We start from the raw sequence: 115,343 nt of genomic DNA on the forward strand, positions 1-115,343 counted from the left end.
TTACCTCCCAGCTCGTCACGAGCGAATCCCGGTTGAAATCGTTCGAAGCCATTTACCAGGCCAGTAAGGCCAATTACGAACGTCTGCTCGAAACCAGCAAAACGCCAGGCACGGTGTCGCAAAACGACCTGGATGTGGCCCTGGCTAAGCAACGCTCCGATCTCGCCCAGCTCGACGCAGCGCGTTCGGCGAGCCGCGAAATCACCGACACCCGCAATTACCTCGAAATCCGGGCGCCATTCAGCGGCATTATCTCCGCGCGTAATGTGAGCACGGGCGCTTACGTGGGGCCGTCGGGCAAAGGCTCCGAATTTCCATTGTTCACACTGGTGGAGCAGCGCAAGTTGCGTTTGGTGGTGAGTGTGCCGGAGCAATACACCAGCTATCTCAAAAATCAGAGCCAGGTTTCGTTCAAAGTGAAGTCGCTGCCCAACCAGCAGTTCCCGGCCAGAGTATCGCGCCTCGCGGGGGCGCTCGATACGCGATTACGCTCGCAACGCACGGAAATGGATGTAATTAACAGTGATAGAAAACTTTTACCCGGTATGATCGCCGAAGTGACTATTCCGCTGGCCGGCGACGCGAATACTTTTGCCGTTCCCCGCTCGGCTGTGCTGAATTCTACGCAAGGCACTTATGTGATCAAAGTAGTGGATCGTCGTGCCGTATGGGTGCCGGTGAAAACAGGCAGCAGCAGCTCGGATAAGACCGAAATTTTCGGCGATGTGAAGGAGGGTGATGTGCTTGTGAAAGTCGCTAATGAAGAGATACGCGACAATTCGGATCTTAAAAATGTGAAGCAGGCCGATATATAGGCGCTAACGCATGGCCGTTTTGCCCTCATTCAATACAATTCTCAGTTTAAAACCTGCAAGATCGGTCTTTACCTCACGGCAAAGGCCGTTTTTGTAAGAATACACACCTTCCTTGCCGTCCGGCAGCGTCACACCATATTTGCCCTCAGAGAGTTTCCGGATGTTACACATCTTGCCGTACCGTTCGGAATACACCTCTGTAATGTTGATAGGCTCTTTGTAATACAAGCTCGTAATAGTGCTCATAATCGGCTTGTTTACCACCGCAGCCGGCTTGTCCTCGCCATCTTCGCCTGAAAAAAGTACCTCGTAAAGCGTCTTGGAGCTGGTTTTCGTCAGCGTTTTCTCTTTCAGGTCGCCGTTGACGTGGTGCGCACAGGTGGCTGATACCAGCTTGCCCTGCACGTAATTGGTTTGGGTTGAGTAGGAACCCTTGTAGAACATGACCTTGAAATCGGACTCGATACGATGCGTTTCCACATTGTCCTTGCCTTTTTCATCGAATACTTTCAGAGAGCCGATGGTCCTTCCCGCCACGATCACATCGTAGACGTTCTGGCCCCTGGCCATTGAAATGACAAGCATTAAAAACCCGATTACTGCGAATCCCGATACACGCATCTTTCTTCCTGTTTTGGTCCCCAATAGTGTGCAATCCCTTAATAACTCCATTATTTCTGTTCCTATTGCCTTTGGACGAAGAATATCAAGCCATTAACTTAACAGAAAGCACGCGAAAAATGACGACCAATCGGAAAAAAGGGGGATTAAATGCCACAACAGTTAGTGAACGGCACCTATCCCCCTCGATGGCTAGAATCGCCCGAATTTCAATGTGACATTGTAGGAGATATTACTCAAATCGCTGTCGGAAAGGCCATTTCCTTTGGCATTGAAAGCCTTGCGGTATGAAACGCCCGGGCTGAACCGCATCCATTTCAGCACATTGAACTCGACCTGCACGCCCGGCTCCATAACAAAGAAGAATCTGGCGTCGTCGTCGTGGTCGTAGCGGTCGTCCCAATCGTCCCAGTCGTCTAAGTCGCGGCGGTCGTATTGCAATGTAAATCCGCTGCCTGTCATAAGATTGGCCGTGAAATGCACTTTACGCGTGGAAGCGATCACATATTCGGTCATCAACCCGAACTGGCCATACATATAGGTCATTTTGCGCGCGGGGAAGTTTTGTTCAATCTGGGGCACCCGGATGAAGTTGGTCGTAGCCGCACCCGCTACCCCGATCAGGAAACGCTGGTTGATGAACCAGCCGCCGTATATTTCCGGCATATTGGCAAATTGTCCGTCGATGGTCGTAAACTTATTCGAAATGGCCGCATAACCGCCCGAGCGCCAGATGCCGCGGTTTTGGAAAATGGTCTGGTTTTCCTGCGCCGAAACGCCTGACAAGCCTGCCAGAGCGAAAATAAGCGTGAAGGATAGAATGATTTTTCTCATAGTTGTCTTGTTGTTTTTACCGAGACAACTCGCCCCTTCTATCCCCCTATTCCGCCATTATTTTTTTGTAAAATCTATTTGCCTAATGAAAAATCGAGCTGCTGGATCAGCGCCGGGTTCTCGGGCGAGAGCGTGAAATACACGCGGATACTTCCCGACGTGCAGGTGAGTTTAAACGTGCCGCGAAGCTGGTTTTCAGCTACCATATCGGTCGCTCCGGTGATCTTTCCCGTTTTGGTAAGCAATGCGTCCAGCTCTTTGCGCCGGTGTGCCAGCGAGCGGTCGGGAAAGAAATTTTCCGCAAAAATCCCGCTTTGCTCCGCATTCTCCCAGCCGGGAAGCAGTTTTACAAGCTGCTCTTTGCGTTGTTTCAAAACCTGCGACACGCGCACGGGCAGCGGTTTCAGGCCCGCTATGGCGATGATCGTGTCCAGCACAGCGGTATTGATCGTCGCCATGCCCGCGTACGTCCGGTTCGCATGGGCAATGATGCCGATGCCGTATTCGGGTAAAATCTGCCATTGGCTACCGAAGCCCGGCAAGCCGCCCGTGTGCCCGATGCCCGTGCGCCCCTCGCAGTCACGGCTCCACCGCAATCCATAGCCATAAGCCGACACCATAGCGCAGGAGCGGCCACCGGGATATTTGTAGGAGGCATTCAAGCTGGTGAAATTCCAGGGCATTTGCATTTCACGCACGTCGGCGCGCAGTACAGGGCCGGTTTCAGCGTCTGAGGAAGGCGGCCAGGCCGACAAATGGAATGCGACGTACTTGCTGAAATCGTCGATGGACGTAATCAGGCCACCCATTGCGCCGTAGGTCCCGTCGTGTTCCAGCGCCTCTTCTTTCCAGACCTCGTCCTCATACCGGTAGCCGTGCGCGAGCAGGTGCGCGGGTGCTTCCGAATACTCCCAAATGGTATTTTTCATGCCAAGCGGAGTGAAAATGACCTCATTGATATACTGCTGATACGGCTTGCCCGACACATTCGAAATAATCTTCCCGAGCATTGCAAAGCCGAGGTTACTGTATTCGTAGGTCACTCCGGGCACGTTGGAGAATGATATGCCTTTGGAAATCAATGCGATCAGCTCATCGTCTTTCGTATCAAGCTGGCGGTCGCCCCAGGGATTGTCTTCCGGGAAACCGGCCATGTGCGTGAGCAAGTGGCGAATGGTAATCGGCGGCGCGTCCCGGGTAAGCGTCGGCATGCTTTTCAGTTCAGGAATGTAGAGGAATGCCGGGTCGTCGAGCTTCAATTTGCCTTCCTTCTGGAGTGCCAGTATGCCCATAGCCGTTACACTTTTCGACATGGATGCAATGCGGAAAAGCGATTGGGGCGTCGCTTTTGTCGAGCTCGCGATCTCTGAAAAGCCCTGCCCACCCGACAGCAGCAGCTTCCCATCCACCACCAGCCCGAACGCGAGGCCGGGGAAATGGTTTTTCTCCGCGTAGTCACGGTACATCTTCTCCACGACCGGCCATGCCGCCCGGATTTTGTCGAGCCGGTCATTATCTGCGGGCTGCGCCCAGGTTGTGAATGTTGTCAGAAGAAAGAGTAATGTAAAAAAGGCTCGCATAGACAGGTGATCGGGCTGGTTAGGGAATGGGTGAAGTTAAAAAACTGTAACCGATTTCCCTACTATTTCACCTCCCGCCCAAAGCCGACAAGCCGATAAATAACTAAAATGCAACGATTCTTCGTTTTGTACAACACTTACTTTTTAATTTAATTTAAAAAATACAATTCACATGAATTAAATGATTGCTCAATGCGTTAATTTTGCATCACGGATGATCAGTAACTGCTCATAGTGCAATTTCGGAACATCTTACCTTTGAATCGAAAAAATTAAAAAAATTATATAAAATACATTCGAATCACACACCGGGCCTGTTAGCCGGCTAAATTTTCACTCCTATGAATTATTCAATTTTCGCCCCTTCCGATTCGAGACGCTACCTGAGATGGGCCGTGGCTGCATTCTTCTTCGTCCAGGGCCTAAGCTTCGCCGCATGGGCAAGCCGAATCCCCGATATTAAAAACATGCTGCACCTGACGGAAGGCGGACTGGGCACCGTGCTGCTCGCGCTTCCACTCGGGCTGATGGCCAGCCTGCCGATCTCCGGCTGGATGGTGACGCATTACGGCAGCAAAAAGATGGTGCTGATCGGCGCGATCCTGTACGCTATCACGCTGACATTCATTGGTTTCGTCACGCGCACCGAGCAGCTCGTGATCGCATTGTTCGCATTCGGACTCTGGGGCAATCTCACCAACATCGCTGTAAACACCCAGGCGGTGGCCGTGGAGCAGGTTTACGGAAAATCCATTATGGCATCGTTTCACGGATTGTGGAGCCTTGCAGGTTTCGTGAGCGCGATGATCGGCTCACTCTTTATTTCGGTACATGTCCCTCCTCATATTCATTTTATCGTGATCGCATTGTTCGCGTTCGCGATCATTTTTACGGCCTACAAGCACACCATGCCGGACACTGAAAAAGAAGCAGGCGAAGAGCAGCCGATGTTCGTCAAACCGGACCGTGACCTGCTGATCCTCGGCCTGATTGGCTTCTGTGCGATGGTTTGCGAAGGGGCCATGTTCGATTGGAGCGGCGTTTATTTCCAGGAGGCAGTACACGTTCCGGCTTCACTCACCACCCTCGGCTACGTGGCATTTATGGGTACAATGACCGGCGGACGTTTCGCCGGCGACTGGCTCGCCAACCGCCTCGGACGCAGAACCATGTTGCAGCTCAGCGGTACATTAATGGGCACCGGCCTGGCCATCGCAGTTGCATTCCCACATCTGGTTACCGCCACGATCGGCTTTCTATTGGTTGGTTTCGGTGTATCATCGGTAGTTCCGCTGGTGTACAGCGCAACAGGACGGTCCAAAACGATGTCGCCGGGAATGGCCCTTGCGGCGGTTTCTTCCATCAGCTTCATCGGCTTCCTCATCGGCCCCCCGTTGATCGGTATCGTGGCGCAATTCGCTAACCTGCGCTGGTCGTTCGCCATCGTGGGCCTGCTGGCAACGCTGACAGCCTATCTTTCAACCAAAGCCCGATTGATCGACTAACAACTGGTACATATTTTTCATACTCCAAAGAGGATAGCGGCGACGGTATCCTCTTTTTCTTTTTTAAAGCTCAAAACTCATGAAAAAAATCACCCTGGGCATTAGCCTGCTTCTCCTTTCACTCACTGCGGTAAATGCGCAAAACGACACGCTGCGGCCACTCGATATGAATTTGGAAGCCTACACCTACCCTTTTCCTGTCGACTATCTGGAATTCGAATCGCAAGGTGAGAAGCTACGCATGGCCTACATGGACGTGCGTCCTGCGCGCGCGAACGGGAAGGCGGTAATGCTGCTGCACGGGAAGAATTTCAATGGCGCATACTGGGAAGAAACGGCGAAAGCGCTCGCTGAAAAAGGGTTCCGCGTCGTCATCCCAGACCAGATCGGTTTCGGAAAATCCACGAAACCGCTGCACTTTCAATACTCCTTTCACGAACTGGCAGCGAATACGAAAAAGGTGCTAGACAAGCTCGGCATCACGAAAATCTCGGTATTAGGCCATTCTATGGGCGGAATGGTCGCTACGCGATTCGTGCTGATGTACCCTGAGATGGTCACGAAATTCATCCTGGAAAACCCGATCGGCCTGGAAGATTACAAGTTGAAAGTACCGTTTCAGCCGGTGGATAAATGGTATATGAGCGAGCTCAAAAGCGACTTCAATTCCATTAAAAATTACCAGCTCAACAGCTACTACGACGGCAAATGGAAGGATTCTTACACGAAATGGGCCAACCTGCTCGCCGGCTGGACGCTTGGAAAAGATTATCCCAGAGTTGCCTGGAACAGCGCATTGACCTACGATATGATCTACACACAGCCCGTTTGTTACGAATTCGGGCAGATCAAGGCGCCTACGCTGCTCATCATCGGCCAGCGCGACCGAAGCGCCGTCGGCAAAAACCTGGCGCCCGAGGATGTCCGAAAAACGCTCGGAAATTATCCGCAGCTCGGCAGGCAAACGAAAGCGAAGATCGCAAACAGCGAATTAGTGGAATTGGACAACATCGGGCATTTACCACATATCGAGGATTTCAACAAGTTCATCACGCCGTTGCTGCGGTTTTTAGAGAAGTGATAACCGTACGTTTACTTTTGTGAATTTTATTAATGTAACAATATAAACCAAACTGCCGCCCGACGCTAAGTTCGTGCGGCAGTTTTTTTGACGCAACAGGCGGCTCCTAAGGAGCTTCGTTGATCGGTGCCGATTTGGCTGCTACAAACAGGTCACTCCTCCGGAGCTTTGCAACAGGCCAGGGTTGCTCCCGACCGCCCGGCCAACTTGATTTAGTTAGCAGTCGGTTTCTCCTGAGCTTCGCGCCGAGCTCATGTTGCCTGGGCCGTTGCTGGCCAGAATTGCCTCACACCGCTCGCGTCACTCACAGCCAAAACTGACCTTGGTTGCTTGGGCCGTCCCCAGCCAAAACCGCCCCAGCGGGGCTACCTGTTTATAGAACACAACGGTTCCCAACACATTCGTCGATTCCGTAGGAGTCTCCTACCTGCGCAAATGCCGCAAAACAAACCTACCCCAGGAACTGACTAACGTAGTTACGGCTCGTAAGGATCGCGCTTTTAACGTCGGTTATATTGCTTTCGTAAGCCTTGTCTTCGACCTCAATCACGACTGGCCCGCGATAGCGCACGTCTGTTAATGCGGCGAAGAAACCGCGCCAGTTTACATCTCCGAGGCCGGGAAGTTTGGGCGAATGGTATTCCAAGGGGTTTGCCATAATGCCTACATTATTCAATTTATTCTTATAAACTTTCGCATCCTTCAAATGCACATGATGTAGCCTTGATTTATAATTGTAAATCGGTAGCAATTCATCCATCATTTGCCAGATCATATGCGACGGATCGTAGTTCAGTCCGAATAATGGATCTGGAATGATTTCGAACATCCTGTCCCACACCGCCGGGCTGATCGCCAGGTTTTTGCCTCCCGGCCATTCATCGTCGGTAAAGAACATCGGGCAGTTTTCGATGCCTATTTTCACATTATTCTCTTCGGCAACCTTCATGATAGACGGCCACACATCGGCGAAGCGGGCCAGGTTATCCTTAATGCTTTTGGACGGGTCGCGGCCGATGAATGTTGTCACCACCGGGATGTCGAGCTTCGCGGCGCCACGGATTACCTGTTTGATGTGTTCGATATAATATTCGGAGCGGTTGGGGTCCGGGTCGAGCGGGTTGGGATAGTAGCCCAGGGCCGAGATGAATATACCCGCCTCTTTCAGCTGGTGCCTGATGGCGGAGACCTTCTGGTCGGTCAGATTATTGACGTCGATGTGGGTAACGCCCGCATACCGGCGGCTATCGGCATTGTCGGCCGGCCAGCACATCATTTCTACACAAGAAAAGCCATTATTTCCAGCGAATTGAACGACATGTTCGAAGCCAAAATCGGCCAGGATCGCACTATTAAAACCTAATTTGAGCATAAGGACCTAGTTTTTTGGCAAACATCCACAAAAAACGAGCGGCTGCCAAGAATTCATCCAAAATTTAGGCGGCTTCATCAACACAGGGCGCCATTGGTAAACATCCTGCCCTATGAAATCCTGTGAATTTTAGTAATATTGATCCAACGAAAACAATGAAACTTAACGCTTTAATCACTTATGGCAGACTCCGAACCGGGTATTGGCAAAAAGATACTCAGCTTCTTTATAAAGGACGCCGACGAGGCGGCCCCCAAGCCGGCCGCGGTAAGCCCGGCTCCCCCACCGGCTAAACCAGCTCCGGCCCCCGCGACGGTTGCGAATGCGGCCGGGACGGGCCAGATCGATAAGAAATTCGTTGAGCATTTTGTCGACCTTCTTGCCAAAGCCAACCTGCCCGGCCCCGATTATTTCGAATACAAGCAGGCGCTGCAAAGCATGGAAGGGCTCGGATTAGGCGAAGAGAAACAATTCCAGGCCGCTTGGGCGAGCTTCAAGGCAATGGGCGGCGCGAAAGACACCGCCGTGCTGAAAACTTCCGCCGACCAATACCTCGGAATCCTCAGCAAAGACCGTGAGTCCTTTCTAAAAGACGTCGAAAAGGCGATCAAGGTGCGGGTGGGTGCGTTGCAGGACGAGCATAAGAAACTCGAAGAAGCCAATGCGGCCTACGCACAGCAGATCCTCGACCTTCAAAAGAAAATAGATGACAACAAGAACCGGCTTGGACAGATTTCGGGCGAGGTTTCGGAGCAGACCGCAAGAATCAATACGAATAAGGATAGTTTCGAGGTGACCTACCTCAGTTTTGTCGACCAGATCAATGGTGACCTGGCGAAAATCAATCAATATCTTCAATAAACCTGACAACTAAATCGACATGGCAACACCAGATTTCACCCAGATCGGCGGCCCGCAGGAGGACAACTCCAAACGGTCCTATTGGAGCCGACCGGAAGGCATTACTTCACTTCTTTTCATGGGAGGCGCAGCAGCTGTGGTCCTGTATTTCTGGAACAAAATCGCGGCTTTCCTGATAGAGGTAACACAAAACACCCTTTACCTCGGCTTTTTGATGGCCATTCTGGCCGTGGTGATCTTCCTGCTGACGAGCAAGGACGTGCGCACTGCTGCATTTTTCCTTTTCAAATCCGTGATGCGCAGCATTACAGGACTGATTATCAAGCTCGACCCGATCGCGATTATGAAGATTTACATCGACGACCTGAAAGAAAAGCGAGAGAAAATGCAGGGGCAGATCAACACGCTGGCCGGGCAGCTCGTGAAGCTGAACAAGAATATCAACGAAAACAACGAGCGCATCAAGCAGAAGTTTGCCGAAGCGAACAAAGCCAGCACCATGCTCGACCGCCCCGGTATGAAGGAAACCGCCTCGCTCGCGACTATCGAAGGCGCTGGCTTGCAGGAAATGAACGAAAAGCTCCTTCCCTTGCAGCGCAACATGAAAACCGTGCTGGAATTTATGGAGAAGGTAAATAAAAGTGCCGATTACATTATTAAAGAGACCGAAATCAAGGTTAAATTGAAAGAAGCGGAATATAGAATTGTAAAGGAAAGCTCGAATGCGTTGCGGACTGCCATCAGCATTTTCAAGGGTAATCCGGATAAAAAGTTCTATTTCGACGAGTCGATGGAATACATCCAGGACGATATGAGCCAGAAACTCGGCGAGATGAAACGTGCGATGGACCTGTCGCTGGACTTTATCAATGCGGTGGACGTGCAGAACGGGCTGCTTTCGGATACAGGCCAGGCCATGCTCGAAGCTTACAACTCGGGCCAGTTCAAGCTAATTCAGCTTGACTCGCCCCAGCCTGCCACCCGTTCGATAGAGACGCCGAAAGATTCGAGCTACAAGGGTTTACTGGATTGATATTCTTCATTTATTCACTTCATATTTTCCAATTTACAGATCATAACACATGAAAAGACTAACAGTTGCCGGCCGGTTGATCATCACCGCGCTCATTTTGGGAGCCATTTTCGTTGGGTACAAATACCTCGGCGGCCAGAACGCGCTCAACCAGATGGCCGAAGACCGGGCGCAAAGCCCTCAAACGGAAGCTACAACCACTGAATCGGAAACTTCGGACCCGGGTGCGACATCCACCAGCGAGGCCACAACGGCCGGTGCCAGCACGTTCACCTACACGCCGCCGGCGCCTGTGGACGGCAAACTGAAAGGCGTGGTTGAACTTGGCGCGAGTGGTTTCAACTCATTTGTAATCACAGTTGATAAGGAAAAGCGCTGGAAACTCGAAAAATCGGAGTTCGGCAACAGCCTCGTAACCGAAAATATGGCCACTGACGAAGACGTGCGCATTGGCCTGAAAAAATACATCGGCACCATGCTTGACTACGGCGTGGGCAGCAAAGACATTCACTTTGTGGTAAGCTCGGGCGCGGCTAAGGCGGATGTGACGACCAAAATTACCCGCGTTCTGAAATCGCTCGGCTATGTGGTAAACCAGGTAACACCGGAGCAGGAAGGCCAGCTGGCATTGAAATCCGTGCTGCCAGCCGACTATGCCGACAAGTCGTTCGTGGTGGACATTGGCTCCGGCAACACCAAAATCTCCTGGATCGACGGCGGCAAAGTTTCCGCATTGGAATCATACGGCGCCAAGTACTTCCAGGACGGCACCGACGATTCGAAAGTATACCAGGAAGTGAGCGCAAAGGCCAAACAAGTACCGGCCAATCTGCGCAACACCTGCTTCATCATCGGCGGTGTGCCGTTTGAAATGGCCAAAGAAGTACGCAAAGGCAAAGAACGCTACACAACACTGAGCGCTCCCCTCGCGTATTCCAAACTGACCAACGCCAAATCCAAAGCCGGTGTGAACATCTACAAAGCCATCACCGACGCCACAGGCTGCCAGCAATTCGTATTCGACTGGGATGCCAATTTTACGATCGGCTTTTTGCTTGGGCTTTAAATGGTGGAGGAAGGAGGAAGGGGAGGAAGGAGGAAAGGGAGAACGGGATTTTGCTTTCGCCCTCTGCTTCGTCCCTCCTCCCTCCTCCCTCCTCCCTCCTCCCTTTCGTCCTTCCTCCCTTTCCTCCACGCCCATCAGGGAAATGTGGTTCTTCGACAGAATTCATTAGTGGCATTCACTCACGTTCCGGTTTCGATCATTTTAATCGGTTTTGTACTCACTTTGCTAGCCATTAGGTTTGCATGGAGCAGATTGTTCTGAATCACGGCACGTATATTCAAATCTCCGTCTCCGACGAGCAGAAGTTTTTTGCCCGTCAACTGGTCGACCATTCGATCACTCACCACCACATTTCGAACATTTGGGATAAAAATGCGGACCGGCTCGCGCAAACGCGCATGATGCGCTTCACGGGAACGCTGGGCGAGGTTGTCTTTGCCGACTGCTACCACCTCCCCCGTCCAACCCGCTCTTTCGGCGCCACCGACGGCCAGGACTGGGGCCAGGATTTCCTGATCCGCTCGGAAACCGAAGATTTCTCGGTCGACATTAAAGCCATGAACCGCCGGTCGGGCATACTCGCCGGCGACTACGTGCTGAACATCCCTTCCTCGCAGCTTCACAAAGCAGGTTCCAAAACCTCGCATTACTTCTGCATTTCCTTCCATCAGTCGCCCACGGAGGGCACCATTGCTTCACTGCTCGGATTTATAGACAAACATGCACTGGAAAATGGTGAAATCGGAACACTGTTCACTGCCGGCACGAAGCGCACGCGGGCTGATGGCAGCACCTTTTCTTTTAATGAATCGACCTACGAAGTGCTATTTTCCAACATCGCTCCAACGGTGATAACTAATTCGCTCCGCAGGATAAAGGGATTCCGTTTGTGTGAATTGAAATGACTAGCTTTTGTTCGTAATTTTGATTTAACATTCATCAACTATGTGCGCTTTGAAAACGTCCGGAGAAGAAAAAAGCAAGCTAACGTTGAGTGTCAGGAAATCTACGCTCGAAAAGGCCCAAAAATACGCCATTGAACAGGGAACATCCCTTTCCGTTCTCGTTGAGACGTACCTGAGTGATATTCCAGACAAAACAGAGATAACCAAACCCCCTTTCAGCATTAATGAAATGTTCGGTTTCTTAAAAGACAGTCCGATGCGATCTATGACCGACCGTGAGATCAAAGACATGATGATTAAGGATCAGTATGGTTTATGAGGTTGTTTATCGATACCAATGTTGTGCTGGATCATGCTCTTTTTAGGACAACAGGGCAACCTTATGAAGCAAAATACATACTTTCGTGGGCTGACCAGCAACGTATTCCCATGTTTGTTTCTACGGGTAGTTTTTACACTTTTACCTATTTAATGGAGAAAAATGGCATCCGCCAGAAGGAATTGGCCGACCGGTTATTGTCATATCTACATGCGTTTCAAATAGCAGAGCACGACAAGACAAGTCTAGCAACTGCCCTTGCGGATAATTTTCGTGATATCGAAGATTCCTTTCAATATCAATGCGCTTTAAAAAGCGGCTGGGACTTTCTCATAACCAACAATTTAAGAGATTACCGGTTGCGCGATAACGATAAGCTGACTATACAGTCACCATTGCATTTCCTAACCAATACGCTGCAAAAGCAAAAAGGCATCGATTTCTAAATGGCTTCACAAACCCGCACGTATGCGCGCAAGAAATTGCTGGGCCAGGTTTATACGCCTTTTCATATTGTCGATAAGATACTCGGCCATTGTGGCTTCTACGAGGCCGATTTAAGCGAAAAACGCATGCTGGACCCGGCCTGCGGTAACGGGCGTTTTCTCGTGCCTATGGCGGAATTTATCATTCGTAACACACCGCCCGACCGGGTCGCCGAAAGATTGCAGCAACTACATGGCTGGGACGTCGATCGAAAAGCATTGCAACAATGCCGCGAAAATCTGGATGCACTAGTGGCGCCGCTTGGCCTGGAAATAGACTGGAATTTGCGCAAATGTGATGCCTTGAAGCAATGGCGGTCGAAAGATAAGTTCGATCTGATCATCGGGAATCCTCCATATATCCGCATTCAGCACTTGCCGGAAACTCAGCGGAAGTACATTCAAAAACACTATTCATTTTGCAGTACCGGGTCCACGGACGCATTTATTGCGTTTTTTCAACTCGCTACCAGGCTGCTCGCGCCGGACGGCCTGTGCGGTATGATTACGCCTAACTCCTTTCTCGTTTCCGAGTCGGGTGGGCCGCTGCGGAAGTATTTTTATAAACACCAAAACTTGAAGCATATCACCAATTACCGGGATATACCAGTTTTTGGGGCGGCTTCGACCTATCCTGCCATTACCATTTTCGGCGGGCAACAAGCAGATGCGTTCCGTTTCGAGCAATGCCTCAACAACCGTTTCGAATACCTCGGACGTGACATCCGACACACTGAATTGCGGAACCATATCCCGTGGCAGCTCTCCGTGGAGGCCCCGAAAGCGCTGACAGGCCAGCGGTTGGGTGATATTTGCAAGATCTCCGTCGGGTTGACTACGCTCGCCGATGGCTGCTACCTTTTCAATATCATCAGCGAGAAAAACGGTTTGGTGTATGCCAAAAACAAAAACGGCTTCTTCACGCATTTGGAAAAGGATTTACTCAAACCGATCATCAAAGGCTCCAAACTGAAAGGTGCCGACGACGCGGTGACTGAATACATTCTGTTCCCTTACCAAAAAGACGATGCTGATAAACAGCGCATTATCCCCGAAGAAACGCTTAGAGCCGATTTTCCCCAAACATATTCCTACCTGCTTAAAGTAAAATCGGAGCTGGACCGTCGTGATAATGGCAAGCCCAATGCCGTTGCGTGGTATGCATTCGGGCGGGCGCAGGGGCTGGATAATGCATTCGGCAAGAAGATCATTTTCTCGCCCATCAACCGCGAGCCCAATTTCGTGCTGTATGAAAACCCGGAAGTGACGGTGTATTCAGGGTATTTCATCAAATACGATGGCGATTACCAAAAGCTGCTCGAACAGCTCAATTCCCAGCGAATGGCCGATTTCGTCGCCATCGCGGGCCGTGATTTTCAGGGCGGGTATAAAGGTTATAACAAAAAGGTAATCGAGAATTTTATCGTTACCGGGCACGACTAACGGTGTTACATTGTTAAACTCTGACCCGACCGATCTGCTTCCTCCCAAAGCGCTGATACCCGGCAGGGCCACGCCGCCATCCCAACCTTCGATGTACTAAACCAAAAACACACAAAACCAAACTTTATGTCCGAAACCAAACCCACTTTTACCAGCTATGAAAAGTTTATCATAGCGCTTTTAGCCACTTTGCAGTTTACAGTTGTACTCGATTTCATGGTCCTTTCGCCATTGGGCTACATCCTACTCGACAAACTATCCATTACCACCAGCCAGTTCGGGCTCGTCGTCTCCGCGTACGCATTCAGCGCGGGCGCTTCGGGATTGCTTACGGCCGGTTTTGCCGACAAGTTCGATCGAAAAAAGCTGCTGCTTTTCTTCTACGTCGGATTCCTGATCGGCACCTTATTCTGCGGCCTCGCGCCTACGTATGAGCTGTTGCTCGCTGCCCGCGTGTTTACCGGCATTTTTGGCGGCGTGATCGGCTCCATCAGTTTTGCAATTATTACCGACCTGTTCGCGATCGACGTGCGCGGGCGGGTGATGGGCTTTGTGCAAATGGCTTTCGCGAGCAGCCAGGTCCTGGGGATTCCCATCGGGCTTTACATGGCCGAAAAGTTCGACTGGCACGCGCCCTTTCTGATGATCGTCGGGCTCGGCCTGATCGTCGGAGTGCTCATCGTGGTGCGGATGAAACCGATCAATGCGCATTTGAAGATCCAGAAGAAGGTGAATGCATTTCAACATCTGGGCAAAACCCTCTCCCGCCCCGACTACCTGCAAGGCTTTGCCGCCACGGCACTGCTGGCCACCGGCGGATTTATGCTGATGCCGTTCGGGACAGCCTTCGGCGTCCACAACCTCGGCATCGCGGAGTCGTCGCTGCCGACATTATATATGGTGACCGGCATTTCGATGCTTCTTTTCAGTCCGATGATCGGGAAGCTGAGCGACAAAATAGGCAAGTACAAAGTGTTCCTTTTCGGCTCGACGGTCACCTGTGTGATGACGCTCATTTATTGCAACCTCGGCGTAACCCCGCTCTGGATTATCATTGCGCTGAACGTACTGCTTTTTGTAGGAATCACCGGCCGGATGATCTCCGCCTCGGCATTGATGACGGCGGTTCCCGACGCACCCGACCGCGGCGCTTACATGGGGATCAACTCCTCGATCCAACAGATCGCGGGCGGGCTTGCTTCCCTGCTCGCTGGTTTTATCGTATCGGAAACGAGCACCGGCTACATTGAGAACTATCCGTTATTGGGCGACGTCGTGGTGTTCGCAGTGATCATAACCGCGCTGCTGATGTACCGCATTCATAAATATGTAGCGGTCAAACTGGCGGCTGTGGCACCAGCCGGAGCGGCCAATTCGTCGGTTTAGAGTTTTTTTAATGGTGTAACTGTCAGCGGACCGGGCGACCGGGCGGTCAAAGGCATCTGGTATGGACGCCTTTGACCGCCCGGTCGCCGGTCCGCTCAGGCTTATATGCTTTCATGTAATAGATTTAAAACCAACAAATTGTAAAATACTTTTAAAAAAAATCTTTTAATACTTTTTATTCATTTAAAATGATCGATACATTTACGAAGACAAAAACTTTTAAGACTTTCTATTTATAAGGATTAGGGTTAAAATTATTTTACGTTTATTTACGTATCGGACGTGAAATAAACTATTAACTTTTTATACTTATAATACTTTTAAATGAAAATCATCAGTATTGTCAACAACAAAGGTGGTGTGGGAAAGACTACATCTGCCCAGAGTATTGCTGCCGGTCTCAGCAAATTTGCCAATGCACGTGTGCTGGTTATCGATCTGGATGCGCAGGCCAGTCTTACCAAAAGTTTCGGTATTCAACATGCCGGGCTTAAAAAAGACAGCGGCTCGTTCATCACCGGCGAATACGAATTTGATGAGATCGTCAAGCGAGTTGGAGACATTGATGTACTGCCCGGATCAGCGGAAATGATCCACCGGGAAGACACGATCAAGTCGGCGCCCGTTTTTCCTTTCAACCTGAAAATTGCATTGGAAAAAGTGAGGGACCGTTACGACTTCGTGATCATCGACTGCCCTCCCGCCCTCTACGGAAACACGAGGCTGGCATTGGTTTCCTGCCACCAGTATTACGTGCCGTTGCAGGCGGAGTTTTTAAGCTATGAGGGTTTGCGCAACTTCCTGGTGTACTCGGCGGAGATCAAAAAGATCAGCCCGAGTACCAACCTTGGCGGCGTGTTCGCAACGCGCTACAACCCGAAGATCCGCAAGAAGATCAGCCACGAACTGATCACGGCAACGCGGGAGCAACTGGGCGAGGTATTTATGGAGGCGTACATCCGCGATAACATCGCATTGTCGGAAGCGCAGGCCAACGGAACGACGATTTTTGATTACGCGCCTCAAAGCAACGGAGCAGAAGATTATTATAAGTTAACAAAAGAAATACTGGAACGAATAAATAACTGACACTTATGGCAAAGGAAAGGAAGTTTGATTTTGCGCCCCTACCCCTGGTTCCTGATACACAGGAAGACGAGCCCGTAGTAACCAAGGCACCGGCCACCGCCGAGGTCGCGGACGGCGCTCCCACCAAAGTCACCTTCGATTGTGATTTCGTGCTGATGGAGAATATGAAGGATTATGGCTATTGGGAAGGTCTCACGCAAAAGGACATCATCATCGAATCCTTAAAGCTGTATTTTCAGGACAAAGAAATCCGCCCACGCCCCGATAAGATACGTAACCGGACGAAAGTAGGCCGCAAGCCGAAATCGACACTGGTATAAAGAAAAGTCTCCTTCCGGAGACTTTTTTTTCTGAAAGTCTTTTCTAAACCCGTATAGACAAAGTAATCCGATGATCACAGATCGATGTAAGCGCTTTTCCTCTTAGAGAAAAATTTTTTCTACGTGCTCTATGGCAACAGCTGTGGGTGCTTAGCGTCTGTTATCAGTTTTGTTTACGGGGTATAGTCCACCAAAAAAAGCCTCGACCTTTCTATTGGGACGCTAATATTTTCAACTTCCTTACGCGGTTTTCTAACCGTTGGATTTCAGCTTTCCTTCTTTCGATCAGGATTTCTGGTCTCAGGGCTGGTTCCTTGTAAGGTAATTTATCCCGGAGGATATGGTATGATGCTGTGAGTATGTGGTGGGCAATCGCCATTGCCGCTTTCTTCTTTCCCCGTCTTTGGGTGAGCTTGTGGTACTTGAATGACAGGTAGGTATTCATCGTATGGCTTGCCGCCCAGGCTGCTTCGATCAATGTTGTTTTCAAATAGGTGTTGCCATGGGTGGTCCTTGCCGATCTTACTTTTCCTGCACTCTCGTTGTTGCCTGGGCATACCCCTGCCCAAGAAGCCAGGTGCTTGTCTGAGATAAACTGGGACATGTCCAGACCGATCTCGGAAACGATACCAATAGCTGATTGCCTGGATACGCCTGGGATGGTTTGCAGTAGTGCGAGCTCGGCCTGCTTACCGGCCAGGCAAAGTTCAATCTGCTGGTCAAGTTGTTCGATGAGCTTTTCCAGCGCGCCCATTGTCTGTGTGAGCAACTTTAACATAAAGCGGTGACGCTCACAGAACCGGCCGTAAAGCGCCTGTTGTAAAACCTGCTTTTTATTTACCAGCGAACCTTTGGCCTGGTTTGAGAGAACCACGGGGTCAGTAATTCCTTCCATAAGCAGATCTACGATCCCCTGTCCGGTTTTGGAAAACACATCGCTAACCACGCTGCCGAGCTTGATGTTGGCATCTTCCAGAATATTCTGTAACCGATTTTTCTCCCGGCTACGCTCATTGACAAGCTTCTTACGGTGGCGTAGCAATGTCCTTATCTCCCGCACCCATCCTTCCGGGACAAAGCTGTGCCGAAGAAGTCCGCTCAACAGCAGCTTGGCGATCCATTCGGAGTCCTTTTTATCAGTTTTGTGGCCGGGAACGTTCTTGATATGACGGGCATTAACCAAAATGATCTCAAAGCGGCCTTCCAAAACATAATACACAGGCCGCCAGTAAACGCCCGTACTCTCCATAGCGATGTGGGTAATCTGATGGCCTTCAAGCCAATGCGACAAATCTTCCAGGTCTCTGGTGAAGGTGGCGAAGGTCCGGGTTTCTTCCTGGATTCCCGTCCCTTTGATTGAAGCAACTACTGTATCTTTGTGTACATCCAGGCCACAACCTCGGGCTATGAGCTGGGGGAATTCTACTACTGCCATGTCGTTTGATAGATTGGTCTCTAATTAAAACGACTTTCATGCGCGTGGGTGAATTCCCCCAATTCATAATTGTTTTGTTGTAAGCCCATTGTACTGCCAGGTTACTGCACCGCGATTTTTCCCGAAACATCCCTGCCGCCATTTGTAAACCTGTACAAATAGATACCCGCCGGCAGGTTTAGTTTTGTTTCTCCTTTTTTCTCAAATGTATTGGAGAGCTGCTGACGGCCGGATTGATCGTACAACTTAATGGTTGATTTACCGCCCAGCTTTGTTTTAAACGCCATGTAATCGCGCGCGGGGTTAGGCGAAACGGTTACCAGCACGTCCAGATCGGCGGGTACCGAGAGGATCGGGTCGACTTTCACCTCCGTTTGCACCGTTTTTGAACAGCCATTTACATCTGTAACCACCACTTCATAAAGCCCTCCCTGATCCACCGACGCGAGCGGAATGGATGCATTCGCCGTGTTGGCCACAAAAAACAACGGCCCTCTCCACATGTATTGCACACCGCCCGTGGCCGCGAGTTCGATCGTTTGTCCGGCGGTGTATGGCCCGCCATTGGTTGCTGTGGCGTTCGGCAAGGGTAATGCTTTCAGGTGTACTTCCGCCGTCTTAGTCGCAGAACCGGCTGGCTTACAACTGGAAGAATAGGTGGCGCTCTGGTTCAGCTGAACGGTTATCGACTTGCCGGTTTCGCCGGTGGACCAGCTCGGCGCGACAGGACAACCGTGTGCCGTGAGCACCACCTCTCCGCCCGCACATACGGAATCGGGCGAAGTGACGATTCTAAATTCTGCGGGTATGGATGATTTGAGCGACCAGGCAACCGTGTGGGTGCGTTCCGCCCGGGCTTCCTTGCGGCGGCTCAACGTCGTTTTATCAAAGACAGAAGCCGTCAGCCTGGCAGAATCAGGCACTTCCATATTTTCAAGAGAAAGCTCCTCACCCGAAAACGCCAGCAGTTTTCCATTCAGGCGCCACTGCACCTCGAATGTATTTCTTACAGGTTTGAGTAGTGTTAATTTAAATTTGTCTGCCAAACTCACATCCACTGTTCCGGTCGTGTCCGGTTCAATTTTCTCAACGGGGTTAATGTATTCTAATAGGCGTTCGATGGTGGCTTCGTTGCAAACTGCGCACAATTCCTGGTTAAGGTATTCCATCAGGCAGGTTCCGTTGGCAGGTTTATGCCAGTGGGCCGCGTCGCCTTCGGGGCCGTGCTTATGAATGCCGATCTGTGGATTGTCCAGCCAGTTTTTCCATCTGATCGTAGCCGGATCACTGTTTGCGGTCATGTTTGCGGTTTCGCTTCCATACAGCGAGCCTGCCCAATATTCGTCGCTGAGTCGTCCGAAAGTATGACCGATTTCGTGCACACCGATCGTGTTGGCATCTTTGTTGAGCGTATGCACGGCTATCTGTCCGCCTGAACCACCATAATAATCGGTATTAGCAAGCACCACGATGAGATCGTACGCCGGAAAATGGCTCGCCATCAATCCATACAACACATCGAACTTACTCACCTCAACCAGCCGGTGAATAGAATAGCCAAACGAAACCCCGAAAAAGGTATCCTTCATGCCCACCGGCTGATCCGGATAAGCATCCGGCGCAGCGCCCGGATTGCTCGTTCCACTTTCTTTGGACGGTGTGCGGATCGCAAAGAAGTTGAAGTAATTGCGATAGTCATTGTAAGGATTGTAGGCAAGGAAGAAATCGGCAAACTTTTTGGCCTCCTCGGCAAATTTCGGAAGCTGCTCTTCGGTGAATCCGTCTCCGAGGATTACGACATTGATCCGGTTATCCAACGGCCCGTTTTTATAGAGCGTATCCACCTGGTAACGTTGTGAAAACGCCGTCGTTGTCATGCAAATCGTCAATAGTGCGGTAAAAATGCTTTTCATGGCTATTTGAAATCGAGCGTGTAAATTTTAATGGTTCCTTTATCCGGACTGACACTAAAAAGCTCCAATTGGTTGAGTCCCGAATGCGCCTGCAAGCGGACGAGTATGTTACCCTCTCCGGCCCGTACCTCTGCCTGCTTTAAATGCCCCGATGGATCACTCACCTCAGCACTTTTGAACAGCGGATGCTCAAATACCATTTCGCGTTCGATGGCGCTCGATGAATATCGAGGAACAGCCCTGATCTGATAAGGAAAACGAACCGGGCGCGCCAAATACTTCAATTTGCCTTCCCCGGCAGTGGCGCTCGCCAGCGTAACTTCCTCCCCGCCGCCCGCGGTGCCGGTAATGCGGAAATTCAGAAAAAGGATCTGATCGCGTGCTGCGGGGGTATAGCCGGCCATTCGGGCGACGCTCAGTGTTGAGTGCGCCGACTTGCATTGAACCATAAGCAGGCCGGCCAGCACAAGGGCTACCGGGACGCGTAGAAGTAGCATGTGAGTTTCGTGAATAGCTGTCAGAAAGGCCAATGTACAGCATTACCAGCGAATTTCACAGCGCCGACATTACTTCTTCCATTTCGCGAATGGCTATCAAAATGTCCTGTTTTCCCGTTCGGTAATTAACAAACGCAGCTCGTAAAGCGGGCTCGCCCGACAGCGAAGTCGGCGTCATAAAAACTTTTCCGCGGCGGTTGAGTTCTTTCAGAAACAGCGGCATTTTCTCCGTGTCTTTTTTCAAACGGAAACACACCACATTGAGCCGTACCGGCGCCGCCAGTTCAAAATGCGCACTGGTTTCGATATAGTTGCCCAGCGCCTGCGCACACGCGATGCTGTTCTCCACAATCCATTCAAACCCTTTCCGACCATAGGCCGTGAGGCTGAACCAGGCCGGCAATGCGCGAAAACGCCGGGAGTTTTCGGGCAGGAAATTGAGGTAGGAGAAATTTTCGGACGGATCGCCCAGATAAGGTGCATTGGAATTTTGAAATGCACTGACCTGCAATCGGTTGTGCTCTTTCCTGACCAACGCTACGGCGCTGTCGTAGGGCACATTCATCCATTTGTGGCAGTCGATCGTAATGCTATCCGCATGTTCCCAACCATTTAGCAAATGGCAATAGGCGGATGAGCAAGCGGCAAATCCGCCAAAAGCAGCGTCGATGTGCAGCCAGAAACGGTACCGCTGCTTCAACGCCGCGATCGCTGCAATGTCGTCAAAATCCACAGTGTTTACCGTTCCGGCACTGCAATTGACGATGATAGGCCGCCCCTGGTTTTCAGTCAGTTTCTGTTCAAAATCAGCCAGGTCCATCGCTTCGCGACCCGGCATCGTCCCGATTTGCACGACTTGATTGCTGCCTATCCCGAGCATCGCCAGCGATTTCAGCACCGACGAATGCGGCGTGGCAGCGAGCACGGCCACGTCGCCGACGGCCCCTTCACGCGCAACGTCACGGCCCGATAGGGCACCGGCCCATTGCCGGGCCACGGCCAGTCCCGTAAAATTGGACATGGTAGCGCCCGTCACAAAGCCACCTTCGAAATGGTCCGGCAAATGCAGCAGCTGGTAAAGCAGCCGCATTGTCTCTTTCTCAACAATCGCTGAGACATCGCCTGCACCTTGCGTACTCTGCGTATTTTGATCGTAAACAGCTGTAAGCCAGTCACCCGCAATAGCTGCGGGCGTCGCTCCGCCCGTCACGAAGCCCCAGTAACGCGGTCCGGGGCTGGCTACCATCAGTTTTTCGTAGTGCTTTTTAAAAAAGTCCAGACTTCCCAGCGCGCCAATTCCGGCTTCCGGCAAATCTCCGGGCACAATCGACTGATCGGCGATATAGGTAGGCCTGTCGACAATCTTTTCCAGAAAATCGAGGCTATTGTTTTTAACCTGATCCAAAATCGCATTCAGGTTATTTAACTCATTTTCAAACAGTTCAAACATAATTTATTGATAATAGCAGTTAAAAAAGGAATGTTTCGACGCACGCTTCCAGCAAGTCCGTAAGGCCACGACGGTGCCGGCGCTGGCCGTTGTAAAGGCCGGTGCTGATGGTTTTGTGAAATGGAATCAGGTTAGGGCTGTACTGCCTGCGTTTGGTTAATCCAACGGCGATGGTAGTTAATTTGCCCCAGGTGAAGCGAAAGATGCGTAAGCAAGTGACAGAGAACCAGCTGCACCGGCTGCTCGGGAAACATATCGAGCACCGACCGGGGATATTCTCCGCTCATTTTCTCATCGTCGAGTTGCTCCAATGTGCCCATAACGATTTCGTGAAGTACATCGAGCTCGGCGAGTAACTGCTGCTGGCTGAATGTACGCTGACCAAATTCAGCGTCACGGTCGCGTACGTAGGCATGGCCTCCAAGTGCCAGTCCAACGAATGTGCGCAAATTGCCGATCAAGTGCTGGCATAAGTTACCACCCGGATTGATCGTACCGGGTAACCGGACCCACAAAGCACTTTCCGAATGGTAGCTTTCAATTTCCTTTCGGAGTTTTTGTAAATCACGGCTGAACAATGCAATCAGTACTTCCTTATTCATGGCTATTGATTAGAGTTAACGAATTCTTTCTTTTTTGCAGCTGATAACCCTTGTTGACGAGAAAAACCCCGCCGAGTGTCACTACAAAAGCAAGGACGGTAAGCCAGGTTACCTGCTCATCCAGGACGAAAAAGCCCAGAATGAGCGCAACGAGGGGATTAATGTACGCATAAATTGACACCAGGCCAGCCGGCAGCCTCGACATCGCATACAAATAGGAAGCATACGCGAGGATCGATCCGAAAAATATCAGGTACAAAAGCGCCAGCAGCGACTTAGTTTGCATAACCGGCAGGCTTGTCCAATCCTCATTGAATGCACTCAATGTGAACAGCCCTACGCCTCCCGCCGTCATCTGGATCGCGGCATTGAAAAACGAATCGGTTTTGCCTGGGTAACTTTTGGTATACAACCCTCCTATGCACCACGATACGCAGGAAGCCAGCGTTACGCAAATGCCGACAAACGAAGCGCGGTCGGCCAGGTAGCTGATATTATCCCTGAAAACCAGCATAATACCCGCCAGCCCCATGAGCATTCCCGCGGCAACGTGCGCATTGACCCGCTCGTCCTTCCTCGCGAGCAGATTAATGACAATGGTAAAAAGGGGCACCGTGGCGTACAGCAGCGCCGCCAGTCCGCTTGGGATGAACTGCACACACCAGCCCACGAGGCCGGTGCCGAAGGTGATCATGCACCAGCCGGGCACGAGTTGCAGCAGCATGTCGCGCAACGTCCAGGGAAATGATCTGTTTTTCAACACCAAAAACGACAGCAACAAAAGCCCCGCCACGACATTTCTGAAACCCATAAAAAAGAGAGCGGGAAAACCGGACACGCCAATGCGTGCCGCCAGATAAGTGGTGCCCCAGAAAAAACACACCATCAGGAGTGCGATATAGGCTGTCAGATTGCTTTTCATGACCTTTTGTAGTTAGACGCCACAAAATTCTTCTCATTAAATTTAATAAAACAGATTCACTTTTGTTATTTTGAAGCATAACAGATCAAAACGACATTCCAGATGGCAGAACAGCTCCTGCGGGAAGATTTCCTTTATTCCCAAATCGCCGACAGGCTCGCGACGCAGATCGAAAAGGGCATTCTCAAAGCCGGCGACCGGCTCATTTCGCTCCGGGCGCTGAGCAAGGAGCAGGGAATCAGTCTGAGCACGGCATTTAAGGCCTATGTTGAACTGGAAAACAAAGGTGTGATCGAGGCAAGACCGAAATCGGGCTATTTTGTGCGCTTTTCACCCCTCAATGCGCCGGAAAGGCTACCGAGCATTGCGGCCGGCCCGGTGATAGAGAAGTCGAATGTGGAGGAAATGATCCGGACGGTGTACAAAACCATGACGCATGAACGGATTATCCGGCTGTCGGTCGCTGCGCCATCCGCCGAGCTCATCCCGGAAGCGAAGCTGAACAAGGCGATGATCGAAGCGCTGCGAAAAAGCCCGCACAGCTGCACGCAATACGAGGCCGTGCAGGGAAATCCCGCATTGCGGAAACAGATTGCCAAATATGCATTCAACTGGAAAGGAAATGTGAGCGAGGACGATGTGATCACGACGCAAGGCTGCATGGAAGCGCTCATTTTTTGCCTCAAAGCCGTCACCGAGCCCGGCGACACGGTAGCCATTGAAAATCCGATCTACTTCGGGATTTTCAACATAATGAAGAGTCTGGGATTAAAAGTCCTCGAAATCCCCTGCCACCCCGACGACGGCGCCGACCTGGAATACCTTCAAGACGCGCTCGAAACCGTGCCGGTGAAGGCGGTCCTGTTTGTGCCCAACTTCTCCAACCCCACCGGAGCGCTCATGCCCGATCACCGTAAAAAGCAACTGGTCGAAATGCTGGCCGAACGGCAGATCCCATTGATCGAAGATGATATTTACGGGGAAATGTATTTTGGCAAAACCAGGCCGGGTACTTGCAAAAGTTACGACAAAAATGGTCTGGTAATGCTCTGCGGCTCGGTTTCCAAAACCCTCGCGCCGGGTTACCGCGTGGGCTGGTGCCTGCCGGGACGGTTCAAGGATAAGGTATTGAGTATCAAAATCATGCATACCGTATCGTCCGCCACCCCTACCCAGGCGGCCGTTGCCAATTTCTTTGAAACGGGCCGTTACGACCTGCATATGAGGCATCTACGGAGAGCATTACATACCCAATGCCTGCGTTACGTGCAGGCCATCAGCGACTATTTCCCGCCCGACACGCGCCTAGTGCGCCCGCAGGGCGGGTATGTGCTGTGGATTGAAATGAACAAAAACGTGAATGCGTTCGAGCTCTTTGAATCCGCCATTCAGGAAAGCATCAGCATCGCCCCCGGCCAGATTTTCAGCAGCCACGCCCGGTTCAGCAACTACATCCGCATCAGTTTCGGCGCGCCGTATAACAGTGTGATTGATAATGGTTTGAAAAGACTGGGAGAATTGATCAGAAGGCAATACTCTTGATATCAAGCAAATAGCTTCTTCAAAACAGCTAGTACTTGTTGGGCTGTCGTCTCGTCGATTTTACCCAATTTTTTGTGGAGACGCACCTTATCGATTGTTCGAAGTTGATCCAGGGCGATCTGGCAGTCCTTTCCATCGACGTGGCAATTGATCCGCGTCGGATATTTGGGCAAGGTCGTGGTCAGCGGTGCTACGATCACCGTGTTCAGGTGGTCGTTCAGGTCATTGGGAGATATAATGAGGCAGGGTCTTGTCTTCCTAATTTCGCTGCCCAAAGTCGGATTGAGCGACACGAAGTAGATTTCGAAGCGCTTTACTACCATGTCCATTCCGAATCATCGAAGGCATTGAACAAGTCGCCCATTGCGTTCTGGTCTTCCGCAGAAGCCTCGTTTTCGTTTGCCAGGCGAAACTGCTCAGCCCATCCTTCGCGTGGATTGGTGCTTGCGGGAAAGATCATGATCGCGTTGCCTTTTACCTCCACATTGACATATTCCTCTATATCAACCTGATCCAGCATCGCTTTGGAAAGCAAAATTCCCTGGGAATTTCCGATCCGGCGGATTTTAGTCAGCATTATACAAAGTTATAATTTGTTATAACAAATCAAAATTTCGTGTGTCACCGATGTACAAGTGGCTGAGCAATAGGTTTAAGAGTTGCGCAACAACATTGCAATTAACTGATTTCCAGCACCTGTAACCCTGTTGCACGGGTTTACGGCATACATTTGCAATGATCCTGCGGCGCATTGGCAGGGAATGCGCCCGCAGCGACCGATTTACATTACCTGAATGCAGCATTATGAAATTCGACGAAAAAACCACGACGCATACCGACGATTGTTGCTCGGCAGAAAAGCATAACCATAGCCATCAAAGCAGCCGGCAAAATAGCCATGAACATGACCACGATCACAGCCATGACCATGATCACGATCACGACCATAGTCACGGCGCGGGTGCAAGTGCCGGTTTACTGCGCAGCCGCTGGATGCTTTGGCTTAGCCTGGCGATCCTTGGCGTGTTCCTCGTCCTGAATTACATCGCCGATGTATTTGTGCCGCGCTCCGTCGAGATTGTGATGATGCTTGCTGCATACGTGCTTGCGGGGAACAAGACGGTGTCCCTTGCATTCAGAAAAGCCAGTCGCGGGGATTTTTTCAATGAATTTACATTGATGACCATCGCCACGTTCGGCGCTTTTTACATTGGTGAATTCAGCGAGGGTGTTGCGGTGATGATATTTTATGAAATCGGAGAGCTTTTTCAGGACTTGGCCGTGAGCCGGTCAAAACGGTCGATTAAGGCGCTGCTCGACATTCGTCCCGACACCGTGACCGTTTTGCGCGGCGACAAACCCATGCAAGTCCGGCCGGACGATGTGCGCATCGGCGAGACCATACTCGTCAAACCCGGCGAAAAAGTGGCGCTGGACGGTGAAATGCGCGCTGCGTCGGGCACATTCAACACCGCCGCACTCACCGGCGAGCCAAAGCCGCAGGTCATTGAACAAGGTGAGAAAGTGCTGGCAGGGATGATTTCGATCGAAAAATCAGTTGAGATAGAAGTAAAGGCGCTTTTCAAAGATTCCAAACTCTCGCGTATACTGGAAATGGTGCAGGAGGCAAGCGCGCGCAAAGCCCCTACCCAACTGCTGATCAGCCGTCTCGCACGCATTTACACACCCGCGGTATTTCTTCTCGCATTGCTCATCATAGTAACGCCCGCCATTTTTGTAACAGACTACCAGTTCGACCAGTGGCTCTACCGCGGCATGGTTTTCCTCGTGATCGCCTGCCCCTGCGCATTGACGATCTCCATTCCGCTCGGATATTTCGGCGGCATCGGATTGGCCTCGCGACATGGCATTTTAGTGAAAGGCGCTAATTTTCTGGACATTATCACTAAAATCGACACGGTGGTTTCGGACAAAACCGGCACGCTCACGAAAGGCGTTTTCCAGGTTCAGGTAATCGAAACGGAGCTGGACAAGAGCGAATTTATACGCATAGCGGCGTCTCTGGAAAGCTACTCCACGCATCCTGTTGCCAAAGCGGTGGTGATGGCAGCCGCTGATTTGGCACTTTCGAAGCCGGTTGAAGTGGAAGAAATAGCGGGGCACGGCTTGAAGGGCCAGGTGGATGGCCGGGCCGTTCTGGCGGGCAATGCTAAACTGCTCGATCAGAACGGGATCAGCTATCCGGCGGAACTTGCCTCGCTGGTGGAAACGGTCGTGATCGTGGCGATAGATAACCGTTATGCCGGCTATTTCCTCATCGCCGACGAGATTAAGGATGACGCCTCCCTCGCGGTTTCAGATCTGAAAAGCTTGGGCATTACGACTATTATGCTTTCGGGTGATAAAGAGGCTGTTGTGACCAAAGTTGCCCGCGAGCTGGGTATTGCGAAAAGTTACGGCGGATTGCTGCCCGAAGACAAGGTGCGCATCGTACAATCGCTAAAAGACCAGGGAAAACACATTGCATTCGTGGGCGATGGCGTCAATGACGCACCGGTGATCGCCCTGGCCGACGCCGGGATAGCCATGGGAGCGCTCGGCTCCGACGCCACCATCGAAACCGCCGACATTGTGATCCAGAACGACCAGCCGTCACGCATCCCTGCGGCTGTGCGGATCGGGAAGATCACAAAATCCGTCGTTTATCAGAACATTTCGCTGGCAATGGGGGTTAAAATTGCGGTGATGGCACTCGGTGCGGGCGGCGTGGCAACGCTCTGGGAAGCGGTGTTCGCAGATGTGGGCGTGGCATTGCTCGCAATTCTGAATGCCTATCGCATTCAGGGAAAGAAAGTATAGCCCTCAATCAGGTTATCGTCTATTTAACAGAAATAATTGTAGACCCAAAATTCCGTCTCAAAACAAATAACATCCAAAATGGGTAAGCAGCTGGACCACATCACCCCCGATTTGCAGGCGTTCATCGAGGCGCAGAAAATCTACTTTGTAGCCACGGCAGCCGAAACCGGCACCGTAAACCTCTCGCCAAAGGGAATGGACTCGTTCCGCATCCTCGGTCCGAACCGCGTGATGTGGCTGAATGTGACCGGCAGCGGAAACGAAACGGCGGCCCATTTGCTCCTCCACGACCGCATTACCGTCATGTTTTGCGCATTCGAGGGCAAGCCGCTGATCCTGCGGCTGTACGGGCATGGCAAAGTTTACCACCCCGCCGACGCCGAATGGACAGAATACGCCCCGCTGTTTCCACCGCTCGAAGGCGCGCGACAGCTGGTCGATATCCGGGTGGATCTCGTACAAACTTCCTGCGGCATGGCCGTGCCGTTCATGGATTACAACCGCGAACGGACAGAGCTAAACGCCTGGGCGCACAAACAGGGGCCTACCGGCATCCAAAACTACTGGGCGCGCAAAAATGTAACCAGTATCGACGGCTTCGAAACCGGCATTTTCGCTTCCAACAGCGCGAGACAGGCAGAATAGAGGTCAATCCGGTACAGCAGTATTGTACCGGATTAACAGGCGTGCAACGCTTTTCCAAACCAAAGCGCATCGATCGCCTTGGTTTGTCCCATCAGCATACGCGTACAGACGACTGCTCACAGCCACCGTTGCATAACTGAAAATAGCCGGTAAATAATTAATCAAACAACTGGAACGGGAGTAATGCCTGCCACCTTTTCCAGGGCGATGGTAACCCTCTCGATGCGGTCGACGTTGCCGCGACTGCTGTCTGAAACTGCCTGTGCCACTGAGGTTAAGAAATCTCCACCTAGTTTGGTGTTGAAAAACGGATCGTTCTCCGCGAGAACGCCCCGCCAGTTTTTACCTACAATGTTTCTTGATTTGATGAACCTGATCAACAGGCGCTCTTTGATGGACAGGCCACCATACTCGGAGACTCTTGCTTGAAGCTCTGTCATGTTATGGGAGGTGTGTGTTAAAAATTGTAATTTGCGCTTTACCGATACTACTATGTAGCGGTATGATCAAAAGTACAGATTAAATATACGAAAGTCAAGAAATTTTATATTAAACTTTCAAGTAATGTCAATTGTTGGCGAAAGAATTAAAAAATACCGCGAATTAGCTGGGTGGAACCAGCACAAGCTGGCAAAGGCACTGAAAAAATCCGGAAAGGCCGTGATATCCAATTGGGAGACAGGACGCAACGACCCGTCCCTGGCTGAACTCCGTTTGATGGCCGAACTGTTCGGCACCACCGTAGCCCAGCTGGTGGGCGAAGTCCCGATGTTCGAAGAACCCCGCGAGCATTATATCATGATTAAAAAGGATGACCTCATCGACCTCCAGCGCAAAGCCCTCGCCCTGGAAGCCGACCGGATCAATGCATTAAAAGAGCAGCTTGAACAAGCACAGAAAGCGGACGAATCGAGCGAAGAAGCGGACGATACTGCTGAATCATAATGCCGCTTAGCTTGCTATCATAATAATTGCTTCAAAATCTGCACGCATTCTTCAAGCTCGTGCTGATCCGAAGAAGCGAATCCAAGGCGAATATAATTCCTGAACTGGGGCGGATATCCCGCGGCTTTTCCATTTGAAATATATAAGTCCTTCTTAGCAGCCTGCTCGGCAAGGGCCGGGATGTCGATAGCCGGATCGAATTGCGCCCACACGGCCATTCCGCCATCCGGCACTTCAAAACGGACCGAACCGGAAAGCTCCGATTGCAACAAGTCACAGAAAAAATCGCGGCGCTGCTTGTAAACCCGCACCGATTTCCGCAAATGCCGCTGGATCACACCAGTCTGGAACAGCTCGGCAATCGCATTTTCCAGCATTACATCACCCTGGCGGTCTATAATCCGCCTCAGCGATGCCAGGTGCGCGATCACGTCCTCCGGCCCCACCAGGTAACCGATCCGGAATGCAGGCGAAATAGTTTTGGTGAACGAGCCGCAATACAGCACCATTCCCGCCTGATCGGCGCCGAAAAGCGGCAGCAGCGGTTTGCTGAGATAATGGAAATCATAATCATAATCGTCTTCGAAGATCACGAACCCATATTTTTCAGCGAGTTGCAGGAGCTTGATCCGGCGATCAGGCCGGAGCGCCACGGTGGTCGGGTACTGATGATGCGAGGTCACGTACACCATCTTCACCGGCTGCTTCGAGCATAGTTCTTCCAAAGCATCTACATCCATTCCAAACTCATCCACCGGCACATGGCACGGGCGCGCGCCTGCCTGGATGAAGTTCATCGTCGCGCCGAACCAGCCCGGCGTATCGGTCACCACACAGTCGCCGGGCTTTACCAAACTCGTCACGGCCAGGTACATTCCCATTATCATTCCTCTCACAATGAGTATGTTGGCCGGAGATGTTTTCAGTCCGCGCGTTTCGTTCAGATGCGCCGAAAGCTCCTGCCTTAGCCAGTTGCTGCCGCTGGTTTCGCCGTAGCCCAGCCGCACATATGGAGAGCCGTGCAGCAGCTGGCTGCGGTAAGCGCGAGAAAGATCTTCCCGCGGTGCAAGCCTCGGATCGGGAAATCCGTCATCCAGATGCAGCCGGAATGCGGCTTTCAGCACGGGCCGGTCGAGGTGCGCGGGCTGATCGAACCGGAAACCCGCCTTCTTCAACGGGTCGCGCTCCGGTTTTTCGGCAACGGGGAGCGGGAGCGGCCGCAGGTCCGGAAGGTTTCGGGCAACGAACGTCCCGTTTCCAGTCTGACTTTCCAGCCAACCCTGCGCCAGTAACTCGTCATAAGCCTGCACCACAGTACGCCGGTGCACCTTCAATATCGCCGCGAGCTGGCGCGTGCTCAGCAACCGGTAACCCGATTGCAGCGTGCCTTCCCGGATCAGCGCCATCAGTTGATTGGCTATCTGGATATAAACCGGCTGCTTGCCTCCCTTCTCCGGCGTAATCAGCGTAGAGAGCACGTTCATCATAATTGGACCACCACTATTTGAAATATTGGATTAAAACACTGAGCCAATTAACCGACATTTTTGCAGAAAACAAAGGAAATGAACACACGACCACCCTATCTGATCCCCTCCCGTGGAGCCAAAAGGACCCATTATGAGCATGAAACGATCTGCTCAATCCTCGACGAAGCACTGTTTTGCACTATTAGCTATGCCGTGGACAATCGCCCGTTCTCCATTCCGACGGCGTTTGTCCGCTACGAAGACAAAATTTACATTCATGGGTCCGTGGGCAGCCATTTCATCAGGGAGATCGAAAAAGGCATTCCGGTGTGCATTTCCGTGATGCTGACCGACGCATTGGTCGTGGCGAAGTCCGCATTCAGCCACTCTGTTAACTACCGGTCCGTAATTATCTTTTCCAATGCCGAGAAAGTGGAAGACCTGGAAACGAAAAGGGCCGCATTTGAATGGCTGACCAACAAAATTGTCCCCGACAGCTGGGACTATCTGCGCCCGATGACCGACAGCGAAGTGCGCAAAACCACGGCATTGGCCTTCACATTCAATGAAGCCTCCGCCCGCATGCGCGACGGGATGCCGAACGACGAACCGGAGGATTTGGCGCTTCCGATCTGGTCCGGGTTGATTCCGCTGCAAACGAAACGCGGGCAGCCGGTTGCGGACGAAACGAGCAAGAACATTCCGATTCCGAAACATTTAAGTTAACCGCATGCAACTTTGGTATCGGTTTGAGCATCTTTCCGGCAAATTCACCTGCAATATCACACCCAAATGTTGCACTTCATGTCAGGAAAGGAAATATTCGACCGGTACCAACTTGCCGCGCTCAAAAACGGACTGGGTTCCCACGAGTTCAACTACGGGAACATTCTGTACCAGGCGCTGCGGATCGAGGGGGAGGAAAAAGTGTTTCAGCTGCTCGAACTCGCGGAAAACACCGGCAAACGCATTGCCCTCGCCTACTCCGCGCTGGGCAGCGAAGGCAACGGTGAGCCGAACATGGTTGTCCTGGTCTGAAAGCGCAATAATTTCCCCCTGATTTTCCCACCAAAAACTGGACATTCTTTTGATTTGCGAACGTCGGTGCCGAATTTTGGCTTGATTTCAATCCCTGCCGCTCACTTAGCAAATTATATGGAAATTCTCGTCGTAATCGCCTTTCTCGGTTACATCTTCTACCTCATTAAACTCGCCGGCCTTCGCACACCGGGCGATAAAAACGAAGCTGCTACATTATCAGACGAAGACAGTAAAGCAAAACATGCCGACGCAGGCCTGCAATCGCTGCAAGCAGACGGTAGCAGGCCTTCCGTCGCGAAAGCGCCGTTTTTCGATAAGCGACTGGCTATTAATATGATGATGGTGATTCTCACGAGCGCATTGCTTGTGTACGTGATCAAACAAAGCGAAAGCATTCACCTTCCCTACCTGGTGGCGGTGTTTTCGGCCATTTCGCTTGGCTTTGTGGAGCCGTACAAAGGCTGGCTGCTTGCGATCACGCAATGCGCGCTGATGCTCGCGGGCTATTTTCTCCTTACTTCCCTGCCTGATGACCGCGCGCGCCAGGAGCTGGAAAATTTTAGCTTGTACGGTTCTGTGATCCTCACTTTCGCTGCCAGTTTTTTGGGTGGTTTTTTAAAAAGAGCATTAAATATGAAGTAAGCGGCAGAATGTGGCGCAGTTATTGCCATGGTATTCCAAAAACATCATGCATATGAGCGCCGCTGAACAACGACAACTACTCGAAGACAAAATTCTCGCCAAACGCCAGCAGATCGAATTTGAACGGACAAACCTGGAAGAATCCATCGTTTTCGCACCGGAAAACCGGGAGAACCCGGAAGTAATGGAGGAAACTAAAAACTTTGACGACCCCGCGCAAAATGTAGTCGAAACGTCGGATATGAGCGCGCTCAAAGCCGCTGAGCGCGAGCTTCAGGAATTACTGCGGCAATTAGAAGGGCTTCAAAATGACTGACGCTATTCAAGCGCCAGCACGGGCACGGACACGTCCACAGAAGTTGAATCCGAATCCTTCCCATTCACTTTACCAATGCCGAAATCACCGCGGTTGACCTTGAATCCGCCATAAAACAGCGCCTCGCTGCCGGTGGTTTTGAATGTAAATGGAATGGCGATGGGCTTAATGATGCCACGCAATTCCAGGTCGCCATGTACCACGAAACCGGTATCCGAACTGGCAACTGACTGCGATGTGAACTTAATGAGCGGATATTTTTCTGCATCGAACCACTTTTCGCTTTTCGCATGCTTGTTTTTAAGTTCAATGCCGGTGTCGATCGACGCAACGTCCACGGCTACTTCAAAGCGTGCTGAGCCCGGCTGCGTGGGGTCGAAGCGGATATGGCCCTCCATCCGGTTGAAAGTGCCGTGCGCATATTTGCCATCGAAGCGGATTTCATAACCGTCTGCCAATTTCCACTCCGTTATGCGCACGAACACAAATGCACTGAATACCAGCAAACTGATCAATGTTAGATATTTTCTCATTGTAATATCAATGTATTTCATGCCACTTTCAACCCCATTCTAACCTGTGACGGGTTAATGCCCATGTATTTTTTGAACGCGACCGAAAAGTGCTGCGCATGTTCATACCCCAGCAGGTCGGAAACCTCTTCTACCGATTGCGAAGAGTCGCGAAGTAGTCGTTCGGCGTAATCCATCCGCAGCTTTCTCAGGTAGCCGAAAACGGTCGTCCCGAACAGATCCTTGAATCCTTTTTTCACTTTAAATTCATTCAGCAGGCACATTCGCGACAATTCCGCGAGCGTGAAATCTTCCAGAAAACGAGCGTCGAGCACATTTTTCAGCTGATACAGCCTGTCTCTGTCCATTGCCGGCATACCTGGTGCAGGCTGCCGTTCCGGGCCCCGGAACTGGTCGATCTGCAAAGCCAGCAGTTCCAGTATTTTTGATTGGACCATCAGGTTTCTCATCGTCCCCTGCTGATCGCATTGTTTCACTTCCTTGATCAAACCGGCCATTTGCGTAGTAATGCCCGCTGTACCAGTAATGCCTGAAAACGGCCTGTTTCGAAACAAATGCTCCTGCACGCGCTCGCTCCAATGGTCGTCGCACCCGATAATGTCGGAAAAATAGGCCTTATCCAGACTGATATGGAACATTTCGAGCGACTCGTTCTCCGCAACCCGGTTGGTATCGCCGCCCTCGGGTGAAAACACCAGGTTATGCCGTCCGGGCCGCATATTCAGCTCGTGCGAAAGACCTTCGAATTGGGTATCGAGCCGGCCAGCCATGTGAAAATTGATATTGATGGTGTCCACCTGCGAACTGTCGTGCAGTTCTACATCTTCGTACGATGTCCAGTGCAGGTTCATCACGTGCACATGCGGAAAAAGGAGACTTTTGAACTTCATCTCTCCCACTTTCGGATGAAAACGCGTCATGAACTCGCCCGTGTTCTGAACGCGGACTTTGGGATTGACCGACTGCGGATTGGGCATCGGGTTGAAATCGAGGATGTCGGCGGAATGTATGATCGTAGCGGCCATAAGATGGATATAGGATTGATCGCAGCACGAAAATACTCCACCCAAACGCGCTATGTGCCTGTTTCTGAGTGAACGGCCTGATTTATCGACAAAATCCGTTTGTCGTAGATTTTTATCCGTTTTGCGTAGGTCAATGCAGCGACGCAGCCCTCACATTTGCGAAAAAATGTAAAAGCCATGATCAGAAAAATTTTAAAATGGGCCGGGATTCTTCTGGCCGGCATCATCGTCGCAGCGATTTGCGTGTATAGCTACATCGCGTTCAGCATGAAGGCGCGTATGAACAAAACTTACGTGTTCGATCAGGAAACGATCGAAATACCGGCCGACAGTGCGACCATTGCGCGCGGGAGGCATTTGGTTGCCATAAAAGGTTGTCTGGATTGCCACGGCGAGCATCTGGAAGGGAAAGTGATGAACGACGATGGCCCGGTCGGTCGTCTGGTTGCCCGAAACCTGACGCGCGGAAAGGGCGGTTTGCCGGCAGACTACGACGTTGCCAACTGGCTCACAGCGCTGCGCCACGGTGTCGATCAGGACGGGAAGCCGCTTTTATTCATGCCCTCGCATGAAACGACGCTCCTTTCGCAGCAGGACGTCACCGCATTGATCGCCTATTGCCGGCAGGTGCAGCCTACCGACCATGTTTTACCTGAAAACGACCTCGGCCCGGTGGCGTTGGTAATGAGTTATTTGGGTAAAATGCCGCTTTTATCTGTCGAAAAAATCGACCATAATAAACCCATGATCGCACGCGCCGATTCTACGGAAGGCATCGGACAGGGCAAATACCTTGCTGTTTCGTGCACGGGCTGCCATCGCGACAATTTCAAGGGGGGTGAGCCGCTCGCACCCGGATTTCCGCCGGTGCCCGACATTACCGCGGCTGGCCACGTAGGAAAATGGACCAAAGCGCAGTTCATAACCACGCTTACAACCGGCAAAACGCCCGAGGGCCACATGCTAAAAAATGAAGATATGCCCTGGAAAATGACCGCTCAGTACACGCGCACGGAGCTGTCGTCGCTTTACGATTACCTGCAATCTATCCAATAAGCAATCCGGCCGGACTTGTGGAAGTCCGGCCGGATGTCTGATATTACGCTTCTCCCGTTGCAATGGGCCGCTCGCTCCGCGACCATTCGCTCCACGACCCCACGTAGAGGCTTGCACCATGCAGACCGGCTTCGGCCAATGCGAGGAGCGTGTGGCAGGCCGTCACACCGGACCCGCAATGCACGATCACCTTGCGAGGGTCCTTGTCGGCAAATGCATCCTTGTATTTCGCAGCAAGGTCGGCTGGGGACATAAACTCGCCCAGGTTGTCCAGGTTGGATGTATATGGAATGTTAACGGCTCCCGGAATATGTCCGGCCACGAGGTCAATTGGTTCACTTTCACCGAGGTAGCGGTAATGCTCACGCACGTCGATCACCATCGAATCGGGATCGGCAGCGGCCAATGCCACATCGTCGGCATCCACAAGCGGCATGTGCCATCCTTTCACGGGGTATTCTTCCAATGCGTGCAGGGTAGCGGCCTTTTGCGTGAGTTGAATACCTGCCGCATTGATTGCATCCAGGCCGCCGCTCACTACGTACACCTTTTCGTGCCCGGCCGCTTTCAGCATCCACCAGAAACGCGCCGCCGCGTTCGCGCCCTTTTTATCGTCATACACCACCACCGTCGACGACGGACTGATGCCCAATATGCCCAGAAACCTGCCGAAATCCTCCGGCCTGGGCAACGGATGCCGCCCTCCGCTGGCCGGATCGTCGGCTTTTTCCGACAAATCGGTTTCAAGGTCCACAAACTGCGCGCTTTCGAGATGCGCCTGGTTGTAACGTTCCAGGGCATCAGCCCCGCCCCGCGCGTCGATCACGATAGGGTCGTCATTTTCCAGAATGGTTTTAAGCTGCTCTGCCGTAATGATATTCATGTTCGGGTCATTTAAATAGTTCGTAAATAAAGTGACTTTTTTTGGAAAAAATGGCGCGTCAATAGCACCTCCCAATCCAGAAATTTCACATTTTAGCAGGCATAACGATCTATGCCATGATTTGCGAGGAATTAACAGAGGATGACATTGCCAGCCTGCCTGCGCTGGAACCCGAGGGTTGGGGGGATATCCGACCGCGATTTGCGTATTTTCTTCAATCCGAGTGCTGCAAGCCGATCAAGATCACGGAAAACGGGCAGCCAGTAGCTGTGGGGGCGGCTATTTATCATGGTGATACCGTGTGGCTTGCGTGCATTATCACGCATGCGGAGCACCGGAACAAGGGCCTCGGCAGTGCCATCACCCGCCACCTCGTCGGGCAAGTCGATCGCTCACGCTATCCTACCATTTACCTGGATGCCACCGAATTTGGTTATCCGGTTTATCTCAAACAGGGCTTTGAAGTGGAAGGACAATATGCACATTTGAGGCGTGATGAAGCCCTGACGGAAACGCCCGTTTCCGAATTTATCCGCCCGTTTTCAGAAAGCTTCCGGGAGGCGGCCTACGCGATCGACCGGTTTGTGTCCGGCGAAGACCGGCGCGGCGTCATGGGTGACTTCCTCGCCGATTCGTTTATGTATGTCAATGCAAATGAGGAGCTGAAAGGCGTCTATCTGCCCTCTTGGAGCGATGGTCCTGTGATTGCGGCCAACGATACGGCCGGTTACGCGCTCATGCAGATGCGCATAGCCGCGCGGCCTGTCGCCATTATGCCGCTGGGCAATGCGGCGGCGCTGAAATGGCTGCAAGAACATGGCTACCATATGTACAAAACTTCCCGCCGGATGGTAAATGGTCCCCACCGAACCTGGTATCCCGAGCATCTTTACAACCGCATCAGCGGGGCATTGGGATAATCAGCGCAGCACCAGCTCACTGATCTTTGAGAACTCGGTATGTGGCGCCATTGCCCGCACAATTCCTTTGCGGTCCACGAGGATGAAATACGGCGTTTCGCTGATCTTGTACCGGTGGTTGAAACCGTACGATTCCGGGACGGGAATGAAACCGCAGTTCCGTTTCGGGATCGCTTCGAGGCATTCTTCCTGTGTATTGAGCGTGGTTCCGAGGGAAATGATGTCGATGCCTTTTTTCTTATTTTCATCCACGAAATTGGAGATTACTTTCGTGCTGGCGAGCGTGTAGAGCGGCTTTTCGTACCGGACCCAAAAGCCGAGCAGGATGTATTTTCCCCTCAGTTTCTCGGAATCGTATTCACGGCCGTCGAGCCCGCGCATGATGAACGGGGCGATCGGCTCCCCTACTTCCGGCATCAGGTCGGGATTATTCATCACCGAGCCGTCCTGCTGCACGTAAAGCTGGCTTCTTTTAATGATTTCAAACGACGAAGCCTTTCCGTATTTGTCGAAAACCGGCTGGGTTTTATACTGGCCGGGGTTCTTTTTAAGCATGTTGTCGTACGCCTCGTAGGTGATCCGCTTGCCGGTGGCATGGTCAACAATCCGCGAATCACGGTTCATGACAAACTGCTGACTTACCTTGCCGTTGTACCGGGTCACCTTAGGCTCCTCCTGACAAAATGCTGAAAATCTGATCGTTCCTGCCAGCACCATCAGGCTGACAAACATTTTATTAAACCGGCTCACAAACATTTCGCCTCAAAAGATTGTATAAGTATCAAAGATTTGATATTTTCATGCACAAATGATCAATCAGTGCGACCTCCTAATAACTGGTTATCACCGTTTGATATTTTAGGCAAAACTAACAAATTGTAAACTTTGGTATGTACGAGCGGATCCGGGAGAAGTTGGGAATTCTGGCCGATGCTGCGAAATATGATGTTTCATGCTCTTCAAGCGGCAGCAACCGGAAAAATGAGAACAAGGGAATTGGAGATGCGGAGGGGACGGGGATTTGCCATACCTACACGGAGGATGGCCGATGCGTGTCGTTGCTGAAAATACTGCTGACCAACCATTGCATTTACGATTGCGCTTTCTGCGTTTCGCGGCGGAGCAATGATATCAAACGCGCCGCATTTACTGTGGACGAGGTGGTGGAACTTACGATGAATTTCTACCGGCGCAACTATATCGAGGGCCTTTTCCTCAGTTCGGGCATTTTCAAAGATGCGGACTACACGATGGAAAGGCTGGTCTGCATTGTAAAAAAACTCCGGCAGGAAGAGCGGTTCAATGGCTATATCCATCTGAAAACAATTCCCGGAGCGAGCGACGAGCTGCTTCGCGAGGCGGGCTTATTTGCCGACCGCATGAGCATTAATCTGGAAATGCCGACGGAAACGGGACTGAAACTACTCGCGCCCGAAAAGTCGCACGCGGAGGTGAAGAAGCCTTTGAAATACATTCAGAACAGCATTACGCAGTTTGAAAACGAAAAGGCGCTCATTAAAAGCGTCCCGAGGTTCGTCCCGGCGGGGCAAAGCACGCAGATCGTCGTGGGTGCGACGCCGGAAACGGACAAGGAGATTATGCACACCGCCCATGCTTTTTACCAAAACTTTTCGCTCAAACGCGTTTACTACTCGGGCTACATTCCGATCAGCAACGATTCGCGATTGCCGGTTATTGGTTCGCAACCGCCTTTGATCCGTGAAAACCGCCTTTATCAGGCCGACTGGCTGATGCGTTTTTATGGGTTTAAAGTGCAGGAAATCCTCAACGATGTACATCCGAACCTGGAAGCGGACGTGGACCCGAAATTGAGCTGGGCGTTACGGAACCTGGACCAGTTTCCGGTCGATATCAACACGGCCGACTACTACATGATTCTGCGCGTTCCGGGAATTGGTGTGGCTTCCGCATTGAAAATTGTGCAGGCCCGCAAATTCAATCGTCTGTATGAAAGCCATTTAAGAAAACTCGGCATTGCATTCCGCAAGGCGCGGCATTTTATCCGCTACGCCGATAGTCCGATGCAGCTCAAAGAGTTCGAAGCGGGGCACATTAAGGGCTTGATCCTTTCGGAAAGCAAAAGCAAATACCAAAAGAACCCGGATAATCAATTATCGATTTTCTAATGGAACTGTACATTTTCGATGGGTCGCTGGAAGGGCTGCTCACGGCCGTGTTTGAATGTTACCGGCGGAAATCGGCGATTGTGAAGCTGGTAACGGAAGACCGGCACGTGCCGGATGTGTTCGACTCGGGATACCACGTGGTGTCCGATCGCGAAAAAGGTAAACGGGTCTGGAAAGGGCTTTGCGCGAAATTGGGCAAGGACTGGCAGCTGCGTTTCTACAAAACATACCTTTCCGAGCAGCCGGAAGCATTTCAGCATTTGCTCAATTTTGCCCGCTACATCATCGACCAACCCGCGGGCGCATCGGAAAACTTTGCGCATTCGGATGTGCTGGCAGTGTCTCAAACTGCCCAAAAAGTGCATCGCGAAAAGCACCGGATGGAGGCTTTCGTACGCTTCCAGAAGACCGGCGACGGCATTTACTACGCGCACATCGAGCCGGATTTCGATGTGCTGCCATTGCTTCCCGAGCATTTCCAGAACCGCTACGCCGATCAGCGGTGGATTATTTATGATTTGAAAAGAAAATATGGGCTGTATTACGATCTGGAAAAAACGGAAGAGATCGAGCTGGACGAAGCTCCGCAAATGTCGATTATAAATGCACTTCCTTCCAACCTGCTCGACCCGAAGGAAGAATTATTCACTCTGCTATGGCAGGATTACTTCAAAAACACCAACATTAAAGCACGCAAGAACATTCGGCTGCACGTGCGCCACGTTCCGCGGCGATACTGGAAATACCTGTCGGAGAAGCAAGGCTAAAATCACTGACCATCAATATTTTTGGGCAGGACCGCCACGGTTTTGTCGACGGCTGGTGTCATATGGAAATGTAGACAATCCCAGTTTAAATTGTCTTTTCCAACGACCGTTGGAATGTCACATTCATCCACATTTCCCAGCATGCTATGAAAACTTGTACGTTCGTTCTTTGCCTGCTTTTCTCAGCGATGGCCTCCTTTGCTTCCGGTCCGGAAGATTTAAGCCTGATGAATGCGGAAATCACAGATTTATGCCTCGAAGCCGAAAATTCTCCCAGCGACGCCCCGGTTACCGAAGACCCCAATGCTTCGAACGGGAAAACCCGCGGTGCCATCAACAGCTGGGACTACTACGTGGAATACCATGCTGATAACCTGGCGGCGGGCAAGTATTTGCTGACGCTCCGCTATTATGCCGAACAAAATTCGACGGTAATGATGTCGGTTAGTGCCGGCCCCCTCTCGCACGTGGAGCTGCCGGCTTCGCATTCCTGGAACATTGCCTGGAAAGAACATACCATCGAGGTGGATTTGAATGCGGGGTTCAACCGAATTTTCATCAGGGAGCTTCCGGGTTTCAATGTGCGGCAGGACAAAATATGTCTTACGAAAAAAGATGTCAGCGGCGAACCCGTTACCTGTAACTTTCAGGTGACGCCTTTTGCCGTTGGCGCGCCTTACGAACTGGGCGCCACCATGGCTTTGTACGCCAACTGCTCCGGGCCGGATTGCAATGGCGTTACTTATACTTGGTCGGGCAACGGCATTTCCGGTGAAGGCAGCCCTATCAGGCCATATACTCCCTCATCGCCAGGAACTTATTTCTTTGACGTTTCCGGATCTAAAGATGGATGCTCGCCGCGGGGCGGATCAGTGATGGTGGAGGTTATCGACAAGCCGGATTGTAATTTCAGCGTTTCGGCGTCGGTGTCAGATGCCTCACCGAATTGTTCGGAGCCAATCACGCTAAGTTCGCAGTGTTCGGGTCCCGATTGTGACGGCATCAGGTACAGCTGGGCCGGTGCGGGGCTAAATGTAACGGCAGCATCGGTGAATACACCTGCACCTCCGGTGGGCGGACTGTACAACTATACCGTGTATGCTGCGAAAACCGGTTGTGTAACGAAGTCGGCAGAAGTAATGACCAATGTCAGCTGCGATGCGAATCCAACTGAGCCGTTCAGCGCATGCGTGGAAGCGGAGCATTCGGACGGTAATGGCGCGATTACCGACGACCCCAACGCCTCAAACGGGCAAACCCGCGGCACGCAGCAAGATTCTTACTCATTTGTGAAATATGTGATCAACGGCGTGAAAAAGACCGGCCCGCACCAGGTAACCCTTCGCTATTACGCCCCGCAACCCGCAGGGATTTCGATCTCTGTCAACAATGACATGACCGTCCCGTCAACAGGCATCGCCGAATCAGGCTCCTGGAACGTTGTCTGGACCGAGCATACCTTCACATTAAACCTCAAAGAAGGCACCAACACAATCCAGATCACAAGCGGCTTCGGGCAGGGGCACGTCCGGCAGGACAGGCTATGTGTGACGGGCCCGGGCGGAACGGGAAACACGCCGAGCTGTGATTTCAATGTCGAAGTCTACGCATCTACGCTTACTCCGGCCTGCTCGACGTCCGTATTCGCCTCTGCGAGTTGCTCCGGCTTCGATTGCCAGTCGGTATCTTACCAGTGGAGCGGCCAGGGAACCAGCTCCACATTTTCATCGGCCTCACTAAGCCTTCCGCGGTCCAACGGCACCTACACCTACACGCTCACGGCCAGCAAAAACGCTTGCCCGCCGATTGTCAAAACGCTGGACGTTACCGTCAGCGGATGCGACAATTCCGGGCCGTTCAGCGCCTGTCTGGAATCGGAATGGGCGGCCGGCAATGGTCCCACCAGCAGTGATCCGAACGCGTCGAACGGACAAACGAAAGGTGCCCAGAACAATTATGATTATTATGTCGATTACTTCGTCGCGAATGTGCCTGCCACAGGATTGTACCCGGTAACATTGCGCTATTATGCCGAACCGAATGCGCAGGTAAGCGTAGCGGTAAATGGAAGCATTGCGATCCCGGCATTACAGTTACCCCCCACTTATAGCTGGAATATTGTTTGGCGTGAAGAAACATTCTACGTCAATTTGCCCGTCGGCAATAACACAATCCGCATTCAGGGCTTGCCGGGTGCGGCTACGCGCCAGGATAAGCTTTGCGTGGGAAATGCGCAAAGCAATGTACGAATGGGCGCACCGGAATCCTTTCAGCTGCCGGGAGATACACCGCTTCTGCAAGCATATCCGAACCCCGCTTCCGGTGAATTTAAAGCGGTATTTACCCTGAAAACGGGAGAAACCGGCGCGATATCGGTAACCGACGTCCAGGGCAAGATTTGGCACACGCGGAGCGTCGGGGGCGCGGGCACGCACGAGGAGCGCATTACGCTCGACCGGGCGCCAGCGGGCATTTACCTGCTGCAAGTGAAAAAGCCCGATTCAGTAGAAACTAAAAAGATATTGCTCACACGATAAATGCCAAAGCGGTTGCCCTCATCAGGCAACCGCTTTTTTACTTCCATTTGCTTCCCAGCCACGCATTCCTGAACGTCTGCATTTCCGGCGTAACCGTTTTCCCGGCCTGCTCGAACGTCGCTACCTGCCACCGCGGATGTTGCACCATTTCCACCACGGCCGTTTTGTAATCGTCGCGGTGCCGGTATTCTACCGTGATCTGATCGCCGGGCTTGTGCGCTTTGAGAATGGCGAGGAGTTCGTCATTCGTCGAGATCACCTTTCCGTCCACTTTCAAAATTTCGTCGTCGATGTCCAGTCCGGCGGTGTAGAGCGGACTACCGATGGTGGTGTTCGTTGTTATCGTCAGTCCGGTGCCTTCCTTGTACCGCACGAAATCGCCGATCCAGGCCTGGCCCTCAAATTGTTTCCTCAGCAGCAAACCGGCCTTCGCAAGCAGCGGCGCGTAGTCGATCGACTCGTGGCCGCTGATATATTTGGAAAAAAAACGCTGCGCGAACGCCTTGTCACGGGTGTAGGATTCTAAAACAGCTTGCAGATCGGCCACGTTGTACGCAGCTTCCGGCTTACCGTGTTTGGCCCAAACGGCTTTCATGAAATCATCGAGATTGAGGCCCTTTTCCCTTAATTGCAGATCCAATGCGAGCGCTAGGGCCGCTCCGTAGGTGTAATAGGAAGTGTGCATATTGGGATAATTCGCCTTGTCGACAGCCACGCCTGCGTCTACAAAAACCGCATTGCAGCTCGCTTCCACCGGGGAAATGCGCCTGGCACCGACCGTATTTTCCTTGGCATTTACGAGCATGCCCAAGATATTGCAATACTCGTCGACCGAATGGAATCCAGCCCTTTCAAGCAGTAATTCTCCATAATACTGGGTAAAACCTTCGGCAAACCAGAGTTCGAAACTCATATTACTCTTCTCGAAATTGAATGGTTCGAGTGTTTTCGGACGAATGCGCTCGACGTTCCAGGCATGAAAGAACTCATGCGAGAATACGCCCAGCAGGTTATCGGAAGCGTTGAAAACCACCGGCACGCTGATCATCGTGCTGTTGCGGTGCTCCATGCCGTCGCCTTTCACGTAGGGATTGATGCTCGCCAGGAACGTGTAATGGCCGTTGTCAAACGCCGGAAATTCGCCGAAAACCATTCTTGCTTCTTCCGTAATGCGCTTTATTTTGTTGGCAAATACGGTCGCCAGCGAGTCGCTGCTTTTCGCTTCGAGTGCGAGCCGGAACCGCGCTGGCTTGCTGTCGGCATTGGGAACGTTCCAATCCTTGACGGTCAGTTTACCGATTTTCGTGGGTGAATCCATGAAATATTGCAAATCCGGTGCGGTGAACGTGTGGGCGTCAGCCGTCGTTTTAAGCTGCGTCGCGATCGTCCACTGGCTGTTTTGCGGCAAATCAAAGCGTATTTCCATCGGCGATTTTTCCAGACCTTTCACCCACATGAATGCGGCGGGCATATTCAAATGTACGCTGTTCTGGTCGATGCCCGCATAGGTGCCGTCGGCGTGGTTGGCATAGAGGATATACTCCACCCGCACGTACCCATCAATGCCCGAAACCTTGTACACGTCCCCATCCACGCGCGCAATGGCCACCGGCTTGCCCGACTTATCGAATGCTTTCACATCATACACATTCTTCCCATACTCGTGCGTCGCGTAGCGGCCGGGCGACGAGCGCGACATTCTGAACAGCAGCTCTTTCTGGGGCGCGTCGGACACACTCAGGGCGATCCGCGCTTCGTGGTGAACGATGTTCGGGAACGATACATCATATTGGATCTTCTGCGCGAATGCGTACGAGCATATCAAGGGCGTAGCCAGCAATGCAGCCAGTTTTTTCATGGACGAATCAAACAGTTTTTGAAATGAGAAAGCACCAATTTAAACCAATAACCGAACATTTGGAGCGGCGATAGATTTACTGAACCGATAATTGCTTAATTTTTCCGGTTCAAATCCCATTAAACCTTTAAATAATATCGATCATCCATGAAGAAAATTCTCCTGCCCCTTGCCCTGACCGTCGCGATCGCCTCGCAGCATGCATACAGCCAAACGAAAGCGCTTTTCAACGGCAAGGACCTCAGCGGCTGGCATATAGACGTTCCCGAAATGGATAAGAACCCAAAGGCCATTAACCCATTCATCGTGCGTAACGGCCTGTTGGTGAGCCTCGGAGAACCCGGCGGACATTTAATCACCGACGCGCAGCATGAGAATTTCCGCTTCACTTTTCAATACCGTTTCGCAGGCAAGCCGGGCAATTGCGGGGCGCTGGTATTCGTTTCAAAGCCGCGGGATTTGTACGACATGTTCCCGAAATCCATTGAAATACAACTCATGAACCAGAACGCCGGCGATTTTTGGTGCATTCAGGAGGACATTACCGTGCCAGACATGGAGAAACGCCGGGGCCCGAAAGAAAAATGGGGCGTGAACGGCGATAAGCTGCGCCGCATTCCCAACCTCACCGACGGCACCGAAAAGCCCCTGGGCGAATGGAATTCCATGGTGATCGAATGCGTTAAGAATTCAATTAAAGTATGGCTCAATGGCGTGCTGGTGAATTACGGCTACAACGCGACAGCTTCGAAAGGGCAGATTGCATTGCAGTCGGAGGGCTCGGAAGTGGAGTTCAAAGAAGTTAAACTGACGCCGATTAAAGCACTTTCCAAATAATGAATTTTAAATCCAACCGCCTCGTCAGGAACATTGCCATCGTGCTCGTGCTGATCGCCAACATTGGATGCGACCAGATCTCGAAGAGCGTGATCCGGGAGAATGTGGGCTTTTACCAGACGATCCACGTCATCAAAGACTACGTGACGATCACCTACGTAGAAAACACAGGCGCATTTCTGAGCATCGGCAGCTCTCTACCTGATTCCGTGAAGATCCTCGTGCTATCGGTCATCCCGCTGATCGCATTGCTTTTCGGCATTATTTACCTGCTTACGAAAAAGAACCTTACCTGGCTCAGCGCATTGGCATTGAGTTTCGCGATCGGCGGCGGCATTGGTAACATTTACGACCGGCTCATCCACGGCTCCGTGACCGATTTCATGCACATTAATTTCGGGTTATTTCAAACGGGCATTTTCAATATGGCCGACGTTTCGATCATGACGGGGATGTTTATCTTTTTGTACCAGTCGTACAGTCGCCAGCGGTCGCGGTTTCCGGGGCTTTGATAGCATTACCGGCCGAGGGCTATCAACAGTTTGCAGATGGCGCGTCTATGAATTGATGACAACAGCCAGCCTGGCAAACGATTGCAACCGTCCGCTCCGTAGAAGCTCCCTGTTTATAGCACCCGCCGATCTCCCGATTCGTCGGCCCCGGCGGGGCCTCCTGCATTGACATGAAGTTTGCATTGTCGTTACATGCCTGACGGCATTATCAAACACCGGCAATCGTTCATTTTTCTACCAACATTACATCGCTAACGCGATTTGGAATCGTAATTCGCAACACCCCCGCCGAGCGCCAACGGCGCGCAATATTTGTAGAGGTTTGTTCAAGCATTTTTTAGACCGACAAACGTCGGAAGTGCCGTCAGGCACGCAACATTGGTAGCATTCGATTTGCTTCCATTTCCCGTCAAAATGCCGTCAGGCATGTAACATCGGTAGCATTCATTCGCATCCATCGTCTGTCAAAAAATGCCGTCAGGCATGTGACAACGCCACGAATGCAGGAGGCCACCGCAGGAGCCAAATATGCAGGTCCATCTGGTTTACTACAAACAGGGAGCCCCGCTGGGGCTGGCAAACGCCGTGAATCCAATTCTGCTACAAACAGGATGGCCCTCCGGGCGGACGAAATGGTGAACCGGTTCCATCAAAACACTTGGTTCAAAACCCCAAAATGCAAAAAGGCCTCCGTCATCGGAAGCCCTTTTGCATTTTTATACAATTACCCACTACGCGGCGCCAACCGACTTGCGGATGATGTTCAATGCAGAACCTGCTTTGAACCATTCGATCTGCTGGGCATTGTAGGTATGGTTCACGGGGAATTCCTCGTTGGTACCGTCGTTGTGGTGCAGCACGATAGTCAGCGGCTGTCCTTCTGCAAAGGTTTCAAGGCCCAGGATATCGATCGTGTCGTCCTCCTGGATTTTGTCGTAATCCGATGTGTTTGCGAACGTCAGCGCCAGCATTCCCTGCTTTTTCAGGTTGGTTTCGTGGATACGGGCAAATGATTTGGTCAAAATCGCGCGTACGCCCAGGAAGCGGGGCTCCATGGCGGCATGCTCGCGGGATGATCCTTCGCCGTAGTTTTCGTCACCAACCACGATCGTACCGATGCCGTGCGCCTTATAGTCGCGCTGGACGGCCGGAACTTCCGCATACTGGTTGTTGAGCTGGTTCTTGATCGTGTTGGTTTTCTCGTTGTAATAGTTCACCGCGCCGATCAGCATGTTGTTCGAGATGTTATCGAGGTGTCCGCGGTATTTCAGCCACGGGCCGGCCATGGAAATGTGGTCGGTGGTACACTTGCCTTTCGCTTTGATGAGCAGTTTCAAACCCTTCAGATCTGTTCCTTCCCATTCAGCAAATGGTTCGAGGAGCTGCAAACGGTCGGAAGTGGGGCTAATGAGCACCTGAACCTGGCTTCCGTCTTCGGCCGGAGCCTGGTAACCGGCATCTTCCACGGCAAATCCTCTTGTGGGCAGTTCAAGACCTGTTGGTTCGTCGAGCAGCACTTCCACGCCGTCGGTGTTGACGAGCTTGTCCACGCGTGGATCGAACGTCAGGCGCCCGGCAATGGCCATGGCCGTCACGATTTCAGGCGATGCCACGAAAGAGTGCGTGTTGGGGTTGCCATCCGCCCGTTTCGAGAAGTTGCGGTTGAATGACGTGATGATGGAGTTCTTCTCCCCTTTTTCCGCGCCATGCCGCGCCCATTGACCGATACATGGCCCACAGGCATTGGCCAGCACCACGCCTCCGATTTGCTCGAAAGTATCCAGGAAACCATCCCGCTCTACCGTATAGCGCACCTGCTCGGAGCCGGGCGTAATGGTGTATTCGGAAGTTACCTGCAATTTTTTATCAACAGCCTGCTTGGCCAGCGAAGCGGCACGGCTCACGTCCTCATACGAAGAGTTGGTGCACGAGCCGATCAAACCGACCGAAAGCACCTCCGGCCATCCGTTTTCTTTCACCGCCGTGGCGAATTTGGAAAGCGGCCAGGCCAGGTCCGGCGTAAATGGACCGTTAATGTGCGGTTCAAGCGTGGAAAGGTCCAGTTCGAGAAGCTGATCATAGTAAGCAGCCGGGTCCGCATACACTTCATCATCGGAACGAAGATGTCCTTTGATTTTGTCCGCAGCATCGGCCACGTCGGCACGGTCGGTCGCTCTCAGGTACGCCGCACTTTTCTCGTCGTACGCAAAAATGGACGTCGTTGCCCCGATTTCAGCGCCCATATTGCAAATGGTGCCCTTTCCGGTCGCGGATAAGCTTTCAGCTCCTTCGCCGAAATACTCTACCACATAGCCCGTTCCGCCTTTCACGGTAAGTTGGCCGGCAACCCAAAGGATCACGTCCTTCGCAGCTGTCCACCCGCTTAATTTACCGGTGAGCTTCACTCCGATCAGGCGGGGCATTTTCAGTTCCCACGCCAGTCCCGACATTACGTCGGACGCATCCGCACCACCAACGCCGATGGCAATCATACCGAGCCCGCCCGCATTAGGCGTATGCGAATCGGTACCGATCATCATCCCGCCGGGGAATGCGTAGTTTTCGAGTACCACCTGGTGGATGATACCCGCGCCTGCGCGCCAGAAGCCGATGCCGTATTTGTTGGATACGGACGACAGGAAATCGTAAACCTCTTTATTTTTATCTACGGCATTCTTCAAATCCTGCACAGCGCCCACTTCGGCCTGGATCAGGTGATCGCAATGGACGGTAGAAGGAACCGCTACTTTCGGACGGCCCGCCTGCATAAATTGCAACAACGCCATCTGAGCGGTGGCATCCTGCATCGCAACGCGGTCCGGAGCGAAATCCACATAAGACTTCCCACGCTCGTAAGCCTGGGTTGCCGTTCCTTCCCACAAATGGGAGTATAAAATCTTTTCTGCGAGGGTTAAAGGCCGCCCGGCAATTTTACGGGCGGCTTCAACTCTTTCTTCCATTCGGGCGTAAACGCCCTTGATCATATCTAAGTCAAACGCCATATCTCTCAAATTAATGATTACACATTCACACTTATCAACAACTGTACCACCAGTAACTATCTGCTTAGCGTCTTGATGGGTGGTGCGAACTTGGTCAGGTCAATGCCTTCTACCGCAGCTTTGTATTCACTGATATTGGGTATGCGTCCCAGGATTGCCGAAAGCACTACCACCGGTGTGGATGCGAGCAGCGATTCCCCTTTTTTGCGTTCCGAATCTTCCACAACCCGGCCCTGGAACAGACGTGTAGAAGTAGCCAGTACCGTATCGCCTTTGGCCGCTTTTTCCTGGTTACCCATGCAAAGGTTACAGCCGGGGCGTTCAAGGTACATCATGTTTTCGTACTCCGTGCGTGCCGCTACTTTCGGGGCATTGTCGTCGAATTCAAAACCGGAGTATTTCTGCAATACATCCCAGTCGCCTTCGCTTTTCAGCTCTTCGATGATGTTGTAGGTAGGCGCGGCCACCACAAGCGGTGCGTGGAATTCCACTTTGCCTTGCTGCTCTTCCAGGTTTTTAAGCATTTGAGAAACAATCTTCAAATCGCCTTTGTGCACCATGCAGGAGCCTACAAAACCGAGGTCTACCTTTTTCTCATCGCCGTAGAAAGAAATCGGGCGGATCGTATCGTGCGTGTAGCGCTTTGATACATCCTTATTATTCACATCCGGGTCGGCGATCATCGGTTCCACGATCACGTCGAGGTCGATCACCACTTCCGCATAGTATTTCGCGTTGACGTCAGGAGTAAGCGCTGGCTTTTCACCGGATTTGATTTCGGCAATGCGCTTTTCGGCCCTGTTGATCAACCCTTGCAGCACTTGCTTGTGGTTTTCCATACCCTTGTCGATCATGATCTGGATTCTGTTTTTCGCAATTTCCAGTGATTCGATCAGCGTATCGTCTTCTGAAATACAGATAGAAGCTTTCGCCTTCATTTCCGCGGTCCAGTCGGTGAATGTAAATGCCTGGTCGGCAGGAAGTGTTCCAATGTGTACTTCGATGATGCGGCCCTGGAATACGTTTTCACCTCCAAACTGCTGCAACATCTGAGCCTGGGTTGCGTGAACGACGTCACGGAAGTCCATATGCTCTTTCATGCTGCCTTTGAACGTCACTTTCACGGATTCGGGGATCGGCATGGAAGCTTCGCCCGTCGCAAGTGCAATGGCCACGGTTCCCGAGTCGGCACCGAAGGCCACACCTTTGGACATCCTTGTGTGGGAATCGCCACCGATGATGATCGCCCATTCGTCCACTGTGATGTCGTTCAGCACCTTGTGGATTACGTCGGTCATCGAATGGTATTCGCCTTTCGGGTCGCGGGCGGTGATGAGGCCGAAGTCGTTCATGAACTTCATCAGCTTAGGAATGTTAGCCTGCGCCTTTTTGTCCCAAACCGACGCCGTATGGCAACCCGACTGATAGGCTCCATCCACAATCGGCGAAATCACGGTAGCCGCCATCGATTCCAGCTCCTGGGCGGTCATCAGCCCCGTCGTATCCTGCGAGCCGACGATATTTACCTCCACACGAACGTCCGAGCCGGCGTGCAGGATTTTGCCCGGCGTAACGCCGACGGCATTTTTATTAAAGATCTTTTCAACCGCCGTCAATCCCTGTCCTTCATTCGAAATCTCTTTCGAAGGAGCAAAAACCGGCGTAGGCTCGATACCAAGGATTTTCGCGGCAACTGTCTGGATTTTTTTACCAAACACAATGGCATAAGAGCCGCCTGCGCGGATAAATTCCTTCTTCTGCGGCGTGAGCGCTTTTGAAATATCGATCAGCTCCTGCTCGCCGTTGTAAAGTTTCTTGGTTTTGGTATTAATGGTAAGAACAGTGCCGGTAGCAACCGAGTACACTTCTTCCAGCACGGGATCGCCGTTTTCGTTACGGACCACATTACCATGCTCGTCTGTTTTCTTAACCCAGTTTTTCAGGTCGATACCAATACCGCCCGTAACGTCTACGGTTGTGAGGAAAATTGGCGAAATGCCGTTGGTACCGCCCACGATCGGCGCAATGTTCACGAATGGAACGTATGGGCTGGCCTGCTTGCCGGTCCAGAGCGCCACGTTGTTCACACCCGACATCCGGGATGAACCCACACCCATTGTACCTTTTTCAGCGATCAGCATCACGCTCTTGTCGGGATGCTCCTCCTGCAACAGCTTAATCTCCTGCTGAGCTTTGGGTGTGATCATGCATTGGCCGTGCAATTCACGGTCGGAGCGCGAGTGCGCCTGGTTGCCGGGAGAGAGCAAATCGGTCGAAATGTCGCCCTCGCCGGCGATAAACGTCACTATTTTGATTTCTTCGGGAACTTCGGGCAGCTTGGTGAAGAACTCGGCCTTCGCGTAGCTTTCCAGAATCTCTTTCGCGATTTCGCTTCCGCTTTTGAATGCTTCTTTGAGCCGGTCGGTGTCGGCGTCGTACAGGAAAACCTGTGTTTTCAGAACGTCGGCGGCTTGTTTTGCGATTTCAGCATCTTCGCCCAGGGCCAGATCGAGCAATACACTGATGGACGGCCCGCCTTTCATGTGCGAAAGCAGCTCGAATGCAAATGCAGGTGATATTTCCTCCACTACGGATTCGCCGAGGATGATTTCCTTCAAAAACCGGGCTTTCACGCCGGCAGCACTCGTAGTACCTGGTAATGTATTGTAAATAAAAAATTTGAGAGAGTCGTCCCGGTACTCGTTCGCCTGATCTTTGATTTGAGCGATGATTTCGCCCAGCAATTCGGCACTGTCAATCGGCTTCGGGTGAAGCCCCTGGGTTTTTCTTTCTTCAATCTCTTTAATGTAGTCCTGATAGATATTCATGATGAAATCTTTTCAATGTTAAAGGCAATATCTGTTGTCAATAAAACGGGCGAAAGTACGAAATTACGGAATATACGGAGGCATTTCGACCGATTTTCGCTACTATTTAAAACCAGTATATTCTAGCCGTACATTAAGATAACCTTCTCAAAAAATTTTTTGTTCTGGCAATGTCCATATTCAGGAAATAACTTCAAATGTCCCTTCGGGAGGCTCAGCGGCGCACTTCTATTTTCGTTCAGCTTTTTTTTGCGCTTTGATTTTTTCTCGGATTGTGCCCTATATTTGGGACATTCAAAGTGCTACCAGGTCCCTTAAATCCAAAGTTATGTCAAAAAATCTGGTGATCGTAGAGTCACCGGCGAAGGCCAAAACCATTGAAAGTTACCTTGGGCAGGATTTCACTGTCAAGTCCAGTTTCGGACATGTCCGTGACCTCCCGGAGCATGATATGGGTGTTGATGTTGAGCATGGTTTCCAACCCTCTTACGAAATCTCCTCCGATAAAGTCAAAGTCATTTCAGAGCTCAAAAAACTGGCAAAAGATGCAGAAGTTTGGCTCGCAACCGATGATGACCGCGAGGGAGAAGCGATTTCCTGGCATTTGAAAGAAGCGCTGGGGCTTCCCGACAATACCAAGCGGATCGTGTTTCGTGAGATCACCAAAACTGCTCTGCGGAACGCCATCGAAAAGCCGCGGACCATCGACACGGCCCTGGTAGACGCCCAGCAGGCACGCCGTATCCTCGACCGCCTCGTGGGCTACGAGCTTTCCCCGGTACTCTGGAAAAAGATCCGGATCGGTAAATCGAACCTCTCGGCCGGCCGTGTACAATCGGTAGCCGTACGTATAATAGTGGAGCGCGAACGTGAGATTGATGCATTTAAAAGCAAAAGCAGTTTCAGGGTAACCGCGCATTTCGACCTGGGCAATGGCAAAGTACTGAATGCGGAGCTCGCCAAGAACATCCCTACCGAGCAGGAAGCGCAACAGTTCCTCGAAAAATGCGTCGGGGCCGAATTCTCGATCCGTAACCTTGAAGTAAAACCAGCCAAAAAATCACCTGCACCGCCATTCACAACTTCTACCCTACAACAGGAAGCATCCCGCAAGCTGAGTTTTTCCGTTGCGCAAACGATGACCGTCGCGCAGCGTCTGTACGAAGCCGGTAAGATTTCCTATATGCGTACCGACTCGACTAACCTGTCGGAAGAAGCGTTGGATAAGTCAAAGCAGCAGATCACGAAAGAATACGGGATCGATTACTATAACCGCCGTATTTTCAAAACCAAGTCCGAATCCGCACAGGAAGCGCACGAAGCGATCCGTCCTACCGATTTTTCTACGCTGCTAGGCAGCAGCGACCGCAACGAGCAACGCCTGTACGAGCTGATCTGGAAGCGCGCCATCGCATCGCAGATGTCGGACGCCCAGCTGGAACGCACCACGGCCACGATCGGCATTTCGACCACTTCGGAAGAGCTGGTAGCGCAAGGCGAGGTGATCAAATTCGAAGGTTTCCTGAAAGTATACCTCGAATCGAGCGACGACGAAGGTGACGAGGAACAAAAAGGAATGCTCCCGCCGCTGAACATCGGCCAGATCCTCAAACTGGCGGATATGAAGGCAACAGAGCGCTTCACCCGTAACCCGCCACGCTATACGGAGGCGAGTTTGGTAAAAAAATTGGAAGAAATGGGAATCGGACGGCCATCTACATACGCGCCGACGATTTCGACGATCCTGAAACGGGAATATATAGTAAAAGAAGACCGTCAGGGTTTTGAAAGGGAATTCAAAGAAATCACCCTTGCCAATGAGCAGATCAAGAGCAAGGTAAATAAAGAAGTATACGGCTCGGAGAAGGCCAAGCTCTTCCCGACCAGCACCGGTATGGTGGTGAACGACTTCCTCGTAAGCCATTTCCAGGACATTGTCGATTATTCCTTCACCGCGAGCGTTGAAAAAGACTTTGACCACATTGCCGACGGCCAGCTGGAATGGCAGCAGATGATCAAGAACTTCTACACGCCGTTCCAAAAGAAAGTAGCCGAGGCACGTGAGGAAGCCATTGACAAGAGCCTGACCTCACGTGAACTGGGCGAAGATCCTGCAACGGGCAAAAAAGTATCCGTGCGGATCGGGAAATACGGCCCCTATGTGCAGATCGGTGATGTGGAAGATGAAGAAAAACCGCGTTTTGCCAGCTTGCAGAAAGGCCAGCTGATGGAAACCATCACATTGGACGAAGCATTTGAGCTTTTCAAACTGCCGCGCCAGGTGGGTTTCTTTGAGGATAAAGACATGATCGTGAACGTCGGCAAATTCGGTCCGTACGTGAAACACGACGGCAAATATTACTCGCTGGCCAAAACGGATGATCCGATGGCGGTGACAGAAGACCGATTGGTTGAAATCATTGAAGAAAAGCGCTTGCAGGACTCCAACCGCACCATTAAAGAATTTGCGGAAGATCCCGAGGCGAAGGTTTTGAACGGCCGTTACGGGCCCTACATTGCTTTTGGAAAAAAGAATGTAAAAATCCCGAAAGGCACCGAGCCGGCATCGCTCACTTACGAGCAGGTGTTGAAACTGGCCGCTGAGACGCCCGACAAGCCTGCGGGACGGGGCGGCGCGAGAAAACCGGCCGCGGCCAAAGCGCCTGCGGCGAAGAAGCCGGCTGCCAAGAAAGCCGCCAAAAAGTAGCATTGCCAGCCGCCTCGCAAGCGAGGCCATTGATACGAAAACACGACAAAGCCCATGAAAAAACTGGTTGTACTTTCCGGAGCAGGTATCAGCGCTGAGAGCGGGATCAGTACTTTTAGGGACCATAACGGGCTTTGGGATAATTACCGGATAGAGGATGTGGCCACACCGGAAGCCTGGATTCGTAACCAGGAGCTCGTGCTGGATTTCTACAACCAGCGGCGCAAGCAGGCTGCCGACGTGAAGCCCAACGCCGCACACTATGCATTGGCCGAGCTGGAAAAGCATTTCGACGTGACGATTATCACGCAAAATGTCGATAACCTGCACGAAATCGCGGGCTCCACGAATGTAATCCATCTACACGGCGAGCTCTTCAAATCGCGCAGCACCAAAGATCCCAGGCTGGTGTACCAAATGACTGGCTGGGAGCTCAAAACAGGCGATTTGTGCGAGCTGGGAAGCCAGCTGCGCCCGCATATCGTGTGGTTTGGCGAGGAGGTGCCGATGATGGATATAGCCGTGGATGTGACCGAGCAGGCCGACATGTTCCTGGTGATAGGCACGTCGCTGGCCGTCTATCCGGCGGCAGGGCTCGTGCATTACGTACCTACCCGCAAACGCATTTACATTGTGGACCCGGCCAAACCGGATATTACATTAAAATCGAACATGGTGTTCATTCAGGAAAAGGCAACGACCGGAATGCAAACGCTGATCAAGAAATATTTACTACCTGAATCATAAATGCAACTACTCGACGGGAAAGCTATTTCTTCCCAAATAAAATCCGAAATCAAGGCCGAGGTGGAACAATGGGTCGCCGGAGGTGGCAAAAAGCCGCATTTGGCAGCTATTCTTGTAGGCCAGGACGGCGCGAGTGAAACGTACGTCGCTTCCAAAATCCGCAGCTGTGAAGAAATCGGCTTCACTTCTACCCTGCTTCGGTTCGAGGCAGACATCACCGAGGCGCAGCTTCTCGAAGCCGTCGAATCGCTGAACAACGATCCCGACGTGGACGGTTTTATTGTACAGCTTCCGCTGCCGAAACACATTTCTGAAAACACGGTGATGGAAGCCGTGAATCCCGCGAAAGACGTGGACGGTTTTCACCCGATCAACGTGGGAAGAATGTGCAAAGGCCTGCCGGCCTACATTTCCGCAACACCGTTCGGTATACTCGAAATGCTCATCCGCGCGGGCATCGAAACGAGCGGCAAGCATTGCGTGGTAATTGGCCGGAGCCAGATTGTGGGCCTGCCGATGAGCATTCTCATGCAGCGCAACACCTTCCCCGGCAACTGCACGGTGACAATCACGCACAGCAAAACGCAAAACCTGAAAGAGATCTGCCAGTCGGCCGACATCCTGATCGTCGCATTGGGCCGTCCGGAATTCGTGAAAGCGGATTACGTGAAGGAAGGCGCGGTGGTGGTGGACGTGGGCATTACCCGCGTAGCCGACGCAACCAAGAAAAGCGGCTTCTCGATCAAAGGCGATGTCGATTTCAACGACGTAGCACCCAAAGCCAGCTTTATTACCCCGGTTCCGGGCGGCGTAGGGTTGATGACCATCTGCGGGTTGCTAACTAATACTTTCAAGGCGGCTAAGAAGGAGATTTATAAGTAGTACTTCGGCAGTCGGCCGTCGGCTTTTTGGAAAGCCCTAAGTCGATCGCCGATTGCCGACTGCCGAAGTAAAAAAAGCCGGATCATCAGGACGTTACAAATCCTGATGATCCGGCTTTTTGCATTAAAAATTTAAAAAAACAGATGAGAAAGTTGTGCAATTCGTTTTTTACTAAAAGATTTGTCAATTAGTAGGGACTTTTGAACGGTTGGTTGTACTATGAGCATCGTCAGCAATAACATCAAGTATCTCAGAAGGCTCAACGGCCTGACGCAGGAACAGTTTGCCCGTAAGATCGCGATCAAGAGATCGTTACTGGGCGCTTACGAAGAGGCGCGGGCCAACCCCAACCTTACTAATCTCAAAAACATGGCCGCCGCTTTCGGGGTTAGCGTTGATAATTTGCTAAAAAACGACCTCCGAAAACTAAGGGAAACGCCGGAAATGTCGCTCCCGCTTACTACCTCGCGGCAAATGACGGTTTCCCACTCGGGCCTGCCCCAGTCTACCCCTACACGCACGCCTGGGTACACGGAGCCGCAGCCATTGTCTAAGATCATCGAAACATACCAGCAGCCCGAGCAGCCGCTCAGGCAGGTTTCCAGGCAGATTAACCTGAAACCGGTCGGCGGTGAAATGCAGCAGCCCGTGCAGCATTTCAATGCAGCCAGTCCGCAGGCGCTGCCGTTTAACCAGCCGGGTGCAGCCCAGCAGGGTGCGGCCCAGCCGAATGCGGCCCAGCCGGGTGCGGCCCAACAGGAAGTTTTTCAGCAACCGAACTTTCAGCAGCCAGCTCCCAGCAGGACGGCAGCGACATACCAGCAGCCGGCAGCGGTTCCGGCAGCGGCGCAGCCGGCCGGGTTTCCGACATTTAATAATCAATATCAAAGTCCACAATTCAATGCGGCGGTGGAACAGCCTGCGCAACACTTCCCTACCATTCAATGGGTGGCGCGTAATCAGCAGGCCGATTACATTGCCAATTTTCAGAATCCGCATTATTTGAATGCATTGCCGCTTTTCCAGCTGCCTAACCTGCCGACGGGCTATTATCGTGCATTCGAAAGCGGCGAGGACTTCACCTACCCCGGCTCGATTCTCGTGGGCACATTCATTCGCAACTGGTACGATATCAAGGACGGCATGCAGTATGTTTTCCTGCTCCGAAGCCACGGACTGATTTACAGAAATGTATTCAATCAGGTGAAAACGGCCGGCACTTTGCTGCTTACCTCCGATAATGCGTCTATTGCGGACCTGGAAATTCCATTGCAGGATGTGCTGGAAGTGTGGGAAGTGAAGGCTTTTGTAAGCGTGCAAATGCCTGTGCCTCAACCTTCACTCGAAAGGGTGGCTCAGCTCGTGGATGAATTGCAAATGGAGCTGAGCCAGTACCGTCAGTAATTTTATTTGGCAAGCGTGTTGAACAGCGCTTCTATCTTGGCGAGATCTTTGCTTTTGGAAGTGGTTTCGAGGACAGCCACGCCCATTTGATACCACAAGCCATCGCCGGCAGTCAGATATTTGCCGCGTTTGGTTGGACGGGTTTCGGTTGCATTATCTGCAACGAATTCAGCTTTGTAAACTGTATCCATGATTTTTTGCAACTGATCCCAATGTAGTTTACGGGTTGCACCGGCGTTCTTGCTTAATGTAAATTCCTTTTTGCCGAACGACGCTTTCAGGTCGATGGTCGTTTTGCCCTCGCTATCGATCTCGAGGTAGGTCAGTTCAAATGGCTTTTCACGGCCGCCGGTTTCGAAAATCGCCTGCATCATTTCCTGCAAAAAGTACGACCAGCGTTCCTTATCTACCGGATAGATGGTCACATATTTGCCGTTTTCTTCCAGTTCTATTTCAATGAAATCTTCATACTCGCTCTCCTCGCGCTTGCGGATCGTTTTCGAGCTCTCAAAAATTTCCTTAAACTCATTGATCCATACCGCTGGCAAAGCGCCTTTCCATTTGTAATCGTCGTCTTTGGAAAAACCTTCGTCATAAATCTCATCGTCGCTGAGCTCTTCACGGTCGTTGTACAGGATGTCGAAGTCCACACGCAGGTCCTGCTCCGACTGGATGTCGAGTTTCAGGGTATAGAAGTGGGCAAATGGCGCCGGAACTACCGGAGCCGTCTGATAGCGAACAATATACTGACCGGGAATTTGAAGATTTTTATCCATTCGAAGAATCTGAAAGCTTTTGAAATGTGGCGCGTTTGTCGATTTTATCGGTTTGTGTTTTGGCAAACGCTTTTGCAAAGTAAATATGTTTCGGGTTCTCATAGGTCGAAACGCGGCTTCTAATTTCAGCCGTGAGCCGTTCGGTAAGCGCTTCGGGCATTGCATTTTCGATCACCAGCACCAGTTTCTGTCCCAGTTTCGCGTCCGGCTCCCACCAACAGAAAAATGCATTGCCTATATTCAAATGATGAAAAACCGCCGCGATCCGCTGGTCGATCTGGTCCAGTACAATTTTCACGCCACCTGAATTGATCACATTATCGGCCCTTCCGATCCATTGGAATGCATTGCCGTGAATCTCCACCAGATCATTCGTTTGCACCGTTTGCCCATTGGTAACTGCGCCGGAAATGTGCAGGCATCCCCGCTCATCCACACCATACTGAATACCCGGCAAAAAAACGTACAACTCACTGGCCTCCGGGCCGTTCAGGGCCTTCAATGCAACGTGCGACACGGTTTCGGTCATGCCGTAGCTTTGATACACTGGCATGGCCAGGTCGCTGATTTGCATCGCCAGCGCATGGTTCACCGGCGCGCCGCCCAGCAGGACTTTGCCCAGGCGGTCAACCTGGCCGGAAGTAGCGCTATTTTCAAGAATCGACTGCAACTGCATGGGCACCATCGCCACGAAATCGAAATCCGCATGGTCCAGGCCGGCGAGCGGATTAGCGGTTGGTTCCGTGACCGTGAGCTCCCAATCCAGCTCCATCCCGCGCACGAGCATCATCAGACCTGCAATGTAGCCCACATTCAGGCATACAAGGGCACGCGTGCCGGGCCCGAGCGAGAGCGCCTTGCCCGTCATGGCTGCGCTGGCGGCCAGTTGCGCGCGTGTGACGGTGATCGGCTTGGGCATACCGGTGGAGCCGGAGGTATGAAGCACAAATTCCCGCGCGCCGCCGAGCCACTTTTCCATAAAGTCGTAGGCCTGTGCGAAATAGGGGTTTCGCGGCCGTTTCTGCGTTTTACAAAGCGTTTTGCCCGTTGTCCAGATCATACTTGTAATTTCTTCGGATTCGTTGCTGCCAGTTTATAATGGCGGATTTCAATGCGGTGGAAAGTTATTCATTTGTTTTTGAAGGAAACCCAAACAATGAGTAATTTCGCGCATTCCGGCATGATGTAGCATGCAGCGCCGCACGGCCGCATTGCCCGCCGACACATGCATTTATTTCAATTTTATCATCTGATTTTATGTCCAGTACAGTTCAATGGGAAACCATTAAAGAATACGAGGAAATCCTGTTTACACTTCACGAAGGAATTGCCAAAATCAGCATCAACCGCCCGCATAAGCATAATGCATTCACCCCGCTGACGGTGACCGAGATGATCGATGCTATGCATATCTGCCGGGAAGATCCCCGCATTGATGTGATCATTCTCACCGGCGAGGGCGGCAAGGCGTTCTGCTCCGGCGGCGACCAGTCGGTACGCGGCCACGGCGGCTACATCGGCGACGACCATGTGCCGCGCCTGAACGTGCTCGACCTGCAAAAGATGATCCGCTCGATCCCCAAAGCGGTGATTGCCATGGTGGCCGGCTGGGCGATCGGCGGCGGACATGTGCTCCACGTGATCTGTGACATCACCATTGCGGCCGAAAATGCGCGCTTCGGGCAAACCGGACCGAAAGTCGGCAGCTTCGACGGCGGTTTTGGTGCTTCTTACCTCGCCCGCGTGGTGGGCCAGAAAAAGGCACGCGAAATATGGTTCCTCTGCGACCAGTACGATGCCGGCGAAGCATTGCAAATGGGCCTGGTGAACAAAGTCGTTCCATTGGAGCAGCTGGAAACCGTTACATTGGAATGGGCGAAGAAAATCCAGGAAAAAAGCCCGCTGTCGATCCGGATGCTCAAAAGCGCATTCAACGCGGAGCTGGACGGACAGGCCGGTATCCAGGAACTCGCGGGCAATGCCACATTGCTATATTACCTCAGCGAAGAGGCGAAAGAAGGCCAGCGTTCGTTTTTGGAAAAGCGCAAACCCGATTTCAGCAAATTCCCTAAGTTCCCTTGATTTAGTCCCGAAAGATTAACATTTTAAGTCCTACCATACAAATACGCATTGAATGAACCATTGGCTTGTAAAATCAGAACCATTTAAATACTCCTGGGACCATCTTGTGGCAGAGGGTGAAGGCATGTGGGACGGCGTGCGCAACTACGCGGCCCGCAATAACCTGATGGCGATGAAAGTCGGTGACCCCGTGCTGTTTTACCACAGCAACGAGGGAAAAGAGGTTGTAGGGCTGGCAAAGGTTTCCAAAGAACATTACCCCGACCCTACCACCGACGAACCCGGCTGGGTGGTCGTGAATGTGGTTCCTATTGAGAAATTTCCCAACACCGTCACACTGGCGCAGATCAAAAAGGACGAGCTTTTGAAACAAATGGACCTGGTCCGGTTGTCGCGCCTGTCGGTAGTGCCGGTCAAACGCGAAGAATTCGACCATATCGTTGCATTGGCGCATGACAAGAAATAAGCGAACCGTTTTCCGGCTGGTCTTACCGTTACTCTTCCTGGGCCTCATCGGCATTCAGCTTCTGGCCCAGGGAGTGAAACGGATCGAACTTCCTTTGCCCGGTAACACCGCTTACCAGGCCGTTCCGCTTGGCAAACAGGGCGTGCTGCTCATTTCCAAGCCCGACAAAGGCACGTTCAATGTCCAGAAATTCGATACGAACCTCGAACGGGTGTGGTCCATCGACGGCCCCATCGAGTCGAACCTCGATTACATCGCTTCCTCCTACGACGGGCAGGCCGTTTTCCTGCTTTTCAGCAAGTACCGGAGCTCATTGTACCAGATTGTGAAGGTGAATGTGGGCCCGGGTTTCGTGGAGACGTTTACCATTAACACCGTCGACCGTTTTGAGATCACCGATTTCAAAACGCTGGGCTATTCCGTTTTTATGGCCGGCATGGTTCGCAACGAGCCGGTTTTGATTTACACACAGCTTACCACGCAGCAAACCCGTGTATTACCTTCCGCCATTAAAGGCTCCAACGCCATTCAGACTGTGGAAGTGGACACGGCGCAGCATTTGGTGAATGTGTGCTTTGCAGTGAAAAAAGGCCGTCAGACCAAGATCGTGGCGCGGTCCTATGAAGAAACCGGCGAGCTCTACACCCAGGTAAGCGTCGACCCGGAGGATGACTTTTCGCTGCTGAGCGGTCGCCTGCAAGTGCTCAACGACTCCGTACGCATTGTAATCGGCACTTATGGATACCGCAACATGCAAAGCAGCAGCGTTGCGGCCTCACAGGGGTTGTATATCAGCAAGATCGTCGGTGATGAAACGGTTTTTACCAAATACCACAGTTTCACCGACTTCAAAAACTTCTTCAATTTCCTCAGCGAACGACAGCAGGAAAAAATGGAGAAACGTATCCGCAAGAAAAAAGAAAGCGGCAATGACCTGAAACTGAACTACCGCCTGCTGGTGCATGATATTGTTCCAAAAGCGGCTAATTTCCTGCTCGTGGCAGAGGTTTTCTATCCCGAATACCGCTACCAGAACCCGAGCATGATGGGCGGGTTCGGTTATGGATACGGCGGCTACGGTTATCCGTTTGGCATGGGGCTTTATAATCCTTACCTCTGGAACCCGATGTACGGCGGGCGCGGCTACAACTCGCAGGTATTCGACGGCTTCACATACACGCACGCGATTGTAGCGGACGTGGACCATAACGGCAACCTGAACTGGGACAACAGCATTAGTTTCGACAATGTCAAAAGCATGGAATTGAAGGAAAAAATCAAGGTCCAGAACTTTACCAACGGCAATTCGAAACTGATTTACAGCCATAACGGCGCCATCAAGAGCAAGATCATCAAAGGAGACCAGGTCATCGACAGCGACCGCGTAATCCCGAATGAAACCTACGTGGACGGTGATAAAGTCCGCAAAACCAGCACCGACGACATTGATTACTGGTACGACAATTTCTACCTCGCCTGGGGCGAACAGCGCATTGTAAACGCAGCGGGAGACCCGCAAACGAGGGGGCGGAGGAATGTGTTTTATTTGAATAAGATTGCTTATTAGACTTCGGCTGTCGGCTTTGTTTCTAGCTGAAAAAGAGTTGCAACATCGATCGCCCCGGCGGGGCGCCCTGTTTATAGCAAACGGGTGTGAGTTGGAGCGAAAACTCCGTAGGAGTTACCTTTGCAGCAGGAAGCTCCTGACGGAGCCAAAAAATTACGCCGAGATAACTTTGCTATAAACAGGAGGCTCCTAGCGGAGCCAAAAATTACGCCGAGATAGGCATGCTATAAATGGGAGGCTCCTCACGGAGCCGGTAAATCGCTCGGGACTGGTTGTTCTTCGGCGATCGGCATTAATTCTTGGATCATTTATTAATTTACCACTTAAAAAGGGCCGACGGCCGAAAGCCGAAAGCCGAAGTACACCTTGATACTACTTTCACCAGACCAACATACCGACTACCAACTGATCGATAGCGGCGGATTCGAGAAACTTGAAAAATTCGGCCCATATGTCCTTTCGCGGCCTGAGCCGCAGGCCATTTGGGACAAGTCGCTTTCGGAAGCGGAATGGGACAAGCGCTCGAATGCGGTTTTCAAAAAGGATAAGAACTCGCAGGAAAAAGGCCAGTGGATCACCAAAGGCGATATGCCTGATAAGTGGGTGTTCCAGTACCGCACCAAAGAGCTGCATTTGCGTACGAAACTCGCATTGTCGTCATTCAAGCACGTAGGCGTCTTTCCCGAGCAGGCTACCAACTGGGATTTCATCGCGCGGACATTGAAACAAATGCCCGAGGACAAGCCCTCGGTACTCAACCTGTTTGCCTACACCGGCATCGCGTCGCTGGCGGCAAAGGCGTCGGGCGCGGACGTGACGCACGTTGATTCGGTGAAGCAGGTGATCAGCTGGTCGCGGGAAAATATGGACCTGAGCGGCCTGAGCAACATCCGCTGGGTGGTGGAAGATGCATTGAAATTCGTGCAGCGTGAGGTACGGCGGGGGAATAAATACAATGGCCTCATCCTCGATCCTCCTGCTTACGGGCGCGGACCGGATGGCGAAAAATGGCTACTCGAAGAGAGCCTGAATGAACTCCTCAGGCTGTGCGCACAGTTATTGAAGGACAAGAACTTCTTTTTTATCATCAACCTGTACTCACTTGGTTTCTCGGCGCTGATCGTCGAAAACCTGATCAAGGCGCATTTCGGGACAGAGATAAAGCATGAGTTCGGCGAACTTTTCATTCCCGATTCATTTGGTAAAAAACTTCCATTGGGCGTGTTTTCGCGTTTTTCGGACCAGAATGTGTAGCCGCGGATGAAACCGGACAACCTGAAATACTTTTCAATTGCGATCCTCATCGCGCTCGCGGGACTCGAACAGTCGTGCGAGAGCGACGCGCGCACGTCCACGCGCATTCCGCCGGTGATCAAAAAGGGGAAGGAACAATGGCAAAAGGACGCATTGCTCTCACTGACCGAGCTCATCAACCGCGGCATCGATTCGGATGTCAATTATTTCAAACGGGCCCGAATTTACTTCGAACGCGAGCAGTATGCGGAGGCGCTGGACGACATCAATGAGTCTATCTACGAACAGGATAATGTGAGCGAATATTTTCTTTTACGTGGCAAAATCAATCGTGAACTGGGAAATATCGATAATGCATTGGAGGACGCGCAGCGCGCCGAGGCATTGCAGCAAAGCAGCCCGGAACTGTATGTGCTACTGGCGGACATCCTGCAAGCCAAAAACCGCTTCGGCGAAGCGGCCGGTTACTTGAACCAGGCATTGCGAATGGCTCCTTACGATGGTTCGGCCTATTATGTAAAAGGAATGTTGCAGGCCAAGCAAGGCGATTCGCTCGCCAGCCTGTCGAGCCTGAATTACGCCATGAATGTAAACCCGCGGCTACTGAGGGCTTACGAGCAGGGCACAATCATTAATCTAAAGCTCAAAAACACGGCGGAAGCGCTGGCGATCAACGAAAAGGCGCTGAACCGCTTTCCCGAACGTGCCAGCCTTTTTTACGGTCGGGGCGAAATCCTGAATGCACTGGCCCAGCCGGACACCGCATTGATTTTTTACCAGAAAGCATTAGCCATTCAGCCCGACTACGACGAAGCATTGAATGCGCTGGCGACCGTAGCCATGCAGCAGCGCGCCTACCCGGCCGCCATTCCTGCATTGAAAAAGCTTTTACGTAAAAAACCGCAGTCCAAAGAGCTGAACAACATGCTCGGCTACGCCTACGAAAAAAGCGGCGAACTGGACCTGGCCAAGACGTATTACACCACGTCGCTTACCATCGCGCCCGGCGACCAGGATGCGCGCTACGGCATGTACCGCATCCGGAAGATCGAGTCGGAAGGGCTTTACCCCTCCTACTATCCTGAGGAAAATACCAGGGATGGCTATAAACTGCTCGATACATCACGGGTTAAAATCAATATAATCCAACCGCGCGGCACCACAAATATCCGCGTGGACTCATCACGCAAAGCTAAAATTGAATAGCTTTGTGTTTTGCGGCCTTCCGCATGGCCATTGAACCATAGTCACAGAATTATTTTTTTGAATGAAAGACGAGTCTCAAGTAAAAATTACCCTGCCCGACGGTAGCGAACGTTTTTACCCAAAAGGGGTAACCGCTCTCGAAATCGCGCTCAGTATCAGTGAAGGGCTTGCACGGAATGTGATAGCCGCCAAAGTGAATAACGAGGTCTGGGACCCTACGCGCCAGATCACGGAAGACTCGCTGGTGAAGCTGCTGACGTGGAACGACGAGGACGGTAAAGCTACGTTCTGGCACTCTTCGGCCCACTTGCTGGCCGAGGCATTGGAAGCGCTGTATCCGGGAATCAAGTTCGGTACGGGGCCTTCGATCGAAAAGGGCTTTTACTATGATGTAGACCTCGGCGGACAGACCATTTCGCAGGAAGATTTCCCGAAAATCGAAGCGAAAATGCTGGAACTGGCACGCCAGAAAAACGAATATATCCGCAAGCCGATCAGCAAGGCCGAAGCCATTGACTATTTTACCCAAAAAGGCGACGAGTACAAGCTGGAACTGATCGACGGGCTGGAAGACGGCTCCATTACTTTGTACGAGCAAGGCAGTTTCACCGACCTTTGCCGCGGGCCGCACATCCCGAATACCGGCTTCATTAAAGCCGCCAAACTGACCAACATCGCAGGTGCTTACTGGCGTAACAAGCAGGAAAACAAGATGTTGACCCGCATTTACGGCATTACTTTTCCAAAACAAAAAGAACTGGAAGAGTATGTGACCCTGATGGAAGAAGCTAAAAAGCGCGATCACCGCCGCCTCGGCAAGGAATTGGAGCTTTTTGCATTCTCTGAAAAAGTAGGACAAGGTTTGCCGTTGTGGCTGCCCAAAGGAGCGATGCTGCGCGAGCGCTTGCAGGCATTTTTGAGCAAGGCGCAGTCGCGGGCGGGTTATGTGCCTGTGATAACACCGCATATCGGCAGCAAGGATTTGTACGTGACCTCTGGCCACTGGGATAAGTATGGCAAGGACTCGTTCCAGCCCATTAAAACCCCGAATCTGGATGAAGAGTACATGCTCAAACCGATGAACTGCCCGCACCACTGCGAGATTTACAAAACGTCGCCACGCTCCTACAAGGACCTGCCGTTGCGCTTCTCAGAGTTTGGTACCGTTTACCGTTACGAGCAGAGCGGTGAGCTGCACGGGCTGACACGCGTACGCGGGTTCACACAGGACGATGCGCACATTTTCTGCCGTCCCGACCAGGTAAAGGAAGAGTTTATCCGCGTGATCGACCTTGTGCTGTATGTGTTCAAATCGCTTGGATTCAACGATTATAGCGCACAAATCTCGTTGCGTGATCCTAATAACAAGGAAAAGTACATTGGTAAGGATGAGGACTGGGAAAAGGCTGAAAGCGCGATCATCGAAGCAGCGGCCGAGCGCGGCCTGAGCACGGTAACCGAGCTGGGCGAGGCTGCATTCTACGGTCCGAAGCTCGACTTCATGGTGCGTGACGCATTGGGACGCAAATGGCAGCTCGGAACGATCCAGGTGGATTACCAGCTTCCGCAGCGCTTCCAATTGGAATACACCGGCTCCGATAACCAGAAACACCGTCCGGTAATGATCCACCGTGCGCCGTTCGGTTCGATGGAACGCTTCACGGCGATCCTGATCGAAAACACTGCAGGCCAGTTCCCGCTGTGGCTTTCACCGGACCAGATTGCGATCCTGCCGATTTCGGAAAAATTCGCCGATTATGCAGAAGAGGTGTTTTTCCAGTTGCAGGACCACGATATCCGCGGCTTTGTAGATCACCGCGACGAGAAGATCGGACGCAAAATCCGCGATGCGGAAGTGACCAAAGTGCCGTTCATGCTCATTGTAGGTGAAAAGGAAGCCGCCGAAGGCAAGCTCTCCGTACGCCGCAAAGGTGAGGGAGATTTAGGAAGTATGACGATCGAAGAGTTCGCTGCCTTTTTCAAAAAGGAAGCCAGCATTGCTTGATGTTTTTCTAAGATTTTAGTATTATTCCAGCAATAAGGCACTATTTTTGTGGAGCTAGTGTTAATTTTTTCGATTTCCACCAAAAACAAAAAAACACCAATACGAATTATATGGCATTACGACCCCCTAGTGGACGGATGAGGATTCCCGAAGAACCTTACAAAATTAACGAACGAATTACAGCAAAAGAAGTACGATTGGTCGGTGAGAACATTGAGCCGGGCATCGTAGATATCAATACCGCCCGCGCTATGGCAAAGGCACAAGGGCTTGATCTCGTGGAGATTGCGCCAACGGCAGTTCCGCCGGTCTGCAAAGTGGTCGACTACTCGAAGTTCAAATACGAGCAGAAAAAGAAACAAAAGGAAATTAAGGCGAAAGCGCAGAAAGTGGTCATCAAGGAAATCCGTTTCGGCCCGAACACGGACGACCACGATTTCGATTTCAAATTGAAGCACGCGACCAACTTCCTCAAAGAAGGTTCGAAAGTGAAAGCTTATGTGCACTTTGTGGGACGTACGATCGTCTTCAAAGAGCGCGGTGTGAACCTGTTGAAGAAGTTTTCCGAAGCATTGTCCGAGTACGGCAAGCTGGAAATGGAACCGAAGCTGGAAGGAAAACGGATGACGATCATCCTCGCTCCTGCTCCTGCAAAAGGCGCTAAATAATACGCTAATTCGTAAAGTATATCGATAGAAAATCGTGTTTTCGGCATTGTGTCGGGGACACGATTTTTTTTTGTGTAAAATTTCGCTAATTTTGCGCGCTGTTTTATATTTTATCAACTATTAGTTTTTTGAATCATGCCTAAAATGAAAACCAACTCTGGGGCTAAAAAGCGTTTCGCGCTGACTGGCACTGGAAAAATCAAACGTAAGCACGCTTTCCACAGCCACATCCTGACCAAGAAATCAAACAAGCGCAAGCGTGGTTTGGTAAAGACTGGTCTGATCGATGAGTCTAACGAGAAGCAAGTATTGGCAATGCTTCGGAAATAATCCGTAAAACGCCAATTCAGAAATTAAATTCTGGTTTTTTGTTCAACCCGATAGAAGGCATTCAAGTCCCAGCAGGGCGCCGATTATCAAAAACAGTTTAAATTATGCCACGTTCGGTAAACCACGTAGCGTCACGTGCAAGACGCAAAAAAGTTTTAAAACTCGCGAAAGGCTATTTCGGCCGTCGTAAAAATGTATGGACCGTTGCCAAGAACGCCGTAGAACGCGGTTTGGCTTACGCATACGAAGGCCGTAAGCAGAAAAAACGTAACTTCCGCGCATTGTGGATCCAGCGTATCAACGCAGGAACCCGTCAGCACGGATTGTCTTACTCTGCTTTCATCGGCAAACTTAATGCAAAAGGCATCGAGCTGAACAGGAAAGTGCTCGCGGACCTCGCGATGAACCATCCTGACGCATTCAAAGCGATCGTTGATCAGGTAAAATAAAACAGCATCCCGCCCGAGTGGCGGGATTTTTTTGCTTCAATATTCATAGTCAGATAAAGCAGGGGCTTTAAAACGATAGTACATTTGCATAAAATGATGTACTACCGTTAGAAGCCCTTTTTCTTTCTATAACTCACCCTTACCATGGACTCAAGAAGAGAATTTATCCGGAAAGCCACCATGCTCACAGGAGCAGCCGGGTTGTTCAGCACCCTACCCGCTTCCATCCAGAAAGCGTTGGCCATCAACCCGCCGAAAGGCACCACCTGGAAAGACGCCGAGCATGTCGTGATATTAATGCAGGAAAACCGGTCATTCGACCATTCATACGGAACGCTCCGCGGCGTACGGGGTTTCAACGACCCGCGCGCGATCACGCTTCCGAACAACAACCTGGTTTGGCTGCAAACGAATGCATTCGGAGAGACTTACGTGCCTTTCCGGCTGAATATGAAGGAATCCAAAGCGACCTGGATGGGTTCGCTGCCGCATTCATGGCCGAACCAGGTGGATGCGCGCAATGGCGGAAAATATGACAAATGGCTCATCGCCAAGCAACCGGGCAATAAGGATTATGCCAAAATGCCCCTGACCCAGGGATTCTATAACCGTGAGGACATTCCTTTCTACTATGCAATGGCCGATGCATTTACGGTGTGCGATCAGAATTTCTGCTCGTCGCTCACCGGCACCACGCCCAACCGCCTTTACCTATGGACGGGCACTGTCCGCGAGAATACCGATCCAGACAAGCATTACGCCAATATCCGGAATGAAAACGTGACGGACGACCGCGAAGCGAAATGGACGACCTTTCCCGAACGCCTGGAAGACAACGGCGTTTCGTGGCGGATTTACCAGAACGAGCTGAGTATCAATACCGGATTCACCGGCGAAGAGGATTCATGGCTCGCTAATTTCACCGATAACCCGATCGAATGGTTCACGCAGTACAATATCCGCTACCACACGGGCTACCAGCGCTATTTGAAAGAACGCCAGCAAATGCTGCCCGGAGAGATCGAACAGGCGCAGGCAAAACTGAAAACGCTGTCGGGCAAGGAGGCGAATGATCTTGAAAAAATACTGAAAGAAAAGCGGGCGTTGTTGAAACTCGCCAACGAGGAATTGATCCGTTGGAGCGCCGAGAAGTTCGAAAAGCTTTCGCAGCGCGAGAAAAACATTCATAACAAGGCATTTACCATTAACAAAAACGACCCGGACTATCGGAAGATCACCACGATAAAGTACCACGACGGCGATATCGAACATGAAGCCAAAGCGCCGATGGGCGATGTGCTGTACCAGTTCCGCTCGGATGTCAAAACCGGTTCATTACCGACCGTATCATGGCTGGTAGCGCCCGAAAACTTCTCCGACCATCCCACCTCGCCCTGGTATGGCGCGTGGTACGTGTCGGAAGTGCTGGACATTCTTACGGCCAATCCGGAGGTTTGGAAAAAAACGATCTTTATCCTTTGCTACGATGAAAACGACGGCTATTTCGACCACGTGCCGCCGTACGTCGTTCCCGATCCTTACAAAGAAGACACCGGCGCCGTTTCGGCGGGCATCGATTGCAAGACGGAGTTTGTGACGTTGGAGCAGGATATGACCAAAAAAGCGAAGAAAGACAGTCGCGAAAGCCCCATCGGGCTCGGTTACCGCGTGCCGCTCATCGTCGCTTCACCCTGGAACCGCGGAGGAAATGTGTGCTCGGAGGTATTCGACCACACATCGATATTGCAATTCCTCGAAAAATTCGTGAGCCTGAAATCCGGCAAGGAAATCAAGGAAACAAACATCACCGAGTGGCGGCGCACCATTTGCGGCGACCTGACGTCCACCTTCACTCCTTATGACGGCCAGGAACTAAAGCTGCCCACGTTCCTCGAAAGGACGGAGTTTATGGAAAGCATTTTCAATGCCAAATTCAAGAAACTTCCGAACGGCTACAAAGCATTAACCAAAAGCCAAATCGACGAGGTGAATGCCAACCCGCTCACCTCTCCGATCCTTCCGAATCAGGAAAAAGGAACCCGCCCGGCGTGCCCCATCCCGTATGAGTTATATGCCGACTGCGCATTCAACTCTGCCAAAAATGCATTTGAAATTAACCTGGAAGCCAGAAATGGCATATTTCACGACAAATCTGCCGGGTCGCCATTCATCGTGTATGCCCCGGGAAAATACAAAAACGAACAGATGAAAGTCTGGAACTACGCCGTGAAAGCTGGTGACGCACTAACCGGCTCCTGGAACGTCGGCGACTTCGAAAACCAGCGATTCCATCTGAAAGCATACGGCCCGAACGGTTTCTTCCGGGAATATAGCGGCGACAAGGAAAATGCGTCTGTTAAAATCGAATGTGCCTATCAACTCAACCGAAGCAAAAAGCCAACCGGACATATTGAATTGAAAATCAGCAACCTGCATTCTTCCCAAAAATGCAGCCTCACGCTTACCGACAATGCATATGGTGCTGCCGCTCAAAAGATTACGCTCGAAAAAGCGTCCACCGGTGCGAAATCACAAAAAACGATTGTCCTGAATCTCGCAAAAAGCTTCAACTGGTATGATTTCACGGTTGCGGTTGAAGGAGTCGAGCATGCATTCTCGCGGTTTGCCGGCCATGTGGAAACCGGTGCGGAAAGCCAAAGCGATCCGTTCATGGGGCAGATGATCAGCTAATCCATTCCCGGGTGTCAGGCTGAAATACGGCCTGACACTTTGTCATTTCGGTTTTGTGTGAAACTTTCTGGTACGGGCTTTTTAACAAAACTCCCAGTGACCAACGGAAAAGCGCTGCGGCGCCCGCCGGTCAGAGAGTCTAGAAATCATATCATACTTAACTTATAAAATAGAACAATGGGAAAAATTATTGGCATAGACTTAGGAACAACGAACTCCTGCGTGGCTGTCATGGAGGGTAACGAGCCGGTTGTAATAGCCAACAGCGAAGGTGCCCGCACTACCCCTTCCGTAGTTGCATTCATGGATAATGGTGAACGCAAAATCGGAGCACCGGCCAAACGTCAGGCGATTACGAATCCCAAGCATACTATTAGCTCCATCAAGCGTTTCATGGGTAAAAAATACGATGACACAACGTCTGAAATGAAGACCGTTGCGTACTCCGTCGAAAAAGGCCCTAACAATACCCCACGCATTCCAATCGGCGACCGCCTGTACACGCCACAGGAAGTTTCTGCATTCATTCTCCAAAAAATGAGACAAACTGCGGAAGACTATCTGGGTCAGGAAGTTACAGAAGCGGTGATCACCGTTCCTGCGTATTTTAACGATGCGGAACGCCAGGCTACCAAAGAAGCTGGTCAGATTGCCGGTCTGGATGTAAAACGTATTATCAACGAACCTACTGCTGCTGCCCTGGCTTACGGCCTCGACAAACAGCATAAGGATATGAAAATCGCCGTGTTTGACTTGGGTGGTGGTACTTTCGACGTATCTATCCTTGAACTGGGCGACGGTGTATTTGAAGTAAAATCTACCGACGGTGATACCCACCTGGGTGGTGACGACTTCGACCAGGTGATCATCAATTGGCTGGCCGACGAGTTCCAAAAGGACGAAAACGTGGACCTGCGCAGAGATCCAATGGCATTGCAGCGTTTGAAAGAAGCTGCTGAAAAAGCGAAAGTTGAATTGTCGAGCTCTACGCAGACTGAAATCAACCTGCCTTATATCTTCCCGGTAGATGGTATTCCAAAGCACTTGGTTCGCACCTTGACCCGCGCGAAATTCGAGCAATTGGCTGATACGCTCTTCCAACGCATGATGGAACCTTGCAAGAGAGCGATGAAAAACGCAGGATATTCGAACAGCGATATCGACGAGGTGATCCTCGTAGGTGGTTCGACCCGTATTCCTCGCGTACAGGAAGAAGTAGAGAAGTTCTTTGGTAAAAAACCTTCGAAAAACGTTAACCCGGACGAAGCTGTGGCCGTAGGTGCTGCAATCCAGGGTGGTGTATTGACTGGTGAAGTGAAAGACGTACTTCTTTTGGACGTAATTCCTTTGTCACTCGGTATCGAAACATTGGGTGGTGTGTTCACCAAGCTGATCGAAGCGAACACCACTATTCCATCGAAGAAAACCGAAACATTCTCAACTGCTGCTGACAACCAGCCATCTGTGGAGATCCACGTATTGCAAGGTGAGCGTCCGCAAGCTTCCAATAACCGTACACTCGGCCGTTTCCACCTTTCGGATATTCCGCCAGCACAACGCGGTGTACCTCAGATCGAAGTAACATTCGACGTGGATGCGAACGGTATCCTGCACGTATCAGCGAAAGACAAAGGAACCGGCAAAGAGCAGAAGATCCGCATCGAAGCTTCCAGCGGTTTGACCGACGCTGAAATCGCCAGAATGCGTGAAGAAGCGAAAGCAAACGAAGCTGCTGACAAAGCAGAACGTGAAAAAATCGAAAAAATCAACGGAGCTGACAGCCTGATCTTCTCGACTGAGAAACAGCTGAAAGAATATGGCGACAAACTTTCTGACAGCAACAAGTCGAGCATCGAAGCTGCATTGGCAGAGCTGAAAACCGCTCACCAATCGCAGGATCTGACCGCGATCGACGCTGCATCCGAAAAACTGAATGCGGCATGGCAAGCTTCGGCGCAGGAAATGTACGCTCAGGGCGGTGAACAGCCCGGCGGCCAGCCTGGCGCAGGCGGCCCAACCGGAAATCCGGGAGCAGGTGCCGGCAACAGCGGTTCGACTGACGACGTAACGGACGTTAATTTCGAAGAGGTAAAATAAGAATCAGATTAGAAAAAGTCCCCGTCCGTCAAACAGATGGGGATTTTTTTTACCTGCCATGTTACATTTTGGGGTTTTTAAGCGTATATAAAAATAGAAAAAGCGCTCCCGGATGCCTGGCATTGATTTTTCTGAAATTTGAATACAATCATCATCAATCTAATCAACCACTACTAAAATTCATCTCCTATGGACGCAAGAATCGCATTACCAGAATTGATGTATCTTTCTCCCACTACCCGCGAAAAAGCGGTTGCCGTTGCGCAGGAACTGTTGAGATCAACAAACATCTCCCCGCGCGAAGCCGTTTCCAAAGCAATTCTGATTGCGAAAAACTGGGCGGTTAAAAATGTGAACCGCCGCGTTTGGAAAAAATTGAAGTCTGTCGAAAAAGAAATGATATGAATGATCTGAAGTTCAAAGATCAGGTCGTCATTGTGACCGGATCAAGCTCCGGGATTGGAAAAGCTTGTGCAGTGCACTTTGGAAACAACGGAGCGAATGTCGTAGTCAATTACAGTTCCAATGCGGAAGCCGGACAAGAGGTCGTCGACCAAATCAAGTCAAATGGCGGCAACGCCATTCTGGTAAAGGCCGACGTCAGCAAGGAAGATGAAGTAAAAGCGCTGTTTGCCGAAACAGTGAACCAATTCGGTCGGGTGGATGTGCTCGTAAGCAATGCGGGCCTGCAAAAGGACGCACCGTTCCTGGAAATGACATTGGAACAATGGCAAAAGGTGATCGATGTCAATCTCACCGGCCAGTTTCTTGCCTGCCGCGAAGCCGCGAAGCAATTTATTGCTCAAAACCAGTCGGCTACGGAAGTTACACACAGTGAACTCGCCATCGGAAAAATCATCCTGATGAGCTCCGTGCACGATGTGATTCCCTGGGCCGGTCACGTCAACTATGCCGCTTCTAAAGGTGGGACGATGATGTTCATGAAATCCATATCGCAGGAGCTCGCGCCCCACAAAATCCGCGTGAACTCGGTAAGTCCCGGAGCGATCAAAACACCTATTAATCAGGACGTTTGGTCCGATCCGGACAAATACCAGAGCCTTTTGCAATTGATTCCTTATAAACGGATCGGCACGTCGCAGGACGTAGCGAAGGCAGTTGCCTGGCTGGCATCCGACGATTCGGATTACGTGAATGGCGAAACGTTATATATCGACGGCGGTATGACGCTCTATCCCGAATTCGCCGATAACGGCTAATGTCCCGATTTAAACCGCAGCTACTGGTTGTCACATATAGTAGTTAAACAAAAAAACGTCAGGCCGAGAGACCTGACGTTTTTGCATTATACCTAACTAATTTTCAATTTGTTACAAATTCTCCTTTTTCTACGGACCAGTCGTTTCCAAAGAATCCGGCCATTTTCACTTCCTTAATGCCGCCCTTCAACATCTCCGCGGAGAAAATCATCAGGTCGGGAAACCCGCTGCCACCGCTGAAATACTGATTCGCATTGGCGGCCTGAAAACCCAGCTTGCCGGTTCCGGAAATCACCGTTACCGACGCAGTGTGGCTGTCCGACCTTGGATAGATAAAATACGCAGCCAGATCAGCACCTGAAAACTGCTTATCACCCACGCTGATTTTGCCGTTCGTTACAGTAACCGGGCAGTCTTTTAAGACTTTATCCCAGGCTACATTCGTGGTCTTATTACCGTACAAAATCACACCTCTATCTTTAAACTGCTGTGGATCAAAGTCTTTGTCCGAAATAATATCCACCGCCCCATTGCCGCGATAGTACCACGACTCGGCGTCGAACTTCGCCTTATCCATGGCCCATGCCTTTTCCTCCGGCGATCCGCCCGTCGCGTACACTAACACCATTCGGTTTCTGAATGCATCTTTCAAAGTGCCATTCCGATCGGCATTCTTTTCCTGCATCGTCGGAGCGCCACCGATTTTCCATCCATCCTCATTTTTAAGGTAAATGGTTTCTTTGCCTTTCACTTCATGCGTTATCGGAGCTTGACCATCCAGTACAATTTTCACTTTCGACCCAGGAGTAAAAGCTGCCAGGTCCAGCGAAAGCAACGCAACATTATCGGTCGTTCCTTCAATGCGAAGGTCTTTTTTGCTGCTCGTTAGTTTAATGTGACTGTATTTCAATGCATTAAGCTGCTGCTGCACACCCGCCCAGCGCATGCGCGAGGAAATCCCCGGGTTGGCGGTTTTAAAGTCGATTGCAGTAACCGTGGTATCTTGAGGAATCGAATGCCAGCTGAAAAAATTGAAAAGCGGCGGCCAGTCCACGCTGATGTCGCCATACCAGTGCTCTCCTCCAATGTGCTCATAATAACTGAAATCGCGGTGGAACTTCCCGAGAATATCGCGCATCTGGCGCGCATAAGTCACCGGCACCGTCCTGTCCGCGTCGCCGTGGGCAACGTACACGCCAAGGCTTTTGTAGTTGGAAGTCAATGCCAATACATTGCTTGGATTGCTGGCTCTCAGCAACATAGCCTCAACCGGCGAACCCGCGCTATCGGGGATTACGCCGTCGTGCGAGCCATACGCCGCCAGCGTAGGGTAACCGGCGGAAGGGGCAATGGCAGCCCATTTGCCCGGATAAGTCGCGCCAAGAAACCACGTTCCATGCCCGCCCATCGAATGGCCGGTAAGGTATATACGCGAAGGATCAGGCTTGAACTGTTTTTCAGCTATACCCAGTACTTCCAGCGCATCGAGCCTGCCCCAATCTTCCCAGTTGAACCCGCGCGGCCGGCGGTTGGTAGGCGCTACCAGTACGCCCCAATCTTTCGGTTTATAAGCTCTCGCCTGACTAATCGCCTGAACCTCAGCTCCGTGAACTGAAAGAAACAATGCCGGTTTCTCTGCCGAAGTGCCATTGACTTGTGGTGAAACTGCGTAATATTGAACGCTGCCATCAAGTCCGCTCACAAATGTCCGGCTGTATTGTTTGCCTGGCTCAACAGATTGTATCGCGATTTTTACCTGATCAATCTCCTTTCCATTTTGTGACAAGCTCATCGTCACCTCATTTTTCCCGGGATTGGCTACCTGGCTTCCATCAATGAGCACCGGAATTTTGCGCAATGTCATCGCGGGAACCGGGGGAAGCGGCGTCTTGATTTCTCGTCCAGCCAGCGTCGTCCGCATTTCCAGACCGGTCAGCGGTTTCGCCGACATATTTGAAATGACCATTCCAGTCCAGAGTGAATCGTTTTTGAAACCCGGCACGATATCAGAGATCGTCAAATCCTCCGTGCTGAGCGAAACGGCTTTTGCAGGGAAGCTGAGGTTGGCAGTAATTCCGCCGAAACGGCCGAACCGGGCGACGCGCGCGTAAATTTCATTCTTACCTTTTTTCAGCACGACCGGCAAATGCATCCAACCGTAACGGTACATGTCCCCTCCCCGCGGCACGCCATTCAGGAAAATCATATCCTGGCCGGTGATCGTCAAGATCGCAGTTTGTTCCTTTTTGGATTCATAGGTTAAATAAACATAACCATTCGAAAACGCATCGCCACGAAAACGATGAGTCGAGTCCGCCTTTACTTTCTTCCATTTTACTTCACCCGCCTTCGGGTCGGTCAAAAGTACGCTTCCTTCTTGCGGTTTCAGCGTGCCTTTGTAGAGTTGGTAAGCGAGCTGATCGGTGTACAATGCCTCTCGGCCATACTGATGACACGGCCCAATGGCCAGCCCTTCTTCAAAATGGTAAACGGATTGAGCGTGACTTTGAGTAAGCGTAAAGACAAGCGTGAGTGTCGCAAAAATTCTTTTCATTGAAACAGGTTTAGCATTCAGACAATGAACTAAACTTAATTAAAAAAATTAATAATGTAATGTCTTATTTTTAATTAACTCAAAAACACAAGCTAATGGCTACGTATATTGTCCCAAATTACCCCATTTAGTGGGTTTAGCAAACGAAAATTCAAAAACCGTCCGTAACTTTCGGTATACAAACAATAAGATCATAACTTGAAAATGTTACAATCAGCTGTCCGCTTTATCGCTCAATGTCAATGGATTATTTGGTTATGGAGCTTTTTGATCTTGGTTGCGTGCACATGGCCGGGCAAAGACTTGCCTGCCGCACCCGTCTTAGGTTTTGATAAAATTGTCCACTCGGGACTCTTTACAGTATGGGCGATTCTCGCGCTGATTATTTACCCTCAAAAAAGCCGGTTGGTGGTAGGATTGGGAATGGCTTACGGGCTTGGACTGGAATTTTACCAGCAGCTTCTGCCATTCGACCGCACTTTTGACTGGTGGGACGCAGTGGCAGATGCTGCTGGTGTGTTAATCGGTTATCTTTTTACAAAGCTGGTTCTGAAAAATTAGCGCCAGCGTTTGTATTGGTTGATCAAACCATTGGTAGAACTGTCGTGGTTGGTCACCGGCCAGTCGTTTTGCAACTCCGGATAGATTTTGTTCGCCAGTTGCTTGCCGAGCTCAACCCCCCATTGGTCGAAGCTGTAAATGTTCCAGATGATACCTTGTACAAAAATCTTGTGTTCGTACATGGCGATCAGGCTGCCCAACACTTTCGGAGTGATTTTCTTCACGAGGAGCGAGTTGGTCGGTCGGTTACCCGAGAACACTTTGAACGGCGCAATTTGCTCGATCTCCGCATCGCTCTTTTTGGCAGCTTTCAATTCTGCACGGACTTCCTCGTCGGTTTTGCCGTTCATCAACGCTTCGGTTTGAGCGAAGAAGTTGGATAACAGCATTTTGTGATGATCACCCAGCGGGTTGTGGCTTACTGCCGGTGCAATGAAATCACAAGGGATCAGCTTCGTACCCTGGTGGATCAGCTGGTAAAATGCGTGCTGCCCATTGGTGCCCGGCTCGCCCCAGATCACCGGACCGGTTTGGTAACCCACCGCTTTACCATCGCGACCGGTACTTTTTCCATTGCTCTCCATATCGCCCTGCTGGAAGTACGCGGCGAAACGGTGCATGTATTGATCGTACGGCAGGATCGCCTGAGTTTGCGCGTCGAAGAAATCGTTGTACCAGATTCCAAGCAATGCGAGGATCACGGGAATGTTGCGTTCCAACTTGGTGGTGCGGAAATGCTTGTCCATTTCGTGTGCGCCCGCGAGCAACTGCTCAAAATTCTGGAAGCCCACATAGCACGCAATCGACAAACCGATCGCCGACCACAGCGAGTAGCGACCTCCTACCCAATCCCAGAAGCCGAACATGTTTTCAGGATCGATACCAAATTTCTCGACTTCCGTGCGGTTGGTCGAGATGGCAACGAAGTGCTTTTTCACGTGCTCCTCGTTCGACGCCTTTTCGAGGAACCAGCTGCGAGCGCTGTGCGCGTTGGCCATCGTTTCCTGCGTCGTAAAAGTTTTGGAAGCGATCATGAACAGCGTAGTCTCCGGATTGAGCGACTTCACCGTTTCCGCGATGTGGGTACCGTCGACGTTCGATACGAAATGGACGTTCAAGCCATTTTTAGCGTAGGCTTTCAACGCCTCGGTTACCATTACTGGGCCGAGGTCGCTCCCACCGATCCCGATATTCACGATATCCGTGATTTCTTTACCGGTGTAGCCCTTCCACGAGCCAGATCTGACGCGCGTCGAAAAATCTTTCATTTTCGCAAGCACCTCATTCACATCCGGCATCACATCCTTACCATCCACGAGCACCGGTTCGTTGGAACGGTTCCGCAATGCGGTGTGCAAAACAGCCCGGTCTTCCGTCGCATTGATCTTCTCGCCGGTAAACATCGCCTCAATCGCCTCGGCCAGGCCTGCTTCTTCGGCCAGCTGAACGAGGTATGAGCGTGTGCGTGACGTAATGCGGTTTTTGGAGTAATCCAGCAATATGTCTCCAAAACGAATGGAGAATTTTTTATGGCGGTCGGCGTCTTCCTCGAAAAGGGTTTTCAGATGTTTCTGAGAGATGGTTTTGTGATGCGTTTTCAGCTTTTTATAAGCCGCCAACTGATCAAAGGGGACGTTTGATAGCATTAGTTTTGGCGTTATGGTAAAAAATCAAACCTTGGAGATGCAAAAATAGGGTTTTACGGCACTAAATGCGCTTTTTCCTCATTAACTCGCCTGGCAAACGCCCCGGAAATAACCAACCGACTCGGCAATGCCGGCCAATGGGTCCTTCATATCTTTCTCATATTCAAGGCTGCATGAACCAGAGTACTTCACTTTCCGCAGCATTTTCACAAACGCTGGAATATCAATAATCCCGCGACCCAATTCACAGGTTTTGCCGTCTTTCGTTGCGGCAGTCACGTTTTTAAGGTGTATGTCGAAAATACGCTTGCTGTATTTCCCTAAATCCGTGACCGGGTCCTGGTTGTCACGCTGGTTATGGCCCATATCGAAGCAAAGGCCGATCCGCGGATCGAGATCTTTGACGTGATTGTAAACTGAGGTCGCATTGGGATACAACTTATCCTCCGGCCCGTGGTTGTGAATGGCGTAGCGGATATTGGTTTCCTTCACTTTCTGCTCCACATACTTCAAATCGTCATGGTTAGGAATGCCGACGATGAGATCCACACCTACGCGCTTGGCATAATCGAATGCGTTATCGATGTCCTGGTGCGTCTTCGTATAAATCGGCCCGACGGCATAGCCGGTAACACCCGCGTCTTTGAGCTTCTGATGAAAAGCGGTGATCTGCTCCGCCGTGCTGTTATAAGGCAAATGGAAGTCCTTGATACACAGGAAATGAACATCTGTCTTCTTCATCATTTCAAGTGCTTCATCAAGTTTGAAATGATAGAAACTGTAACCGGCTACTCCGAGCTTAAAGGTATCTTCCTTTTTAGCCGGCGTTCCGGCTGCATTCACTTTTTCCGAAAATGGCACAATGCTGCCTGCCATCAGTCCGGCAATGCCTTTCTTGACAAATGTTCTCCTGGAATTCATTCTGATTGATTTGATATGGATTGCTGTTTTAATAAAAGACGAAGAGTCGGGAATTTACCACCTATCGCCTTATATTTTAAGTTTAATGCCGACGCGGTTGATGGCGCCTGTGAGCATGATGACCAGCAATGAAAAGCAAGCAGATTTGACGAGCCCCAAGCCGCCGGTGCGTACCACGGCGGGCAGGCTGATGCTGGCCAGCGAATTGACTGCATACCAGATATAAGGAATCAAATAACAGGTCAATGTTGCGGTACCCGCGGGTTTGATGATATCCGCCCACCTGCTGATCCTACGCATATCGACCAGCCAGTAAAAAAATGCAAATGCCCAGAAACTGATTCCCAAACAAATGCCGATCCAGGCCGGTGTAGCACGAATTTTGGAAATACCCCAGAAAGGGCGGGTAGCAGCACCATACGCGAACAAGACCATTCCCAGCACGACCAACGTCAGCAGAAAAGCACCGCGCGCCGCATCCCGATTTGCACTTTTCCGATAAACCACCGAAGCCACCACTCCGCCCATGACAAACGCGGGCATCGAGCCGCTACCCACGATCCATACATAATCTTTGACTGATTGAAGCCAGTCAAGCGCCCCTGCAAACTCCGCGAGATTGAAAACCACAAAAAACACCCATGCAACAACCGCCCATCCGAGGCGATCACCCGTAAGTACATACGTGAGCGCGCCCAGCAGGTACGACCAGCCGATCAGGCCAAGGATACCATACCAATGCGTGCCCATCCACGAGGGATTAGCAGCATCGCCGCCTTTGTAAATGAAAGCCAGGCCTGCCAGCAATAGATAGCCAGCTATCTTCAAGCCGGTGTAAAGCGAAGTCCTTGCAGGATCATTAGGATAGACATTCCAGATCAGGAAAAATGCTGCCACCATGCCGATCTCCCACACATATTTACTGATCACCATCGCGGGCTCGGCTATGTTCTCGAAGTTTACGATGAATATACCCATCAGCAACAGAGCAAAAGTCCGTTCGGCTATATGCCTGATGATTAATGCATTACCGTCACCCTTCTTCCTGCGATTGGATATGGCGAATGGAATGGAAAGGCCTACGATAAACAGGAACGCTGGAAAAACGACATCCGACAGGCCCATGGCATCCTCTTCCGCCTTACTGTGTTCCAGCCATTTGGGCACTGCTTCGAGCGTCCAAAAGTCATTCACGAAGATCATTAAAAGCATGGTAACCGCCCGGAACACATCGATCGAATCCAGGCGTAGCGAGGAAGAGGCAACTTTGTTCATTCAGAAAGATTGGATTTAGGAAAAACCTAAGATAGCGGTTTTTCGGCTTTCTTGAATCTGAATGCATTTCCGCTATGAACGCGGGAAGAAAAACGAGACCAACCTGCTGCCATGCAAGCAAGTTGGTCTCAGATTAACTAATTGACTTATATATATGCCCGGGTCGTCTAATCGTCGGCAAATTTCTCACCATAGACGACATTCCCGTTTTGCAGAATTGCATATGCCCTATAATGATAAACATCTACCTGCTGGTCTGTAAAAGGCGCTGGCTTTGAGTGATTGCCTACTGTGGCGGGCAAGTCAAAGATCACCTTCGGTCCACTAACAGTTGGGTTGTAATTTGCGGGATTACTTCCGTTTGGCGCGAGAAGATATGCGATACCATACTCTGTTATACCAACATTCCCTAAGCTTTCTATTTGGACATGAAAGGTTGGAGTCTGAGTTTGGCTATTGAAAGTACTGGCGCCCGTTTTAACTACCGGCAGAACTACTTGTGGCTGTTGCGGCTCATGATCAGTACAAGCAACGCACCAAAAAAAGGCGAAGACAAGTATTCCGAGACTACGGATAGAAATTGTTCTCATGGGTGATTTTTACGTTTAAATGAAAGAGTTTCTGGATTTCCAAATCCAAGATAAAGTCAGTACGCGAAGACTAGGATGCCCTTTGCGGCGTCCGTTATCCTGCGGCTAGCAATGAATTATCCATCGGAGATTTGGCAGACTTGCGAATGACCGTCGGCCGACTAATTATCATTTCTTGGCATGCCCGACATATCTGCCGTAAACGACCGTCCCGTCGGTCAATTCAACGAAGCTTCGGACATAGATTTCATTCACATTATTTTCCGCTAGGTTGTCAAGCAGAAATCCTGTGCCGGAGCCACCGACCGAGATTTTGACGTTTTCGTACGAGAATTTAATGGACTTGCTGGCCAGTGTTGGCATAGCGGCGATTGCCTGATTTGCAGCGGTATTGTAAGAATAAACAACGCCATAGTTTTTGATCGGTTTTTGTCCCATATCCATCAGAATAATACCCGCATGATAAGGCTTTGCTAATTTGGGAACGCCCACGAATTCAAGTATTGCGCGGCCCGATTTATCCTGCTGATCGTATTTAATATCCCCATACAGTACCGCCCCGTCGTTCAGAACCGCATATGCCCGGTAGTAAATCCTGAAATAACTGGTGGCCGGCGCTACCACGTCCTTGGTATGCAGGCCGTTGGACGGGTTATCTTTGAAGAGGATTTTTTGCCAGTCTAAGGTCGGCTTATCGGTGTGGGAGCCTTTCAGTACATCATAATAATGTACGCTGTAAACGATTCCGAATTCTTTAACGGCGTTGCCTGCGAATTCACTCAGATTGACCGAAAAACGAAAGAGATCGGGGTTTATCACGGCCATATTGCCGGTTGCGACCTTTGGCGGATTGGTTTGCGGCCCATGATCGGTGCATTGGAAATGCAGCAAACCCAGCAACAAAAGTGCAAAATGAAGTACGAAGAAATTTCTTCTCATAGCTGTGATCTGTTAGTGTTTTTGTGATTTAGTCACAATGATACACATGACAGATCAAGCTGGTAAGCGGATTGCCGAGACGATGAACAAACGGCTAGCGCCATTTATCTAAGTGCACTTTCTGCTATTCGTCCCAGTCGTCCAGGTACGACCCTTCTTCCGTTTTCGTCGAACCGGCTATCGCCGCATTGATCTCCTGCATTTCCGCGGCTGTCAGGTCGCGCCACTTGCCCACGGGAAGGTCTTTGAGCGTAACGTTCATGATCCGGACGCGTTTCAGCTTCGTCACATTGTAGCCAAGGAACTCGCACATCCGGCGGATCTGGCGGTTGAGGCCCTGCGTGAGAATGATGGTAAAAACGTAGCTGCTGTCTTTCCGGACAAAGCATTTCTTAGTTACAACCCCTAAAATGGGGACGCCGGACGACATTTTTTGTATGAATTCGGGTGTGATCGGCTTGTTGACCGTCACCACGTACTCTTTCTCGTGGTTGTTCCCCGCCCGGAGGATCTTGTTTACAATGTCACCGTCGCTGGTGAGGAATATCAGTCCTTCCGACGGCTTGTCGAGCCGGCCAATGGGAAAGATGCGCTCCTTGTGCCGGATGTAGTCGATGATGTTGCCTTTGATATGCCGCTCGGTGGTACAGGTAATGCCCACGGGTTTGTTGAATGCAATGTAGACGCCCGCCTTTTTGGCTTTGAGCGGCTTACCATCCACGCGCACATCGTCCGAAGTCGTTGCCTTATCACCCAAAACTGCTTTCCGGCCGTTCAACATAACCCTCCCCTGCTCCACGAGCTTGTCGGCTTCCCTTCTTGAACAGAAACCGGTTTCACTGATAAACTTGTTGATCCTGACTGGCTCCAATGCTTTTCTAGTATTCTAAATGCTGCTTGCTTTTCCTAATCGACGGCAAATTAGCTCAAATCGCAAAAAAATTAAGGTTACAAATAAAGATTCGCGGCTTTTCACCCTTTACCTCACAATGCAAATGATGTTTGATCACAAAATAGAACAAATTGCCGGTCTATGAAAAATCGCTTTTTACTAATCCAAATCTTCCTCTGGATTACCATTATTTCCCTCCATGCCCAACCGGCACGGCGGCCCGTGGACGTGATCGTCACGACCGACCGCGACGACTGGACGTACAAACCCGGAGATAAAGTCCAGTTTCAAATCACGGTGTTGCGCAATGGCAACCCGGTGAAAAATGCGCAGGTACGATATGAAATTGGCCTGGAAAAGCTCGAACCCACCATTAAAGAGACTAAAACCGCCGCAAACGGCACATTAACCGTCGACGGCGGAACGTTGAAAACACCTGGTTTCCTCCGCTGCATTGCATGGGCCACAGTAGACGGCGCGGAGTTCCGCGGGCTGTCAACAGCCGGTTTCGATCCGCTGAAAATCCAGCCCACCGTTGCGAATCCGACAGATTTTGATACGTTTTGGGACAATGCTAAAAAGGAACTTGCCACGGTGCCGATGGACGCTAAGATGACGCTCCTACCCGAACGCTGCACCGAAAAAACGAACGTTTACCACCTTAGCCTGCAAAATACCCGTCCGGGCGTGCGTGTTTACGGCATTCTGAGCATTCCGAAAAAAGAAGGAAAATATCCCGCATTGCTGCGCGTGCCGGGCGCGGGCGTACGCGCCTACAATGGCGACGTGGCCACGGCCGATAAGGACATTATCACCCTGGAAATAGGCATTCACGGCATTCCGGTGATCATGGACCCGTCGGTTTACCTCGATATGGGCCAGGGCGTCTTGAACGGCTATCCTACTTATAATCTGGATGATAAGGATAAATTTTACTACAAACGCGTGTACCTCGGCTGTGTGCGCGCGAACGATTTCTTAACCAGCCTGCCGCAATACGACGGCACCAACCTGGCCGTGACGGGAGGAAGCCAGGGCGGCGCATTATCGATCATCACGGCCGGCCTCGACCCTCGCGTCAAGTGGCTTGGGGCATTCTACCCTGCATTAAGTGATGTAACGGGCTACCTGCACGGCCGCGCGGGCGGATGGCCGCATTATTTCGATAAGAATGGCGCCAAAACGAACAATATGAAGGAAAAGCTGAACACGGTGTCCTACTACGACGTGGTGAATTTTGCGCGGCGCGTGAAAGCTCCCGGCCTTTATATGTGGGGTTTCAACGACGAAACCTGCCCGCCGACATCCATGTACGCCGCTTACAATGTGACCACCGCGCCCAAAGAATTGAAACTCTATCTCGACACCGGGCACTGGACTTATCCGGAGGAACGCGATGCGATGAACAGCTGGCTCGTCGATAAACTCAAAGGCAAATAATACATTATCAAACCGAAACCTTTAAAATGGATCGCAGACAATTCATTGAAAAATCGGCGCTGGCGGGCGCGGCATTCTCGTCGCTTCCCTTGCTGACGGCGTTGAAACGGGCATCTCCTTACCGCACGGCGCTTATCGGCGCGGGCTGGTGGGGCACAAATATCCTCCGCTGCGCCGTGCAGGCAGGTGAATCCAAACTCGTGGCACTTTGCGACGTGGATCAAAACCAGCTCAAAACCTGTGCGGAGGTTTTTTCCAAACTCACGCCCGATAAACCAAAGCTCTATAAAGACTTCCGGGAAATGCTCGCCAAGGAGAAGCCCGAGATCGTGATCGTTGCTACGCCCGACCACTGGCATGCGCTATGCTGCATTGCGGCCATTGAAGCGGGTGCGCACGTGTATGTCGAAAAGCCCATTTCCCACACAATTAAGGAAGGCCGCGCGATGGTGAACGCCACGCGCAAGCACGGGCGCATCGTTCAGGTAGGCACGCACCGCCGCGTATCGCCGCACAATGTGTCGGGTATGGAATTCCTTAAATCCGGCAAAGCAGGAAAAATCGGGATGGCGCGTGCATTCGTGCATTATGGCGGCGGTCCCGGTCAGAAAACACCCGATTCGGAACCACCGCAAGGGCTCGATTGGGACTTTTATTGCGGCCCGGCCCAGCTGGTCCCTTACAATAAGACCATGCACCCGAAAGGTTTCAGGAATTATCTCAATTTCGCCAACGGCACCCTGGGCGACTGGGGCATCCACTGGCTCGATCAGGTATTGTGGTGGTCGGAGCAGAAGTATCCCAAAAAGATCTACTCCACCGGCGGCCGCGCGATCCGTCAGGACAGCACCGATGCGCCCGATCACCAGGTAGCCGTTTACGATTTCGATGGCTTCACGTTGGAATGGGAACACCGTACATTCGCAGCCAACAATGCCGAAAAAACGCATCCTAACCAGGCGGTAGGTGTGTATTTCTACGGAACCGAAGGCACATTCCACATGGGCTGGCTCGATGGCTGGACATTCTATCCTACTAACCCGAACAAACCGGTGGTTCATCAGGATGCACAGCTCAACAAGCCGGATGACCAGAATATCCAAGAGCTCTGGGCAAATTTCCTCGAATCAATCAAAACCAACAAACCGCCGGTTTGCGAAATTGAAGTGGGGCAACGCTCCACGAATGTGGCGCTGCTGGGGATGCTTTCCTACAAATTGGGACGAAGCATTGTGTGGGATGGAGAAAAAGAAATAATCCCGGGCGACAACGAAGCCAACAAGCTCCTCAGCCGGGATTACCGCGGGGAATGGAAATATCCGCAGGTTTAAAACGAAGTCAGGTGTGTTCGGGTGTTGTCAGGTATTTTATTCATTTGAAATGACAACACCTGACAACACCTGACCAGATGCCATCAATCGATCTTCACGACTTCCGCCGGGATATTGTACTGATCCACCGCTTCCCGTGCAAAGCGCACGTGCCCGCGCGGGGCCATCAGGTACAGTTTTGCTCCTTTCATACCGGCCAGTTCGCTCAACAACTTCCATTTGGAAATATTGGCGCGCATCTCGTCCGATTTAACACAGACTTCCAGATAATGCCGGTTGAACATGTTTACCCCTGTCACATCGGGCGTAAAACGGGTATTGTCCGCCGCCCGCTCGTACGATTTCGGCGTTTCGTAACCTTCCATGTTTGCCTGGATTTCCTTGAACCCGTGTGACTTTGCCCACTTCACTACCAGCGGGATGAACGCTTCCTTTTCCATATATAAGCATCAATAATTGTTCGCCCGTTCTGAACGGGACTACCAAAATTTTTTAAATTAACCTAAACCTGATAGAGGGAACGTGGCAGGCATTCCGGGACGATCAGTCATCGAGTTCGTCCCGAAAGTTGTTATAGGCCGAGAGGAGTTCGCGGTGCGCTTTGGCGTTCTTTTGTATGACTGCCAGCTGCACACCTTTCTGATAAATTTCCTCAGCCTTTTCTATTCTACCTAACGCAGCAAAAAATGCGCCAGCGTGGTAATAAGTCGGTAAATAATCCTTATGTTTTTCCAATAGCAGGTCAAAATAACGCTCGGCTTCCGCGGCATCCGACTTTACGTACTCGATGGCGAGTGCGTAAGCATTGAACGGATCGGCGGGGTCCTCTTGGTAAAATGCGATCAGATTGGCTAATAAGGAGTTATTCATCAATATTATTATGCTTGCATACTGTTTACTTTTCCCTTAATTTGCCCGGGCAAAGTTATTCTCATCAAACGTACAGAAAAGTAACCATACCATCATGAAAATACTCGTTTGTATAACTAATGTTCCTGATACAACCGCCAAAATAAGCTTCACCGATAACGACACGCGGCTCAACAAGGCCGGGGTACAGTTCATCATCGGACCGTACGATGACTACGCCCTGGCGCGCGGTGTGGAGTTAAAAGAGCAGCTCGGCGGAACCCTCACCGTCCTGCACGTAGGTGAGGCCGACGCCGAACCGCAGATACGCAAAGCACTCGCCATTGGTGCCGACGACGCCATCCGCGTGAATGCCGATCCGCAAGATTCCTATTTTGTAGCCGCGCAGATCGCCCACATTGCCGGGCAGGCCAGCTACGACCTCATATTAATGGGCCGCGAGTCGATCGACTATAACAGCGGCGTTGTGCACGGGCTGGTTGGCGAAATGCTGGGCATCCCGTCCTACTCACCTGTGATGAAGCTCGACCTCGACGGAAGCACTGCCACCATTACCCGCGAGATCGACGGCGGCAAGGAAGTACTCAAAGCGCCGCTGCCCCTTGTACTCGGCTGCCAGGAGCCCATCGCAGAATGGAAAATCCCGAATATGCGCGGCATTATGACGGCGCGTACCAAACCATTGAATGTGGTAGAACCGGTTTCAGTGGATGATATGACCGTTCCGCAGCGTTACAAACTGCCCGCCCCGAAAGGCGCCTGCAAGATAATCCCTGCCAGTGAAGCGGAAACGCTCATCAGGTTGCTGCAAACCGAAGCAAAAGTGCTGTAATTTTTCTTCATTCAAACGAAAACAATCATGTCAGTCCTTATATATGTAGAACTCGATAACGGTTCTATCAAAAAAACCTCGCTGGAAGCAGTTGCTTATGGCGCCAAAGTTGCGGAAAAGACCGGCGGCCAGGCCGTAGTGCTTGCATTGGGCAAAGCCGATGCAAGTGAGCTGGAAAAAGCAGGCGCTTACGGAGCGGCCAAAGTGCTTCATGCGGCCAATGCCAGGCTGGAACATGAAAACAGCCTCGCGTATGCCGACGCGCTCGTGCAGGCGGCCGCGCAGGAAGGCAGTAAGGTCATTATCCTTTCCAAATCCGGCCTGGGTGATGCCATGGCGGCGCGGGCGGCGGCCAAGCTCAAAGCCGGAATCGTTTCCGGTGTGACGGCTTTGCCCGAAACCGACGGCGGTTTCAAAGTCACCCGCGCGATTTTCACAGGCAAGGCATTCGCAACGACCGAAATCAAATCGGACATTAAAGTACTGGTGGTCCGCAAGAACGCGATTGAAATCGACGAAGCGGCGCTCGGAAGCGGAAGCGTCGCGCTAGAGGCGTTTCAGCCGACACTTCGTGACAGCGATTTCACGGCCAGTGTTGTGAGTGTCGAGAAAGCGGATTCTGAGTTGTCGCTCACCGAAGCGGAAATCATCGTTTCGGGTGGTCGCGGCATGAAAGGCCCCGAGCACTGGCAGCCGCTGATCGACCTTGCCAAAGCGCTGGGTGCGGCCACGGGATGCTCCAAACCCGTTTCCGACCTCGACTGGCGCCCGCATCACGAGCACATCGGTCAGACCGGCATTAAGGTTGCACCAAACCTGTACATTGCCTGCGGCATTTCGGGCGCAATCCAGCACCTTGCCGGCGTCAATGGGTCGAAATGCATTGTGGTCATTAACAAAGATCCGGAGGCACCTTTCTTCAAGGCGGCGGACTACGGCATCGTCGGGGATGTTTTCGAAATCCTGCCTAAACTCACGGAAGCGGCAAAAAGCCTCAAATAGTGGCTTCTAGGCTCATTTTATAAATTAATTGCAGGAATGCGCATTTAAAAAACGGCTATAAATCAATTGATTAACCTCTTTTGGTTTTTAGCCCGGCCATAGCCGCCGAATCTTAACCCTTACAGCATTTTTTTATGCAGTAAGGGTTATTTATTTTTGCAACCTTGATCCGCCGATGGCGCTTTTCAAACAGGAACACTTTAAAGGGTTTACTTGTTAATTCGTTGAAAATCAAGAAGCAGCCCAAAAGACCATTCACCACAACTGTTAACCATTTGCGCATTTAATTTAAACGTGAAAAAAATCAAGTTAGAAATTCTGGGGCTTTCACCAAGCCAATCCCAAGCCGGTTCGTTTGCATTGGTACTTGGAGAAGAACTCGGCAACCGCAGGCTGCCTATCATCATTGGTGTATTCGAAGCACAGGCCATCGCCGTCCAGATTGAAAACATAGTTCCCAACCGCCCGATGACGCACGACCTGTTCAAGTCGTTCGCCGACGGCATGAATTATACATTAAAGGAAATCGTCATTTCCGACCTCAAAGAAGGCATTTTCTACGCCAAGATCGTTTGCACCGACAACCTCCGCGAGGTGGAGATCGACGCCCGGCCGTCGGACGCGATCGCGATCGGCCTGCGGTTCGACATACCGATTTACACCTACGAAACGATCCTCTCGGAAGCGGGCATCGTATCCAGCTCAATGAGCGAGGATGAAGACGAGGACGAGGATGCCGTTCGTGAAACCATCCGCCCGACCGGTTCCAAAGATTCGCTCCGTGACCTGAGCTACGACGAGCTGCAACGCATGCTCGACGACGCCCTTTCGAAAGAAGATTACGAGAAGGCCGCCAAGATCCGCGACGAGATGGGAAGAAGGAACTAATACTGCCTTTATCGTTAAAAATAGTTAAGGATTGTCCCTGAAAGGGCTGTTTTGAAATTTTAATCCTTATTTTTGCCCGAGTCGTTTTCACCCAACCGAACCAACGACAGGCGAAATCCTACGCTGTTATGCCTAAAAAAAAGAAGATCGGGAGTTACCCCAACGCGATGATCGTGATGAGCCTGACGGCAGCATTGTTCCTGATCGGCTTTTGCGGGCTCCTCGTCATCCAATCCAAGAAACTGGTTTCCATCATCCGCGAGAACATCGAAGTGCGGGTGTTCATCAATAAAGAAGTTTCCAAAGCGGGGCAGGATTCTGTCTTCAACATTATCCAGGCCAAGCCATTTGTATTAAAATCCACTGAAACAAAGGCGATTATATTCGTTTCCAAGGAAGAAGCCGCCAAGGAATTCATCGACGGCACAAAGGAAGATTTCGCAAGTTTTCTGGGCGAAAACCCCCTGCGCGACAGCTACCGCGTGAAAATCCAGGAGGACTATTTCGAAGAAGCCAAGCTCGCGCAGATCAAAAAAGACCTCGAACAGATCCAGGGCGTGTACGAAGTGGTGTACCAGGAAGATCTGGCCGATAATATCAATCGGAACGTTACCAAAATATACATTGTACTAGCGAGTTTCGCGCTGATCATGCTCGTGATCATTGTTTTGCTGGTGAACAATACGATCAAACTGGCGATTTACTCGCAGCGGTTCCTGATCCGCAGTATGCAGCTCGTAGGCGCTACCAACGGCTTTATCCAAAGACCTTACGTGCTGCGCGGGGCCATTCAGGGCCTTGTGGGCGGTGTTGTAGCGGCGCTCCTGCTGATCGGCTTGCAGCAACTGGCCATCCGCAATGTGGAAGGCCTGGCGATGTTGCAGGAATACGATAAAATCGTGATACTCGTAGCCTCTGTACTGGCCCTCGGCGTAGCGATCGGCGTGGCGAGCACTTACCAGTCGCTGGCGCGCTACCTTCGCATGGCACTGGACGATCTGTACTGACAGCCGCCTGCCTATCCTCTTTCAGACATTCAAGAACAGTAACCGATAAACAAACGTTATGAGTGCTTCAAAAAATGAATTACCCTTTTCATCATCCAATTATGTGATGATGCTGGTCGGCATCGCGGTGATCCTCGCAGGCTTTCTGATCATGACATTCGACGGCGAAGAGTTTGGCTTTGGCTTCCTCGGCCTCACCCTCGGCCCGATCATCACCATTGCGGGCTTCATCATCGAGTTTTGGGCGATCCTCCGTAAACCCGCTAATTCATGAGTATCTGGCAGGCGATCATTTTAGCAATTGTTGAAGGAATTACCGAGTTTTTGCCCGTCTCTTCTACCGGGCACATGATCATAGCCTCCTCATTCATGGGGATCAGCCATCTGGAATTCACCAAAATGTTCACGGTTAATATCCAGTTTGGGGCTATTCTTTCCGTCCTTGTGCTGTACTGGAAGCGTTTTTTCCAAACCACCGATTTCTATTTCAAACTTTTCGTAGCATTTCTTCCGGCGGCCGTGATCGGCTTTCTGCTGAACGATTTCATCGACGCATTGCTGGAAAACGTGTGGGTAGTGGCGATTTCGCTGCTCCTCGGAGGTATTGTCCTGATTTTTATCGACCGCATCGCGAACGATACCCGTGAGAAGGTGATCACCTTCCCTACCGCATTCAAAATTGGCTTTTTCCAGTGTATCGCCATGATTCCCGGCGTTTCGCGCTCGGCTTCGACCATTATCGGCGGGATGCTCAACGGATTGTCGAGAAAGCAGGCGGCCGAGTTTTCGTTCTTCCTCGCCGTGCCCACCATGGCCGCAGCAGGAGGTTACAAGCTGTTGAAAACGTACGATACCATTCAAAAAGAAGACATTCAGACATTGCTCATCGGAAATGCCGTCGCGTTCGTGGTGGCAATGCTGGCGATCAAGTTCTTTATCAGCTTTTTGACTAAATACGGGTTCAAGGTTTTCGGTTACTACCGCATTATCCTCGGCCTGGTGCTGCTCGGTTTGCTGGCATCGGGTTACAAGCTGGACGTTGTTTAAAAGCCTTCGGCTTCACCATAAGCGATCGGCCGACCATGCAGAATGGTCGGCCGATCGCCATTAATCTCCCCTGATTTGAAACAAGAAGAAAACATACCGGACGAAGGTGAGGTCATTCTGATCGACAAACCCTTGACATGGACTTCGTTCGACGTGGCCAATAAGCTGAAACGGGCCTGCAAATTCAAGAAAATCGGTCACGCCGGCACCTTGGACCCGCTCGCTACCGGCTTGCTCATCCTTTGTACGGGTAAAAAAACCAAGCAGATCGACAACTTCCAGGCGCAGGAAAAAGAATACACCGGCACGCTGGTATTGGGCAAAACGACGCCTTCGATCGACCTGGAAAGCGACTTCGACGCCGAATATCCCACCGACCACATTACGCCGGAGGTGCTCGAAAATGCGAGACAGCAGCTCACCGGCCACATTGAGCAGGTCCCGCCGCTATTTTCGGCCATTAAAATCGACGGCGTGCGTGCGTACAAGCTCGCGCGACGCGGCGAGGAGGCGGAGATCAAGAAGCGGGCGGTGGAAATCAAACTGTTCGAAATCGACGCTACCCACTTTCCTTCCATTGATTTTAGGATCATTTGTTCAAAAGGTACTTATATTCGCAGTATGGTTCGCGATTTCGGTGTGCTGGCCGGCAGCGGGGCTTACATGAGCAAGCTCTGCCGCACCAGGATCGGCGATTTTGAACTGAAAGATGCCTGGGAGCTCACCGCTTTCATCCATCAGAAAAGAGTAGCGTTGAATTTGGAAGTTGACGAATGAACATTTATCATAGCCTGGATTCCTTTGAAAAACTGGAATATGGCGTCGTAACCAGCGGCACTTTCGACGGGGTGCATCTGGGACATCAGAAAATACTGGCCCGTTTAAAAGAAATTACCGAGCAATCGGGCGGCGAATCGGTGGTGCTGACCTTCTGGCCGCACCCGCGCACGGTGGTGTCGGAGGATAGCCAGGACCTGCAATTGCTTTCCACAATCGAGGAAAAAATCGAACTGTTTTCCAAACTGGGCATTCACCACCTCGCCATTGTTCCCTTTACCCGCTCGTTTTCGGAACTGACTTCGGAAGAATTTATCAAAGAAATTCTCGTTCAAAAGATCGGCACGAAAAAGCTGGTAATCGGTTACGACCACCGTTTTGGCCGTAACCGCGAGGGGAGCTTTGAGTTTCTGCAAAAGAACTGCTCGGAATATGGCTTTGAAGTGGAAGAAATACCGAGAGAGGACATTGAACACACGGCCATCAGCTCGTCGCGCATCCGCAAAGCGCTGATTACCGGGCATATCCACGAAGCAAACGAACTGTTGGGCCGGAACTACGCCCTGTCGGGAACTGTGGTGAAAGGGAAACAACTCGGCCGCACGATCGGCTTCCCGACAGCCAACCTGTATGTGCACGAGGCGTACAAACTCATTCCGATGAATGGTGTGTACGTGATCAACGCCATTCACCAGGGCCAGCGCTTCAAGGGAATGCTCAACATCGGCGTGCGCCCCACCGTGGACGGTACGGTGCGTACGATCGAAGCGCATCTATTCGACTTTGACAAAGAGATTTACGGCGAAGACCTTCAACTGGAACTGCTGCATTACCTCCGCCCCGAGCAGAAATTCGACGGGCTCGATATGCTCGTAAGGCAGATCAAAATCGATCAGGAAAACGCGCTCGCCTATTTTGGCTAACCATACGTGGCGATTTAACTGCTCCAAAACACATTTTGAATGAAAGCGTGCCCGACCCGGCACGCTTTTATTATGTCTATACGTAAAACCGGGGTCATCCCTGCTTTTAACACGGACTTCGGCAACAATCCTTTCCTTTTATGAGACATTACGACGCTATTGTAATCGGCGCAGGGCAAGCCGGCACGCCGCTTTGCCGCAAACTGGCTGAATCGGGTTTAAAAACTGCATTAATTGAAAAAAGATGGGTCGGCGGGACCTGCGTCAACGGCGGCTGCTCCCCTACCAAGGCTATGATCGCCTCCGCCAAAGCCGCCTGGTCGGCAAGGCACAACGAGGCCCTCGGCGTGAGCGTGGGCGGCATTACCATCGATTTCGAAGACATCATCGAGCGCAAAAACCGCATTGTGCAAATGATGCGCGACAATTCCGAAAAGCGCATCCGCGAAACCGCCGGCCTCGATCTTATTTACGGCACGGCACGTTTTAGCGGTCGAAAGGAGATAACCGTTACACTAACAGACGGCAGCAGCGAGACACTCATCGCCGATAAATTCTTCCTCAACAACGGTGTCCAGCCCGTCATTCCCGACATCGAAGGCATTCAAACCATCCCCTACCTCACTTCCACCACCATCATGCAGCTGGATGAGATTCCAGAGCATTTGCTGATCCTCGGCAGCGGGTACATTGCATTGGAATTCGGCCAGATGTTCGCACGGTTCGGCAGCAAAGTAACGCTCATCGAGCGCTCGGAGCGGATTTTGAAGAAGGAGGACAAAGACATTACCGAGGAAATCGCCAAAATTCTCGCCCAGGAAAGCATTGAAATACTCACGAACACCGAGGCCACGGGCTTTTCAAAAAACGGGCATATTATAAGTGTGACACTCGAAACAAATGGCCGGAAAAGTCAGCGGTCGTGTACGCATGTGCTCGTGGCGGCCGGGCGCAAGCCGCAGCTCCGCGAATTCGGCCTGGAAACGGCCGGTGTGGAAGCAGATGAAAAAGGGTATATCAAAGTAAACGACCAGCTCGAAACCTCGGCAGAGGGCATTTATGCATTGGGCGACGTCAAAGGCGGCCCCGCATTCACGCATGTTTCGTACGACGATTACCGGTTGATCATCCAAAAGGTGGTTGAGAAAAAGCAAATCAGCATCGCCGACCGCCTGATCCCATATTGCATTTTCACAGATCCGCAGCTCGGGCGAGTGGGCATGACCGAACAGCAGGCACGCGAAAAAGGGATTGACATCAAAGTGGCTGTCCTGAAAAACGACAGCGTTGCGCGTTCCATTGAAACCGGGGACGAACGCGGCATGATGAAAGCCATTGTGGATGCGAAAACAGGGCAGATCCTGGGCGCCGCGGTGCTGGCCGAAGAAGGCGGAGAAGTGATCACGGTCCTGCAAATGGCCATGATCGGCAATATTACCTACGACCGCCTCATGAACGGCATATTCGCGCACCCGACGTACTCGGAGTCGCTGAACAACCTGTTCATGTCGCTCGAAGGATAGCCGCATTTGCTTTTTTCGCCGGAAAATGGATCGTTTTCCGGCTGATTTACGTAGAAAAGAAACATGCAAACTGCCTAGCGCAGTCCTGAACCACGTACCTGCCAGCGACCATTATGATCATTGCCGACCAAATCAGTAAACATTTCGATGGTGTAGAAGCCGTTACAGATGTTTCCTTCCGGGTCGGCGAGGGTGAAACGATGGTGTTGCTGGGCACCAGCGGCTGCGGCAAGACGACGACGCTCAAAATGCTCAACCGGCTGATCGAAGCTACTTCCGGCCGGATTGAAATTGGTGGAAAAAACATCACCGAAGAAAAGCCGGAGATACTGCGCCGGTCAATCGGCTATGTGTCGCAAAACAATGGCCTGTTCCCGCATTATACTGTTGCAGAGAACATTGCAGTGGTGCCCAGGCTGCTCAACTGGCAGTCGGGCCACATTCAGGAGCATACTGCACGCTGGCTCGAACAGCTGAAACTGCCTGCGCATTTCACCGGTAAATATCCCGCCGAGCTGAGCGGCGGCCAGCAGCAGCGTGTGGCCATTGCCCGCGCGCTCATTGCCAATCCGCCCGTCCTGCTCCTCGACGAGCCTTTCGGCGCACTCGATCCGGTGACACGCACCAGCGTCCGGAAGGATTTTGCCGAACTTCCGGCATTACAGCAGACAACCATCGTCCTCGTCACCCACGACGTGCAGGAAGCGCTGCAAATGGGCGACCATATTTGCCTGATGGACAAGGGCCGCGTTGTGCAGCAAGGCACGCCGGGCGACCTGCTGCTCCGGCCTGTGAATGAGTTTGTACACGCATTCATCGGCCAGCAGGTGGCCGATATTTCCCGTATTTACGAACGCATCAAAGCACAGGAATAATGGAGGAGCAGCAAACCTTATGGGCCTTTATGGCGCAGCAATCGGGCAAGCTGTGGAGCCAAACCCTGGCCCACATCGGCCTCACGTGCATTTCGCTGCTCATCGCCATTGCCATTGGCTTACCGCTCGGCATCTGGATCGCACGGCGGCAGAAGGCCGCCTGGCTGGTACTCGGCGTGGCGGGCATTCTGCAAACGATCCCCAGCATTGCATTGCTCGGTTTTATGATCCCGCTGCTGGGCATAGGCGCATTGCCTGCGATTACGGCCTTGTTTTTGTATGCATTACTGCCCATTATCCGCAATACTTACACGGGCATTACGGGCGTCGACCCGGCCATTACCGAATCGGCGCGGGGTATGGGCATGAGCGCCTGGCAGATACTGACGGGCGTGGAACTGCCGCTGGCGATGCCAGTAATCCTGGCGGGTATCCGCACGGCCACGGTCATCAATGTAGGCGTGGCGACGTTGGCGGCATACATCGCGGCGGGCGGCTTGGGCGAGTTTATTTTCGGCGGCATTGCATTGAACAACACGCAAATGATCCTCGCCGGGGCCATTCCGGCAGCATTGCTGGCCATTCTGCTGGACTTTTTGTTGTCATTACTTCAAAAGATGCGCTTGAAGAAAATGCGCAAAGTGTCCGTCGTGCTGCCTGTATTATTGCTGCTGCTTTCCTCTTTTTACCTCATCCCCTATACAAAAGGTAACCTGCTTGCCGGCTTCACGCCGGAATTTATGGGCCGCGAGGATGGTTATCTAGGTTTGAAATCCAGATACGGCCTCGATATCCCGACGGTCGTGATCAGCGACGCGGTGATGTATAAGGCCGCATTTGAACAAAAGCTCGACGTTATCAGCGGGTATAGCACCGATGGCCGGCTTAAAGCATTCGACCTGATGACGCTCGACGACGATCAGCACATTTTTCCGCCTTACTATGCGGCGCCGGTCGTGCGGCAGGAGGTTTTAAGTCAATACCCTGAATTGCAGCCGGTTCTGGAACAATTATCAGGCTATATCAATGACTCGGTCATGACGGAGCTGAATTACCGGGTGGATTACCTGAAACAAGCGCCGGAACGTGTGGCGCACGATTTCCTGGTGTCCAAAGATCTTTACCAACCGCCGCGGAACGGCAACAAGGGGACAATTCGCCTCGGTTCCAAGATTTTTGCGGAGCAATATATTTTAATACAAATGTACAAAGAGCTGATCGAGGGGAATACCGAGCTCAAAGCGGCTACGAAAACCGGCCTGGGCGGCACCAAAATCTGCTTCGACGCATTGAGTAATGGCGAAATCGATATGTACCCCGAATACACCGGAACCGGCCTGCTGGCCATCCTGAAACCAGGCCGGGCGCAACTGAAAAGCCTTGGCGGCGACCGGGAGGAGGTTTATGAGTATGTCAAAAACGAATTTCTGGAACGGTACCGGCTGCAATGGCTGCGGCCGATCGGCTTTAATAATGCCTACGCGCTGATGATGCGCCGCGCGCAGGCACAATCCTTGAACATCCAATCCATCACCGACCTAAAAAACTATGCAACTAATGGAAACCACCGGCATTAGGGAAGCATTTCACAATGTCAGAAAACACACGGAATACATTTGCGAGCCGCTCGAAACGGAAGATTACGTGCCGCAGCCGGTCGCATTTGTGAGCCCGCCGAAATGGCACCTCGCGCATTCCACCTGGTTTTTTGAAACCTTCATCCTCAAACCCAATGTACCCGGCTATCGGATGTACGATCCCGATTTCAACTATTTGTTCAACAGCTACTATAATAATGTAGGCGAGCGCAGCCTCCGCACCGATCGCGGGAACGTGACACGCCCGACCACCAAGGCCGTGTACGCCTACCGCCAATATGTGGATGAGCAAATGGACGCATTTCTCGAAGATCTCACCGATCCGGACATCCTGGCATTGGTCGAACTCGGGCTGCACCACGAGCAACAGCACCAGGAACTGCTCGTGACCGACATCAAATACATTCTCGGCCACAACCCGCTCTTCCCCGTTTACCGCGAAGGCCAGAATATGGTGAGCGGCCGCAATACCGAAACCGGCTTTTTAACCATTCCTGAGGGCATCTACGACATCGGGCACCAGGGCGAAGGTTTCTGCTTCGACAACGAACTCGGCCGGCACAAGGTATACCTGCACGAATTCGAAATCGCGAAAGGACTCGTCACCAATAAAGAATACCTCGCATTTATGGAAGCCGGGGGTTATCAGGATTTCAACCTTTGGCTGGATGAAGGCTGGTCTTGGGTAAATGAAAACCACATTTCAGCACCAATGTACTGGCACCGGATCGGCGGCGAATGGCATTACTTTACATTAAACGGGTTGCGAAAAGTCGATCCCGACGCCATTCTGAGCCATGTCAGCTATTTCGAAGCCGCTGCATTTGCTCAGTGGAAAGGCATGCGACTACCGACCGAATTTGAATGGGAAATTGCCGCCGCTAACCTCGACTGGGGCCAGCGGTGGGAATGGACCAACAGCGCCTACCTGCCCTATCCTGGATTCTCGAAAGCGCCGGGCGCCGTGGGCGAGTACAATGGCAAGTTTATGGTGAACCAGATGGTGCTCCGCGGCGCGTCCGTAGCGACCTCGCCGGGGCACGCCCGCAAAACATACCGCAATTTTTTTCACACACACGAGCGCTGGCAATACACAGGTATCCGCCTCGCGCAATAAACAATGGATCATGACAGAGTTACAAACTTTTGCCCGCGACATCCACAAAGGACTGTCGGCGCCCCGGAAACACATTTCGAGCAAATACTTTTACGACGACATCGGTAGCGGCATTTTCCAGGACATTATGAAAATGCCGGAATACTACCCTACCCCTTGCGAATTCGAGATTTTATCGCTGCAAGGTGATAATATCATTCAAAAACTGGCATTCGACAGGCCGTTCCAGATCGTGGAATTTGGTGCCGGCGACGGCATTAAAACGCGCCAGCTGCTGAAAAAGCTCATCGAGCGGCAAGTGGATTTCACTTACGTCCCCATCGACATTTCCGCGAAGGCGATCGAGGAACTGACGGGCAATATGCTCGGCCATTTGCCTGGGTTGAAAATCCGGCCGATGATCGGGAATTACTTTTCGATGATGGAAGAGCTGGCCGCGTCGGGCGTTCCGAGCCTGCTGCTTTTTCTCGGCGGCAACATCGGCAACTACGAAGCGCATGAGGTCACGAGCCTCCTCACCGATTTCCGCAAATGCATGAATCCGGGCGATTACCTGCTCACCGGGTTCGACTTGCAGAAAAACCCCGCCACCGTCCGCTGCGCATACGACGACCCGAAAGGCATTACCAAAGCATTCAACATCAACCTGTTGCACCGGATCAACCGCGAGCTGGGCGGAACTTTCAAAACCAATCAGTTCGATTTTTACTCACATTATAACCCTGTAAATGGCGAAGTAAGGAGCTACCTGGTGAGCCTTGTGCCGCAAAAAGTACACATCCGGCACACGGACAAATGCTACGATTTTGAACGGAATGAATTGATATGGACCGAGTTATCCCAAAAATACACGCTCACGGGCATTGAGAAAATTGCGGAGGCCAACGGCTTCCGCGTCGTGGAGCATTTCCAGGATTGCAAGGCTTATTTTACCGATAGCTTGTGGACATTATAAAAATCGGCCGGGACTTTTTGAAGCCCGGCCGATTTTTCTGAATGCATTGTTTTATACCAAGGCATTAGTTGCTCGATACAAATTTATTGAAGCGGCTTTCCTTGCCGTCGGCGGTTGTTTCCTGGTACAAAAATTCCAGCTTGCTCTCGTCGAACTTCTGGAAAAACTCTTCCCAGCTGATTTCCTCCAACGAATCTTCACCGCTGTACCCCGGAAAATCGATTCGCAGGATGCCGCCGCCATCCTTTTTCTTTGCGGTGCCCTTCACTACCGAAGGCACACCGCCGCGCTTCTCCACCCACGCCCGGATCGTCTCATGGTCGCGGGTCGATGTGTTGGATTTGGAGCTGCCGGATGCTTTTTTAGTGCCGTCTGATTTGGAGGCTGTGGACTTGGTCGATGTCGATTTGGTCGTTGTGGATTTGGCCGCCGTCGCTTTCGTCCCTGTGGATTTTGCGCCGGATTTCGAGTCCGCAGTTTTGGTGTCTGATTTTGAGGCTGTTGATTTTGCAGTGCTCTTGGTAGCAGCCTTGGTGGCCGTGGTTTTCGCAGACGCGCTCTTTTCCGAAGCGCCTGCCGATTTCGTTTTAGAAGGGGCGTCTTTGGTGTTGCTTTTTGTAGTAGCCATGGTTTCAGTTGTTTGATTTGAAACCCATTAACTTCAAAAAGCGTGCCGATCGCTAACTAGTCCTCCACCACACGGATAGCGCCTTTGAGCCGGAACCCGCACACCCGGAACCCCGCCTTTTCGAGGGTGGCCTGCGAAATGCGGTTGCCGATATTGCAGCGGGCCGCCGGCACGCGCCCCATTTTGTACGCCGTCCGTTTCAGTTCCTGCACAATGTAGGTCGCAAAGCCGCGCTCGCGGTACTGCTCCTTGGTTTGCATGTAAATGTCGGCATAAGGAATGTTGTAATTCAGCATCAGCCCGCCGCTCGCCACGATTTCGCCGTCCATATCGATCACATAATCGCTGTCGTCGCCATCCATCGGGTCGTGTTCGGAGCGCTTGCGGAATATCGCGCCGGGAATTTCGAATGCGGTTTGGAACTGGTCTTCGAACAGAATGGCTTCCGCGAATGAATGCTCGCAGAAACGGTGCAGCATTGTCGATAGCATGACGTCGTTGCTCTGCGCCTCGATCCATATCGCCTTGCATGCCTGCTGGAATGCTTCGAAAACCGTGCTGGCATATTTCCGGAACGGCGGAAGCAGGTAGAATTCGAAAATCGTGTCGCGGTCCTGGCGCCGATCGGTTCCCCAAACGGCACCGTAGCCGATCCGGACATTCCCGGTCCTGAACAGCCAGGTGTCGGCCCAGCCGTAGTCGTGGCACTTGTTGCAGACGAACTGAAAATGGTTTTCATGCAGGAACATCGTGCGAAAATCCCTGATTTCGTCCAGTGAGGTTTTAGTAATGTCGACTTGCATAGTGTGATGGAACAGGCTAATAAGGTAGTATAATGGGTTGAAAAAAACTACTTGCGTTGCAGGAAAAAACGGCGCGTTACCACACCTTTTTTGTACGGGGAATACGGCCGAAATCCCGTCAGCAAGGCAGCATTCAGGTGCTTTTTTGTGCCTGCATTATCCACCAACATAATTGAAACCGGCATGAAGCCTATTATTCAGACCGTTACCTTATTTGCACTCATGATTTTTAAATGCCACGCACAGGCCCCGGGCCCGTTGACGCTCTGGTACGAGCAGCCTGCCCGGCAATGGGAAGAGGCGCTCCCCATCGGAAACGGCGCATTGGCGGCGATGATTTTCGGAGGCGTAGAAACGGAGCAGATCCAGTTTAACGAAGAAACGCTGTGGACGGGCGAACCGAGAAGCTACGCGCACAAGGGCGCATCGGCATACCTGGAACAGATCCGCCGGCTGCTGAACGAGGGCAAACAGAAAGAAGCAGAAGCGCTGGCCAACGAGCAATTCATGAGCCAGCCCATGCGGCAAATGGCTTATCAGGCTTTTGGTGATGTGTATTTAGATTTTCCCGGCCATGTTCAGCATCGCGCATATCACCGTGAACTCGACCTCCGTGCGGCCACTGTAAAAAGCAGCTACGAGTCCGGCGGCGTGCGCTACACGCGCGAAGCATTTGCGAGTTATCCGGCCAAGGCGATCTACTATCATATCAACAGTTCCCAAAAAAGTAAGCTGGATTTCACCGTGCGCATGTCGACCATACACGCGAAACCGAAAGTGAATGCCGAGAAAAACACCATCGAGCTGGAAGTTCAGGTCGAAAACGGGGCGCTCCACGGGCTGGCCCGATTGAAATTACTAACCGACGGAAAATTGAAAACAGCCGACGGAAAAATAGAAGTTACCGGCGCCACCTCGGCGACAATTGTGCTCTCGGCAGCGACGAACTATATCAATTACAAAAATGTAAACGGAGATCCGCGCGCCAAGGTAACGGCCGCATTGCAAAACGCACCGGACGATTACAAGAAGGCCGCCAGCGGTCATTTGGCTGATTATCAGAAACTCTTCAACCGTTTCGCCCTGGATTTGCCTGCCAGCAAAGGCTCGGCACTTCCTACCGACCAGCGCCTGAGCCAATTCAAACACAATCCGGATGATCCGGCATTGCTTGCATTATATGTACAGTTTGCACGCTACCTGCTCATTACGAGCAGCCGTCCGGGAACGCATCCGGCCAACTTGCAGGGCAAATGGAACCATAAGCTCAATCCGTCGTGGGATAGTAAGTACACCGTCAATATCAATACCGAAATGAACTACTGGCCCGCGGAGCTTACCAACCTCAGCGAATGCCATCAGCCTTTGTTTCAAATGGTAAAAGAGGTTTCCGAAACCGGTGCCGAAGTGGCCAAAGAACATTATAATGCAAACGGCTGGGTTTTACACCACAATACCGACGTGTGGCGTGGTGCGGCGCCGATCAATGCGTCCAACCACGGCATTTGGGTGACGGGCGGTGCCTGGCTGAGCCTGCATTTGTGGGAGCATTACCGGTTTACGGAGGATAAGGCATTTCTTCAAAACACCGCCTACCCGCTCATGAAAGGCGCAGCGCAGTTTTTCCTCGACTTTCTCGTGAAAGACCCGAAAACCGGACACCTGGTGAGCTCGCCGTCCAATTCGCCGGAAAACGGCGGCCTGGTGGCCGGCCCGACGATGGACCACCAGATCATCCGGGCGTTGTTCAAGGCTTGCGCCGAGACGGCCGGCATTTTGAAAACCGATGCCGTATTTGCCCAAAAACTTACCGAAACCGCCAAACAAATCGCCCCGAACCAGATTGGCCGCCACGGTCAGTTGCAGGAATGGATGACGGACATCGACGACACTACGAACCATCACCGCCACGTGTCGCATTTGTGGGGCGTGTACCCGGGCGAAGAAATCACACCCACCGGCACGCCCGACCTGCTGAAAGCCGCCATCAAATCCCTTGAATACCGCGGCGACGACGGCACCGGATGGAGCCTGGCCTGGAAAATCAATTACTGGGCACGGTTTCTGGACGGCGAGCATGCCTACACGATGATCCGCAAGCTTTTCAACCCCGTGTTTGAATCCGGCCGTAAAATGAGCGGCGGCGGCTCCTACCCCAACCTCTTCGACGCTCACCCGCCATTCCAGATCGATGGGAATTTCGGCGGTGCATCAGGCATTCTCGAAACGCTGGTGCAGAGCCATCTGGGCGAGATCAACCTCCTGCCCGCATTGCCCAAGGCATTGCCCGACGGCCGAGTGAGCGGATTGTGCGCACGGGGAGGCTTCGAGATGGACATGGATTGGAAAAACGGCAAGCTCACCGGGCTGAGCATCCGATCCAAGGCCGGCAACGAATGCAAGGTGCGCTACGGAGCCCAGGTAATTTCCATCCCGACGGAGAAAGGTAAAACCTATCGTTTCGGGCCGGATTTGAAGGTTTTGAAATAAAATTGATTTTTTTGAGAGGTCCCGGAATGCTGCTGACATACTGCTGTCACTGGGCGATGTTTAGTTTGCAATGTAATCAAACAATAAACTATAAAAACCTTTGACATGGAAACTAACAACACCGCACAGGAGATCACAGCCACCACGTACATTATCAGCGCCGATGCATTACTGGAACATTGGCAAGGCCACCGCAGGCTCAGCCGGAAGGTTATTGAGGCATTTCCTGAGGATCAGTTTTATACTTTTTCGATCGGCGGCATGCGTACTTACGCCGAGCTTACGATGGAAATGATCGGTCTGGCGGCTCCCGGCATCCGCGGTATCGCATTCGGCGACTGGACTTTCAGCGAGCCGGTACTCGACTACTCGACGCCCGCCCCGGCCACCAAACCCGAAGTGCTCAACCTGTGGGACCTTATTACGGAATACATCAACAACGTGTGGCCGCAAATCCCGCCACAACGCTTCCAGGAAGTAGAAGCTGCCTTTGGCATGTATGAAGACAAGATCGTCGGAACAGTCCAGTACCTGATCGACAATGAAATTCACCACCGTGCGCAAGGCTACGTGTACCTGCGCGCCCTGGGCGTGGAGCCACCGGCTTTCTGGGATCGCCAATAGTTTGCATTAGCGCCAACGAAAAACAACCCGCGCGGGAGACAGGGACTTTCCGGAAGGCCTCATTCTCCCGCGCGGAATTGTTATAGATTTTTGTGGAATGGTTTTAGTGAGTACCTTCGTGTGCTTGAACATTTGTTACAATGACTATGCCGCACATGAAAACGAAAATTCTGACTACCATTGCCTTAACAGGCCTCCTGGCTGCATTCGGTGAAGCGAATGCGCAGGTCCGGCAGCCGTCACCCACCGGGCAGGTCCCCAAAGCTTACACGGGTGCACAAGCCGGGCAGGGTGCTCAAACGGCGACTTTCAAACCAAAACCAACCGGTCAGATCGCCCCCGAGGTGCCGGGACAGCCACTGGGAACATTGCCCCAACCCGCACAGCCAGCTCCCGTGAAGAAAACTTCGGAGGTACAAAGCCTGGGTTTTGAAAGCTATTCGGCTCCCACAACCCAGTCGGGTATGGTGCCCAAGGTGACCACGTCGCAGGATCAGCGGGTGATGACCGAACGGTTCGCTCCGGATGGCGAAACGCAACAGCGCACCGTGACGACCGAACAGGTACAGCAAACGATCCGGGTGCAGCAGGTTCCTGCGGGCGGCACGTACACCCCCGGCACGGAGCCAGCCCCTGCCACCACCGCGCCTGTGACAACCGGCGAGGCGGTTTCACAACCCGCTCAAAGCGCCACACAGGCGCCTGTAACGCAGCCTGCAACCACTACCCAGCCCGCACCTGCGGCAGCGCCCAGGTCAGCCCCGCAACGGGTAAGTCCAAAATAACACACACCCCGGTTCTGCCGGGGTTTTTCATTTCTACATTTCGCTGCTCTTCCGGCAGGCGCCGTTTGGCACAATCACACCTGCATTTTGTCTCATCCTCACCCCGGGAAAGTGCCGGGCTGGCCGTATTTTTGTAACAACACTTCACAAGCCGGTGACAATCCGGTAGTTAAACACATCGTTATGAAAACCTTTTATGCGGTCCTCGCCAACTCGCTCGCGGCCGCGCTCACCAATACATTTGTCTGGTTCGCCGTCACGTTCTGGGTGTATCTCGAAACCAAAAGCGTGCTCGCTACTTCCGTGATGGCAGGCGTTTATCTGGCAACGGTGGCGGTTTCCGGCTTTTTCCTGGGTTCAATAGTGGACCGTTACCGGAAGAAAACATCTATGACGATCTCAGCCACGATCACACTGGCGCTCTACATTGTCGCACTCATCATCTACGTCACCACGCCCGAAGCTGTTTTCAAGGACGATTCGAGCATTAACCTGTGGCTTTTTATTACACTCTGCCTGTTTGGGGCCATTACCGGAAATATCCGCACCATCGCACTATCGACCGTCGTGACGATCCTCATCGAAGAAGATCACCGTGACAAGGCCAATGGGATGGTCGGAACAGCGAATGGCGTTTCGTTCCTCGTCGCGTCCATTTTCAGCGGTCTGGTGATCGGCTATCTGGGTGTGCTGTGGATGATGGTGCTGGCGGTCGCACTTAGCGTGCTGGTGCTCATTCACCTGCTTACGATCGACATCCCGGAGAAAGAAATCGTCCATACCGATTCGGGTACCGAGCATATCGACATTCGCGGCACTATTGCCGCCGTGGGCATGGTGCCGGGCCTTTTCGGGTTGATTTTTTTCAATACATTCAACAACTTCCTGGGCGGTGTATTTATGTCGCTGATGGACGCCTACGGACTTTCGCTCGTGTCGGTGCAGGCGTGGGGCATACTTTGGGGCATTCTGAGCCTTGGGTTTATCGTCGGCGGATTGGTCGTTGCGAAACGCGGGCTGGGCAAGATGCCGTTGAAAACCCTCTTCGTGGCCAATATTATCATGTGGGCGATCTGCATCGTCTTCCCGATCCAGGCATCGATTATCCTGCTCGGCGTCGGTATGTTCGTGTACCTTTGCCTCATACCCGTCGTAGAAGCTACCGAGCAAACCATTTTACAGAAAGTCATCCCACCCGAGCGGCAAGGCCGTGTCTTTGGATTTGCACAAAGCATTGAACAGGCCGCTTCGCCCATTACTGCATTTCTGATAGGTCCCATTGCCAAGTTCATATTTATTCCTTTTATGACCACCGGCGCCGGCGTGCGGCTCATTGGCGACTGGTTCGGCATCGGTACAGCCCGCGGACTGGCGCTGCTCTTTATCGTCACGGGCATCCTGGGATTGATCGTCACACTCGTAGCCATGCAGTCGGCCGCTTACAAAAGGCTGTCGCTGATCTACAAAAAGCCTTCGCCGGAGTACGACACCGATAGCGTACCCGTGCAGGAGCAGGCCTGAAAAGGTCTTCATTATTAATCCAACTAAACACAACCACTATGTTAGGACAAACCAAGGCATTCAGCGGCTACTCGGTCGACGACCTCAAAAAGGCTGAAAAATTCTATGGTGAAATACTCGGGATCGAGGTTTCGCAGCAAAATGAAATGCCGGTGCTCCATTTGAAAATCCACGGAGGCCATGATGTGATTTTGTATGAAAAACCCAATCACCAGCCGGCGACATTTACGGTGCTCAACTTTCCCGTCGACAATGTGGAAGAAACTGTAAAAGCGCTCAAATCCAAAGGAGTACAATTTGAAAGCTACGACTTCCCCGGCCTGAAAACCGACGACGACAATATCATGCGCGGCAATGGCCCCACCATTGCCTGGTTCACCGACCCCGCAGGCAACATCCTGTCGGTCGTTCAGGTGGAAAACTGATCATCCTAACCTTCAACTACCTTATGGAAAATGTCAAAAGCAGCAGAATGTACGGCATTATCGGCCTCTACGATCTGCAAACACCGTTTTTCGCATTTGTGACGGAGAACATCAGCGAGGAAGACGTTCAAAAACGCCTCGATACCAAGGCCAACCACATCGGATGGCTGGCCGGCGCGCTGGTAGAACAGCGTTTCAACCTTGCGCGGCAGCTGGGCCGGAACGAACATCAGCAGGCCGACGAGCTTTTCAAAGACTTCAAGGGCATTCAGGACGATGCGAAATACCCGTCGATTTCGTCATACCAGGAAGATTGGGACAAAATTACGCCGCTCCTGAGAGACGCGCTGAGCAACATCAGCGACGAGGAACTGGAAAGGCGGATCGAGATGGGGCCCGATTTCTCGATGTCGCTGTACGAGCTGATCACATTCTCCATTTACCGCGAAGCGAATATCATCGGTCAAATCGCGCTCTGGCGCAGGTTACTGGGCTATCCGGGCATGCGATATATGTAAAATCGCCGGAATTGTGTTTTCTTGCAGGCCCACTACCGTTACGGCACTGTTATGAAAATGTTCCAGCAAGGCATTCAGCTCAAAGCGAGAAGCCGCGGCTTTCACCTGATTACCGGCGAAATCCTGCATGCATTACCATCGATCAGCGAAATTAAAGCCGGAATGTGCCAGGTATTTATCCAGCACACTTCGGCTTCGCTGACGATTAACGAGAATGCAGATCCCACCGTCCGCATGGATTTTGAAATGTACTTCAACAAGTCCGTCCCCGAAAACGACCCGGATTACCGGCACGACTACGAGGGCTCGGACGACATGCCTGCTCACCTGAAATCGTCCCTGCTCGGATGCTCGGTAATGATACCGGTTCGCAACGGCCGCCTGGCGCTCGGAACCTGGCAGGGCATTTACCTCTGCGAGCACCGCGACTACGGCGGGCCGAGGAGTTTGATGATTACCGCGTGGGGTATTTAAGGCATTTCTGTCGCCACCTAATTAAACATATCCCAAGTATTGCGCACTATTTATGTATGATTAATATTAAAAGTATTATACATAAGTTCTTAAACCGTCAATTCTTGCGTTCCTCTCGCAATACTATTTTTCCACAACACAGCCTGGTGCAATGTAAAGCCTTGAAATCCCGGACATCCAGCGACTCACCATCACAATTTAACTCACCACCAACGCCTTACAGTCTTCGACGCCGGACTATCATTGATCATCAAATGGTCACAAAGCGAAACCTGTTGCAGAAACGAGTCCAAATCCGGAGCCGTTTCGACGACCTCGTCGGAAAGATATTGGTAGTTGGTCAGCTGATCAAGGCACGAAACGACCATTTGCTTTTTCACGCTTTGGGAATGGCGGCCTTCGCAAAAAATGGAATCGCAGTCCAGCGCATACTTTAGCATATCCCTGTCCAGAATGCCCGTCCTGAATTCTCCCTGATGGCCGCCGGGCCCATTGGTTTCCTGCTCATTGTTAAGCAGCGCCACCGGATGATTTTCGGTTGACATCCAGCCATTTCCGTGGCGGGTTTGGTAGGCTCTTGTGAGGTAATGCACCGTCGTGTCCGCCCGCTGGTCGTTGCGGCGGAGCATTTCGAATGCATTTTTGCTGGTGGTATTCGAGCGGGTTACATGGGGAAACATCCCGCAATCCATATCCAGTAAAATGCCCTGTCCGCCCTCGAAAATGCAGTTTTCAAAACCCATTCCAAACAGCTGTGCTTCCGGTAGCAACCTGACAACGTCACGGGCCTGCTTCACATCCAGCAGAAACTGGTCTACACGCATGATTTCCAGTTCCAGCGCTTCGAGGCAGCATTCCAATCCGCGGGCTTTCATCCGGTTGCGGTAATAATCGCGCACGGCATCCAGTTTGCGCGTGAAAATGCCGGGATGGAACAAGTCGCGGGCGTAAAGTTTATAAGGGCCCTGGTTGCGTTCCACCGTTGCGCCGAAGCCCACGCCTACCGTGCCGTGAGCGAGGTTAGCACGGTCGTTGATGTTGTAAAATTTATCAAACGGCGTTGTTACCATCGCCAGTGGGTCAATATATAACACCGGAGTCGTCCCTAAGCGCTGCAATGCCCTGAATTCCCTCACAATCCCCGTCGGATCAATGGTACAAAACGGGGAAATGAACGTGGGCGCGGCGCGGAATGAGCCTGCGCCGAAGTTGGAAAATACGTGCCGGTGCCCGCCCGGGTGGAGCACCGTGTGGCCGCATTGATGTCCGCCATTGAAGCGGATCACGACGGGCCGGTGCAGCGTCGCGGCGAGATAATCGGAGAATACGCCCTTTCCTTCATCGCCATAACCCATTCCAAGCACGATATGGGCAGTCCGCATCACAGCGCGATGATACCGGAAACACCGTGATCGCGACGAACCAGCGAATCTTTTACCGACACGAGCGCATTGGAAACCGACAGCCGGGTTTTGGCGTCGAAACCGCTCATAGCCGCATCCGGGCTCACGCCCTTCACCAGCGCCACCGTGGTGGCGATGAGTTCAGCGATATTGTTTTGATCTTCGAGCACAAGAAAACGTTCACCCAGCAGCGCTTTCCATTGAGAGAATACAAAATGGTCGTTGTGATAGCTCGCTTCGTTGGCATGAATATGAAACACGTAATAGGACCGCCCGGCCTCATTCAGCAGCGACGATGCAGCCAGCGGCTCGCGACCTTTGTAGCCGCATTTGGATTGTAAAAAATCCGCGGCCATATGATCATGAAAACCCTCGTCGCCGATCGTAAACAGGAAGCCTTTTTCCTGCCGCTTCTCAAATGAATCAATCGAAGTGTGCCGCGCGGCGAAATACCAAGCCAGCGGGTAGCTCTCACGGTTTTGTCCCCCGCCGCCGCGCTCGATGAAGATTTTCGAAAGGCAGTTGTCCAGCTCCATTGTGCCGGATTCGAACTGGCCGACTTGCAGGGGATAATCGTCCGAAATATGGTCCCCGATGGCCATAAACATAATCTGCGGGTCGAGGATGCCGTTGCTGATGAGCGTGCTCATCAATGCGCCCAGTTTGTTTTTGATCAGGTTCTCCGGAATAGCTCCCATTGATCCGGTTACATCCAGCGCCACGATGATCGGCACCGAGTTCGGATGCAGGTCCGAGTCGCGGGATTCCCGGACGTCGACATGGTCGGGCGACAGATCGGGGTGGATCACGCCGAGTTTGTTTTGCGTAAAATTGTCGTCGATCGACCGCGTTTTGCGTGCGCGGCTTACGCTGTCATAAGCGTCGTCGCTCCAAGATGAATAGCCCATGGTTCAGATATTTAAATGGATAAATTGGGATGGAAAGTTATTTTTGAGCAATGCCCGGTATTTCTCATAGCAAGCCAGCGAATCGTCGTCGGAACTGAGCAGGAAGTCGACAAATGCGCGGTGATGGGTCTTTCTCAGCGCAGTACCCAGTCCCGACCGGTCGCCGAGCAGGTAAGCGCCAATGCGCTTCACCATTTCGAGATCCGCATTCTCCGAGGCGATTTTATCACGCAAAAGACTTACAGGATACCAGTTGCGGTAGCCGGCGGAGATGGTCGTTGCGCGGCTGCCTAATGCAGTAATGTGGTAAAATCCGGCAACGGCAATGCCGTGTGTCTCGGGCACGAGCATAATATGCGCAGGCGTAAGGCCCAGATGCGCCTGCCCGGCATGGCGGTGCAGCAGCATACAAAATTCAAGGAGGCGCGACACTACCCAGTTCACATGTTCCTGTGGCAATGTAAGGTTCACGAGCGGTATAGCGCGCTTTTGATGTACCAAACGGGTATCGGAATTCCAGGTGTAGGGCATGTACCTTTTGAGGTGCTCGGTGGCACCGGTTGCAATCGCCTGCTGTTTTTGCCTTGCATAGGCCACTATCTGCTCCTCACCGCGGTAATGGACCCAGAAATCGTTCGTCAGACACTCGCCCGAGTCGTCGGTGAATGCGGCACCGTTATTGAAATGCCGGTAGAGCGTCAGCAAGCGATTGGTCGCTTCCTTGGCCCCCGGATGCCTGCATTTGTCGGGATGAATCGCTTTGAGTATATCCCGATAGGTCAAAACCGAACCATCCTGCGGCTTCAACGCATTGAAATGCGTAGCGTGCATTACCTGGTCGATCATCTCGCCTTCTGTCATTGTGAATGTGTTGTGATTTGCGACTGGCCGATCGGCGGCCGTTCAAAACCAAGATATTGGTTACGAGCCCATTCAGACCGAACGATTGAGCAGCCGGGCATTACAGATTATCAGCCGGGAGCGCAGCCCAAGCCAGGCACACCATTTGTCACAATCCCCCCCTGATAATGTCGCAAATCACATCCGTAATTGTTGTTCAAACCCACTTAGTTTGTAACATCGGAATCCATGTCGGGCAGCGCGTTAACAACACACAACTACAAGTCGAAAGCAAATGGTAGAAGTATTTAAAACGGATGTCAGGAAGCAAAGTCAGCAAAATTATTGACAGACCTCATCGGTCTCACGTTCGCAGGCTGCCGGGCCAGCTTTGATCTCGAAGATTGCGACAAGATATTACGCGTCGCCACGGATGAGCAGCCGGTGTACAGTCCGGGCATCATCGCATTGCTGGAAAGCTTTGGTTACCAGGCCGCAGTGCTGGAAGAAGATTCGGCAGAGGAGGTTTACCGGGAGGAGTTACAGCTAAGTGCTCATTAGTGAAAGCGTGAAAAAGCATTTCAGACCGTACAGAAACGGCTGTCGGACTGATAGCATACACCCCTTTGCAACGTATATAATATTACGTTCAATGTCAATTGCATTCCATTCTAACCTCTAAACTATATCAACAATGAAAAAAACAAGGATGATCTTCTGGGTTGTGACAGGCCTGCTGGCGGCCATGCTCGGCATCGGCTCCGTGTACGACGCTATTTCGGCGCCGGAAGCAGTCGAGCATGTAACACGCATCGGGTACCCGGCTTACATCGTACCGTTTGTGGGCGTAGCTAAGATTCTGGGCCTCATTGCCATCCTGGTTCCGGGCTATCCGAGATTGAAGGAATGGGCCTACGCCGGCATTTTTTACGATTTGTTCGGGGCTTTTTACTCTCACATCGCGTTCGGCGACGGTCCCGAAATGTGGGCCGGCTTCATCATCGGCTTTGCGATGCTGTTCACTTCTTACATCTATTACCACAAACTGCAACGACAAACATTCGCCACCGCTTAGCAACCGGTGCATTTTAATTATCACAAACTTTATCAGCTACTAAAACCATCAATCACCATGACAACATTTCCAACAAACCAACCGACCACCCCAACAGCCGAAGCCATGGACAGAACCCAACTTCTGGACGCCCTTGACCAAACCGAACGGGATTTCAGCACCCTGCTTGCGGCTTTTCAGCCCGCGCAGGTAAATGTGGTGCCATTTGAAGGCAGCTGGACAGCCGGACAGGTGGCCGAGCACATTCTCATGGCCGAATCCGGCATTCCCGAAACGTTGCTGGGCTCCACCACCGAAACGCAGCGGCCCGTGGGCCAGTATGTGCCGGTGATCGAATCGATATTCCTGGATTTTTCGGCAAAATATGAGGCGCCTGAGTTCATAATACCGTCGGACGGCCCGCATAACCAGCAGGAATTGCTGGAAGCGTTCACGGCCGAGCGTGCGGAGATCCGCCGCATTGCCGCCGAAGAGGATCTGTCGCTCACCTGCACGGATTTCGAATTTCCGCAAATCGCCTTGCTCACGCGTTGGGAATGGCTGCAATTTGTGCTCTGTCATTCGATCCGGCACACGCGGCAGCTGCGTAATATTTTCGAAAAAGTTACCGCACAGGAGGAAGCATTGTAGGTCAAAGATTTGATAACTTGCGGCTTCATTTTACATCCCAGGTTCTATGTTCCGTAAGTTATTCTTCTTGTTTCTGCTGCTGGCCGCCTCGAATGGCTTTGCCCAAACGGCCGCCGGCACTAAAAAAATAGCGCCGTTTCAGATCAGGCTTGTGAACGGGCAGCAATACACCTCGTCGCAGCTCGCGGCCGGGCCGGTGGTGCTCATTTACTTTTCGCCGGATTGTGAGCATTGCCAGGATTTCACGAAAGACCTGCTCAAAAATTACAGCGTAGTCGCCAACAAGCAGGTGGTTATGGTCACTTTTCAATCCATGGACATGTTGAAGCCGTTCGTGAGCCAGCACAGCCTCGGCACCTATCCCAATTTCAAGGTCGGCACCGAAGGGACCTCCTACCTTGTGCAGCGCTACTACCAGATCCGCTCATTTCCTTACATCGCCATTTATGATAAAAAGGGTAATCTCGTGCGGACATTTGAAGGCGAGCAGCCTCATTCGGAGATTTTTAAGGCCATGAAGCAAATCTGACGGCCGCCAAACTTGCCGTACCTTAAAAACACGACTGCCGGACAGTAATGCTGCCCGGCAGTCGTGTTTTTAAGGTTATCAGGCATTGAATAATGCCTCATAATGCGGCGATGGAGCCAGAATACCACCGCTTTTGCTGTAAAATGACTGATCGGTGAGGTAAACGCCCTTCTGCGTTTTCGTCCAGCTTCCGTCCGCCATCGGATGGAAAGTCATGAGTTTATCCCAATTTTTGTAATACTGATGACCGTTCGTTTCCTGCAAACCTACCGACATGCCAGGGAACGGCTGCAAGCGAGCGGCCACGTTTTTATTCCAATCCACGAGAATCGGGTTCACGGTCAGGTCCGCACAGAAGCAAGGCACCTTTTTTTCGTAAGCCAGCTGTGTGATTTTCATGGTCATACTCAGCGTTTTGGCAATGGCCTTCACGGCAATGGCCGAATAACCGAGCTCAATGCGATGGGCAGCGTCCTCGACCGTGTGCGCACTTTCGTCCGCGGCCACGCGCACGCCCAGGTCGCCTACGAAGGCTTCGTTACTTTCCTCGAAAGGCTCCTCGATCACCGCAATCTGATCGAACGCGCCGATCTTTTTCGCATGATCGAGGAAGCGCAGCAGGGTTTCTTTCTTTTCGTAGCGGCCATTGGCATCGAAATAGTAAGGGATCTTCCCATTTTGCGTGTAAGGCGTTTCGTAATGCCCGATCGCCTTATGAACGGCCGTCAGAAAAGCAATGTCCTTTTCGATCATTTCCTGCTGCGTGCCGGCCGCGCCTGTTTTGAGTTTCAATATAAAATATCCTTCGTCCGCGGCTTGCCGGATGCGCTCGGCCGTCGTGCCCACTGCAAACGACGGAATGCTCGCGACCTTCTCATGGCGGTAGGAAAGTCCGGGCCGGTAAGCGGCGGGGATCATTTCGTCAAATTGCACCATGCCGTTTTCCTGCGCATAGAGCAACCAAGCAGCATTGTCGACGCACACAAGGGCATTCAAAGCGAATGTTTTGCGCAGATCGGCATTGCCGGTAATCTTCTTGCCATAGGCGAGTACTTCCGGCAAAATGTCGTCCAGCAGCTGCACAGGGTCCTGGAACGTCGTCCCTTTGATCATCTGTAACGCCTGTTCGCTCATCGCATACATCAATGCATTACCAGCGCTTTCGGAATGTGCGGCGAATACCTTCGAATCCGACCACAACACGCCCTGCGTCCCCAGCCCAACCTTTCGGAGCCCCGACCCGGATTCCAGCATGGCAATGGCCTGCCAGCTGTCGGTAATGGCGCTGCCTTTAAAACGATAAGGATTCAGCGGCTCCCTTTCAAAATTGGAGCTTACGTTCTTGATAGTGATCTTTTTCACGGGCGGCTGCGGCGATGGGTTAGGAACAGGATTTTCGGGCGCGAGAATGCCGGCGGCAGCCAGTATGCCGGCGCGGCGTGCAAATTCCCGGCGGGAGAAATGATCAGGATTTTCGAAGGTCATGGTTTAGGAAATGTGTTTCAGGAGCTTCAAAAATACTTAAAAAACAGATCAGATCGCATTCACCTCTTTTTCCAGAAACCGGGCCACAAATGCATCATCCACCAAATGCGGATAAGCCTCTATCACCCTCGTAATCTCCTCATACTGACCGGGAGAGAGTGTCTCGTTCGGGTTCAGCGTCCAGATTCCTTCCATTAATCCCTGGCGGCGGAGCACCTCGTGCACGCCGGTA

111 protein-coding genes (2 of these 111 only partly in view) are annotated in these 115,343 nt (G+C 51.7%); 72 read left to right on the top strand and 39 right to left on the bottom strand.

Annotated elements, in window-relative coordinates; genetic code table 11:
* On the top strand, nt 1-815 hold the 3' portion of the coding sequence (locus DFER_RS05725; RefSeq protein ID WP_015810664.1) for an efflux RND transporter periplasmic adaptor subunit. 316 nt of this gene lie to the left of the window's left edge; only the last 815 of its 1,131 coding nucleotides appear in the window; its start codon lies off the left edge, out of view; the stop codon is at nt 813-815.
* A gap of 3 nt (nt 816-818) precedes the next feature.
* Here DFER_RS05725 and DFER_RS05730 read toward each other — a convergent pair whose 3' ends face one another.
* The 3 genes from DFER_RS05730 to DFER_RS05740 form a co-directional block, all read right to left on the bottom strand.
* Entirely contained in the window at nt 819-1,400 is a 582-nt protein-coding gene (locus tag DFER_RS05730; protein ID WP_229206190.1) for a DUF6134 family protein, read from the bottom strand.
* A gap of 228 nt (nt 1,401-1,628) precedes the next feature.
* Nucleotides 1,629-2,270: a hypothetical protein gene (locus tag DFER_RS05735; RefSeq protein ID WP_015810666.1), complete on the bottom strand. Its 642-nt coding sequence runs from the start codon at nt 2,268-2,270 to the stop codon at nt 1,629-1,631.
* 74 nt (nt 2,271-2,344) lie between these two features.
* Nucleotides 2,345-3,850, bottom strand: a complete 1,506-nt coding sequence (locus DFER_RS05740; RefSeq protein ID WP_015810667.1) for a serine hydrolase domain-containing protein — start codon at nt 3,848-3,850, stop codon at nt 2,345-2,347.
* 341 nt (nt 3,851-4,191) lie between these two features.
* Between DFER_RS05740 and DFER_RS05745 the strand changes: the two genes are divergently transcribed.
* Together DFER_RS05745 and DFER_RS05750 are read left to right on the top strand one after the other, a co-directional pair.
* Nucleotides 4,192-5,355 carry an MFS transporter gene (locus DFER_RS05745; RefSeq protein ID WP_015810668.1) on the top strand — a complete coding sequence of 388 codons (1,164 nt, stop codon included), beginning with the start codon at nt 4,192-4,194 and terminating at the stop codon, nt 5,353-5,355.
* 79 nt (nt 5,356-5,434) lie between these two features.
* Entirely contained in the window at nt 5,435-6,436 is a 1,002-nt protein-coding gene (locus DFER_RS05750) for an alpha/beta fold hydrolase (protein WP_015810669.1), read from the top strand.
* A 451-nt stretch (nt 6,437-6,887) separates the two neighbouring features.
* Here DFER_RS05750 and DFER_RS05755 read toward each other — a convergent pair whose 3' ends face one another.
* On the bottom strand, nt 6,888-7,808 hold the full coding sequence (locus DFER_RS05755) for a sugar phosphate isomerase/epimerase family protein (RefSeq protein ID WP_015810670.1): 921 nt from the start codon (nt 7,806-7,808) through the stop codon (nt 6,888-6,890).
* A 180-nt stretch (nt 7,809-7,988) separates the two neighbouring features.
* Between DFER_RS05755 and DFER_RS05760 the strand changes: the two genes are divergently transcribed.
* From DFER_RS05760 to DFER_RS05805, 10 genes are all read left to right on the top strand, one after another.
* Complete coding sequence (locus DFER_RS05760) at nt 7,989-8,669, top strand: hypothetical protein (RefSeq protein ID WP_015810671.1); 681 nt, start codon at nt 7,989-7,991, stop codon at nt 8,667-8,669.
* Between the two features lie 19 nt (nt 8,670-8,688).
* Nucleotides 8,689-9,702, top strand: a complete 1,014-nt coding sequence (locus DFER_RS05765; RefSeq protein WP_015810672.1) for a hypothetical protein — start codon at nt 8,689-8,691, stop codon at nt 9,700-9,702.
* Between the two features lie 49 nt (nt 9,703-9,751).
* On the top strand, nt 9,752-10,768 hold the full coding sequence (locus tag DFER_RS05770; protein WP_015810673.1) for a Ppx/GppA phosphatase family protein: 1,017 nt from the start codon (nt 9,752-9,754) through the stop codon (nt 10,766-10,768).
* A gap of 242 nt (nt 10,769-11,010) precedes the next feature.
* On the top strand, nt 11,011-11,673 hold the full coding sequence (locus tag DFER_RS05775; protein WP_015810674.1) for a hypothetical protein: 663 nt from the start codon (nt 11,011-11,013) through the stop codon (nt 11,671-11,673).
* Nucleotides 11,674-11,722: 49 nt separating this feature from the next.
* A complete protein-coding gene (locus DFER_RS05780) occupies nt 11,723-11,992 on the top strand; it encodes a DUF6364 family protein (RefSeq protein ID WP_143828677.1) in 270 nt (89 codons plus the stop codon).
* Complete coding sequence (locus tag DFER_RS05785) at nt 11,989-12,438, top strand: type II toxin-antitoxin system VapC family toxin (protein ID WP_015810676.1); 450 nt, start codon at nt 11,989-11,991, stop codon at nt 12,436-12,438. Before DFER_RS05780 ends, DFER_RS05785 begins: the two co-directional genes overlap by 4 nt.
* On the top strand, nt 12,439-13,920 hold the full coding sequence (locus tag DFER_RS05790; RefSeq protein WP_015810677.1) for an Eco57I restriction-modification methylase domain-containing protein: 1,482 nt from the start codon (nt 12,439-12,441) through the stop codon (nt 13,918-13,920).
* Nucleotides 13,921-14,046: 126 nt separating this feature from the next.
* Complete coding sequence (locus DFER_RS05795; protein WP_015810678.1) at nt 14,047-15,306, top strand: MFS transporter; 1,260 nt, start codon at nt 14,047-14,049, stop codon at nt 15,304-15,306.
* A gap of 324 nt (nt 15,307-15,630) precedes the next feature.
* Complete coding sequence (locus DFER_RS05800; protein ID WP_015810679.1) at nt 15,631-16,395, top strand: ParA family protein; 765 nt, start codon at nt 15,631-15,633, stop codon at nt 16,393-16,395.
* A gap of 5 nt (nt 16,396-16,400) precedes the next feature.
* Complete coding sequence (locus DFER_RS05805; protein WP_015810680.1) at nt 16,401-16,715, top strand: hypothetical protein; 315 nt, start codon at nt 16,401-16,403, stop codon at nt 16,713-16,715.
* A gap of 211 nt (nt 16,716-16,926) precedes the next feature.
* Here DFER_RS05805 and DFER_RS05810 read toward each other — a convergent pair whose 3' ends face one another.
* The 6 genes from DFER_RS05810 to DFER_RS05835 all read right to left on the bottom strand — a co-directional run bounded on the left by DFER_RS05810 (nt 16,927) and on the right by DFER_RS05835 (nt 23,534).
* Nucleotides 16,927-18,150, bottom strand: coding sequence for an IS110 family RNA-guided transposase (locus tag DFER_RS05810; RefSeq protein ID WP_015810681.1), 1,224 nt, complete (start codon nt 18,148-18,150; stop codon nt 16,927-16,929).
* Nucleotides 18,151-18,251: 101 nt separating this feature from the next.
* Nucleotides 18,252-20,063: a M64 family metallopeptidase gene (locus DFER_RS05815; RefSeq protein WP_015810682.1), complete on the bottom strand. Its 1,812-nt coding sequence runs from the start codon at nt 20,061-20,063 to the stop codon at nt 18,252-18,254.
* Between the two features lie 2 nt (nt 20,064-20,065).
* Entirely contained in the window at nt 20,066-20,560 is a 495-nt protein-coding gene (locus DFER_RS05820) for a hypothetical protein (RefSeq protein ID WP_015810683.1), read from the bottom strand.
* Nucleotides 20,561-20,615: 55 nt separating this feature from the next.
* The gene (locus tag DFER_RS05825; RefSeq protein ID WP_015810684.1) at nt 20,616-22,010 is read right to left on the bottom strand and encodes a pyridoxal phosphate-dependent decarboxylase family protein; all 1,395 of its coding nucleotides are present in this window, start codon (nt 22,008-22,010) and stop codon (nt 20,616-20,618) included.
* 131 nt (nt 22,011-22,141) lie between these two features.
* Nucleotides 22,142-22,612 carry a DUF1572 family protein gene (locus DFER_RS05830; RefSeq protein ID WP_015810685.1) on the bottom strand — a complete coding sequence of 157 codons (471 nt, stop codon included), beginning with the start codon at nt 22,610-22,612 and terminating at the stop codon, nt 22,142-22,144.
* Nucleotides 22,605-23,534: a DMT family transporter gene (locus DFER_RS05835; RefSeq protein WP_015810686.1), complete on the bottom strand. Its 930-nt coding sequence runs from the start codon at nt 23,532-23,534 to the stop codon at nt 22,605-22,607. The genes DFER_RS05830 and DFER_RS05835 overlap by 8 nt, the downstream gene beginning before the upstream one ends.
* Before the next feature lie 102 nt (nt 23,535-23,636).
* Between DFER_RS05835 and DFER_RS05840 the strand changes: the two genes are divergently transcribed.
* Nucleotides 23,637-25,076: an aminotransferase-like domain-containing protein gene (locus tag DFER_RS05840; protein WP_015810687.1), complete on the top strand. Its 1,440-nt coding sequence runs from the start codon at nt 23,637-23,639 to the stop codon at nt 25,074-25,076.
* Nucleotides 25,077-25,078: 2 nt separating this feature from the next.
* On the opposite strand, the gene DFER_RS05845 is transcribed toward DFER_RS05840, so the two are convergent.
* Nucleotides 25,079-25,399 (bottom strand): type II toxin-antitoxin system PemK/MazF family toxin, encoded by a 321-nt coding sequence (locus DFER_RS05845; protein ID WP_015810688.1) that lies wholly within the window; start codon nt 25,397-25,399, stop codon nt 25,079-25,081.
* Complete coding sequence (locus tag DFER_RS05850; RefSeq protein ID WP_015810689.1) at nt 25,393-25,653, bottom strand: AbrB/MazE/SpoVT family DNA-binding domain-containing protein; 261 nt, start codon at nt 25,651-25,653, stop codon at nt 25,393-25,395. Before DFER_RS05850 ends, DFER_RS05845 begins: the two co-directional genes overlap by 7 nt.
* 227 nt (nt 25,654-25,880) lie before the next feature.
* On the opposite strand from DFER_RS05850, the gene DFER_RS05855 reads away from it, so the two are divergent.
* Nucleotides 25,881-27,896: a heavy metal translocating P-type ATPase gene (locus tag DFER_RS05855; protein ID WP_015810690.1), complete on the top strand. Its 2,016-nt coding sequence runs from the start codon at nt 25,881-25,883 to the stop codon at nt 27,894-27,896.
* Between the two features lie 78 nt (nt 27,897-27,974).
* Nucleotides 27,975-28,541 (top strand): pyridoxamine 5'-phosphate oxidase family protein, encoded by a 567-nt coding sequence (locus tag DFER_RS05860; protein ID WP_015810691.1) that lies wholly within the window; start codon nt 27,975-27,977, stop codon nt 28,539-28,541.
* Between the two features lie 161 nt (nt 28,542-28,702).
* Here DFER_RS05860 and DFER_RS05865 read toward each other — a convergent pair whose 3' ends face one another.
* The gene (locus DFER_RS05865) at nt 28,703-28,981 is read right to left on the bottom strand and encodes a hypothetical protein (RefSeq protein ID WP_015810692.1); all 279 of its coding nucleotides are present in this window, start codon (nt 28,979-28,981) and stop codon (nt 28,703-28,705) included.
* A gap of 124 nt (nt 28,982-29,105) precedes the next feature.
* On the opposite strand from DFER_RS05865, the gene DFER_RS05870 reads away from it, so the two are divergent.
* Entirely contained in the window at nt 29,106-29,486 is a 381-nt protein-coding gene (locus DFER_RS05870; protein WP_015810693.1) for a helix-turn-helix domain-containing protein, read from the top strand.
* A 17-nt stretch (nt 29,487-29,503) separates the two neighbouring features.
* Here the strand turns inward: DFER_RS05870 and DFER_RS05875 are convergent, their stop codons facing one another.
* Nucleotides 29,504-30,973, bottom strand: coding sequence for an aminotransferase-like domain-containing protein (locus DFER_RS05875; RefSeq protein WP_015810694.1), 1,470 nt, complete (start codon nt 30,971-30,973; stop codon nt 29,504-29,506).
* 78 nt (nt 30,974-31,051) lie between these two features.
* Here DFER_RS05875 and DFER_RS05880 point away from each other — a divergent pair, with 78 nt between their 5' ends.
* From DFER_RS05880 to DFER_RS05895, 4 genes are all read left to right on the top strand, one after another.
* Nucleotides 31,052-31,681 (top strand): pyridoxamine 5'-phosphate oxidase family protein, encoded by a 630-nt coding sequence (locus DFER_RS05880; protein ID WP_015810695.1) that lies wholly within the window; start codon nt 31,052-31,054, stop codon nt 31,679-31,681.
* A gap of 78 nt (nt 31,682-31,759) precedes the next feature.
* On the top strand, nt 31,760-31,993 hold the full coding sequence (locus tag DFER_RS05885; RefSeq protein WP_143828678.1) for a hypothetical protein: 234 nt from the start codon (nt 31,760-31,762) through the stop codon (nt 31,991-31,993).
* 117 nt (nt 31,994-32,110) lie between these two features.
* Nucleotides 32,111-32,638 carry a hypothetical protein gene (locus DFER_RS29765; RefSeq protein WP_015810697.1) on the top strand — a complete coding sequence of 176 codons (528 nt, stop codon included), beginning with the start codon at nt 32,111-32,113 and terminating at the stop codon, nt 32,636-32,638.
* A gap of 52 nt (nt 32,639-32,690) precedes the next feature.
* Nucleotides 32,691-32,954, top strand: coding sequence for a hypothetical protein (locus tag DFER_RS05895; RefSeq protein WP_143828679.1), 264 nt, complete (start codon nt 32,691-32,693; stop codon nt 32,952-32,954).
* A 2-nt stretch (nt 32,955-32,956) separates the two neighbouring features.
* Here the strand turns inward: DFER_RS05895 and DFER_RS05900 are convergent, their stop codons facing one another.
* Both DFER_RS05900 and DFER_RS05905 read right to left on the bottom strand, forming a co-directional pair.
* A complete protein-coding gene (locus DFER_RS05900; RefSeq protein ID WP_041735984.1) occupies nt 32,957-33,487 on the bottom strand; it encodes a YceI family protein in 531 nt (176 codons plus the stop codon).
* A 17-nt stretch (nt 33,488-33,504) separates the two neighbouring features.
* Nucleotides 33,505-34,512, bottom strand: a complete 1,008-nt coding sequence (locus tag DFER_RS05905; RefSeq protein ID WP_015810700.1) for a helix-turn-helix transcriptional regulator — start codon at nt 34,510-34,512, stop codon at nt 33,505-33,507.
* 177 nt (nt 34,513-34,689) lie between these two features.
* On the opposite strand from DFER_RS05905, the gene DFER_RS05910 reads away from it, so the two are divergent.
* Nucleotides 34,690-35,568: a c-type cytochrome gene (locus tag DFER_RS05910; protein WP_015810701.1), complete on the top strand. Its 879-nt coding sequence runs from the start codon at nt 34,690-34,692 to the stop codon at nt 35,566-35,568.
* Between the two features lie 43 nt (nt 35,569-35,611).
* Here the strand turns inward: DFER_RS05910 and DFER_RS05915 are convergent, their stop codons facing one another.
* Nucleotides 35,612-36,451, bottom strand: coding sequence for a sulfurtransferase (locus DFER_RS05915; protein ID WP_015810702.1), 840 nt, complete (start codon nt 36,449-36,451; stop codon nt 35,612-35,614).
* Between the two features lie 116 nt (nt 36,452-36,567).
* On the opposite strand from DFER_RS05915, the gene DFER_RS05920 reads away from it, so the two are divergent.
* Nucleotides 36,568-37,371: a GNAT family N-acetyltransferase gene (locus DFER_RS05920; protein ID WP_015810703.1), complete on the top strand. Its 804-nt coding sequence runs from the start codon at nt 36,568-36,570 to the stop codon at nt 37,369-37,371.
* On the opposite strand, the gene DFER_RS05925 is transcribed toward DFER_RS05920, so the two are convergent.
* Nucleotides 37,372-38,103 (bottom strand): thioredoxin family protein, encoded by a 732-nt coding sequence (locus tag DFER_RS05925; RefSeq protein WP_229206191.1) that lies wholly within the window; start codon nt 38,101-38,103, stop codon nt 37,372-37,374.
* A 158-nt stretch (nt 38,104-38,261) separates the two neighbouring features.
* Between DFER_RS05925 and DFER_RS05930 the strand changes: the two genes are divergently transcribed.
* The 3 genes from DFER_RS05930 to DFER_RS05940 all read left to right on the top strand — a co-directional run bounded on the left by DFER_RS05930 (nt 38,262) and on the right by DFER_RS05940 (nt 42,822).
* Entirely contained in the window at nt 38,262-39,518 is a 1,257-nt protein-coding gene (locus DFER_RS05930; protein ID WP_015810705.1) for a putative DNA modification/repair radical SAM protein, read from the top strand.
* Nucleotides 39,518-40,285 (top strand): TIGR03915 family putative DNA repair protein, encoded by a 768-nt coding sequence (locus tag DFER_RS05935; RefSeq protein ID WP_015810706.1) that lies wholly within the window; start codon nt 39,518-39,520, stop codon nt 40,283-40,285. Before DFER_RS05930 ends, DFER_RS05935 begins: the two co-directional genes overlap by 1 nt.
* A 146-nt stretch (nt 40,286-40,431) precedes the next feature.
* Nucleotides 40,432-42,822, top strand: a complete 2,391-nt coding sequence (locus DFER_RS05940; protein WP_083769046.1) for a T9SS type A sorting domain-containing protein — start codon at nt 40,432-40,434, stop codon at nt 42,820-42,822.
* Nucleotides 42,823-42,859: 37 nt separating this feature from the next.
* Here the strand turns inward: DFER_RS05940 and DFER_RS05945 are convergent, their stop codons facing one another.
* A complete protein-coding gene (locus DFER_RS05945; RefSeq protein WP_015810708.1) occupies nt 42,860-44,680 on the bottom strand; it encodes a M61 family metallopeptidase in 1,821 nt (606 codons plus the stop codon).
* Between the two features lie 147 nt (nt 44,681-44,827).
* Between DFER_RS05945 and DFER_RS05950 the strand changes: the two genes are divergently transcribed.
* Both DFER_RS05950 and lspA read left to right on the top strand, forming a co-directional pair.
* Nucleotides 44,828-45,517 carry a 3-keto-disaccharide hydrolase gene (locus DFER_RS05950; protein WP_015810709.1) on the top strand — a complete coding sequence of 230 codons (690 nt, stop codon included), beginning with the start codon at nt 44,828-44,830 and terminating at the stop codon, nt 45,515-45,517.
* Complete coding sequence (gene lspA, locus DFER_RS05955; protein WP_015810710.1) at nt 45,517-46,029, top strand: signal peptidase II; 513 nt, start codon at nt 45,517-45,519, stop codon at nt 46,027-46,029. Before DFER_RS05950 ends, lspA begins: the two co-directional genes overlap by 1 nt.
* A gap of 731 nt (nt 46,030-46,760) precedes the next feature.
* Here the strand turns inward: lspA and DFER_RS05960 are convergent.
* Complete coding sequence (locus DFER_RS05960; RefSeq protein WP_015810711.1) at nt 46,761-49,031, bottom strand: aconitate hydratase; 2,271 nt, start codon at nt 49,029-49,031, stop codon at nt 46,761-46,763.
* 56 nt (nt 49,032-49,087) lie between these two features.
* Complete coding sequence (locus tag DFER_RS05965; protein ID WP_015810712.1) at nt 49,088-51,859, bottom strand: bifunctional aconitate hydratase 2/2-methylisocitrate dehydratase; 2,772 nt, start codon at nt 51,857-51,859, stop codon at nt 49,088-49,090.
* Between the two features lie 328 nt (nt 51,860-52,187).
* Between DFER_RS05965 and topA the strand changes: the two genes are divergently transcribed.
* From topA to DFER_RS05985, 4 genes are all read left to right on the top strand, one after another.
* Nucleotides 52,188-54,566, top strand: a complete 2,379-nt coding sequence (gene topA, locus DFER_RS05970; protein WP_015810713.1) for a type I DNA topoisomerase — start codon at nt 52,188-52,190, stop codon at nt 54,564-54,566.
* Between the two features lie 54 nt (nt 54,567-54,620).
* Complete coding sequence (locus DFER_RS05975; protein WP_015810714.1) at nt 54,621-55,313, top strand: SIR2 family NAD-dependent protein deacylase; 693 nt, start codon at nt 54,621-54,623, stop codon at nt 55,311-55,313.
* The gene (locus tag DFER_RS05980) at nt 55,314-56,195 is read left to right on the top strand and encodes a bifunctional 5,10-methylenetetrahydrofolate dehydrogenase/5,10-methenyltetrahydrofolate cyclohydrolase (RefSeq protein ID WP_015810715.1); all 882 of its coding nucleotides are present in this window, start codon (nt 55,314-55,316) and stop codon (nt 56,193-56,195) included. It begins immediately after the preceding gene.
* Between the two features lie 219 nt (nt 56,196-56,414).
* The gene (locus DFER_RS05985; RefSeq protein ID WP_015810716.1) at nt 56,415-57,599 is read left to right on the top strand and encodes a helix-turn-helix transcriptional regulator; all 1,185 of its coding nucleotides are present in this window, start codon (nt 56,415-56,417) and stop codon (nt 57,597-57,599) included.
* Between the two features lie 2 nt (nt 57,600-57,601).
* Here the strand turns inward: DFER_RS05985 and DFER_RS05990 are convergent, their stop codons facing one another.
* Together DFER_RS05990 and DFER_RS05995 are read right to left on the bottom strand one after the other, a co-directional pair.
* Nucleotides 57,602-58,375, bottom strand: a complete 774-nt coding sequence (locus DFER_RS05990; RefSeq protein ID WP_015810717.1) for a hypothetical protein — start codon at nt 58,373-58,375, stop codon at nt 57,602-57,604.
* Nucleotides 58,368-59,435 (bottom strand): AMP-binding protein, encoded by a 1,068-nt coding sequence (locus tag DFER_RS05995; protein ID WP_015810718.1) that lies wholly within the window; start codon nt 59,433-59,435, stop codon nt 58,368-58,370. Before DFER_RS05995 ends, DFER_RS05990 begins: the two co-directional genes overlap by 8 nt.
* A 197-nt stretch (nt 59,436-59,632) precedes the next feature.
* On the opposite strand from DFER_RS05995, the gene menB reads away from it, so the two are divergent.
* The 13 genes from menB (at nt 59,633) to DFER_RS06060 (ending at nt 74,410) form a co-directional block, all read left to right on the top strand.
* Entirely contained in the window at nt 59,633-60,457 is an 825-nt protein-coding gene (menB, locus tag DFER_RS06000; RefSeq protein ID WP_015810719.1) for a 1,4-dihydroxy-2-naphthoyl-CoA synthase, read from the top strand.
* 52 nt (nt 60,458-60,509) lie between these two features.
* Nucleotides 60,510-60,923, top strand: coding sequence for an EVE domain-containing protein (locus DFER_RS06005; protein WP_015810720.1), 414 nt, complete (start codon nt 60,510-60,512; stop codon nt 60,921-60,923).
* Entirely contained in the window at nt 60,910-62,490 is a 1,581-nt protein-coding gene (locus DFER_RS06010; RefSeq protein ID WP_015810721.1) for a hypothetical protein, read from the top strand. The genes DFER_RS06005 and DFER_RS06010 overlap by 14 nt, the downstream gene beginning before the upstream one ends.
* Before the next feature lie 366 nt (nt 62,491-62,856).
* Nucleotides 62,857-63,744: a class I SAM-dependent methyltransferase gene (locus DFER_RS06015; RefSeq protein ID WP_015810722.1), complete on the top strand. Its 888-nt coding sequence runs from the start codon at nt 62,857-62,859 to the stop codon at nt 63,742-63,744.
* A 6-nt stretch (nt 63,745-63,750) separates the two neighbouring features.
* Entirely contained in the window at nt 63,751-64,950 is a 1,200-nt protein-coding gene (locus DFER_RS06020; RefSeq protein WP_015810723.1) for a tetratricopeptide repeat protein, read from the top strand.
* Between the two features lie 61 nt (nt 64,951-65,011).
* On the top strand, nt 65,012-66,955 hold the full coding sequence (gene thrS, locus DFER_RS06025) for a threonine--tRNA ligase (RefSeq protein ID WP_015810724.1): 1,944 nt from the start codon (nt 65,012-65,014) through the stop codon (nt 66,953-66,955).
* Between the two features lie 137 nt (nt 66,956-67,092).
* Complete coding sequence (infC, locus tag DFER_RS06030; protein WP_015810725.1) at nt 67,093-67,623, top strand: translation initiation factor IF-3; 531 nt, start codon at nt 67,093-67,095, stop codon at nt 67,621-67,623.
* Between the two features lie 135 nt (nt 67,624-67,758).
* Nucleotides 67,759-67,953, top strand: coding sequence for a 50S ribosomal protein L35 (gene rpmI, locus DFER_RS06035; RefSeq protein ID WP_015810726.1), 195 nt, complete (start codon nt 67,759-67,761; stop codon nt 67,951-67,953).
* Nucleotides 67,954-68,057: 104 nt separating this feature from the next.
* On the top strand, nt 68,058-68,402 hold the full coding sequence (gene rplT, locus DFER_RS06040) for a 50S ribosomal protein L20 (protein WP_015810727.1): 345 nt from the start codon (nt 68,058-68,060) through the stop codon (nt 68,400-68,402).
* Nucleotides 68,403-68,546: 144 nt separating this feature from the next.
* Entirely contained in the window at nt 68,547-71,093 is a 2,547-nt protein-coding gene (locus tag DFER_RS06045) for a phosphocholine-specific phospholipase C (RefSeq protein ID WP_015810728.1), read from the top strand.
* 177 nt (nt 71,094-71,270) lie between these two features.
* Entirely contained in the window at nt 71,271-73,190 is a 1,920-nt protein-coding gene (gene dnaK, locus DFER_RS06050; RefSeq protein ID WP_015810729.1) for a molecular chaperone DnaK, read from the top strand.
* Between the two features lie 189 nt (nt 73,191-73,379).
* Entirely contained in the window at nt 73,380-73,595 is a 216-nt protein-coding gene (locus tag DFER_RS06055; protein ID WP_015810730.1) for a hypothetical protein, read from the top strand.
* Complete coding sequence (locus DFER_RS06060; protein WP_015810731.1) at nt 73,592-74,410, top strand: SDR family oxidoreductase; 819 nt, start codon at nt 73,592-73,594, stop codon at nt 74,408-74,410. The genes DFER_RS06055 and DFER_RS06060 overlap by 4 nt, the downstream gene beginning before the upstream one ends.
* A 103-nt stretch (nt 74,411-74,513) precedes the next feature.
* Here DFER_RS06060 and DFER_RS06065 read toward each other — a convergent pair whose 3' ends face one another.
* Complete coding sequence (locus DFER_RS06065) at nt 74,514-76,964, bottom strand: carboxylesterase family protein (RefSeq protein WP_015810732.1); 2,451 nt, start codon at nt 76,962-76,964, stop codon at nt 74,514-74,516.
* Nucleotides 76,965-77,168: 204 nt separating this feature from the next.
* On the opposite strand from DFER_RS06065, the gene DFER_RS06070 reads away from it, so the two are divergent.
* Nucleotides 77,169-77,525 carry a VanZ family protein gene (locus DFER_RS06070; RefSeq protein WP_015810733.1) on the top strand — a complete coding sequence of 119 codons (357 nt, stop codon included), beginning with the start codon at nt 77,169-77,171 and terminating at the stop codon, nt 77,523-77,525.
* On the opposite strand, the gene pgi is transcribed toward DFER_RS06070, so the two are convergent.
* From pgi to rluF, 6 genes are all read right to left on the bottom strand, one after another.
* On the bottom strand, nt 77,522-79,171 hold the full coding sequence (gene pgi / locus DFER_RS06075) for a glucose-6-phosphate isomerase (RefSeq protein ID WP_015810734.1): 1,650 nt from the start codon (nt 79,169-79,171) through the stop codon (nt 77,522-77,524). The genes DFER_RS06070 and pgi overlap by 4 nt on opposite strands.
* A gap of 81 nt (nt 79,172-79,252) precedes the next feature.
* Nucleotides 79,253-80,092 (bottom strand): sugar phosphate isomerase/epimerase family protein, encoded by an 840-nt coding sequence (locus tag DFER_RS06080; RefSeq protein WP_015810735.1) that lies wholly within the window; start codon nt 80,090-80,092, stop codon nt 79,253-79,255.
* A gap of 69 nt (nt 80,093-80,161) precedes the next feature.
* On the bottom strand, nt 80,162-81,367 hold the full coding sequence (locus DFER_RS06085) for a heparan-alpha-glucosaminide N-acetyltransferase domain-containing protein (protein WP_015810736.1): 1,206 nt from the start codon (nt 81,365-81,367) through the stop codon (nt 80,162-80,164).
* 167 nt (nt 81,368-81,534) lie between these two features.
* A complete protein-coding gene (locus tag DFER_RS06090) occupies nt 81,535-81,957 on the bottom strand; it encodes a hypothetical protein (protein ID WP_041734768.1) in 423 nt (140 codons plus the stop codon).
* A 168-nt stretch (nt 81,958-82,125) separates the two neighbouring features.
* Complete coding sequence (locus tag DFER_RS06095) at nt 82,126-82,896, bottom strand: hypothetical protein (protein ID WP_015810737.1); 771 nt, start codon at nt 82,894-82,896, stop codon at nt 82,126-82,128.
* A 124-nt stretch (nt 82,897-83,020) separates the two neighbouring features.
* Nucleotides 83,021-83,767 (bottom strand): 23S rRNA pseudouridine(2604) synthase RluF, encoded by a 747-nt coding sequence (gene rluF, locus DFER_RS06100; RefSeq protein ID WP_015810738.1) that lies wholly within the window; start codon nt 83,765-83,767, stop codon nt 83,021-83,023.
* 162 nt (nt 83,768-83,929) lie between these two features.
* Between rluF and DFER_RS06105 the strand changes: the two genes are divergently transcribed.
* Together DFER_RS06105 and DFER_RS06110 are read left to right on the top strand one after the other, a co-directional pair.
* On the top strand, nt 83,930-85,228 hold the full coding sequence (locus DFER_RS06105; RefSeq protein WP_015810739.1) for an acetylxylan esterase: 1,299 nt from the start codon (nt 83,930-83,932) through the stop codon (nt 85,226-85,228).
* A gap of 26 nt (nt 85,229-85,254) precedes the next feature.
* A complete protein-coding gene (locus DFER_RS06110) occupies nt 85,255-86,559 on the top strand; it encodes a Gfo/Idh/MocA family protein (RefSeq protein ID WP_015810740.1) in 1,305 nt (434 codons plus the stop codon).
* A gap of 83 nt (nt 86,560-86,642) precedes the next feature.
* Here the strand turns inward: DFER_RS06110 and DFER_RS06115 are convergent, their stop codons facing one another.
* Together DFER_RS06115 and DFER_RS06120 are read right to left on the bottom strand one after the other, a co-directional pair.
* Nucleotides 86,643-86,999 carry a hypothetical protein gene (locus DFER_RS06115; RefSeq protein WP_015810741.1) on the bottom strand — a complete coding sequence of 119 codons (357 nt, stop codon included), beginning with the start codon at nt 86,997-86,999 and terminating at the stop codon, nt 86,643-86,645.
* A 103-nt stretch (nt 87,000-87,102) separates the two neighbouring features.
* Nucleotides 87,103-87,429: a hypothetical protein gene (locus DFER_RS06120; protein ID WP_015810742.1), complete on the bottom strand. Its 327-nt coding sequence runs from the start codon at nt 87,427-87,429 to the stop codon at nt 87,103-87,105.
* A gap of 94 nt (nt 87,430-87,523) precedes the next feature.
* Here DFER_RS06120 and DFER_RS06125 point away from each other — a divergent pair, with 94 nt between their 5' ends.
* The 13 genes from DFER_RS06125 to DFER_RS06185 all read left to right on the top strand — a co-directional run bounded on the left by DFER_RS06125 (nt 87,524) and on the right by DFER_RS06185 (nt 99,973).
* The gene (locus DFER_RS06125; protein ID WP_015810743.1) at nt 87,524-88,261 is read left to right on the top strand and encodes an electron transfer flavoprotein subunit beta/FixA family protein; all 738 of its coding nucleotides are present in this window, start codon (nt 87,524-87,526) and stop codon (nt 88,259-88,261) included.
* A 27-nt stretch (nt 88,262-88,288) separates the two neighbouring features.
* Complete coding sequence (locus DFER_RS06130; protein WP_015810744.1) at nt 88,289-89,263, top strand: electron transfer flavoprotein subunit alpha/FixB family protein; 975 nt, start codon at nt 88,289-88,291, stop codon at nt 89,261-89,263.
* Nucleotides 89,264-89,557: 294 nt separating this feature from the next.
* Nucleotides 89,558-90,151 carry a bifunctional nuclease family protein gene (locus DFER_RS06135; RefSeq protein ID WP_015810745.1) on the top strand — a complete coding sequence of 198 codons (594 nt, stop codon included), beginning with the start codon at nt 89,558-89,560 and terminating at the stop codon, nt 90,149-90,151.
* 128 nt (nt 90,152-90,279) lie between these two features.
* Nucleotides 90,280-91,158: a cell division protein FtsX gene (locus tag DFER_RS06140; protein ID WP_015810746.1), complete on the top strand. Its 879-nt coding sequence runs from the start codon at nt 90,280-90,282 to the stop codon at nt 91,156-91,158.
* Between the two features lie 58 nt (nt 91,159-91,216).
* Entirely contained in the window at nt 91,217-91,432 is a 216-nt protein-coding gene (locus DFER_RS06145; RefSeq protein ID WP_015810747.1) for a DUF3098 domain-containing protein, read from the top strand.
* On the top strand, nt 91,429-92,205 hold the full coding sequence (locus DFER_RS06150; protein WP_015810748.1) for an undecaprenyl-diphosphate phosphatase: 777 nt from the start codon (nt 91,429-91,431) through the stop codon (nt 92,203-92,205). The genes DFER_RS06145 and DFER_RS06150 overlap by 4 nt, the downstream gene beginning before the upstream one ends.
* A 42-nt stretch (nt 92,206-92,247) precedes the next feature.
* On the top strand, nt 92,248-92,982 hold the full coding sequence (truB, locus tag DFER_RS06155) for a tRNA pseudouridine(55) synthase TruB (RefSeq protein ID WP_015810749.1): 735 nt from the start codon (nt 92,248-92,250) through the stop codon (nt 92,980-92,982).
* A complete protein-coding gene (locus tag DFER_RS06160; protein ID WP_015810750.1) occupies nt 92,979-93,905 on the top strand; it encodes a bifunctional riboflavin kinase/FAD synthetase in 927 nt (308 codons plus the stop codon). The genes truB and DFER_RS06160 overlap by 4 nt, the downstream gene beginning before the upstream one ends.
* A 140-nt stretch (nt 93,906-94,045) precedes the next feature.
* Entirely contained in the window at nt 94,046-95,428 is a 1,383-nt protein-coding gene (locus tag DFER_RS06165; protein WP_015810751.1) for a mercuric reductase, read from the top strand.
* A 113-nt stretch (nt 95,429-95,541) separates the two neighbouring features.
* Nucleotides 95,542-96,303 (top strand): ATP-binding cassette domain-containing protein, encoded by a 762-nt coding sequence (locus DFER_RS06170; RefSeq protein WP_015810752.1) that lies wholly within the window; start codon nt 95,542-95,544, stop codon nt 96,301-96,303.
* Nucleotides 96,303-97,880 (top strand): ABC transporter permease/substrate-binding protein, encoded by a 1,578-nt coding sequence (locus tag DFER_RS06175; RefSeq protein ID WP_015810753.1) that lies wholly within the window; start codon nt 96,303-96,305, stop codon nt 97,878-97,880. Before DFER_RS06170 ends, DFER_RS06175 begins: the two co-directional genes overlap by 1 nt.
* Nucleotides 97,861-99,018 (top strand): ergothioneine biosynthesis protein EgtB, encoded by a 1,158-nt coding sequence (gene egtB, locus DFER_RS06180; protein ID WP_015810754.1) that lies wholly within the window; start codon nt 97,861-97,863, stop codon nt 99,016-99,018. The genes DFER_RS06175 and egtB overlap by 20 nt, the downstream gene beginning before the upstream one ends.
* Nucleotides 99,019-99,028: 10 nt before the next feature.
* On the top strand, nt 99,029-99,973 hold the full coding sequence (locus DFER_RS06185) for an L-histidine N(alpha)-methyltransferase (RefSeq protein WP_015810755.1): 945 nt from the start codon (nt 99,029-99,031) through the stop codon (nt 99,971-99,973).
* Between the two features lie 64 nt (nt 99,974-100,037).
* On the opposite strand, the gene DFER_RS30485 is transcribed toward DFER_RS06185, so the two are convergent.
* On the bottom strand, nt 100,038-100,601 hold the full coding sequence (locus DFER_RS30485) for a hypothetical protein (RefSeq protein WP_015810756.1): 564 nt from the start codon (nt 100,599-100,601) through the stop codon (nt 100,038-100,040).
* 56 nt (nt 100,602-100,657) lie between these two features.
* The gene (locus tag DFER_RS06195) at nt 100,658-101,404 is read right to left on the bottom strand and encodes a GNAT family N-acetyltransferase (RefSeq protein ID WP_015810757.1); all 747 of its coding nucleotides are present in this window, start codon (nt 101,402-101,404) and stop codon (nt 100,658-100,660) included.
* Between the two features lie 183 nt (nt 101,405-101,587).
* On the opposite strand from DFER_RS06195, the gene DFER_RS06200 reads away from it, so the two are divergent.
* From DFER_RS06200 to DFER_RS06230, 7 genes are all read left to right on the top strand, one after another.
* Complete coding sequence (locus DFER_RS06200) at nt 101,588-103,894, top strand: glycoside hydrolase family 95 protein (RefSeq protein ID WP_015810759.1); 2,307 nt, start codon at nt 101,588-101,590, stop codon at nt 103,892-103,894.
* Nucleotides 103,895-103,999: 105 nt separating this feature from the next.
* A complete protein-coding gene (locus DFER_RS06205) occupies nt 104,000-104,518 on the top strand; it encodes a DinB family protein (protein ID WP_015810760.1) in 519 nt (172 codons plus the stop codon).
* A gap of 155 nt (nt 104,519-104,673) precedes the next feature.
* Complete coding sequence (locus tag DFER_RS06210) at nt 104,674-105,303, top strand: hypothetical protein (RefSeq protein WP_041734770.1); 630 nt, start codon at nt 104,674-104,676, stop codon at nt 105,301-105,303.
* A gap of 183 nt (nt 105,304-105,486) precedes the next feature.
* The gene (locus DFER_RS06215) at nt 105,487-106,824 is read left to right on the top strand and encodes an MFS transporter (protein ID WP_015810762.1); all 1,338 of its coding nucleotides are present in this window, start codon (nt 105,487-105,489) and stop codon (nt 106,822-106,824) included.
* A 38-nt stretch (nt 106,825-106,862) separates the two neighbouring features.
* A complete protein-coding gene (locus DFER_RS06220; RefSeq protein ID WP_015810763.1) occupies nt 106,863-107,249 on the top strand; it encodes a VOC family protein in 387 nt (128 codons plus the stop codon).
* A gap of 23 nt (nt 107,250-107,272) precedes the next feature.
* Nucleotides 107,273-107,767: a DinB family protein gene (locus DFER_RS06225; protein ID WP_015810764.1), complete on the top strand. Its 495-nt coding sequence runs from the start codon at nt 107,273-107,275 to the stop codon at nt 107,765-107,767.
* Between the two features lie 51 nt (nt 107,768-107,818).
* The gene (locus DFER_RS06230; RefSeq protein WP_015810765.1) at nt 107,819-108,241 is read left to right on the top strand and encodes a secondary thiamine-phosphate synthase enzyme YjbQ; all 423 of its coding nucleotides are present in this window, start codon (nt 107,819-107,821) and stop codon (nt 108,239-108,241) included.
* Between the two features lie 203 nt (nt 108,242-108,444).
* On the opposite strand, the gene DFER_RS06235 is transcribed toward DFER_RS06230, so the two are convergent.
* The 3 genes from DFER_RS06235 to DFER_RS06245 are packed head-to-tail and all read right to left on the bottom strand — an operon-like array spanning nt 108,445 to nt 111,413.
* Nucleotides 108,445-109,623 (bottom strand): adenylosuccinate synthetase, encoded by a 1,179-nt coding sequence (locus DFER_RS06235; RefSeq protein ID WP_015810766.1) that lies wholly within the window; start codon nt 109,621-109,623, stop codon nt 108,445-108,447.
* Entirely contained in the window at nt 109,623-110,552 is a 930-nt protein-coding gene (locus DFER_RS06240; protein ID WP_015810767.1) for a hypothetical protein, read from the bottom strand. Before DFER_RS06240 ends, DFER_RS06235 begins: the two co-directional genes overlap by 1 nt.
* Nucleotides 110,553-110,555: 3 nt before the next feature.
* On the bottom strand, nt 110,556-111,413 hold the full coding sequence (locus DFER_RS06245; RefSeq protein WP_015810768.1) for a hypothetical protein: 858 nt from the start codon (nt 111,411-111,413) through the stop codon (nt 110,556-110,558).
* Between the two features lie 324 nt (nt 111,414-111,737).
* On the opposite strand from DFER_RS06245, the gene DFER_RS06250 reads away from it, so the two are divergent.
* The 4 genes from DFER_RS06250 to DFER_RS06265 all read left to right on the top strand — a co-directional run bounded on the left by DFER_RS06250 (nt 111,738) and on the right by DFER_RS06265 (nt 113,626).
* Nucleotides 111,738-111,953, top strand: coding sequence for a hypothetical protein (locus tag DFER_RS06250; protein ID WP_015810769.1), 216 nt, complete (start codon nt 111,738-111,740; stop codon nt 111,951-111,953).
* Between the two features lie 133 nt (nt 111,954-112,086).
* The gene (locus tag DFER_RS06255) at nt 112,087-112,467 is read left to right on the top strand and encodes a DoxX family protein (protein ID WP_041734771.1); all 381 of its coding nucleotides are present in this window, start codon (nt 112,087-112,089) and stop codon (nt 112,465-112,467) included.
* A 105-nt stretch (nt 112,468-112,572) separates the two neighbouring features.
* On the top strand, nt 112,573-113,097 hold the full coding sequence (locus tag DFER_RS06260) for a DinB family protein (protein WP_015810771.1): 525 nt from the start codon (nt 112,573-112,575) through the stop codon (nt 113,095-113,097).
* A gap of 46 nt (nt 113,098-113,143) precedes the next feature.
* Nucleotides 113,144-113,626 carry a TlpA family protein disulfide reductase gene (locus DFER_RS06265; protein ID WP_015810772.1) on the top strand — a complete coding sequence of 161 codons (483 nt, stop codon included), beginning with the start codon at nt 113,144-113,146 and terminating at the stop codon, nt 113,624-113,626.
* Between the two features lie 78 nt (nt 113,627-113,704).
* On the opposite strand, the gene DFER_RS06270 is transcribed toward DFER_RS06265, so the two are convergent.
* Entirely contained in the window at nt 113,705-115,111 is a 1,407-nt protein-coding gene (locus tag DFER_RS06270) for a mandelate racemase/muconate lactonizing enzyme family protein (protein WP_015810773.1), read from the bottom strand.
* Nucleotides 115,112-115,159: 48 nt separating this feature from the next.
* Nucleotides 115,160-115,343, bottom strand: partial view of a dihydrodipicolinate synthase family protein gene (locus tag DFER_RS06275; protein WP_015810774.1) — the end only. The gene runs 878 nt beyond the window's last position; 184 of the gene's 1,062 nt are visible here — the last part of the coding sequence; its start codon lies beyond the right edge, outside the window; its stop codon occupies nt 115,160-115,162.

Origin of the sequence: Dyadobacter fermentans DSM 18053 (assembly GCF_000023125.1) — a bacterium.
In the GTDB taxonomy this organism is placed as follows: domain Bacteria; phylum Bacteroidota; class Bacteroidia; order Cytophagales; family Spirosomataceae; genus Dyadobacter; species Dyadobacter fermentans.

Bases quoted from the DNA above. Each gene is read 5' to 3' on its own strand.
- DFER_RS06140 (WP_015810746.1), top strand. From the start codon at position 90,280: ATGCCTAAAAAAAAGAAGATCGGGAGTTACCCCAACGCGATGATCGTG.
- DFER_RS05925 (WP_229206191.1), bottom strand. From the start codon at position 38,103: ATGTTTGTCAGCCTGATGGTGCTGGCAGGAACGATCAGATTTTCAGCA.
- DFER_RS06060 (WP_015810731.1), top strand. From the start codon at position 73,592: ATGAATGATCTGAAGTTCAAAGATCAGGTCGTCATTGTGACCGGATCA.
- DFER_RS05825 (WP_015810684.1), bottom strand. From the start codon at position 22,010: ATGTTTGAACTGTTTGAAAATGAGTTAAATAACCTGAATGCGATTTTG.
- DFER_RS05855 (WP_015810690.1), top strand. From the start codon at position 25,881: ATGAAATTCGACGAAAAAACCACGACGCATACCGACGATTGTTGCTCG.
- DFER_RS05995 (WP_015810718.1), bottom strand. From the start codon at position 59,435: ATGATCTGGACAACGGGCAAAACGCTTTGTAAAACGCAGAAACGGCCG.
- DFER_RS05975 (WP_015810714.1), top strand. From the start codon at position 54,621: ATGAAAAAACTGGTTGTACTTTCCGGAGCAGGTATCAGCGCTGAGAGC.
- DFER_RS06230 (WP_015810765.1), top strand. From the start codon at position 107,819: ATGAAAATGTTCCAGCAAGGCATTCAGCTCAAAGCGAGAAGCCGCGGC.
- DFER_RS05940 (WP_083769046.1), top strand. From the start codon at position 40,432: ATGAAAACTTGTACGTTCGTTCTTTGCCTGCTTTTCTCAGCGATGGCC.
- DFER_RS05730 (WP_229206190.1), bottom strand. From the start codon at position 1,400: ATGCTTGTCATTTCAATGGCCAGGGGCCAGAACGTCTACGATGTGATC.
- DFER_RS05980 (WP_015810715.1), top strand. From the start codon at position 55,314: ATGCAACTACTCGACGGGAAAGCTATTTCTTCCCAAATAAAATCCGAA.
- DFER_RS06185 (WP_015810755.1), top strand. From the start codon at position 99,029: ATGACAGAGTTACAAACTTTTGCCCGCGACATCCACAAAGGACTGTCG.
- DFER_RS06245 (WP_015810768.1), bottom strand. From the start codon at position 111,413: ATGACAGAAGGCGAGATGATCGACCAGGTAATGCACGCTACGCATTTC.
- DFER_RS06225 (WP_015810764.1), top strand. From the start codon at position 107,273: ATGGAAAATGTCAAAAGCAGCAGAATGTACGGCATTATCGGCCTCTAC.
- DFER_RS05935 (WP_015810706.1), top strand. From the start codon at position 39,518: ATGGAACTGTACATTTTCGATGGGTCGCTGGAAGGGCTGCTCACGGCC.
- DFER_RS05735 (WP_015810666.1), bottom strand. From the start codon at position 2,270: ATGAGAAAAATCATTCTATCCTTCACGCTTATTTTCGCTCTGGCAGGC.
- DFER_RS06240 (WP_015810767.1), bottom strand. From the start codon at position 110,552: ATGGGCTATTCATCTTGGAGCGACGACGCTTATGACAGCGTAAGCCGC.
- DFER_RS06195 (WP_015810757.1), bottom strand. From the start codon at position 101,404: ATGCAAGTCGACATTACTAAAACCTCACTGGACGAAATCAGGGATTTT.
- DFER_RS06160 (WP_015810750.1), top strand. From the start codon at position 92,979: ATGAACATTTATCATAGCCTGGATTCCTTTGAAAAACTGGAATATGGC.
- DFER_RS06085 (WP_015810736.1), bottom strand. From the start codon at position 81,367: ATGAACAAAGTTGCCTCTTCCTCGCTACGCCTGGATTCGATCGATGTG.
- DFER_RS06145 (WP_015810747.1), top strand. From the start codon at position 91,217: ATGAGTGCTTCAAAAAATGAATTACCCTTTTCATCATCCAATTATGTG.
- DFER_RS06215 (WP_015810762.1), top strand. From the start codon at position 105,487: ATGAAAACCTTTTATGCGGTCCTCGCCAACTCGCTCGCGGCCGCGCTC.
- DFER_RS06170 (WP_015810752.1), top strand. From the start codon at position 95,542: ATGATCATTGCCGACCAAATCAGTAAACATTTCGATGGTGTAGAAGCC.
- DFER_RS05845 (WP_015810688.1), bottom strand. From the start codon at position 25,399: ATGGTAGTAAAGCGCTTCGAAATCTACTTCGTGTCGCTCAATCCGACT.
- DFER_RS06125 (WP_015810743.1), top strand. From the start codon at position 87,524: ATGAAAATACTCGTTTGTATAACTAATGTTCCTGATACAACCGCCAAA.
- DFER_RS05750 (WP_015810669.1), top strand. From the start codon at position 5,435: ATGAAAAAAATCACCCTGGGCATTAGCCTGCTTCTCCTTTCACTCACT.
- DFER_RS06175 (WP_015810753.1), top strand. From the start codon at position 96,303: ATGGAGGAGCAGCAAACCTTATGGGCCTTTATGGCGCAGCAATCGGGC.
- infC (WP_015810725.1), top strand. From the start codon at position 67,093: ATGAGGATTCCCGAAGAACCTTACAAAATTAACGAACGAATTACAGCA.
- DFER_RS06115 (WP_015810741.1), bottom strand. From the start codon at position 86,999: ATGGAAAAGGAAGCGTTCATCCCGCTGGTAGTGAAGTGGGCAAAGTCA.
- DFER_RS29765 (WP_015810697.1), top strand. From the start codon at position 32,111: ATGGAAATTCTCGTCGTAATCGCCTTTCTCGGTTACATCTTCTACCTC.
- DFER_RS05915 (WP_015810702.1), bottom strand. From the start codon at position 36,451: ATGAATATCATTACGGCAGAGCAGCTTAAAACCATTCTGGAAAATGAC.
- DFER_RS06255 (WP_041734771.1), top strand. From the start codon at position 112,087: ATGAAAAAAACAAGGATGATCTTCTGGGTTGTGACAGGCCTGCTGGCG.
- DFER_RS06045 (WP_015810728.1), top strand. From the start codon at position 68,547: ATGGACTCAAGAAGAGAATTTATCCGGAAAGCCACCATGCTCACAGGA.
- DFER_RS06260 (WP_015810771.1), top strand. From the start codon at position 112,573: ATGGACAGAACCCAACTTCTGGACGCCCTTGACCAAACCGAACGGGAT.
- dnaK (WP_015810729.1), top strand. From the start codon at position 71,271: ATGGGAAAAATTATTGGCATAGACTTAGGAACAACGAACTCCTGCGTG.
- DFER_RS06270 (WP_015810773.1), bottom strand. From the start codon at position 115,111: ATGACCTTCGAAAATCCTGATCATTTCTCCCGCCGGGAATTTGCACGC.
- DFER_RS05775 (WP_015810674.1), top strand. From the start codon at position 11,011: ATGGAGCAGATTGTTCTGAATCACGGCACGTATATTCAAATCTCCGTC.
- DFER_RS05835 (WP_015810686.1), bottom strand. From the start codon at position 23,534: ATGAAAAGCAATCTGACAGCCTATATCGCACTCCTGATGGTGTGTTTT.
- DFER_RS30485 (WP_015810756.1), bottom strand. From the start codon at position 100,601: ATGGCTACTACAAAAAGCAACACCAAAGACGCCCCTTCTAAAACGAAA.
- DFER_RS05800 (WP_015810679.1), top strand. From the start codon at position 15,631: ATGAAAATCATCAGTATTGTCAACAACAAAGGTGGTGTGGGAAAGACT.
- DFER_RS06210 (WP_041734770.1), top strand. From the start codon at position 104,674: ATGAAAACGAAAATTCTGACTACCATTGCCTTAACAGGCCTCCTGGCT.
- DFER_RS06055 (WP_015810730.1), top strand. From the start codon at position 73,380: ATGGACGCAAGAATCGCATTACCAGAATTGATGTATCTTTCTCCCACT.
- DFER_RS05910 (WP_015810701.1), top strand. From the start codon at position 34,690: ATGATCAGAAAAATTTTAAAATGGGCCGGGATTCTTCTGGCCGGCATC.
- DFER_RS06220 (WP_015810763.1), top strand. From the start codon at position 106,863: ATGTTAGGACAAACCAAGGCATTCAGCGGCTACTCGGTCGACGACCTC.
- menB (WP_015810719.1), top strand. From the start codon at position 59,633: ATGTCCAGTACAGTTCAATGGGAAACCATTAAAGAATACGAGGAAATC.
- truB (WP_015810749.1), top strand. From the start codon at position 92,248: ATGGTCGGCCGATCGCCATTAATCTCCCCTGATTTGAAACAAGAAGAA.
- DFER_RS06265 (WP_015810772.1), top strand. From the start codon at position 113,144: ATGTTCCGTAAGTTATTCTTCTTGTTTCTGCTGCTGGCCGCCTCGAAT.
- DFER_RS06150 (WP_015810748.1), top strand. From the start codon at position 91,429: ATGAGTATCTGGCAGGCGATCATTTTAGCAATTGTTGAAGGAATTACC.
- pgi (WP_015810734.1), bottom strand. From the start codon at position 79,171: ATGCTATCAAACGTCCCCTTTGATCAGTTGGCGGCTTATAAAAAGCTG.
- DFER_RS06020 (WP_015810723.1), top strand. From the start codon at position 63,751: ATGAAACCGGACAACCTGAAATACTTTTCAATTGCGATCCTCATCGCG.
- DFER_RS05875 (WP_015810694.1), bottom strand. From the start codon at position 30,973: ATGATGAACGTGCTCTCTACGCTGATTACGCCGGAGAAGGGAGGCAAG.
- DFER_RS05850 (WP_015810689.1), bottom strand. From the start codon at position 25,653: ATGCTGACTAAAATCCGCCGGATCGGAAATTCCCAGGGAATTTTGCTT.
- DFER_RS05740 (WP_015810667.1), bottom strand. From the start codon at position 3,850: ATGCGAGCCTTTTTTACATTACTCTTTCTTCTGACAACATTCACAACC.
- DFER_RS05885 (WP_143828678.1), top strand. From the start codon at position 31,760: ATGTCAGGAAAGGAAATATTCGACCGGTACCAACTTGCCGCGCTCAAA.
- DFER_RS05785 (WP_015810676.1), top strand. From the start codon at position 11,989: ATGAGGTTGTTTATCGATACCAATGTTGTGCTGGATCATGCTCTTTTT.
- DFER_RS06105 (WP_015810739.1), top strand. From the start codon at position 83,930: ATGAAAAATCGCTTTTTACTAATCCAAATCTTCCTCTGGATTACCATT.
- DFER_RS05960 (WP_015810711.1), bottom strand. From the start codon at position 49,031: ATGGCGTTTGACTTAGATATGATCAAGGGCGTTTACGCCCGAATGGAA.
- DFER_RS05755 (WP_015810670.1), bottom strand. From the start codon at position 7,808: ATGCTCAAATTAGGTTTTAATAGTGCGATCCTGGCCGATTTTGGCTTC.
- DFER_RS05990 (WP_015810717.1), bottom strand. From the start codon at position 58,375: ATGGATAAAAATCTTCAAATTCCCGGTCAGTATATTGTTCGCTATCAG.
- DFER_RS06165 (WP_015810751.1), top strand. From the start codon at position 94,046: ATGAGACATTACGACGCTATTGTAATCGGCGCAGGGCAAGCCGGCACG.
- DFER_RS05950 (WP_015810709.1), top strand. From the start codon at position 44,828: ATGAAGAAAATTCTCCTGCCCCTTGCCCTGACCGTCGCGATCGCCTCG.
- DFER_RS05795 (WP_015810678.1), top strand. From the start codon at position 14,047: ATGTCCGAAACCAAACCCACTTTTACCAGCTATGAAAAGTTTATCATA.
- DFER_RS05865 (WP_015810692.1), bottom strand. From the start codon at position 28,981: ATGACAGAGCTTCAAGCAAGAGTCTCCGAGTATGGTGGCCTGTCCATC.
- lspA (WP_015810710.1), top strand. From the start codon at position 45,517: ATGAATTTTAAATCCAACCGCCTCGTCAGGAACATTGCCATCGTGCTC.
- DFER_RS06200 (WP_015810759.1), top strand. From the start codon at position 101,588: ATGAAGCCTATTATTCAGACCGTTACCTTATTTGCACTCATGATTTTT.
- DFER_RS06070 (WP_015810733.1), top strand. From the start codon at position 77,169: ATGTTACAATCAGCTGTCCGCTTTATCGCTCAATGTCAATGGATTATT.
- DFER_RS06095 (WP_015810737.1), bottom strand. From the start codon at position 82,896: ATGAGAAGAAATTTCTTCGTACTTCATTTTGCACTTTTGTTGCTGGGT.
- topA (WP_015810713.1), top strand. From the start codon at position 52,188: ATGTCAAAAAATCTGGTGATCGTAGAGTCACCGGCGAAGGCCAAAACC.
- DFER_RS06130 (WP_015810744.1), top strand. From the start codon at position 88,289: ATGTCAGTCCTTATATATGTAGAACTCGATAACGGTTCTATCAAAAAA.
- DFER_RS05870 (WP_015810693.1), top strand. From the start codon at position 29,106: ATGTCAATTGTTGGCGAAAGAATTAAAAAATACCGCGAATTAGCTGGG.
- DFER_RS05760 (WP_015810671.1), top strand. From the start codon at position 7,989: ATGGCAGACTCCGAACCGGGTATTGGCAAAAAGATACTCAGCTTCTTT.
- DFER_RS05790 (WP_015810677.1), top strand. From the start codon at position 12,439: ATGGCTTCACAAACCCGCACGTATGCGCGCAAGAAATTGCTGGGCCAG.
- DFER_RS06235 (WP_015810766.1), bottom strand. From the start codon at position 109,623: ATGCGGACTGCCCATATCGTGCTTGGAATGGGTTATGGCGATGAAGGA.
- DFER_RS05820 (WP_015810683.1), bottom strand. From the start codon at position 20,560: ATGCTACTTCTACGCGTCCCGGTAGCCCTTGTGCTGGCCGGCCTGCTT.
- thrS (WP_015810724.1), top strand. From the start codon at position 65,012: ATGAAAGACGAGTCTCAAGTAAAAATTACCCTGCCCGACGGTAGCGAA.
- DFER_RS06065 (WP_015810732.1), bottom strand. From the start codon at position 76,964: ATGAAAAGAATTTTTGCGACACTCACGCTTGTCTTTACGCTTACTCAA.
- DFER_RS05805 (WP_015810680.1), top strand. From the start codon at position 16,401: ATGGCAAAGGAAAGGAAGTTTGATTTTGCGCCCCTACCCCTGGTTCCT.
- DFER_RS05880 (WP_015810695.1), top strand. From the start codon at position 31,052: ATGAACACACGACCACCCTATCTGATCCCCTCCCGTGGAGCCAAAAGG.
- DFER_RS06205 (WP_015810760.1), top strand. From the start codon at position 104,000: ATGGAAACTAACAACACCGCACAGGAGATCACAGCCACCACGTACATT.
- rpmI (WP_015810726.1), top strand. From the start codon at position 67,759: ATGCCTAAAATGAAAACCAACTCTGGGGCTAAAAAGCGTTTCGCGCTG.
- DFER_RS05905 (WP_015810700.1), bottom strand. From the start codon at position 34,512: ATGGCCGCTACGATCATACATTCCGCCGACATCCTCGATTTCAACCCG.
- rplT (WP_015810727.1), top strand. From the start codon at position 68,058: ATGCCACGTTCGGTAAACCACGTAGCGTCACGTGCAAGACGCAAAAAA.
- DFER_RS06005 (WP_015810720.1), top strand. From the start codon at position 60,510: ATGAACCATTGGCTTGTAAAATCAGAACCATTTAAATACTCCTGGGAC.
- DFER_RS05745 (WP_015810668.1), top strand. From the start codon at position 4,192: ATGAATTATTCAATTTTCGCCCCTTCCGATTCGAGACGCTACCTGAGA.
- DFER_RS06010 (WP_015810721.1), top strand. From the start codon at position 60,910: ATGACAAGAAATAAGCGAACCGTTTTCCGGCTGGTCTTACCGTTACTC.
- DFER_RS05770 (WP_015810673.1), top strand. From the start codon at position 9,752: ATGAAAAGACTAACAGTTGCCGGCCGGTTGATCATCACCGCGCTCATT.
- DFER_RS05900 (WP_041735984.1), bottom strand. From the start codon at position 33,487: ATGAGAAAATATCTAACATTGATCAGTTTGCTGGTATTCAGTGCATTT.
- DFER_RS06120 (WP_015810742.1), bottom strand. From the start codon at position 87,429: ATGAATAACTCCTTATTAGCCAATCTGATCGCATTTTACCAAGAGGAC.
- DFER_RS05930 (WP_015810705.1), top strand. From the start codon at position 38,262: ATGTACGAGCGGATCCGGGAGAAGTTGGGAATTCTGGCCGATGCTGCG.
- DFER_RS05810 (WP_015810681.1), bottom strand. From the start codon at position 18,150: ATGGCAGTAGTAGAATTCCCCCAGCTCATAGCCCGAGGTTGTGGCCTG.
- DFER_RS05945 (WP_015810708.1), bottom strand. From the start codon at position 44,680: ATGAAAAAACTGGCTGCATTGCTGGCTACGCCCTTGATATGCTCGTAC.
- DFER_RS05860 (WP_015810691.1), top strand. From the start codon at position 27,975: ATGGGTAAGCAGCTGGACCACATCACCCCCGATTTGCAGGCGTTCATC.
- DFER_RS05920 (WP_015810703.1), top strand. From the start codon at position 36,568: ATGATTTGCGAGGAATTAACAGAGGATGACATTGCCAGCCTGCCTGCG.
- egtB (WP_015810754.1), top strand. From the start codon at position 97,861: ATGGAAACCACCGGCATTAGGGAAGCATTTCACAATGTCAGAAAACAC.
- DFER_RS05765 (WP_015810672.1), top strand. From the start codon at position 8,689: ATGGCAACACCAGATTTCACCCAGATCGGCGGCCCGCAGGAGGACAAC.
- DFER_RS06110 (WP_015810740.1), top strand. From the start codon at position 85,255: ATGGATCGCAGACAATTCATTGAAAAATCGGCGCTGGCGGGCGCGGCA.
- DFER_RS05830 (WP_015810685.1), bottom strand. From the start codon at position 22,612: ATGAATAAGGAAGTACTGATTGCATTGTTCAGCCGTGATTTACAAAAA.
- DFER_RS05815 (WP_015810682.1), bottom strand. From the start codon at position 20,063: ATGAAAAGCATTTTTACCGCACTATTGACGATTTGCATGACAACGACG.
- DFER_RS05840 (WP_015810687.1), top strand. From the start codon at position 23,637: ATGGCAGAACAGCTCCTGCGGGAAGATTTCCTTTATTCCCAAATCGCC.
- DFER_RS05895 (WP_143828679.1), top strand. From the start codon at position 32,691: ATGAGCGCCGCTGAACAACGACAACTACTCGAAGACAAAATTCTCGCC.
- DFER_RS05985 (WP_015810716.1), top strand. From the start codon at position 56,415: ATGAGCATCGTCAGCAATAACATCAAGTATCTCAGAAGGCTCAACGGC.
- DFER_RS05965 (WP_015810712.1), bottom strand. From the start codon at position 51,859: ATGAATATCTATCAGGACTACATTAAAGAGATTGAAGAAAGAAAAACC.
- DFER_RS06080 (WP_015810735.1), bottom strand. From the start codon at position 80,092: ATGAATTCCAGGAGAACATTTGTCAAGAAAGGCATTGCCGGACTGATG.
- DFER_RS06090 (WP_041734768.1), bottom strand. From the start codon at position 81,957: ATGAGAACAATTTCTATCCGTAGTCTCGGAATACTTGTCTTCGCCTTT.